The sequence below is a fragment of the Pseudalkalibacillus sp. Hm43 genome (assembly GCF_054170705.1).
Genome location: NZ_CM135129.1, coordinates 2,412,043 through 2,527,385 on the forward strand (window position 1 = coordinate 2,412,043; position 115,343 = coordinate 2,527,385).

The 115,343-nt window shown below is 43.0% G+C and carries 107 protein-coding genes, 5 tRNA genes, 5 rRNA genes, 1 other RNA gene and 2 other annotated features (2 of these 120 only partly in view); of the genes, 67 read left to right on the forward strand and 51 right to left on the reverse strand.

What is annotated here, in order from left to right; genetic code table 11:
* From ACXQIQ_RS12890 to ACXQIQ_RS12980, 19 genes are all read right to left on the reverse strand, one after another.
* A 23S ribosomal RNA gene (locus ACXQIQ_RS12890) occupies nucleotides 1-682 on the reverse strand (it extends 2,255 nt beyond the left edge of the window).
* A 185-nt stretch (nucleotides 683-867) separates the two neighbouring features.
* Nucleotides 868-2,419: ribosomal RNA gene (locus ACXQIQ_RS12895) — 16S ribosomal RNA — on the reverse strand.
* Together the 16S and 23S rRNA genes form the textbook arrangement of a ribosomal RNA operon.
* A gap of 358 nt (nucleotides 2,420-2,777) precedes the next feature.
* Entirely contained in the window at nucleotides 2,778-3,041 is a 264-nt protein-coding gene (locus ACXQIQ_RS12900; protein ID WP_226552755.1) for a pro-sigmaK processing inhibitor BofA family protein, read from the reverse strand.
* Between the two features lie 71 nt (nucleotides 3,042-3,112).
* Nucleotides 3,113-3,334: a YaaL family protein gene (locus ACXQIQ_RS12905; RefSeq protein ID WP_226552756.1), complete on the reverse strand. Its 222-nt coding sequence runs from the start codon at nucleotides 3,332-3,334 to the stop codon at nucleotides 3,113-3,115.
* Between the two features lie 22 nt (nucleotides 3,335-3,356).
* Entirely contained in the window at nucleotides 3,357-3,953 is a 597-nt protein-coding gene (recR, locus tag ACXQIQ_RS12910) for a recombination mediator RecR (protein WP_439302509.1), read from the reverse strand.
* Between the two features lie 112 nt (nucleotides 3,954-4,065).
* Nucleotides 4,066-4,380 carry a YbaB/EbfC family nucleoid-associated protein gene (locus tag ACXQIQ_RS12915; protein WP_226552758.1) on the reverse strand — a complete coding sequence of 105 codons (315 nt, stop codon included), beginning with the start codon at nucleotides 4,378-4,380 and terminating at the stop codon, nucleotides 4,066-4,068.
* A gap of 21 nt (nucleotides 4,381-4,401) precedes the next feature.
* Nucleotides 4,402-6,162 (reverse strand): DNA polymerase III subunit gamma/tau, encoded by a 1,761-nt coding sequence (dnaX, locus tag ACXQIQ_RS12920; protein WP_439302510.1) that lies wholly within the window; start codon nucleotides 6,160-6,162, stop codon nucleotides 4,402-4,404.
* A gap of 208 nt (nucleotides 6,163-6,370) precedes the next feature.
* Nucleotides 6,371-6,635: signal recognition particle sRNA large type (gene ffs / locus ACXQIQ_RS12925), an RNA gene on the reverse strand.
* A 209-nt stretch (nucleotides 6,636-6,844) separates the two neighbouring features.
* The gene (gene tadA / locus ACXQIQ_RS12930; RefSeq protein WP_439302511.1) at nucleotides 6,845-7,336 is read right to left on the reverse strand and encodes a tRNA adenosine(34) deaminase TadA; all 492 of its coding nucleotides are present in this window, start codon (nucleotides 7,334-7,336) and stop codon (nucleotides 6,845-6,847) included.
* A gap of 67 nt (nucleotides 7,337-7,403) precedes the next feature.
* Nucleotides 7,404-8,315 (reverse strand): homoserine kinase, encoded by a 912-nt coding sequence (gene thrB / locus ACXQIQ_RS12935; RefSeq protein WP_439302512.1) that lies wholly within the window; start codon nucleotides 8,313-8,315, stop codon nucleotides 7,404-7,406.
* A complete protein-coding gene (gene thrC / locus ACXQIQ_RS12940; protein ID WP_439302513.1) occupies nucleotides 8,312-9,376 on the reverse strand; it encodes a threonine synthase in 1,065 nt (354 codons plus the stop codon). The genes thrB and thrC overlap by 4 nt, the downstream gene beginning before the upstream one ends.
* Nucleotides 9,376-10,671 (reverse strand): homoserine dehydrogenase, encoded by a 1,296-nt coding sequence (locus ACXQIQ_RS12945; RefSeq protein WP_439302514.1) that lies wholly within the window; start codon nucleotides 10,669-10,671, stop codon nucleotides 9,376-9,378. The genes thrC and ACXQIQ_RS12945 overlap by 1 nt, the downstream gene beginning before the upstream one ends.
* Before the next feature lie 208 nt (nucleotides 10,672-10,879).
* Entirely contained in the window at nucleotides 10,880-11,926 is a 1,047-nt protein-coding gene (locus tag ACXQIQ_RS12950; RefSeq protein ID WP_439302515.1) for an ABC transporter permease, read from the reverse strand.
* Nucleotides 11,927-12,796, reverse strand: coding sequence for an ABC transporter permease subunit (locus ACXQIQ_RS12955; protein ID WP_439302516.1), 870 nt, complete (start codon nucleotides 12,794-12,796; stop codon nucleotides 11,927-11,929). It abuts the gene before it with no gap.
* A 26-nt stretch (nucleotides 12,797-12,822) separates the two neighbouring features.
* On the reverse strand, nucleotides 12,823-13,476 hold the full coding sequence (locus ACXQIQ_RS12960; RefSeq protein ID WP_439302517.1) for a hypothetical protein: 654 nt from the start codon (nucleotides 13,474-13,476) through the stop codon (nucleotides 12,823-12,825).
* Nucleotides 13,466-14,050 carry a sigma-70 family RNA polymerase sigma factor gene (locus ACXQIQ_RS12965; protein WP_439302518.1) on the reverse strand — a complete coding sequence of 195 codons (585 nt, stop codon included), beginning with the start codon at nucleotides 14,048-14,050 and terminating at the stop codon, nucleotides 13,466-13,468. The genes ACXQIQ_RS12960 and ACXQIQ_RS12965 overlap by 11 nt, the downstream gene beginning before the upstream one ends.
* A 190-nt stretch (nucleotides 14,051-14,240) precedes the next feature.
* On the reverse strand, nucleotides 14,241-14,816 hold the full coding sequence (locus tag ACXQIQ_RS12970) for a hypothetical protein (protein ID WP_439302519.1): 576 nt from the start codon (nucleotides 14,814-14,816) through the stop codon (nucleotides 14,241-14,243).
* 113 nt (nucleotides 14,817-14,929) lie between these two features.
* The gene (locus ACXQIQ_RS12975; RefSeq protein WP_439302520.1) at nucleotides 14,930-15,505 is read right to left on the reverse strand and encodes a hypothetical protein; all 576 of its coding nucleotides are present in this window, start codon (nucleotides 15,503-15,505) and stop codon (nucleotides 14,930-14,932) included.
* A 186-nt stretch (nucleotides 15,506-15,691) separates the two neighbouring features.
* Entirely contained in the window at nucleotides 15,692-16,246 is a 555-nt protein-coding gene (locus ACXQIQ_RS12980) for a hypothetical protein (protein ID WP_439302521.1), read from the reverse strand.
* 151 nt (nucleotides 16,247-16,397) lie between these two features.
* Here ACXQIQ_RS12980 and ACXQIQ_RS12985 point away from each other — a divergent pair, with 151 nt between their 5' ends.
* On the forward strand, nucleotides 16,398-16,853 hold the full coding sequence (locus ACXQIQ_RS12985; RefSeq protein ID WP_439302522.1) for a hypothetical protein: 456 nt from the start codon (nucleotides 16,398-16,400) through the stop codon (nucleotides 16,851-16,853).
* Nucleotides 16,854-16,920: 67 nt separating this feature from the next.
* On the opposite strand, the gene ACXQIQ_RS12990 is transcribed toward ACXQIQ_RS12985, so the two are convergent.
* On the reverse strand, nucleotides 16,921-17,490 hold the full coding sequence (locus ACXQIQ_RS12990; RefSeq protein ID WP_439302523.1) for a helix-turn-helix domain-containing protein: 570 nt from the start codon (nucleotides 17,488-17,490) through the stop codon (nucleotides 16,921-16,923).
* 790 nt (nucleotides 17,491-18,280) lie between these two features.
* Here ACXQIQ_RS12990 and ACXQIQ_RS12995 point away from each other — a divergent pair.
* On the forward strand, nucleotides 18,281-18,478 hold the full coding sequence (locus ACXQIQ_RS12995) for a small, acid-soluble spore protein, alpha/beta type (RefSeq protein ID WP_439302524.1): 198 nt from the start codon (nucleotides 18,281-18,283) through the stop codon (nucleotides 18,476-18,478).
* A gap of 189 nt (nucleotides 18,479-18,667) precedes the next feature.
* Here ACXQIQ_RS12995 and ACXQIQ_RS13000 read toward each other — a convergent pair.
* A tRNA-Arg gene (locus ACXQIQ_RS13000) sits at nucleotides 18,668-18,743 on the reverse strand.
* Nucleotides 18,744-19,129: 386 nt separating this feature from the next.
* On the opposite strand from ACXQIQ_RS13000, the gene ACXQIQ_RS13005 reads away from it, so the two are divergent.
* The 3 genes from ACXQIQ_RS13005 (at nucleotide 19,130) to ACXQIQ_RS13015 (ending at nucleotide 22,034) form a co-directional block, all read left to right on the forward strand.
* Nucleotides 19,130-20,527 (forward strand): PhoH family protein, encoded by a 1,398-nt coding sequence (locus ACXQIQ_RS13005; RefSeq protein ID WP_439302525.1) that lies wholly within the window; start codon nucleotides 19,130-19,132, stop codon nucleotides 20,525-20,527.
* Between the two features lie 197 nt (nucleotides 20,528-20,724).
* Nucleotides 20,725-21,366: a deoxynucleoside kinase gene (locus tag ACXQIQ_RS13010; protein WP_439302526.1), complete on the forward strand. Its 642-nt coding sequence runs from the start codon at nucleotides 20,725-20,727 to the stop codon at nucleotides 21,364-21,366.
* Nucleotides 21,363-22,034, forward strand: coding sequence for a deoxynucleoside kinase (locus tag ACXQIQ_RS13015; RefSeq protein ID WP_439302527.1), 672 nt, complete (start codon nucleotides 21,363-21,365; stop codon nucleotides 22,032-22,034). The genes ACXQIQ_RS13010 and ACXQIQ_RS13015 overlap by 4 nt, the downstream gene beginning before the upstream one ends.
* 57 nt (nucleotides 22,035-22,091) lie before the next feature.
* On the opposite strand, the gene ACXQIQ_RS13020 is transcribed toward ACXQIQ_RS13015, so the two are convergent.
* The 3 genes from ACXQIQ_RS13020 to hisC are packed head-to-tail and all read right to left on the reverse strand — an operon-like array spanning nucleotide 22,092 to nucleotide 25,176.
* A complete protein-coding gene (locus ACXQIQ_RS13020) occupies nucleotides 22,092-22,940 on the reverse strand; it encodes a transporter substrate-binding domain-containing protein (RefSeq protein WP_439302528.1) in 849 nt (282 codons plus the stop codon).
* A 30-nt stretch (nucleotides 22,941-22,970) separates the two neighbouring features.
* The gene (locus tag ACXQIQ_RS13025) at nucleotides 22,971-24,071 is read right to left on the reverse strand and encodes a prephenate dehydrogenase (RefSeq protein ID WP_439302536.1); all 1,101 of its coding nucleotides are present in this window, start codon (nucleotides 24,069-24,071) and stop codon (nucleotides 22,971-22,973) included.
* A 13-nt stretch (nucleotides 24,072-24,084) separates the two neighbouring features.
* Nucleotides 24,085-25,176, reverse strand: coding sequence for a histidinol-phosphate transaminase (hisC, locus tag ACXQIQ_RS13030; RefSeq protein WP_439302529.1), 1,092 nt, complete (start codon nucleotides 25,174-25,176; stop codon nucleotides 24,085-24,087).
* A gap of 110 nt (nucleotides 25,177-25,286) precedes the next feature.
* Nucleotides 25,287-25,493, reverse strand: a binding site (T-box leader).
* Nucleotides 25,494-25,718: 225 nt separating this feature from the next.
* Between hisC and ACXQIQ_RS13035 the strand changes: the two genes are divergently transcribed.
* Nucleotides 25,719-26,807 carry a bifunctional 3-deoxy-7-phosphoheptulonate synthase/chorismate mutase gene (locus ACXQIQ_RS13035; protein ID WP_439302530.1) on the forward strand — a complete coding sequence of 363 codons (1,089 nt, stop codon included), beginning with the start codon at nucleotides 25,719-25,721 and terminating at the stop codon, nucleotides 26,805-26,807.
* Nucleotides 26,808-27,489: 682 nt separating this feature from the next.
* On the opposite strand, the gene ACXQIQ_RS13040 is transcribed toward ACXQIQ_RS13035, so the two are convergent.
* The 6 genes from ACXQIQ_RS13040 to guaB all read right to left on the reverse strand — a co-directional run bounded on the left by ACXQIQ_RS13040 (nucleotide 27,490) and on the right by guaB (nucleotide 34,276).
* A tRNA-Ser gene (locus ACXQIQ_RS13040) sits at nucleotides 27,490-27,582 on the reverse strand.
* Nucleotides 27,583-27,828: 246 nt separating this feature from the next.
* On the reverse strand, nucleotides 27,829-29,106 hold the full coding sequence (serS, locus tag ACXQIQ_RS13045; RefSeq protein WP_439302531.1) for a serine--tRNA ligase: 1,278 nt from the start codon (nucleotides 29,104-29,106) through the stop codon (nucleotides 27,829-27,831).
* Nucleotides 29,107-29,342: 236 nt separating this feature from the next.
* Nucleotides 29,343-29,569, reverse strand: a binding site (T-box leader).
* Nucleotides 29,570-29,595: 26 nt separating this feature from the next.
* Nucleotides 29,596-30,201, reverse strand: a complete 606-nt coding sequence (gene pdxT, locus ACXQIQ_RS13050; RefSeq protein WP_439302532.1) for a pyridoxal 5'-phosphate synthase glutaminase subunit PdxT — start codon at nucleotides 30,199-30,201, stop codon at nucleotides 29,596-29,598.
* Between the two features lie 23 nt (nucleotides 30,202-30,224).
* Nucleotides 30,225-31,109, reverse strand: coding sequence for a pyridoxal 5'-phosphate synthase lyase subunit PdxS (gene pdxS, locus ACXQIQ_RS13055; protein ID WP_439302533.1), 885 nt, complete (start codon nucleotides 31,107-31,109; stop codon nucleotides 30,225-30,227).
* A 197-nt stretch (nucleotides 31,110-31,306) separates the two neighbouring features.
* Nucleotides 31,307-32,659, reverse strand: a complete 1,353-nt coding sequence (locus tag ACXQIQ_RS13060; RefSeq protein WP_439302537.1) for a D-alanyl-D-alanine carboxypeptidase family protein — start codon at nucleotides 32,657-32,659, stop codon at nucleotides 31,307-31,309.
* Between the two features lie 159 nt (nucleotides 32,660-32,818).
* Nucleotides 32,819-34,276, reverse strand: coding sequence for an IMP dehydrogenase (gene guaB / locus ACXQIQ_RS13065; RefSeq protein WP_439302534.1), 1,458 nt, complete (start codon nucleotides 34,274-34,276; stop codon nucleotides 32,819-32,821).
* A gap of 122 nt (nucleotides 34,277-34,398) precedes the next feature.
* Here guaB and ACXQIQ_RS13070 point away from each other — a divergent pair, with 122 nt between their 5' ends.
* Nucleotides 34,399-35,364 carry a YaaC family protein gene (locus ACXQIQ_RS13070; RefSeq protein ID WP_439302535.1) on the forward strand — a complete coding sequence of 322 codons (966 nt, stop codon included), beginning with the start codon at nucleotides 34,399-34,401 and terminating at the stop codon, nucleotides 35,362-35,364.
* A 96-nt stretch (nucleotides 35,365-35,460) separates the two neighbouring features.
* Here ACXQIQ_RS13070 and rrf read toward each other — a convergent pair.
* From rrf to dnaA, 11 genes are all read right to left on the reverse strand, one after another.
* Nucleotides 35,461-35,576 (reverse strand): 5S ribosomal RNA (gene rrf, locus ACXQIQ_RS13075).
* Between the two features lie 73 nt (nucleotides 35,577-35,649).
* Nucleotides 35,650-38,586: ribosomal RNA gene (locus ACXQIQ_RS13080) — 23S ribosomal RNA — on the reverse strand.
* 185 nt (nucleotides 38,587-38,771) lie between these two features.
* Nucleotides 38,772-40,323, reverse strand: a 16S ribosomal RNA gene (locus tag ACXQIQ_RS13085).
* Nucleotides 40,324-40,678: 355 nt separating this feature from the next.
* Nucleotides 40,679-41,752, reverse strand: coding sequence for an HD-GYP domain-containing protein (locus ACXQIQ_RS13090; protein WP_439301901.1), 1,074 nt, complete (start codon nucleotides 41,750-41,752; stop codon nucleotides 40,679-40,681).
* Nucleotides 41,753-41,881: 129 nt separating this feature from the next.
* Entirely contained in the window at nucleotides 41,882-44,449 is a 2,568-nt protein-coding gene (gene gyrA / locus ACXQIQ_RS13095) for a DNA gyrase subunit A (RefSeq protein WP_439301900.1), read from the reverse strand.
* A gap of 39 nt (nucleotides 44,450-44,488) precedes the next feature.
* Complete coding sequence (gene gyrB / locus ACXQIQ_RS13100; protein ID WP_439301899.1) at nucleotides 44,489-46,408, reverse strand: DNA topoisomerase (ATP-hydrolyzing) subunit B; 1,920 nt, start codon at nucleotides 46,406-46,408, stop codon at nucleotides 44,489-44,491.
* 58 nt (nucleotides 46,409-46,466) lie between these two features.
* Nucleotides 46,467-46,733 (reverse strand): extracellular matrix regulator RemB, encoded by a 267-nt coding sequence (gene remB / locus ACXQIQ_RS13105; protein WP_439301898.1) that lies wholly within the window; start codon nucleotides 46,731-46,733, stop codon nucleotides 46,467-46,469.
* A 12-nt stretch (nucleotides 46,734-46,745) separates the two neighbouring features.
* Nucleotides 46,746-47,867 carry a DNA replication/repair protein RecF gene (gene recF / locus ACXQIQ_RS13110; protein WP_439301897.1) on the reverse strand — a complete coding sequence of 374 codons (1,122 nt, stop codon included), beginning with the start codon at nucleotides 47,865-47,867 and terminating at the stop codon, nucleotides 46,746-46,748.
* A 14-nt stretch (nucleotides 47,868-47,881) separates the two neighbouring features.
* A complete protein-coding gene (gene yaaA / locus ACXQIQ_RS13115; protein ID WP_226552561.1) occupies nucleotides 47,882-48,091 on the reverse strand; it encodes a S4 domain-containing protein YaaA in 210 nt (69 codons plus the stop codon).
* 140 nt (nucleotides 48,092-48,231) lie between these two features.
* Nucleotides 48,232-49,374 (reverse strand): DNA polymerase III subunit beta, encoded by a 1,143-nt coding sequence (gene dnaN, locus ACXQIQ_RS13120; protein ID WP_439301896.1) that lies wholly within the window; start codon nucleotides 49,372-49,374, stop codon nucleotides 48,232-48,234.
* Between the two features lie 249 nt (nucleotides 49,375-49,623).
* Nucleotides 49,624-50,979, reverse strand: a complete 1,356-nt coding sequence (gene dnaA / locus ACXQIQ_RS13125) for a chromosomal replication initiator protein DnaA (protein ID WP_439301895.1) — start codon at nucleotides 50,977-50,979, stop codon at nucleotides 49,624-49,626.
* An 851-nt stretch (nucleotides 50,980-51,830) separates the two neighbouring features.
* Between dnaA and rpmH the strand changes: the two genes are divergently transcribed.
* The 12 genes from rpmH (at nucleotide 51,831) to ACXQIQ_RS13185 (ending at nucleotide 62,119) form a co-directional block, all read left to right on the forward strand.
* On the forward strand, nucleotides 51,831-51,965 hold the full coding sequence (gene rpmH / locus ACXQIQ_RS13130; RefSeq protein WP_221567513.1) for a 50S ribosomal protein L34: 135 nt from the start codon (nucleotides 51,831-51,833) through the stop codon (nucleotides 51,963-51,965).
* 95 nt (nucleotides 51,966-52,060) lie between these two features.
* Complete coding sequence (rnpA, locus tag ACXQIQ_RS13135) at nucleotides 52,061-52,411, forward strand: ribonuclease P protein component (protein WP_439301894.1); 351 nt, start codon at nucleotides 52,061-52,063, stop codon at nucleotides 52,409-52,411.
* A 4-nt stretch (nucleotides 52,412-52,415) separates the two neighbouring features.
* Entirely contained in the window at nucleotides 52,416-52,649 is a 234-nt protein-coding gene (yidD, locus tag ACXQIQ_RS13140; protein WP_439301893.1) for a membrane protein insertion efficiency factor YidD, read from the forward strand.
* Nucleotides 52,650-52,731: 82 nt separating this feature from the next.
* The gene (spoIIIJ, locus tag ACXQIQ_RS13145) at nucleotides 52,732-53,469 is read left to right on the forward strand and encodes a YidC family membrane integrase SpoIIIJ (protein WP_439302031.1); all 738 of its coding nucleotides are present in this window, start codon (nucleotides 52,732-52,734) and stop codon (nucleotides 53,467-53,469) included.
* Entirely contained in the window at nucleotides 53,466-54,086 is a 621-nt protein-coding gene (jag, locus tag ACXQIQ_RS13150) for an RNA-binding cell elongation regulator Jag/EloR (RefSeq protein WP_439301892.1), read from the forward strand. The genes spoIIIJ and jag overlap by 4 nt, the downstream gene beginning before the upstream one ends.
* A gap of 444 nt (nucleotides 54,087-54,530) precedes the next feature.
* A complete protein-coding gene (gene mnmE / locus ACXQIQ_RS13155; protein WP_439301891.1) occupies nucleotides 54,531-55,907 on the forward strand; it encodes a tRNA uridine-5-carboxymethylaminomethyl(34) synthesis GTPase MnmE in 1,377 nt (458 codons plus the stop codon).
* Nucleotides 55,908-55,933: 26 nt separating this feature from the next.
* Nucleotides 55,934-57,823: a tRNA uridine-5-carboxymethylaminomethyl(34) synthesis enzyme MnmG gene (mnmG, locus tag ACXQIQ_RS13160; protein ID WP_439301890.1), complete on the forward strand. Its 1,890-nt coding sequence runs from the start codon at nucleotides 55,934-55,936 to the stop codon at nucleotides 57,821-57,823.
* A gap of 12 nt (nucleotides 57,824-57,835) precedes the next feature.
* On the forward strand, nucleotides 57,836-58,549 hold the full coding sequence (gene rsmG / locus ACXQIQ_RS13165) for a 16S rRNA (guanine(527)-N(7))-methyltransferase RsmG (RefSeq protein WP_439301889.1): 714 nt from the start codon (nucleotides 57,836-57,838) through the stop codon (nucleotides 58,547-58,549).
* Between the two features lie 111 nt (nucleotides 58,550-58,660).
* Nucleotides 58,661-59,545, forward strand: coding sequence for a nucleoid occlusion protein (gene noc / locus ACXQIQ_RS13170; protein WP_439301888.1), 885 nt, complete (start codon nucleotides 58,661-58,663; stop codon nucleotides 59,543-59,545).
* A gap of 138 nt (nucleotides 59,546-59,683) precedes the next feature.
* Nucleotides 59,684-60,445, forward strand: coding sequence for a ParA family protein (locus ACXQIQ_RS13175; protein WP_439301887.1), 762 nt, complete (start codon nucleotides 59,684-59,686; stop codon nucleotides 60,443-60,445).
* On the forward strand, nucleotides 60,438-61,286 hold the full coding sequence (locus tag ACXQIQ_RS13180; protein ID WP_439301886.1) for a ParB/RepB/Spo0J family partition protein: 849 nt from the start codon (nucleotides 60,438-60,440) through the stop codon (nucleotides 61,284-61,286). Before ACXQIQ_RS13175 ends, ACXQIQ_RS13180 begins: the two co-directional genes overlap by 8 nt.
* Nucleotides 61,287-61,381: 95 nt before the next feature.
* Entirely contained in the window at nucleotides 61,382-62,119 is a 738-nt protein-coding gene (locus ACXQIQ_RS13185) for a DUF554 domain-containing protein (protein ID WP_439301885.1), read from the forward strand.
* A 34-nt stretch (nucleotides 62,120-62,153) separates the two neighbouring features.
* Here ACXQIQ_RS13185 and yyaC read toward each other — a convergent pair whose 3' ends face one another.
* A complete protein-coding gene (yyaC, locus tag ACXQIQ_RS13190; RefSeq protein WP_439301884.1) occupies nucleotides 62,154-62,771 on the reverse strand; it encodes a spore protease YyaC in 618 nt (205 codons plus the stop codon).
* A 122-nt stretch (nucleotides 62,772-62,893) separates the two neighbouring features.
* Between yyaC and ACXQIQ_RS13195 the strand changes: the two genes are divergently transcribed.
* The 24 genes from ACXQIQ_RS13195 to rlmH all read left to right on the forward strand — a co-directional run bounded on the left by ACXQIQ_RS13195 (nucleotide 62,894) and on the right by rlmH (nucleotide 85,032).
* The gene (locus ACXQIQ_RS13195) at nucleotides 62,894-63,898 is read left to right on the forward strand and encodes a YkvI family membrane protein (protein ID WP_439301883.1); all 1,005 of its coding nucleotides are present in this window, start codon (nucleotides 62,894-62,896) and stop codon (nucleotides 63,896-63,898) included.
* Between the two features lie 114 nt (nucleotides 63,899-64,012).
* Nucleotides 64,013-64,210 (forward strand): DUF951 domain-containing protein, encoded by a 198-nt coding sequence (locus ACXQIQ_RS13200; RefSeq protein WP_439301882.1) that lies wholly within the window; start codon nucleotides 64,013-64,015, stop codon nucleotides 64,208-64,210.
* Nucleotides 64,211-64,382: 172 nt separating this feature from the next.
* Nucleotides 64,383-65,480: a redox-regulated ATPase YchF gene (gene ychF, locus ACXQIQ_RS13205; RefSeq protein WP_439301881.1), complete on the forward strand. Its 1,098-nt coding sequence runs from the start codon at nucleotides 64,383-64,385 to the stop codon at nucleotides 65,478-65,480.
* Between the two features lie 211 nt (nucleotides 65,481-65,691).
* Nucleotides 65,692-65,982, forward strand: a complete 291-nt coding sequence (gene rpsF / locus ACXQIQ_RS13210) for a 30S ribosomal protein S6 (RefSeq protein ID WP_226552535.1) — start codon at nucleotides 65,692-65,694, stop codon at nucleotides 65,980-65,982.
* Nucleotides 65,983-65,999: 17 nt separating this feature from the next.
* Nucleotides 66,000-66,533 carry a single-stranded DNA-binding protein gene (ssb, locus tag ACXQIQ_RS13215; RefSeq protein ID WP_439301880.1) on the forward strand — a complete coding sequence of 178 codons (534 nt, stop codon included), beginning with the start codon at nucleotides 66,000-66,002 and terminating at the stop codon, nucleotides 66,531-66,533.
* A gap of 50 nt (nucleotides 66,534-66,583) precedes the next feature.
* Nucleotides 66,584-66,811, forward strand: coding sequence for a 30S ribosomal protein S18 (gene rpsR, locus ACXQIQ_RS13220; RefSeq protein WP_226552531.1), 228 nt, complete (start codon nucleotides 66,584-66,586; stop codon nucleotides 66,809-66,811).
* Nucleotides 66,812-67,349: 538 nt separating this feature from the next.
* Nucleotides 67,350-68,045 (forward strand): Type 1 glutamine amidotransferase-like domain-containing protein, encoded by a 696-nt coding sequence (locus ACXQIQ_RS13225; protein WP_439301879.1) that lies wholly within the window; start codon nucleotides 67,350-67,352, stop codon nucleotides 68,043-68,045.
* A 114-nt stretch (nucleotides 68,046-68,159) separates the two neighbouring features.
* Entirely contained in the window at nucleotides 68,160-69,089 is a 930-nt protein-coding gene (locus ACXQIQ_RS13230) for a YybS family protein (RefSeq protein WP_439301878.1), read from the forward strand.
* Between the two features lie 19 nt (nucleotides 69,090-69,108).
* On the forward strand, nucleotides 69,109-71,082 hold the full coding sequence (locus ACXQIQ_RS13235; RefSeq protein ID WP_439301877.1) for a DHH family phosphoesterase: 1,974 nt from the start codon (nucleotides 69,109-69,111) through the stop codon (nucleotides 71,080-71,082).
* Nucleotides 71,079-71,525, forward strand: coding sequence for a 50S ribosomal protein L9 (gene rplI / locus ACXQIQ_RS13240; RefSeq protein WP_439301876.1), 447 nt, complete (start codon nucleotides 71,079-71,081; stop codon nucleotides 71,523-71,525). Before ACXQIQ_RS13235 ends, rplI begins: the two co-directional genes overlap by 4 nt.
* A gap of 15 nt (nucleotides 71,526-71,540) precedes the next feature.
* Nucleotides 71,541-72,908 carry a replicative DNA helicase gene (gene dnaB / locus ACXQIQ_RS13245; RefSeq protein WP_439301875.1) on the forward strand — a complete coding sequence of 456 codons (1,368 nt, stop codon included), beginning with the start codon at nucleotides 71,541-71,543 and terminating at the stop codon, nucleotides 72,906-72,908.
* Nucleotides 72,909-73,307: 399 nt separating this feature from the next.
* Entirely contained in the window at nucleotides 73,308-74,594 is a 1,287-nt protein-coding gene (locus ACXQIQ_RS13250) for an adenylosuccinate synthase (RefSeq protein WP_439301874.1), read from the forward strand.
* 322 nt (nucleotides 74,595-74,916) lie between these two features.
* Nucleotides 74,917-74,992 (forward strand) — tRNA-Lys (locus ACXQIQ_RS13255).
* Between the two features lie 135 nt (nucleotides 74,993-75,127).
* Nucleotides 75,128-75,203 (forward strand) — tRNA-Asp (locus ACXQIQ_RS13260).
* Nucleotides 75,204-75,232: 29 nt separating this feature from the next.
* Nucleotides 75,233-75,308 (forward strand) — tRNA-Phe (locus tag ACXQIQ_RS13265).
* Nucleotides 75,309-75,613: 305 nt separating this feature from the next.
* Nucleotides 75,614-77,041 carry a peptidoglycan DD-metalloendopeptidase family protein gene (locus ACXQIQ_RS13270; protein ID WP_439301873.1) on the forward strand — a complete coding sequence of 476 codons (1,428 nt, stop codon included), beginning with the start codon at nucleotides 75,614-75,616 and terminating at the stop codon, nucleotides 77,039-77,041.
* 179 nt (nucleotides 77,042-77,220) lie between these two features.
* Nucleotides 77,221-77,928: a response regulator YycF gene (yycF, locus tag ACXQIQ_RS13275; RefSeq protein WP_439301872.1), complete on the forward strand. Its 708-nt coding sequence runs from the start codon at nucleotides 77,221-77,223 to the stop codon at nucleotides 77,926-77,928.
* Between the two features lie 5 nt (nucleotides 77,929-77,933).
* Complete coding sequence (walK, locus tag ACXQIQ_RS13280; RefSeq protein ID WP_439301871.1) at nucleotides 77,934-79,763, forward strand: cell wall metabolism sensor histidine kinase WalK; 1,830 nt, start codon at nucleotides 77,934-77,936, stop codon at nucleotides 79,761-79,763.
* Complete coding sequence (gene yycH / locus ACXQIQ_RS13285; protein ID WP_439301870.1) at nucleotides 79,760-81,202, forward strand: two-component system activity regulator YycH; 1,443 nt, start codon at nucleotides 79,760-79,762, stop codon at nucleotides 81,200-81,202. The genes walK and yycH overlap by 4 nt, the downstream gene beginning before the upstream one ends.
* Before the next feature lie 3 nt (nucleotides 81,203-81,205).
* On the forward strand, nucleotides 81,206-82,069 hold the full coding sequence (gene yycI, locus ACXQIQ_RS13290) for a two-component system regulatory protein YycI (RefSeq protein ID WP_439301869.1): 864 nt from the start codon (nucleotides 81,206-81,208) through the stop codon (nucleotides 82,067-82,069).
* Nucleotides 82,044-82,859, forward strand: coding sequence for an MBL fold metallo-hydrolase (locus ACXQIQ_RS13295; RefSeq protein ID WP_439301868.1), 816 nt, complete (start codon nucleotides 82,044-82,046; stop codon nucleotides 82,857-82,859). Before yycI ends, ACXQIQ_RS13295 begins: the two co-directional genes overlap by 26 nt.
* Before the next feature lie 151 nt (nucleotides 82,860-83,010).
* Nucleotides 83,011-84,213: a S1C family serine protease gene (locus ACXQIQ_RS13300; protein ID WP_439301867.1), complete on the forward strand. Its 1,203-nt coding sequence runs from the start codon at nucleotides 83,011-83,013 to the stop codon at nucleotides 84,211-84,213.
* 92 nt (nucleotides 84,214-84,305) lie between these two features.
* Entirely contained in the window at nucleotides 84,306-84,470 is a 165-nt protein-coding gene (locus tag ACXQIQ_RS13305) for a CxxH/CxxC protein (protein WP_439302030.1), read from the forward strand.
* Nucleotides 84,471-84,552: 82 nt separating this feature from the next.
* Nucleotides 84,553-85,032: a 23S rRNA (pseudouridine(1915)-N(3))-methyltransferase RlmH gene (rlmH, locus tag ACXQIQ_RS13310; protein ID WP_439301866.1), complete on the forward strand. Its 480-nt coding sequence runs from the start codon at nucleotides 84,553-84,555 to the stop codon at nucleotides 85,030-85,032.
* 127 nt (nucleotides 85,033-85,159) lie between these two features.
* Here the strand turns inward: rlmH and ACXQIQ_RS13315 are convergent, their stop codons facing one another.
* Nucleotides 85,160-86,161: a tRNA dihydrouridine synthase gene (locus tag ACXQIQ_RS13315; protein WP_439301865.1), complete on the reverse strand. Its 1,002-nt coding sequence runs from the start codon at nucleotides 86,159-86,161 to the stop codon at nucleotides 85,160-85,162.
* Between the two features lie 272 nt (nucleotides 86,162-86,433).
* Here ACXQIQ_RS13315 and ACXQIQ_RS13320 point away from each other — a divergent pair, with 272 nt between their 5' ends.
* The 5 genes from ACXQIQ_RS13320 (at nucleotide 86,434) to ACXQIQ_RS13340 (ending at nucleotide 91,241) form a co-directional block, all read left to right on the forward strand.
* Entirely contained in the window at nucleotides 86,434-87,222 is a 789-nt protein-coding gene (locus tag ACXQIQ_RS13320) for a GNAT family N-acetyltransferase (protein WP_439301864.1), read from the forward strand.
* Nucleotides 87,223-87,874: 652 nt separating this feature from the next.
* Nucleotides 87,875-89,377, forward strand: a complete 1,503-nt coding sequence (locus ACXQIQ_RS13325) for a malate:quinone oxidoreductase (protein WP_458025558.1) — start codon at nucleotides 87,875-87,877, stop codon at nucleotides 89,375-89,377.
* A gap of 317 nt (nucleotides 89,378-89,694) precedes the next feature.
* Nucleotides 89,695-90,138, forward strand: coding sequence for a hypothetical protein (locus ACXQIQ_RS13330; protein WP_439301863.1), 444 nt, complete (start codon nucleotides 89,695-89,697; stop codon nucleotides 90,136-90,138).
* A 53-nt stretch (nucleotides 90,139-90,191) separates the two neighbouring features.
* Nucleotides 90,192-90,827 carry an NUDIX hydrolase gene (locus ACXQIQ_RS13335; protein WP_439301862.1) on the forward strand — a complete coding sequence of 212 codons (636 nt, stop codon included), beginning with the start codon at nucleotides 90,192-90,194 and terminating at the stop codon, nucleotides 90,825-90,827.
* Between the two features lie 6 nt (nucleotides 90,828-90,833).
* Nucleotides 90,834-91,241, forward strand: coding sequence for a YbaN family protein (locus tag ACXQIQ_RS13340; protein WP_439301861.1), 408 nt, complete (start codon nucleotides 90,834-90,836; stop codon nucleotides 91,239-91,241).
* Between the two features lie 95 nt (nucleotides 91,242-91,336).
* Here ACXQIQ_RS13340 and ACXQIQ_RS13345 read toward each other — a convergent pair whose 3' ends face one another.
* The 3 genes from ACXQIQ_RS13345 to ACXQIQ_RS13355 all read right to left on the reverse strand — a co-directional run bounded on the left by ACXQIQ_RS13345 (nucleotide 91,337) and on the right by ACXQIQ_RS13355 (nucleotide 94,450).
* Nucleotides 91,337-93,241, reverse strand: a complete 1,905-nt coding sequence (locus ACXQIQ_RS13345; protein ID WP_439301860.1) for a diguanylate cyclase — start codon at nucleotides 93,239-93,241, stop codon at nucleotides 91,337-91,339.
* A gap of 16 nt (nucleotides 93,242-93,257) precedes the next feature.
* Nucleotides 93,258-93,659 carry a hypothetical protein gene (locus ACXQIQ_RS13350; protein ID WP_439301859.1) on the reverse strand — a complete coding sequence of 134 codons (402 nt, stop codon included), beginning with the start codon at nucleotides 93,657-93,659 and terminating at the stop codon, nucleotides 93,258-93,260.
* 77 nt (nucleotides 93,660-93,736) lie between these two features.
* Nucleotides 93,737-94,450 (reverse strand): DUF421 domain-containing protein, encoded by a 714-nt coding sequence (locus tag ACXQIQ_RS13355; protein WP_439301858.1) that lies wholly within the window; start codon nucleotides 94,448-94,450, stop codon nucleotides 93,737-93,739.
* Nucleotides 94,451-94,641: 191 nt separating this feature from the next.
* Here ACXQIQ_RS13355 and ACXQIQ_RS13360 point away from each other — a divergent pair, with 191 nt between their 5' ends.
* The 12 genes from ACXQIQ_RS13360 to ACXQIQ_RS13415 all read left to right on the forward strand — a co-directional run bounded on the left by ACXQIQ_RS13360 (nucleotide 94,642) and on the right by ACXQIQ_RS13415 (nucleotide 106,677).
* The gene (locus ACXQIQ_RS13360) at nucleotides 94,642-95,586 is read left to right on the forward strand and encodes a BMP family lipoprotein (RefSeq protein ID WP_439301857.1); all 945 of its coding nucleotides are present in this window, start codon (nucleotides 94,642-94,644) and stop codon (nucleotides 95,584-95,586) included.
* Between the two features lie 3 nt (nucleotides 95,587-95,589).
* On the forward strand, nucleotides 95,590-97,242 hold the full coding sequence (locus ACXQIQ_RS13365; protein WP_439301856.1) for a methyl-accepting chemotaxis protein: 1,653 nt from the start codon (nucleotides 95,590-95,592) through the stop codon (nucleotides 97,240-97,242).
* Between the two features lie 325 nt (nucleotides 97,243-97,567).
* Nucleotides 97,568-98,098 (forward strand): GNAT family N-acetyltransferase, encoded by a 531-nt coding sequence (locus ACXQIQ_RS13370; RefSeq protein WP_439301855.1) that lies wholly within the window; start codon nucleotides 97,568-97,570, stop codon nucleotides 98,096-98,098.
* Nucleotides 98,099-98,111: 13 nt separating this feature from the next.
* Nucleotides 98,112-98,930, forward strand: a complete 819-nt coding sequence (locus tag ACXQIQ_RS13375; protein ID WP_439301854.1) for an AraC family transcriptional regulator — start codon at nucleotides 98,112-98,114, stop codon at nucleotides 98,928-98,930.
* Nucleotides 98,931-98,977: 47 nt separating this feature from the next.
* A complete protein-coding gene (locus tag ACXQIQ_RS13380) occupies nucleotides 98,978-99,340 on the forward strand; it encodes a VOC family protein (RefSeq protein ID WP_439301853.1) in 363 nt (120 codons plus the stop codon).
* A gap of 238 nt (nucleotides 99,341-99,578) precedes the next feature.
* A complete protein-coding gene (gene yhfH, locus ACXQIQ_RS13385; protein WP_439302028.1) occupies nucleotides 99,579-99,713 on the forward strand; it encodes a protein YhfH in 135 nt (44 codons plus the stop codon).
* A 112-nt stretch (nucleotides 99,714-99,825) separates the two neighbouring features.
* Nucleotides 99,826-101,415 (forward strand): malate synthase A, encoded by a 1,590-nt coding sequence (aceB, locus tag ACXQIQ_RS13390; RefSeq protein WP_439301852.1) that lies wholly within the window; start codon nucleotides 99,826-99,828, stop codon nucleotides 101,413-101,415.
* A 46-nt stretch (nucleotides 101,416-101,461) separates the two neighbouring features.
* The gene (gene aceA / locus ACXQIQ_RS13395) at nucleotides 101,462-102,721 is read left to right on the forward strand and encodes an isocitrate lyase (protein ID WP_458026118.1); all 1,260 of its coding nucleotides are present in this window, start codon (nucleotides 101,462-101,464) and stop codon (nucleotides 102,719-102,721) included.
* A gap of 603 nt (nucleotides 102,722-103,324) precedes the next feature.
* Nucleotides 103,325-104,515 carry an Alp7A family actin-like protein gene (locus ACXQIQ_RS13400; RefSeq protein ID WP_439301850.1) on the forward strand — a complete coding sequence of 397 codons (1,191 nt, stop codon included), beginning with the start codon at nucleotides 103,325-103,327 and terminating at the stop codon, nucleotides 104,513-104,515.
* A gap of 9 nt (nucleotides 104,516-104,524) precedes the next feature.
* The gene (locus ACXQIQ_RS13405; protein WP_439301849.1) at nucleotides 104,525-105,085 is read left to right on the forward strand and encodes a hypothetical protein; all 561 of its coding nucleotides are present in this window, start codon (nucleotides 104,525-104,527) and stop codon (nucleotides 105,083-105,085) included.
* A gap of 87 nt (nucleotides 105,086-105,172) precedes the next feature.
* The gene (locus ACXQIQ_RS13410; RefSeq protein ID WP_439301848.1) at nucleotides 105,173-106,351 is read left to right on the forward strand and encodes a chromate transporter; all 1,179 of its coding nucleotides are present in this window, start codon (nucleotides 105,173-105,175) and stop codon (nucleotides 106,349-106,351) included.
* Nucleotides 106,352-106,371: 20 nt separating this feature from the next.
* Nucleotides 106,372-106,677 carry an antibiotic biosynthesis monooxygenase family protein gene (locus ACXQIQ_RS13415; protein WP_439301847.1) on the forward strand — a complete coding sequence of 102 codons (306 nt, stop codon included), beginning with the start codon at nucleotides 106,372-106,374 and terminating at the stop codon, nucleotides 106,675-106,677.
* Between the two features lie 17 nt (nucleotides 106,678-106,694).
* Here ACXQIQ_RS13415 and ACXQIQ_RS13420 read toward each other — a convergent pair whose 3' ends face one another.
* Nucleotides 106,695-107,780: an acyltransferase family protein gene (locus ACXQIQ_RS13420; protein WP_439301846.1), complete on the reverse strand. Its 1,086-nt coding sequence runs from the start codon at nucleotides 107,778-107,780 to the stop codon at nucleotides 106,695-106,697.
* Nucleotides 107,781-107,850: 70 nt separating this feature from the next.
* Here ACXQIQ_RS13420 and ACXQIQ_RS13425 point away from each other — a divergent pair, with 70 nt between their 5' ends.
* From ACXQIQ_RS13425 to ACXQIQ_RS13435, 3 genes are all read left to right on the forward strand, one after another.
* Nucleotides 107,851-108,243, forward strand: coding sequence for an ArsR/SmtB family transcription factor (locus ACXQIQ_RS13425; protein WP_458025562.1), 393 nt, complete (start codon nucleotides 107,851-107,853; stop codon nucleotides 108,241-108,243).
* The gene (locus ACXQIQ_RS13430) at nucleotides 108,240-108,692 is read left to right on the forward strand and encodes an SRPBCC family protein (protein ID WP_439301845.1); all 453 of its coding nucleotides are present in this window, start codon (nucleotides 108,240-108,242) and stop codon (nucleotides 108,690-108,692) included. Before ACXQIQ_RS13425 ends, ACXQIQ_RS13430 begins: the two co-directional genes overlap by 4 nt.
* Before the next feature lie 71 nt (nucleotides 108,693-108,763).
* Nucleotides 108,764-109,246 carry a DinB family protein gene (locus tag ACXQIQ_RS13435; RefSeq protein ID WP_439301844.1) on the forward strand — a complete coding sequence of 161 codons (483 nt, stop codon included), beginning with the start codon at nucleotides 108,764-108,766 and terminating at the stop codon, nucleotides 109,244-109,246.
* A 55-nt stretch (nucleotides 109,247-109,301) separates the two neighbouring features.
* Here the strand turns inward: ACXQIQ_RS13435 and ACXQIQ_RS13440 are convergent, their stop codons facing one another.
* From ACXQIQ_RS13440 to ACXQIQ_RS13450, 3 genes are read right to left on the reverse strand one after another with little or no spacing between them, the layout of a single operon-like run.
* Nucleotides 109,302-109,697 carry an SRPBCC domain-containing protein gene (locus ACXQIQ_RS13440; RefSeq protein ID WP_439301843.1) on the reverse strand — a complete coding sequence of 132 codons (396 nt, stop codon included), beginning with the start codon at nucleotides 109,695-109,697 and terminating at the stop codon, nucleotides 109,302-109,304.
* 18 nt (nucleotides 109,698-109,715) lie between these two features.
* Nucleotides 109,716-110,162, reverse strand: coding sequence for an SRPBCC family protein (locus ACXQIQ_RS13445; RefSeq protein WP_439301842.1), 447 nt, complete (start codon nucleotides 110,160-110,162; stop codon nucleotides 109,716-109,718).
* Nucleotides 110,146-110,469, reverse strand: a complete 324-nt coding sequence (locus tag ACXQIQ_RS13450; RefSeq protein WP_439301841.1) for an ArsR/SmtB family transcription factor — start codon at nucleotides 110,467-110,469, stop codon at nucleotides 110,146-110,148. Before ACXQIQ_RS13450 ends, ACXQIQ_RS13445 begins: the two co-directional genes overlap by 17 nt.
* Nucleotides 110,470-110,584: 115 nt before the next feature.
* Between ACXQIQ_RS13450 and ACXQIQ_RS13455 the strand changes: the two genes are divergently transcribed.
* The 3 genes from ACXQIQ_RS13455 (at nucleotide 110,585) to ACXQIQ_RS13465 (ending at nucleotide 113,189) form a co-directional block, all read left to right on the forward strand.
* Nucleotides 110,585-111,526, forward strand: coding sequence for an AraC family transcriptional regulator (locus tag ACXQIQ_RS13455; RefSeq protein ID WP_439301840.1), 942 nt, complete (start codon nucleotides 110,585-110,587; stop codon nucleotides 111,524-111,526).
* 20 nt (nucleotides 111,527-111,546) lie between these two features.
* Entirely contained in the window at nucleotides 111,547-111,933 is a 387-nt protein-coding gene (locus ACXQIQ_RS13460) for a DUF1761 domain-containing protein (RefSeq protein WP_439301839.1), read from the forward strand.
* 89 nt (nucleotides 111,934-112,022) lie between these two features.
* Nucleotides 112,023-113,189 (forward strand): iron-containing alcohol dehydrogenase, encoded by a 1,167-nt coding sequence (locus ACXQIQ_RS13465; RefSeq protein ID WP_439302026.1) that lies wholly within the window; start codon nucleotides 112,023-112,025, stop codon nucleotides 113,187-113,189.
* Between the two features lie 44 nt (nucleotides 113,190-113,233).
* On the opposite strand, the gene ACXQIQ_RS13470 is transcribed toward ACXQIQ_RS13465, so the two are convergent.
* The gene (locus ACXQIQ_RS13470; protein ID WP_439301838.1) at nucleotides 113,234-113,593 is read right to left on the reverse strand and encodes a Lin0512 family protein; all 360 of its coding nucleotides are present in this window, start codon (nucleotides 113,591-113,593) and stop codon (nucleotides 113,234-113,236) included.
* A 186-nt stretch (nucleotides 113,594-113,779) separates the two neighbouring features.
* On the opposite strand from ACXQIQ_RS13470, the gene ACXQIQ_RS13475 reads away from it, so the two are divergent.
* Nucleotides 113,780-115,343, forward strand: partial view of an ABC transporter ATP-binding protein gene (locus ACXQIQ_RS13475; protein WP_439301837.1) — the 5' portion only. Its footprint extends 152 nt past the window's final position; 1,564 of the gene's 1,716 nt are visible here — the first part of the coding sequence; its start codon is at nucleotides 113,780-113,782; its stop codon lies off the right edge, out of view.

Here is a 115,343-nt window from a genome sequence, read left to right on the forward strand (position 1 = left end):
CGCTTTCGCTGCGGCTCCGTCTTCTCAACTTAACCTTGCACGTTATCGTAACTCGCCGGTTCATTCTACAAAAGGCACGCCGTCACCCGTTAATGGGCTCCGACTACTTGTAGGCACACGGTTTCAGGATCTCTTTCACTCCCCTTCCGGGGTGCTTTTCACCTTTCCCTCACGGTACTGGTTCACTATCGGTCACTAGGGAGTATTTAGCCTTGGGAGATGGTCCTCCCAGATTCCGACGGGGTTTCACGTGTCCCGCCGTACTCAGGATCCACTCTGGAGGGAACGACGTTTTGGCTACAGGGCTGTTACCTCTTCTAGCGGGCCTTTCCAGACCGCTTCGCCTACGCCGTTCCTTTCTTACTCCGTATAGAGTGTCCTACAACCCCAAGAGGCAAGCCTCTTGGTTTGGGCTGATTCCGTTTCGCTCGCCGCTACTCAGGAAATCGCGATTGCTTTCTCTTCCTCTGGGTACTAAGATGTTTCAGTTCCCCAGGTCTGCCTTCTCATACCCTATGTATTCAGGTATGGATACTGTCCCATTACGGACAGTGGGTTCCCCCATTCGGAAATCTCCGGATCAAAGCTTACTTACAGCTCCCCGAAGCATATCGGTGTTCGTCCCGTCCTTCGTCGGCTCCTAGTGCCAAGGCATCCACCGTGCGCCCTTCATAACTTAACCACGTTATGAATGAACTTACACTTTACTTACTTTGTCATTAAATGACGTTTCGATGTCTTGTTTTCAAGAATTTTCGTTATCTAGTTTTCAAGGAACGTTTTTGAAAGAACATAAGCTCTTTCAAAACTAAACAAAAGCCAAAGCGTGTTGCCCCGAAGGGCTTATGTCCTAAAAGGACTCCTTAGAAAGGAGGTGATCCAGCCGCACCTTCCGATACGGCTACCTTGTTACGACTTCACCCCAATCATCTGTCCCACCTTCGGCGGCTGGTTCCAAAAGGTTACCTCACCGACTTCGGGTGTTACAAACTCTCGTGGTGTGACGGGCGGTGTGTACAAGGCCCGGGAACGTATTCACCGCGGCATGCTGATCCGCGATTACTAGCAATTCCGGCTTCATGCAGGCGAGTTGCAGCCTGCAATCCGAACTGAGAATGGCTTTATGGGATTCGCTCAACCTCGCGGTTTTGCTGCCCTTTGTACCATCCATTGTAGCACGTGTGTAGCCCAGGTCATAAGGGGCATGATGATTTGACGTCATCCCCACCTTCCTCCGGTTTGTCACCGGCAGTCACCTTAGAGTGCCCAACTGAATGCTGGCAACTAAGATCAAGGGTTGCGCTCGTTGCGGGACTTAACCCAACATCTCACGACACGAGCTGACGACAACCATGCACCACCTGTCACTTCGTCCCCCGAAGGGGAACCTTCTATCTCTAGAAGTAGCGAAGGATGTCAAGACCTGGTAAGGTTCTTCGCGTTGCTTCGAATTAAACCACATGCTCCACTGCTTGTGCGGGCCCCCGTCAATTCCTTTGAGTTTCAGCCTTGCGGCCGTACTCCCCAGGCGGAGTGCTTAATGTGTTAACGTCAGCACTGAGGGTGGAACCCCCCAACACCTAGCACTCATCGTTTACGGCGTGGACTACCAGGGTATCTAATCCTGTTTGCTCCCCACGCTTTCGCGCCTCAGCGTCAGTTACTGGCCAGAGAGCCGCCTTCGCCACTGGTGTTCCTCCATATATCTACGCATTTCACCGCTACACATGGAATTCCACTCTCCTCTCCAGTACTCAAGTCCCCCAGTTTCCAATGGCCCTCCACGGTTGAGCCGTGGGCTTTCACATCAGACTTAAGAGACCGCCTGCGCGCGCTTTACGCCCAATAATTCCGGACAACGCTTGCCACCTACGTATTACCGCGGCTGCTGGCACGTAGTTAGCCGTGGCTTTCTGGTTAGGTACCGTCAAGGTACCGCCCTATTCGAACGGTACTTGTTCTTCCCTAACAACAGAGCTTTACGACCCGAAGGCCTTCATCGCTCACGCGGCGTTGCTCGGTCAGGCTTTCGCCCATTGCCGAAGATTCCCTACTGCTGCCTCCCGTAGGAGTCTGGGCCGTGTCTCAGTCCCAGTGTGGCCGATCACCCTCTCAGGTCGGCTACGCATCGTCGCCTTGGTGAGCCCTTACCTCACCAACTAGCTAATGCGCCGCGGGCCCATCTGTAAGTGATAGCTAGAAGCCATCTTTCAACTTTCCACCATGTGGTGGTCAGTATTATCCGGTATTAGCCCCGGTTTCCCGGAGTTATCCCAGTCTTACAGGCAGGTTGCCCACGTGTTACTCACCCGTCCGCCGCTGATCTCAGGGGAGCAAGCTCCCCATTGATCCGCTCGACTTGCATGTATTAGGCACGCCGCCAGCGTTCGTCCTGAGCCAGGATCAAACTCTCCAATAAAGTGTTTGATTGCTCATTAAATGTAAATCGAAATTGATTCAGGGTTCTTATAAAAAGACCCGTTTCACGCTTGGCTTTTGTTCAGTTTTCAAAGAGCTGTTTTGCTTCGTCTGAAAGTCGTTTGTTGCTGACTTTTTTCGAAGAATGTTTTGTTGTGATGTCTTGTTGCGACTTTTAATATAATATCATCGTTTGCCTAATCTGTCAAAGACTTTTTTCAGCAATTTGTGATGAAGTATTCGGCTTTCGTTGCTCGCCTCAAAAGCGCAACAGAGAATACTATACCATGTGGATTTTAATGACGCAAGACTTTTTTACAAAGAAAAAAAGAGCTTTTGATTGAGCTCTTTCAGTCTTATTATAGGATGAACTTTTGGATGGCGACCAGGGCGAGTAATCCGGGTATGCCGAGGAAGCCGGATACGGATGCTGTGGCAAGGTTGATCGGTATATGGAGATTGATTGCGGTACCAAATGCGTTGAGGAAAAACAATAGTAGAGCTCCTATTACAAGTTTAACCGCTGCTTGTCCGACCCAGCGAAGTGGTTTTAGTGGCGCGCCGATCACTAAGAGGAGTACGATCAATCCGCAGACGATCGCAAATACCCAGAATGGATCCATAGCAATATCCCCCTAACAGTTTGTCTCACCACTATACGTATGTACAAAGACATAAAAAAAGAACGAGAAGTCTAGAAACTTCTCATTCTGATCTTACGAACCTTCGCCTCTTTCAACAGGAAGAAGTATTTGGCTTTGGCAAGCTTAACTTCATAAAGGACCTGTTCAGAGGGCTCTACACTGTTTTCAATGAGTTCCTTTTTAGTGAGCCATTCGGATCGGACCGATTCTATGGCTTTCAGCAATCGTTCATTTGCTTCCTTACGAAGCCGACCTGTACGACGAAAAAACACGACTTCACTCGCCTCCGTGGAGCTATATTTCTCGACGCCCTTCTAGAGCACGAGATAATGTGACCTCGTCCGCATATTCCAGATCCCCTCCAACTGGTAGACCGTGTGCAATACGAGTAATCTTGATGCCAGTCGGCTTCACGAGACGACTGATATACATCGCGGTCGCTTCACCTTCAATGTTAGGATCTGTCGCCATGATCAGCTCTTGAACCGTATCATCTTGAAGACGTTTGATAAGCTCCGCCACCTTGATATCTTCGGGACCTATCCCTTCCACCGGCGATATTGCTCCGTGGAGTACATGATAGAGTCCTCTGTATTCTTTCATTTTTTCCATAGCGATGACGTCTTTCGAATCATGGACCACACAGATCATCGATCGGTCTCGGCTGGAATCATCGCAGATCATGCAAGGATCGCGATCGGTGATGTGGTGACAATTCGAACAGTAAGTGAGATCCCTTTTTGCATTGACCAAAGCTTTACCGAATTCAAATACGTCATCTTCTTTCATTTCTAACACGAAGAATGCCAGGCGGACTGCGGTTTTCGGACCGATTCCTGGCAGCTTCATGAAGCTGTCGATCAATTTCGAGATCGGTTCAGGATAATGCAACGTAATTCCTCCTATAGAAGAAACAGATCTGGCGTCACTCGTACGCGATCTGTTTCTTCATGCAAGATAAGCTTTCGTTCAGGCTTATCCTTATTCCAATATGGGGTTGCGCTTAAAACATACCTGGCAAGTTCATGCCTTTAGTGAATTGTCCCATGTCCTTGTTTACAAGCTCATCTACATTCTTCAATGCGTCGTTTGTAGCTGCAAGTACAAGGTCTTGTAGCATTTCGATATCATCTGGGTCGACTGCTTCTTCTTTAATGACGATATCGATGATTTCTTTATGGCCATTTGCTGTTACGGTTACCATTCCGCCACCAGCTGTTCCTTCAACTGATTTTTCTTTCAACTCTTCCTGCGCTTTCATCATTTGCTTCTGCATTTTTTGCATTTGTTTCATCATGTTATTCATATTGCCTTTCATTTTACTTCCTCCTTGTTATCGTTAATCTTCTATCTCTACATATTCAGATCCGACCAGCTTGACGGCTTCGTCTACTAGTGGATCTTCACTTCCCGATTCAGTTGATGCGTTTGCATTTGATCCTGTTTCATTGGATTCGCTTGCATCTGATTCCGATGGTTCATCCTCGTCTTCAGTCTGATCGGATTGTTTTTGTTCTTTTATAAACGATTTCTTAACCTCTTCCCAATCATCCTCAAGAATCGTCATCATCGTCATCTGACGACCAAGCGTTTCAAACACGACGGACTCGACACATTCTTTGATGTTATCCTTTACAGCCATCTGACTATGAAGTTCGTGTTGGAAGGCTAACAAGAATGCATCTTCAGAACTTGCAACTGGAGTCGCATTAATCATCCATGCATGCGCATTGACCATCCTGGACTTGATTTGCTCCATGATGTCGCCCCACTTGCTTCGTAATAACTGGAGATCTTTCTTGGATGCTGTTTTGAGCATTTCCTTGATACGGCCAGTAGAAGCTCTCGACTTCGGCGTTTTCGATTGGAATGTCCGTTTCGGTTTTTCTGGCTCAGGACTACTTGTTGTGTTGGCTGAGACTCCCCGTTCTTTCAATAACTTGATTTCCTGCTCAAGTTGTTGAATTCGGTTCATGAGCGGTTGAACGTCTGCACTTCCTGTTTGAACGGGAGCAGATTCCTCCTGGCATAGCTTTACGATCGCTAGCTCTAAGTGGATTCTAGGGTGGTTGGTCCACTTCATCTCTTGTTGAGCTTTATTCAGGACGTCGATGACTTGATAGATCCAATCGCCCGGTATCTTTTTCGCAAGGTTTTCGAATTCTTGGTCCACTTGAGCACGATCGAGCACTTCTTCCAGGTTAGGAGCAGCTTGGTACAACAACATGTCTCGGTAATAGAAAATCAAATCATTGATGAACCGGATCGGATCTTTCCCTTTGTCCATCAACTCATCAATTTGCTTCAATGCTTCAATCACATTGTTTTCTTGAAAAGCGATCGTCATATCCGACAGGAATGTTTGGGATACAGAGCCGGTGACTGCAAGGACATCGTCGACCGTTACCGTATCTTCACTATAGGAAACAGCTTGATCGAGGATGCTCAACGCGTCCCGCATTCCACCTTCCGCTGCTCTTGCTACAAGATGAAGAGCTTCTTCCTCCACTTGCACATTCTGGGATTCAATGACGGTTTGCATCCGTTTTACAATGGAATGACTTGTAATCCGTCGGAAATCGAATCGCTGACATCTTGATATGATCGTCAAAGGAATTTTATGCGGTTCCGTCGTCGCCAAAATGAATATGACATGTGCTGGTGGTTCCTCCAATGTCTTCAGTAGCGCATTGAATGCACCGATGGACAGCATATGTACTTCATCAATGATATACACTTTGTACTGGACAGCACTTGGTGCATACTTTACTTTGTCCCGGATATCACGGATCTCATCGACGCCATTGTTTGAAGCGGCGTCGATTTCAATGACATCAGAGATGGAACCTTTTGTAATGCCGACACAAGCTTCACATTCATTACAAGGTTCTGCAACTGGCGCTTTTGCACAGTTGACTGCCTTCGCAATGATCTTTGCTGCACTTGTTTTGCCGGTTCCTCTTGGACCGCTGAACAGGTAGGCATGGGATAGCTTTTGTTGTAATAATGCATTTTGTAATGTCTTCGTTATATGTTCTTGCCCGACCATGTCCTGAAACTGTTGTGGCCGGTATAACCGATATAATGCTTGATATGCCATCCGCACACCCTCCTTTAATAGAACATTTTCATCCTTTTTATTATACCGATTCCCTGGCTCATTTTCAAAGAGGAATCCGTTTCGCATTTGGTTTAAAAATTATGGATTTCACTAATCGAAGGTATTCCTAATCAGATCTCCTACATGATGAAGACATAAAAAAAGCCGACCATTATCTGGTCGACCTTTTGTATAGTATGTATTAACGCCGTGCACCTTTCGTCGATAAAGCCTTCATAAGCGTTACGCCCGCAGTTAGCTCGGCCCAGGCAACCCCGCGGCACACGGAGTAACCCACTTACTGCTGCTTCCTTCCGGACCTGACAGGGTTCATGGGGCTCCGTTGCGCAGGACCCGGACGTCAACACCACTTACGAACGGCAGACCTTACGTCAGCTAACCTCGGAAAGGGATTCAGTCTCGCTACAGCGGATTGCGAGTACAGGACACCGCTACCTTCCCACCTAGCACGGCAAAGTTTATAACATTGTTAGGCGCATGAGAAATGCGCAATCTCTAGTATACGCTCACTTGTCCATAAAATCAACTGTAAAATATTTGAATGACTGATGTTCGAATCAGTTCCCATCAACCACTTAGAAACGCCTCCACCGACTACAGTCCATGGAAAGCTCTCTTTATTTAACAGCAAATCACACTATAACACGGTGAAACGGATTGTTCAAGAATCGTTTTCCGCTTTCTCCAGCTTTTTTCGTTTACGGAGATCCTGGAAAAATTGTTTGAGCATCAGACTGCATTCTTCCTCTAATACACTTGAGGTGACAACGGCCTGATGGTTGAAACGAGGTTCATCGAGCAAATTCATCAAGGTACCCGCACATCCACCTTTCGGATCGCTCGCTCCATAAACCACCCGGTCGATTCTTGAAAGCACGATGGCACCTGAACACATCGGACAAGGTTCAAGAGTGACATATAGCGTGCAACCTGAAAGCCGCCAAGTCCCAAGAGCTTTGCATGCTTCGTCAATCGCTAGCAGTTCCGCATGTGCTACCGATCGTTGTTCCGTTTCACGTAGGTTATAGGCGAATGCAATGATCTCACCATCTTTAACGATGACCGCACCTATTGGAACTTCTCCGATAGCGGCTGCTTGCTCGGCCACTTGAATCGCTTTCTTCATAAATGTTTCATCGGTACTTTGATACATAAGATTTCTCCTAGGAACTAAGATATATCCTCAACTTTACCTTATTGAACAGGAAAAATACAGATGGTCACAAAGCGGATGGCTCAAAACATGTGGTAGACACAACGCCTTCACCATCCACATTCAAAGTTTGGATGAACATTTCAGGGAAAGCCTGTTTCAACTTCCTGAACAGCAATTCCGTTTTAAACGTTACTGTAAAACAGGAGATGGTCGGACCAGCACCGCTCAACGCGATCCCGAATGCGCCATATCTCTCTGCAACATGTTCAACTCTTTTGTAATGTGGGATTAATGGCAACCGGTAAGGTTGGTGATATAGATCCTTTTTCATCATTCTCCCGACCAAGTCCCAATCCTGCTTCAATAACCCGGCAACTAGAACATTAGAGACAGCACCCGCTCTGACAGCCTCCTTGTAAGAAATTTGATCAGGAAGGACAAGTCGAGCTTCCTCGGTGCTAAGCTCCTCTTGAGGTGAAACGGCAACGATCGAAATCGGCATCTCCTGAATCTGAAGAACCTCTAATTGTTCGTCCGTCTCACAGGTAATGACCAGCCCTCCATATATAGATGCACCAACATTGTCGGCATGCCCTTCATATTTCACCGCAGTTTTAAGCTTGGTTTTCTTCGAAAGCTTCAGGTTCCCTAAAGTATCGGCCAACTCAATCCCCGCAACAATCGCCGCTGCACTTGATCCAAGTCCTCGCGTCAATGGTATATCACTTCGCACACGAACGTGACAGGGCGGCAACCTTTTGCCGTGAGCAACGGCTGTCTCCAATGCTATTTGAATAATCCAGTTCGATTCATCTCTCGGAAATGCCTCTAGTGATGGGGATAGTGCTTCAACTTCCCATTTCGAATGTTCTGTGACATCCAATATCAAGTATCGGTTGAGTGCCAATCCGAGTGAGTCAAAGCCCGCTCCGAGGTTTGCTGTACTTGCAGGTACTTTGATTTGCCAGCTCTTCATATGCTGATTTTCCCTTTTATAAAATCGGTGACGATGTTTTTGTTATTCGGCAATTTTACCGGCTGGACAGGGCTTTCACTTAGAGCGATTGCAGGATCTTTCAATCCATTCCCAGTTAAAACGGCTACCACCTTTTGACCGCTCACCAATTCTCTTCGGGCATGAAGCTTCCGAAACCCTGCCAATGAGGCGCAGGATGCAGGTTCTGCAAAAATACCTTCATACTTTGCAAGCTGCTGATAAGCTTCCAAAATTTCACCATCACTGACCTCATCGATCAAACCTTGTGATTCTTCAGCCGCATCCACTGCCAATTGCCAGCTGGCGGGATTCCCGATCCGGATGGCGGTCGCAATCGTTTCAGGCTGAGGAAAAACTCGATCATGAACAATGGCTGCCGCTCCTTCTGCCTCAAAACCATACATTTTCGGTAATCCCGATACCTTGTCTTCGTGATATTCTTTGAAGCCTTTCCAGTACGCTGAGATGTTTCCAGCATTCCCTACAGGTATCGCCAAGACATCAGGAGCCTCACCAAGTTGTTCACAAACTTCGAACGCAGCTGTCTTCTGGCCTTCTAACCTGTACGGATTCACAGAATTCACTAACGTCATACCGTCCTGCTCACTCAGCTCCCGGACCATGGCCAAGGCTTCATCAAAATTTCCTTCAATCGAGATGATCTTCGCCCCATACATGACTGCTTGTGCCAATTTCCCTTGTGCAATCTTTCCATCTGGAATGACGACAACACATTTCAATCCAGCTCTTGCAGCGTATGCAGCCGCGGAGGCGGAGGTATTCCCGGTTGAAGCACAAATGACAGTATCGCTTCCTGCTTCCTTTGCTTTTGCTACAGCAAGTACCATACCGCGATCTTTAAATGAGCCAGTTGGATTCGCCCCCTCTACTTTCGCATACAGCTCAATGCCAAGATCTCTGGATAAGTGTTCCAATCGGATGAGGGGTGTGTTTCCTTCTTTCAAAGACAGCCTCGGTGTTCGGTCTGTGACGGGTAAAAATGCATGGAACCTTTGCAGTAGACCATCCCATCGTTCCATTAAGACGCTCCCCCTTCAACTCGATACGTGCTTTTTACAAACTGAACACCATCTATGTCCCTTAACTCCATTTGGATCTTTTCAAAACTTGCAAGGCTTGTATGATGTGTGACAAGTACGATTTCTGCTTTCTTTTCTTCTGGTAGAGGGTGTTGCAATACTTTCTCAAAACTCGCACCGTTTCTTGAAAATACAGAAGTGATACTGGATAACACTCCGACCTCATCTTCTACATGCAGTCTCAGGAAATACTTCGAAAAGATCTCATCGTTCTTTTTCAATTGTTTATTGAATTGAGGGCTGACTGCGCTTCTTCCGTTAACACCAAGGCGCATGTTTTTCATCACACCGACAAGGTCGGATACGACAGCGGTAGCCGTCGGTAGACTGCCCGCCCCTGGACCATAAAACATCGTTTCACCGACTGCTTCACCGTATACGTATACCGCATTGTACTCATCATTGACGGAGGCGAGTGGATGAGATTCCTCGAGCAAAGTCGGCTCTACGCTCACCTCCACACAATTTCCTTCACGGTGTGCATATCCGATCAATTTCATGACATATCCCAATTGCTCGGCATATCGGATGTCATTCTCTGTAACCTCTGTGATGCCTTTCAATTTGACATCATCCAGATCAATATTCATTGAATATCCCAAAGTCGAAAGGATCGCCATTTTACGTGCTGCGTCCAATCCACCGACATCCGCAGATGGATCTGCTTCTGCAAAGCCATGGGCTTGGGCTTCGGCAAGAACATCATCAAAGGAACGACCTTCTTTCGTCATTTTTGTCAAAATGAAGTTCGTCGTCCCGTTCACGATCCCCATCATTTTGGTGATCCGATCAGACGCTAAGCCGTCTGCCAACCCCCGTAGGATGGGAATTCCCCCGGCCACACTCGCTTCATAAAACAAGTCACATTCGTTTTCTGATGCAAGATGCAACAGTTCTGGTCCATGTACAGCCATGAGATCTTTATTGGCTGTTACGACATGCTTCTTATTTCGGATAGCTTTTACGAGGTGTTCTTTCGTTTCTTCTATGCTTCCCATCACTTCTACGACGACATCAATCTCTGGATCGAGCAATACATCATCCGCTTCCAACGTGAGAATGGTGGTATCAATATCAACATCTCTCAATTTATGAAGATCTTTCACAAGTGCTTTTTTGATCTGAACGGGGCAGCCTATCTGGTGCATCAATTTATCCTGATGATTTTCAATCACTTTGACAACCCCAGTTCCTACTGTGCCTAAACCTAATAATCCGACTGATATTGATTCCATCCAACCAACCTTTCCTCTTAAAATTTGTTTTTCTCACGTGTACTTTTGTTTATATATAAAGGACATTATAAGGAAGGCAATAGGCCATTACAATAGGTTTTTTGTGAGGATTTCCATGTAAGTGCTTACATGTTTGTGAGAGTAAGGGAAAATTTTTTCACAAAAAAATGCTGCCTCCGATTTTCCTCGGGAAACAGCATTTCAATTTCTATTCTTTATGCTCCAGTCGAAGCTCTCTTCTCTGGATTGCTGAGCGTTGTCTTAAAGGTGTGAACTCTTTTTCTTTCGAGTTATGATCGGTGGCTTCAGAAGTCTTTTCAGCTGGTTTGTATTTCACCCGCCAGTTTTCGGTAACCGACTTGATGCCTTCAAGCATGAAATTCATGGACAAAATCGTAAGAGCAAAGAACAAGATGGGAACGAGGATGATCCATGGATTGATCGTCAAATACCGAACACCGTTTCCTATGAGACCGGACCATTCGTAAGAGAGCGATTGAGGTGGATCTGGCCAGTTCGGGTCGAAACTTAAATTCGTCCCCCCGAAGAAAATCTTGAAAAATCCAAGATGCGCTAACACGAGCATAGTCTGGACAAGCTGCTGCATGAAAATGATCCAAAGCTGGGGCTGGATGTGGGGACGTACGTGCTTCCACAAAATATGGAGCCTGCTCCCACCAACGACTCTTGCCCCTTCTATGAATTCTAGCTTGAAAATCCTTCCCATCTCGTTACCAATGAGAATGGATGTAGTCGGAACTGCCAGGAACGCTAATATGATCACTTCAATCCCGACGCGCTCCCAAAAGGTATACGCAAACCCACTCGGATTTTCCATGAGAAACGGCGTTAAGATGAAAATGGCTAATAAGGTGACTGGTACGTAATTGAAGACATCCACAAGCCATGTAATATAGCGTCTGAACTTATAAAAATAGGCACCATAAAGAATTCCGAAGATCATGGAGACAGACAATCGGATGAAGGCGATCAAAATCGCGAATGCGATTGTATACTTGGCTCCGATTGAAATCATATGAGTGAAGTGAAAACCTAAAGGATCCGTCCCTAAAGGTACATTCCAACTAGGTGATATCGGAGCTGCCTCTACCGCACGTCCATCCTCATAAAGGATCTTCGTCTGTGCGACCTGATTATCCCATAAGACCGTATGCAAGATACTGATCGACAACAAGGAAAAAATGAAAATGAACCCGATCAGGAAGTATTTGTTCTTAAATAGTCTTTTCACCATTTACATCACGACCTTTTCATTTGTGACACGTTCCAACAACCATTGGCCGATGGCAAATAACAAAAAGATGGGGATGAAAATGGAAATCAAGCTTAGCGCAAATACTTGAGGATTCAAGTATTCCAGCAAGAAACTCATGATGCCGTTGATGTTGAATATGTATTCTAAGATCAACAAATTGGACAGCATGAACCAAATGACCGTTTTAGAATAGTTCAAGATACTCGCAAGTGAATTCCGAAGGACATGGATCATTAAAATCCTTCCCTGGTATACCCCTTTACTTTTCGCAAGTTCAACATATTGGCGATCCAATTCATATTCTGTAATCGACACCATCACTTTGTAATATTGGATCATCGGTAAAATGGATAAGCAGAGCATAGGGAGTAAATAGATCGGTTCTCCAGGCATCGAGGCGACCTCAAAAAATAATAAACCAGTACTCTTATAGATCCAAACGATGACAAGCTGACAGATGATGATGATCAAGATATCCGGAATGGACTCTAGTACAAAACTGAACACTTTCGATACTTTTCGCCACTTCATAGGCATAAGCATCGTACCGAACGTCAACAATCCTGCTACGAGCAGTGCGATCAGAATGGATCCAATCAAAACAATCAGGGAGTAAGAAACGATGCCGGATAGTTGCGGCAATAGCTCTCTCGTAGCCCCTTCTGTGCTGTAAGTGATTTCTTGAAAATGAATCAATCCTTGTAATACGTCTATTAAACTAGAAGAATAGCCTTGCCAGTTCAACGTGAGTGAACCATCGTTCGGCAATAATCGGGGTAACCCAGCCATCAGGATGATTCCGATAATGATACAGACGAACCTCAATAATTGATTGGTGATGAATCTCATACAATCCCCCTCTTAACAAACAGCGCCTAGTGTGCTTTTTTCTCTTTATCCATCCAGGTAATCTGTTTATGATCCGTCGCCTTCACACCTCTGATAAATGCGCTATTTTGCTCTTCCTTCCATATACCTTTTTGGTCATACCCTTTCACTATGGTTATATCGACTGTGTAATCGTTCCAAGGAGCCCCGATTTCATGGACGCCTTCTTTCCCTGTATAGAGTTCCGTCCCTTTATAAAACATCTGTTCGATTGTGGATCGGACGTCGCTCTTACTGGAATGCGGCACTACTTCTATGCTCAAAGAAACGTAACGATCCCGTTTTGAAACGGTGACGTATTCAATGAATTCATTCTCTTGCATCGCCAGGTTCGAAATTCTGTTCAGCAAAGGTAAACTGGTAACTTCCCGTCCTGTATTCAATACTAATCCATCTGTGAACTCATCAGACTTTTGAGGTGGCTCCAAAATATACGTAACCGAAAAGACGAGCAAAAAGATACAAACTGAAATGCTCAATACCGGCTTCAACATCCATAAGTATTTTTCAAAAAAGGAGATCGATTGATCTTGTTCACGAATCCGTTCCATGACTTCACGCTTCTTCTCATCTGAGAAGCGTTTCTTCTGATATACCGCTTTGTCCATGACACGATCCAGATTCTTAAGCTTATCCTCCACTCGACTCTTCCCCTTTCTCCAAATGTGAGCGTAAGAGCTTCCTAGCTTGAAACAACCTGGATTTCAAGGTCGATTGTTTCATATTGAACAGTTCACTGATCTCAGTCAAACTCATCTCTTCTTGATAATAAAGGATGATGAGCTCTCGATACTTGACCGGAAGGGAAAGTATGGATTGTGCCAATTCATTGTACTCGTCCTCTACAATCAAACGAAGTTCAGGTGTTTGATCATTGCTTTCTTCCTTGAACAGAGTCATCGGATTGGCAAACCATACATTCCTGTGCGACCAACTCTTCAGATGATCTTTGCATCGATTGACCGTTATTTTATATAGCCAGTTTTTCAATGAACCTTCTCCGCGGAATGTCTCCAGCTTGGAATAGCAAGTAATGAAGACGTCCTGAACGATATCCTCCGCTTTGCCCCAATCTTTGACGTATGTATAAGCTAATCGAGTCAATCGCTCACCGAAATAATCAACGACTTCCTCCATGATTTCTTCTTTATAAAGACGTAAACTTTCCAGACTGAATGTCTTTTTCTCTTGTAGAACTTCCCTGAAGTTCTCCATGTGTTCCAACCCCCTAAATGACCTTTCAATACTATAGACGACTGATATGCTGATTGGTTGTTTATTTTTCGAACATTTCCATATTTCAAATAAAGAAAGCGCAAGAAAATTATCAACCTGAATCATTGAAAAGTCAAATAGTGTAAAAAGTAAAAAAAGCCACCGCTCACTGCAGTAGCTTCTTCACAGGTTATTGTGTTTCATTGAGAAAACTAGGGGTTTCCAAACCGAGTTTTTCGTAGATGGAAGCCAGTCCGGATTCAAAGTTTTGATAGAATTCTTCTGTTGCACTTTCCGCTTTCTTCAACGCTTGTTGGACGTCTTCAGTGTTCAAATCTTCACTGCGCTGCTCAAATTTGTCTGCAAGCCCGTTCAGGGATTGATTTAACTCTTCACTGTATGCTTCAAGTTCCTTTGGAATCTCAAGGTTACGCAGATCTGTCGCTAATTGCTCACTCGATTGAGCAGCTTCATTTTTTAACGTTTTCAATTCTTCTTCACTTAGATTTTCCGTTTCGGATTGTACAGATTGGGCAAATTGTTTGAAGTCATCGTCGTATTGATTGATTGTAGATGTAACTTTGTCCTGGAACTCCAACAGGGAGGCTTGGACCTTCCCTTCATTCAATTGAGCCGATTCATCTGTTTGGGTATCTTGGTCTTGATCTCCGTTTGCATCATTGCTTGTATCCTCTGAACAACCTGATAAGATAAGTGCACTACACATAACGATACTCATGAGAATGGACCAGAATTTTCGGTTCATGTTCATTCACCTCCTGTCTATTATCTGTAAATTCCTTATTACAGCAATTCTTAAACAGGAAGTATGCCGATTAAAAAAAGCCATCTATCCTTATTGGATAGACGGCTTACTTATTAGGAAAGTTCAGCAGAGAAACTTGGAGGTGTCAGTCCTAGATCTTCAAAGACTTTACCCATCTTCTCTTCAAAGCTTGCGAACATTTCATCCGCTTCTTTTTGACCATCTTCAACGTTTTCGATTGTCAGATTTTCAGCACGCTTTTCATAAGACATTGCTGCATCTTCCAATGCTGTTTTGATATCTTCTTCGTAGTCTGAAAGTTCACTTGGAACTGAAATTCCACGAAGTGCTTCAGCCGCTTTAGGACCAGCTTCCGCAGCTTTCGATTTCAACTCTTCAAGTTCTTCTTTTGTCGGTTTTTCTTCTGCTTCTTCATCATTGAACTTGTCTTTTGCTGCTTGGAACTCAGCAAATGACGCGTTGTTGTCTTGAAGAACCGTTACAACTTCATCTTGGAAATCCAATAGAGCTGCCTTCACGTCTTCTTCACTTGATTCTTCACTGTCAGATGCATTTTCTTCTGTGTTATTTTCTTCGTTGTTGTTTTCTTCTGTACCTTCTGAATCTTGGCTGCAAGCTGCTGCAAAAACGAGTAAGAACAGCATTGCAAACATCATGATTTTCTTCATGGTTAAAGCTCCCCTTTTAAATGAAAAATTTGGGCAGACCAACCGATTTCACTATGTATGTTTACCAACCGATTTTATCGCCCATATATTAAGACGAGCATCAGAAGATTTGGTTTGATTTTTTTCAAATTTTTTTTTTAAAATTTAAAAGGCTCCCATAGCATGAGAGCCTCAGACTTATAAAGGTTATTCAATTTCTTTCTTGATGTTTGGCGCTAGCAGATCAGCATCTTCAAAGACTTTTCCAACCGTCTCTTCAAAGCTTGCAAAAAGCTCATCGGCTTTATTTTCTGCATCTTCGTTGTTATCAATTGTAAGTTCTTCAGAACGTTGTTCATAAGATTTCGCTAGATCTTCCAAAGCTGATTGGAAGTCTTCTTCATATTGTGACAGCTCACTTGGAACTTCCATCGCACGGATTGCTTCCGCCGCTTCAGGACCTGCTGACTTCGCTTCCTCAAGCTTAGCTTCTAATTCTTCCTGTGCAGGCTTGTCCTCTTCTGCTGTTTCAGCATCATACTTCTTTGCTTTCATCGCTTCGAATTCTGCGAATGGTTTATGGTGTTCTTTTAGTACATCCACAATCTCCTCTTGAAAAACGAGCAATTGTGATTTAACTTCTGTTTTGTCCATTGCTGGTTCTTTCTCTTTGTCAGATCCAGAAGTTGAATCGTCACTACCGCATGCCGCCATCGTAAAGACGAATACAAACATCAGGATGAATGCTAGGATTTTTTTCATACGTGTCTCCCCCTCTTAGTTGAAAGTCCTATGCAAATGTTAGTGTAACCAAGCTATTGGAACATGTAAATTTTTTTATTTATTCAAAATTATGAAACGAAAAGGAATCTCTCTACGTCTTTAGACTCGAAAGAAGAAGGAGGGTCAATCTATGTACCGAATCTTCGGAATTCTATCCATCATCTTGATTATTTTGACAGGGTGTGGCTCCACTTCCAGTGGGTCAGGTAGTGAAGAGTCTGACCAAAATGAACCACCTGAGGCTTCCATAACCATTCAAGATAAAGCTGTTTCCTTTCAACAAGGTTCTTATTGCTGGAGCGGCTCTGGTCAAGGCGTGTGTATAGACAAAAGTGGTGCAGTAGATCTTACGGAAGATGTAGAACCAGTAATCGTCCAAGGAAACGAGAGCATCAAAATTTCATATGAACAGGAACCTAGCGAATTATATGTGCGCGTACTGAAAGATGGCAGTGAACATGCAAATATGAAAGATAAATTTGAATTCCAGACGCCTTCAGAGCCTGGAACCTATGTATACGATGTTTTTGCGAAGTGGCGTGAAAAAGGAGATCTCGCCCTTGCATTTAAAATCAAAGTCCAATAATACTTATAAAATGTTTCATGTGGAACAAAAGAAACGTCAACTTCCCTCACTGGGATTTTGACGTTTTTTACTTCATTTTTTGTTTGGGCGGCTTTTTTGCCTTACTTCTCTTTGTTACATCCAAAGATATCGTAATGACACCGATGACCTTACCATTTTTATCCCGGATCGGTTCTCCGTAAACATCATACGTATTTTCCCCTTCTGATAATGGGAAATGGATTTTCTTTCTCATTTTCATGCCGGTATCAATGATTTCCTGTTTGAAAGCCATTATTTCTTTTGTCCCTTTATTATTGGCAATTTCATCATCACGTTTTCCGAGTATATTCATGGACTCAAAATCTTCATGAGGATTGAAGATCCATACGTATTCCAGGTCTAAATTACAATAGGCAATCACCATCTGGGAATTACGAAGCATCAGTAAAAAAGATGGTTCCTCATATTGATCGTTGAAAAAAGTAGAAGGATTGACTCCAAGCGCAGTCGATATTTTCTTAGCGACTTCCATACTTGGATTACGGGTTCCTTTTTCAATTTGTGCATAGTACGATCGATCGATGAAACACTGTGTTGCCACTTGTTCTTGTGTATAGCCTTTTTGTTTTCTGGCTTGTATGAGCCATTCTCTCATCCAAATCCCCCCGATTTGTTGCAAACAGCCACTTTTAAATTTTTCTGAAGTATAAGACTATCAATGTATAGTAAGAAAGCTACAAATCCAAATAAATGTGAAGGGATGTGTGAATAATGGTGCCAATCCAACCTTTTATGAAGAAACCAATGTTCTTGCCTTTTGCCTGGTTACAATTGGTCTTAGAAGGAAACTCCATGAGCACATACCTGCTTACGAAGCATTCCCTGACTTTGTGGCAGAAATGCCACCCATGTATTTATAATTACTTGCAAAATGTTGTCGACCCTAACAATATGTTGGAAATGTATAGAACGGAAATTATCTTACAGGAGCACAATCATATTGAAATCATGATGACAAACGGTGAACTGATCTTACATTTTAAGTTACAGTTTTGTCAGAATGATTGGTATATCGACCTTCATGGTCTCAAGCAATACTTGAATGATGAATGTATCTCCTGCCTGGAGCATTAATTATCATTTCCGAGCCTTTGTAAACTATGTTTCTTTTTGATAATCATTGAATTACTACGCCCATAAAGATGTAGTATAAAACAATTGTAGCAAGAAAGCGCAAAAGTACATGTGGCTTATAGCCACATGTACTTTTTTATCAACATATTATTATAAAGCCATTCTAGCTTTGTCTAAAGCCCTTATACCTCTATTTAACCAATTTCCTTAATTTACCTATTTCGATTCTAGTATAAAAATATTCGGGCTATTCATACTAACCTCAAGTGGTAAATACCTCCACTGATTTTAAAGGAATAGAGGTGAGTGACATGGCTCAAAACAACAATCAATTAGTAGTAGCAGGTGCTCAAGCAGCAATCAACGCTATGAAGACTGAAATCGCTTCTGAGTTCGGAGTACAACTTGGACCAGACACTAGTTCTCGCCAAAACGGATCTGTTGGTGGAGAAATCACTAAGCGTCTTGTACAACAAGCTCAAGCACAACTTGGTGGTGGCCGTTACTAATCGTAAGGGTACTTACTAAGCCTCTTCTTGGCAAAAAGGTTTCCTCTAAATAGGAGGAAGCCTTTTTATTTGTTGGAGATGTCCATTTCACCAACAGTGTAATTTATAATGAGTTCATTTAAGGATAGGAAATAATAATGAGATAGGAAAATTTACAAGTAAAATGAGGGGCGATAAGTAAAAAGGATATGGCGGCCCCGGCAGGAATCGAACCTGCGACGCACGGTTTAGGAAACCGACGCTCTATCCTCTGAGCTACGGGGCCACATTGAAGACATTTTCTATTATAATGATTCGAGGTGTTCTCGTAAATATATCACAGAAAATCCCCATAGCCACTAATGAAAAGGACAAAATGCACATATATATGTCATATACCATGCGATACCTTTAATTCGGTTCTTATAATTGGAATAATTTACTCAATAAATGTTCAAATGAATCAATACCGAAATACCAATTGTCTCATATGATATATGGAAAGCTGGTATCCGCAGAGGGAATGATGATGTTTTCATGATTCCTTTGGTACAAATTCACCATATTCTATACATTTCCATGAGTAATTAGCCGATATTAAAGGTAAAGATAGGTATAAAATCGAATATGTAATCATGCGTATACTAGTCATTCTCGAGAGGGGTTGGATCCTTGAACAAGATCTATATCTTGGACACAAATGTTATTTTACATGACCCTGCTTCCATTTTTAAATATGCAGGGAATGATGTTGTCATCCCAGCTGTCGTCGTAGAAGAAATTGACTCAAAGAAAAGGTTGCAGGATGAGGTTGGTCGAAATGCTCGGGAATTTGGCCGACAGTACAAGACGTTACGCGAAAAGTACAAAGACCGCTTACAAGAACCTTTCCAACTTGATCACGGAGGTACTTTGGTCATCGAGCTGAATCATCGTTCTTTCGAAAACATCAAGAGCATCTTCAACCAGGATTCAAATGATAATCGGATTTTGGCTGTTGCGGTTAATATTGCCCTCGAACAAACCCAAAGGGATATCATACTCGTTTCCAATGATATCTTATTGATTGCGAAAGCGGATGCGCTCAAGAAATCGTTGAGTACACCGAATTTCACTGCACAATTATATGAAAACGATCGTCTCGTTGAGAGCTCCCTCACGATTCATAAGGGTTACCACGAGCTTCATGTTTCCCCTGAATTCATTGATGCATTTCATGCGGACCATGAACTTCCTCTTTCCAAACTTACCGACTATCTTCAAACGGATGTACATCCACAAGATTTCCTATTGATGAAAAGCAATGCAGGTACGAACCAATCCGCTTTAGGACGGGTTGTCAAAAAAAGAAATGAACTGGTTTGCAAGCCATTATTCCAGACCGATGATGATTCATTCGTATGGGGATTACGTCCGAAGAATGTTGAACAACGGATGTTTCTGGAGTTGCTCCTAGACCCAAAAGTGGAAATGGTATGTGCCATCGGGAAAGCCGGTACTGGTAAAACGTTGCTGGCCCTTGCGGCGGCATTGCACGAGACCCAGGACATGAAGCACTATACGAAGATTACCGTCGCTCGACCGATTGTTCCGATGGGGAAAGATATCGGATATCTGCCTGGAGAGAAAGATGAGAAACTCCGTCCATGGATGCAGCCGATTTTTGATAACCTGGAACAATTATTCAATATCGACCCGGAATCCAATAAGAAGAATGATAAAAACGGCTCCGTGCCAAGAATTGAAAAAGAAATTGAACTTTTGAATATGGAAATTGAAGCACTCACCTATATTAGAGGACGAAGCATCCCGAATCAGTTCATCATCATCGATGAAGCGCAGAACCTTACGAAACATGAAGTAAAGACAATCGTAAGCCGCGCCGGGAAAGGGACGAAGATCGTACTTGTCGGTGACCCTGATCAAATCGACCATCCTTATCTCGATTCGGTCAACAATGGTCTTACCTATACGATCGAGCGCTTGAAGTCTGAAGAAGAAATTGGCATCATCCGTTTGTCCCGTACAGAACGATCGAACCTTGCGGAAAAAGCGGCTCGTCACCTCTAGTTCACGAGAGCGCTCTAAGTGCCTGATATCCTTCAATGGAAGGGTTCATCCCCTTGTCATATAAGCCACATGAAGATGTGATTTACACGAAGATATCGGGCACTTTTTTGCGTCCGTTTTTTCCAAATGAACCTGTCGATTTATGTCACCGTGTGGTACAATGGTATTTGTCTATTTCGTACATAGGAGGCACTTTTATGGATAATACTCCCTTCATCGCGGTGGAAGGTCCTATCGGTGTCGGAAAAACATCTTTAGCCAAAGCGATCAGCGATCGATACAATTATCATCTACTGAAAGAAATCGTTGAAGAGAACCCATTTCTCGGTAAGTTCTACGATGATATCGAAGAGTGGAGCTTCCAGACAGAAATGTTTTTCCTCTGCAATCGATTCAAGCAGCTTGAGGATATCGATCGATTATACTTACAACATACATTACCTGTCGTTTCTGACTACCATATTTTCAAGAACCGTATATTTGCTATGCGTACATTGAAGGATGTGCACTTTCAAAAGTATATGCAAATTTTCGAGATCCTGACGAAGGACATGCCTTCACCCAACATGGTGATTTATTTGAAGGCCAGTCTTGAAACGTTGCTGAAACGCATTTCACTTCGTGGAAGAGACATTGAAAAAAATATCGATCCGGATTACTTGAAGCAGTTGTCTTCGGATTATGATATCTTCATGTATCAGTTCCAGAAGCTCCACCCGGAAATCCCTGTTTTGACAATTGATGGTGACCAGGTCGATTTCGTACAAAACCCAGAACAGCTCGAAGACATACTCAGAACTGTCCAAGATACTTTTCGGAAAAAGGAAGTGAAACAATGAGCATCCATGACAAATACAAAATTCCCAAAAACGCGGTCATCACAGTTGCCGGAACGGTCGGTGTCGGTAAATCGACCATGACGAAAGCGATCGCGGAAAAACTGGGCTTCGATACATCTATGGAAAAGGTCGATACTAACCCGTATCTGGACAAGTTCTATCATGATTTCGAACGCTGGAGTTTCCATCTACAAATTTATTTCCTTGCAGAACGCTTCAAGGAACAGAAGAGAATGTTCGAACAAGGTGGCGGCTTCGTCCAAGATCGTTCCATTTATGAAGACACTGGCATTTTCGCAAAAATGCATCATGACAAAGGAACCATGACGAACATTGATTACGAAACGTACACAAGCTTGTTTGAGGCGATGGTGATGACTCCGTTCTTCCCACACCCTGATGTGTTGATCTACATTGAAGGAAGCCTTGAAGATATCATCGATCGCATCAAATCACGCGGCCGACCAATGGAACAACAAACGCCGATTGCCTATTGGGAAGAGATGCACAGCCGTTATGAAAATTGGATCAACAACTTTACAACATGCCCAGTGCTGAAAGTGAACATCAATGATTATGATCTGATCCAGAATCCGGAATCCGTAGACCCTATCTTGAAGAAGATCGGTGAAACGATCAACGGCAACAATAAGTTACAGCATGTATAGAAAAGCTTAAACACTAAAGGACTGACGTCAATGTCAGTCCTTTTTCTATGTGCTGCGTCAAACCGCATTTTGTGTCTGGTTTTCCGTCAGTCCCCATTTTATCTTCAACCGTTCCATTTCTCCTTGTATTTGAAGTTCTTCAAGCCACAAGGAAATCCAGTTCTGATAATCGAGATCTCCGCGATGGATCATGTAGACTTTTTCGCTTTTTGCAAATGAACCATTTGCTGCTGCAGGGTATAGCCGTTGATCGAGCTTGGAGTAATAGACCGCTTCTATATGATCGGTGATCATGACGTCCACTTCCCCCCGGGCAACCATATGTGGGATAGATAAGTTGTTATCAATGACAACGACCTCGGCTTGTCTGATGTTCTGGCGTACAAAGCGTTCGTTAGTCCCGCCTGGGTTCAATCCTATACGAACATCAGGATGATCGATATCTTGAAGATCGAGATATCGATGCTTGTCTTCATTACGAATTAATGGAGCTTTTGAATCTCTGAAATAAGGCTGGGTCAAGTGCGCCATCTTCTGTCGTTCGAGATTCCTACTTACCCCACCCATCGCAATATCGAATCGATCCGCATGCAGATCGCTCATCATTGTTCCCCATGAAGTCTGAACAAAACATACTTCTACATCGAGTTGCTCAGCTAAATGGTAGGCGACATCAATATCATATCCTTCATATTGCTTCGTTTCTGGATTGTAATAGGTGAAAGGCTTATAGTCTCCTGAAGTCCCAACTCTGACGATCCCCGCCTCTATGATGCGATCCAGACGAGAAAGATGCTGGAGACGATGTGACGTCATCAGTAAGGGGCTTCTGAAAAAGGCTCCGCTCCCTTCAGGATGATCTTTTTTCATTTCATAGGCTTCGGTTTGTAAATGAGCTCTTTTCATATTCTTCCCCTCCTAATGACTTATTTTGTGTTACACGCTATACGTTTCGTACTGATGTCTTTCAAGACACTCCTTGGCTCTGTATCGATCATCATCTGTACGGAAACTGAGTCTTAAAACACCGTACACATCTTCTCGTGCTTCTATGATCCGTATATTCGTAATACTGATGGCTTCATCTGCGAGAATCGTCGTCACTGTCGAGATGACACCGGCTTGGTCGACAACATCGACATACAGGTCATAAAACGATCGGATGGCACCTTTTCTTCCTGCTGGCATGTCGTCTCGAAATGCCTTCGCTTCAGCGAAATATTCATACAGTTCACTCCGCTCATTCCGCTCAACCAATGAGCGAACCTCCTTCATTTCCTCCATCCACCCGTCTAGAAGAGCAAGAATATTATACCGGTTATGCTGTACGATATCCCTCCACATGGAAGGGCTACTAGAAGCGATTCTCGTGATATCCCGGAAACCTCCTGCCGCTAAGCTGCTGATCCGCTCATTCTTTCCTGCCTGGTCTTTCACCTGGCGGACGAGGCTCGCAGCGATGACATGCGGGAAATGGCTGACCACTCCGGTGACATGGTCGTGTTCCTCTGCATCCATCACTTGTACGTTCCCTTTTGTACCGGACAACCAGTTTTTCAGTTCATCTACCTTATCTTCAGGGGTCCCCGGCAGTAAGGTCAGTACATAGAACGCATTTTCAAATAAATGTGCCTTCGCACTTCCTACTCCGGACTTATGGGATCCTGCCATCGGATGGCCTCCAATGAATACCACCCCTTCTTGCAGCATGGATTGTGCTTTTTTCATGATATTCACTTTTGTACTTCCGACATCAGTAATGATCGCACCTGTTTTAAAATCGTAATCCTGGAACTCCTCTAACAAGCGAAGTGTTTCCTCGACCGGCGTTCCGAGAATGATCAGATCGGCTTGCTTCGCTTCTCCTTTCAAGTCAGTACTGTATTCATCAATGACATTCATTGATTTCGCTAACTTGCATTGTTCTTCGTTCAAATCATAACCGATGATTTGAGCTTCTTTATGCGCTTTTTTTATCGCTAATGTCAGGGATCCACCGATTAATCCGACCCCGATCAATAAGACACGTTTATCCACTCGCTCGTTCCCCTTATGATGTTCGTTTGATTGCTGCTCCATCTACGAGTATCTCTTTCATCAGTGCGATGATTTCAGCATTTTCTTCTTTTTTCCCGATGGTAATCCGAATTCCGTTTTTGATGGGTCTCACGATGTACCCTTTTTGCAATAAGAAATGGAATACGAGATCGTTGTCCATTTCAGGTTCAATATAGACGAAGTTCCCTTGAGAAGGGTAGTACGGTATACGATACTTGTTGAAGAATAGATAAAATTGCTGTAACGCTTCCTTGTTTTTTACTACGCATTCTTCTACAAAAGAAGGATCATCGATTGCAGCTTGTGCAGCAATTTGAGCAAACTTCGATGTGTTGAAAGGTAGTCTGCCGATATCTAGCTTCTCTAATAATTTTTCCTGACCGATTGCATAACCAATTCTGAATGCTGCAAGACCATACCCTTTTGAAAAAGTTCGTAATACAAGCAGATTTTCATACTCTCGCATGAGCTTCATCGCATCTGGAAAATCCTCAGCGGTTACATATTCATAATACGCTTCATCAAGTACGACAAGTGTTTCGTTTGGTACTTTTTCTAGAAAACTACGAAGTTCCCTTTCGCTGCTATACGTGCCAGTCGGGTTATTTGGATTACAGATCCATACAAGACTTGTGTTTTCATCGACGACTTGTTGCATGTGTTCTAAATCATGTCGCCCTTCCTTTAACGGAACAGCTTTGATTTCCGTGTTTTCGATGACTGCATGGTGTCTGAACTGCGGAAATGTGAAATCAGCCATTACGACATTCGTTTCAGCCGTCAAAAGACACCTACTGATCATTTGGATCATCTCATCCAAACCACTGCTGAAGAGGAGCTGGCTTTCCTTCACGTTCAACCGACCAGCTAATGTTCTTCTTAAATCCTCCGCTCGGCTGTCTGGATAATGAGCATAGTGGGCGATGGACTGTATAGCCTCTGATACTTTACTCGAGCAACCATAAGGGTTCTCATTGGATGCTAGATTCACGATTTTTGTAAGTCCAAGCTCTTTTTTCACATTATCGATGGACTTACCAGGGTCATAAGCTTTAAGAGACAAGAGTTGCTTTTTCACGTTCATTTCATCTCCTCCATTACGCTCTTATTTAGGCGATCGTTTTCTAACCATGTCCAGACGGCTTTACTATGTCCCTCCTCTTTTTCCATATAAAAACGCCCCTGCTCTTGATCAGCAGGGACGATTTAATCGCGGTACCACCCTCATTACGGACTTTCTCCGTCACTTCATTTGGTTAACGGTATTACCGTCTTTTTCAGCCGTGTGAAAAAGAAGCTCAAGGGTGAACTTCATGCAGAACTTTGTACTGATTCGCACCAACCATCAGTTCTCTGGTATTCAGGGAGTTCAACACTACTTTGTCCTATCATTGCCTGTGCGTATTTTATTAATATCAATTTTTAACACGGAAGATTTGATTTGTAAAGTCTAAATTTTTTTAAAAACTTTTTTGGTTACGCTTACATGGTTGAGGCTGTTGCTTTTGCGGTTTAAAGCGCAAAATTTTCTGATCATTCTGGTATTGACATTTTTATATACCGTGCTTTAAAGTCTTAAACAATCTTTTATTAATTTTAAATGGTGAAGGAGTGGAGTGATCGATCATGTCGAAGGAATTGGAAGTCTTGCGTGAACAGATTGAACAATTGAACATGCAAATATTAGACTTGTTGAACCAACGCGGTACGGTTGTTCAACAAATCGGGAAAATCAAAGAAATGCAAGGCGTGAAGCGTTTTGATCCTGTTCGTGAGCGCCGTCTTTTGGATCAAGTTGCAGAACACAACAATGGTCCTTTTGAGACCTCCACGCTTCAGCACATATTCAAGACGATATTCAAAGCGAGTCTTGAACTTCAGAAAGAGGACAATCGAAAAGCACTTCTCGTTTCTCGAAAACGGAAACCTGAGAATACGGTCATTAATGTAAATGGTGAATTGATTGGAGACGGGAATGCCCGTTTCATCATGGGGCCCTGTGCTGTAGAAAGCTACGATCAAGTCTTTCAGGTAGCTAAGGAAATGAAAGCGCAAGGATTGAAGCTGCTTCGAGGCGGGGCTTTCAAACCGAGAACATCCCCGTATGACTTCCAGGGGCTGGGCTTTGAAGGATTGGAAATTTTACGAAAGGTAGCAGATGAACTCGATCTCGCCGTCGTGACTGAAATCCTCAATCCGAATGATTTGGAGAAAGCACTGGATTATGTCGATGTCATCCAAATCGGCGCTCGAAACATGCAAAACTTCGATTTACTGAAAGCAGCAGGTTCAGTGAACAAACCTGTTCTGTTGAAGCGAGGTATGTCAGCGACAATTGAAGAATTCATGTACGCTGCCGAATACATCATCTCAAGTGGAAATGAACAAGTGATTCTATGTGAACGAGGAATTCGTACGTATGAACGAGCAACCCGGAACACGCTCGATATCTCTGCCGTACCAATTCTGAAGAAGGAGACACATCTGCCTGTGATCGTCGATGTGACCCATTCAACCGGCAGGAAAGATCTGCTCGTTCCAGCTGCAAAAGCCGCACTTGCCATCGGCACTGACGGTATCATGGCTGAAGTCCATCCCGACCCTGCTGTTGCGTTATCGGACTCAGCTCAGCAGATGAATCTCGAAGAATTCAAATCGTTCATGAATGAAGTAAGGCCGGAACCCATCATTGCGAAAAAGAAGACCAGCGCTTAAGCTAACGGGTTCGGTTATCTATCACAAACAATAAATATGTTGACTAAAATGTGCCCCGAATTGCATAGCAATTTGAGGCACTATTTTTGTTGATAAATAAGGATTATTGCTCAAATAGAACGTTAAATTGTTTGAACATTTGCATACGAATTTGTAACCTTTCAGAATCCCCTGTATGTTTGCAAATTGACCTGCATTTTACTATTAATTGTTCTTGTTAGAATGCGGAAGGTAATCAAGATTTTAAACCTATTGTTATTCAACAAAAGGACAGGATTGTTGAAGGTGGGAGATAGGGTTTAACGGACATCAGATCCGTTATTTGTGACAAAAACGCCAATTTCGGTGTGCAAACGGACATCAGATGCGCTATTTTTTAAAAAGTATATTGTTTTGGATGATTTTGAACCAAATAAGGTATCATATGTCCGTTAAGTATAGTGAAAATGAATAAGTTATAGAAATAAGGTCCTCAATGTCCGTTAGATTTATGAATTAGTCATTCTTCATTAATTATCGTGCGCTTTAGTTTAAAAAACTGGAATAAAATAATATTTAAGCGCTGGTTCTTTTTCATTTTAAATTGAAAGTTCTTAAAGCATAAAAAAAATTCGTTACTAAATGTAACGAATTTTATTCACATACAATCTCCGTTGTAATATGCGCTGTGATTTAATAAAAATGGAGGAGGTAGAGGGATTCGAACCCCCGCGGGCTGTTACACCCCTGGCGGTTTTCAAGACCGCTCCCTTCAGCCAGACTTGGGTATACCTCCGTACCGACAAAAATCATTATAGCATCGTCGAAAAGCAAAAGTCAACACTAAATCGACATTTTTTTTGAAAGGAAAAGTGTAAGTGCCCCGTTCAGTCACGAAGGTCACTGGAAAACAGACGAGGAGGCTGTGGCCGCCGCAGGAAGTTTGAAGTGATCCAAGTGACTGGGCACTGAGCTAGACATCTCTTCCTTGCATCAAACATATTTTAAAGGGCGGTTGAATCCCGCCCTTTCCATCTATTTTTTACTTCGTAATCACGCTTTTGTTCCCCATGTATGGACGTAGCACTTCAGGAATTTCGACAGAACCATCTTCCTGTTGATAATTCTCTAAGATTGCTGCAACCGTTCGACCAATTGCAAGTCCAGAACCGTTCAATGTGTGTACATGTTCCGGCTTCGCTTTTGGCTCACGACGGAAACGGATATTAGCACGACGCGCCTGGAAGTCCTCAAAGTTACTGCAAGAAGAGATCTCACGGTATGTTTCATAGCTTGGGATCCAAACCTCGATGTCATATTTCTTCGCCGCGGTAAAACCAAGATCACCCGTACACATGCTCATCACTCGATATGGAAGCTTCAAGAGCTGCAACACTTTTTCCGCATGTCCAGTCAATGTTTCCAACTGGTCATAAGACTCTTCAGGTTTTACAAAGTGTACAAGTTCTACTTTGTTGAATTGGTGGTGACGAATCAAGCCGCGTGTATCACGACCTGCAGATCCAGCTTCAGAACGGAAACATGCACTGAATGCGACATAAGCTTTCGGAAGTTCTTCAGGCTTCAAGATTTCATCACGGTGTAGGTTCGTTACAGGGACTTCAGCCGTTGGAATCAAGAAATAATCTTCTTCACGAATTTTGAAAGCATCCTCTTCGAACTTCGGAAGCTGACCAGTACCTGTCATACTTTCACGGTTGACGAGATATGGAGGCAGAACTTCCGTATAACCGTGCTGGTCTTCATGCAGATCCATCATGAAGTTAATCAATGCACGCTCAAGACGAGCACCTAATCCTTTGTAAAAAGCGAAACGGCTTCCTGTTACTTTGGCTGCACGTTCGAAGTCAACGATGTCTAAATCTGTTGCAACATCCCAGTGAGGTTTTGGTTCGAAATCGAACTGACGAATGTCGCCCCATTCTCTTGCGACCACATTATCTTCTTCATCCCCACCGATTGGTGCAGATTCATGAGGGATGTTCGGCAAGGTCAGCATGATTTTTTGCAGCTTCTCCTCAACTAGGCGAAGTTCTTCATCATAAGACTTGATCTTCTCACCGACTTCTCGCATTTCTGTAATCAGGTGATCCGCATCCTTCTTTTCTCGTTTGAACTCTGCTACTTGCTTAGACACTGTATTACGACGGCTTTTCAGCTCTTCTACCTGATTGATCAATTCTCGACGCTTTTCATCTAAATCTTGGATTTGATCTAATCCAGAGATATCTTCACCTCTCGTAGAAAGCTTCTCCTTTACCTCGTCAAAATTGTCACGTACGAATTTCAAATCTAACATCTTCTTCTCCTCCTTCACTTAATCAAGCTTTTTTATTGATGAAACAGTCATCTTAAACACACATCACAGTATCGCTTAGTTGAGCAATTTCATGTTTGAATCACACATCACAGTATCGCTTAGTTGAGCAATTTCATGTTTGAATCACACATCTAGACGAATTAGAAACGAGTAACACCGATATCATTCGTCTTGGGAATTAAAAAAACTCCCGTCCCATATGTGTTTGTATCACATAAAGGGACGAGAGTTCACCCGCGTTGCCACCCTGGTTGTACCATCACAAATAGACGGTACCACTCTGGTAATGTAACGGTTACTAACCGAAAATACTTACTGGAGCTCAGGCTCGTTCTGCATTTTACTCAAGGATGGATTCACAAGGCTCTATCACCGATTTCCACCAACCATCGGCTCTCTATAGGAAAGAGGACTTGCTACTAGTTCCTGTCAACATTCGCTTCGATATTGTGTTAGTAGTAATTTACACTATTTCGATACGTTATGCAACTCGTTTTTATATTCCTCTGCCATCTTGACGAAATAACCATGCATTCTGTGGTCATCTGTCAATTCTGGATGGAATGCGCAGCATAGAAAACGCCCTTGTTGTGCTGCAACGACTTTGTCCTGGAATGTTGCTAATACTTTTACATCTGAACCGACTGATTCGATATATGGTGCACGGATGAATACACCGATATAATCTTCATCGCCTTCCATACCATCCACATTAAGAGGAATTTCAAAACTCTCTCTTTGGCGTCCGAAACCGTTACGATGGACTTTGATATCCATGACTTCAAGATGACCATGTTCTTGTCCGATGATCTCTTTCGCCATCAAAATCAAACCTGCGCACGTTCCAAACATCGGCTTTCCGGACTTGGCGAACTCCTGCAAAGGTCCGAACATTTCATATTTATCAATCAGACGACGCATCGTCGTGCTTTCCCCACCGGGTACGACGAGTGCATCAATGTCCTTTAATTCTTCAACACGTTTAATCAATTTCACTTCTGCACCTGATGCTTCTAGTGAACGAGCATGTTCACGAACTGCACCTTGCAGGGCAAGAATCCCAACTGTGACCATCTGGATGTCTCCTTTGTCGTCTCTTACCATCCACGATCTTGCATACGCTCTGAAGGTTGAAGAGAAGAAATCTCGACACCTTTCATCGCTGTTCCAAGACCCTTAGACAATTTAGCGATCAAATCATAATCTTGATAGTGTGTTGTCGCTTCTACAATTGCACGAGCGAACTTCTCAGGGTTATCGGATTTGAAGATACCAGATCCGACGAATACGCCATCTGCCCCAAGTTCCATCATCAATGCAGCATCTGCTGGAGATGCTACTCCACCTGCCGCAAAGTTGACCACCGGTAGACGTCCTTCACGCTTGATTTGAAGAAGGAGCTCATATGGTGCACCAAGGTTTTTCGCTTCTGTCATGATCTCGTCTTCGCTCATACCGACGACTTTCTTCACTTGAGCTTGAATGAGACGCATGTGACGGACTGCTTCTACGATATTACCTGTTCCAGGCTCACCTTTCGTACGAAGCATAGAAGCACCTTCTCCGATACGACGAGTCGCTTCACCAAGGTCACGCGCACCACATACGAATGGCACCGTGAAGTCACGCTTGTTCAAGTGATACACTTCATCTGCAGGTGTCAAAACTTCACTTTCGTCGATGTAGTCTGCACCAAGCGCTTCTAGAACACGAGCCTCAACGATATGACCGATACGTGCTTTTGCCATGACTGGAATTGAAACGGCATTGATGACCTCTTCAACAATTGTTGGGTCTGCCATACGAGCAACTCCACCAGCTGCACGAATATCTGCAGGGACACGCTCAAGTGCCATTACGGCAACTGCGCCAGCCTCTTCAGCAATCTTCGCTTGTTCTGCGTTCACAACGTCCATGATGACGCCGCCTTTTTGCATTTCTGCCATTCCGCGTTTTACGCGATCAGTACCTGTTTGTACCATGTATAATTCCCCCTATCAGTAGGTGTTTTTTAAGTATGATTCGGTTAATTCTTAAATCCTATCCTATTGTATCACTTTTCTGTTTTCATGCCTATCCAGACAGGTGATTCCACATGAAATACCACTGGAAATTTCTTCATTGTTTCAAAAAAGGAACTGAGCATGAAATGCTTCAGTTCCTTGTATATGGATTTGTATTAGAATAAGCCTTTGATCGAATCGACGACGTTCGACCAAATATCTCCGAAGAATCCACCGATTCCACGCATCATGAGCACGAACCAGTTCGCTTTTTCAACGTCTGCTTGAGCGACAATCGGAGAGCTCGCTTTCTTGCTAGCTTTTTCCGTAATGTAGCCTAAGTCTTCTCCTGCGTACTCAAGACTTAATGTGCCGACTTGATCTCCTTTTTTGACAGGAGCCGTCAATTGGCCTTTATCATTGAGCACTTTGTTGTTCCAAGTCACTTTTGGCTTATATTGATCTTCTTCACCATTTGGAATCACCATAGAAAGTGCATCTGTAGACTGGACATCTACGCTTTTCTCTTTTCCTTTGATGACTGGGATAGAAGACTTACCATCAATAACATATCCTGCCTTGACGATTTCTTGCTTTCCGAAGTTATTGAAACCATAATCCAAAAGCTTTCTTGTTTCTTCAAAACGTGCTCTACGGTCGTTTGCTTTCATGACTACAGAAATTAGTCGTAGACCATTACGTTCAGCTGTTCCAGTGAAGGAATATCCTGCAAGATCAGTAGATCCCGTTTTCAATCCATCGATACCTTCATACGCGAGACCAAAACCTTGAGGGTTCCCCGGAAGCATCCAGTTCCAGTTGATCATACGGTTTTCATCATCCGTTCCTTTTCGGAACAATTTCTCTGGAATCTTTGCCGTTTCGAGGATTTGCGGATAATCATTCAGTAAATGATACGCAAGCTTCGCTGTATCACGAGATGAAATCATGTTCATGTCTTCTTCACCACCAGCTGGGTGGTTACCTTTTAAGTCACGGTTATTTAAGCCTGTACTATTAACGAAATTATATTTTTTCAATCCTAGTTCTTTTGCTTTATCATTCATCATTTTGACGAAGTTTGCTTCAGAACCTGCAATCGTTTCTGCAATCGCCATTGTGGCACCATTTGCGGAATAAATCGCGGCTGCTTCGTATAGTTCTTTGATCGTATAATCCGGATCGGCATCTTTTCTTAGCCATACATTGGACAAGCTTCTATCTTGCGCTACTTTATGTACACGATCGCTTATTTTAACTGGGGTTTCCCATTGAACTTCACCATTGTCAACTGCTTCTAAAATCAAATATAAACTCATCATCTTGGTCATACTTGCCGGTGGCAATAGTAAATCAGCATTTTTCTCAAATAGAATCTTACCTGATTCTGCATCTACTAGAATAGCAGCTTCTGCTTGCAACTGTAATTCAGGAGCAGCATAACCTTTCTTTGCAGTAGATGTGATAATTCCAGTAATGACGAGTGCCATCGTTAAAACTAAGATGACTGTTTGTTTCATTCGGTTAATCAACCTTTGCACCTCCAACCCATATACAACACCGGTTATTGTACCATAATAAATATGAAAAAAATAGACAGTGGAAACCCCACTGTCTGAAAAAATTTAAAAATGGTACAAACATCGCATCTTTTTTTACGATTGTGTGACAACCGGCATAAAAACGTCCTATACCGAGTAGTTTGGTGCTTCTTTCGTGATCTGTACATCATGTGGATGGCTTTCTCGTAATCCAGCGTTCGTGATGCGGGTAAACCTTGCATTTTCCCTCAAGTCATCAACACTTGGCGTGCCGCAATAACCCATTCCAGATCGCAAGCCTCCAACCAATTGATGTACAGTGTCCGCTAGTGGCCCTTTATAAGGTACACGACCTTCAATTCCTTCTGGGACGAGTTTCTGGTTATTTTCTTGGAAATAACGGTCACGGCTTCCGCGTTCCATCGCTCCAATTGATCCCATACCACGATACACTTTGAATTGACGCCCTTGATAGATTTCTCGCTCACCTGGGCTTTCGTCTACCCCTGCAAGAAGGCTTCCAAGCATGACTGCATGTCCGCCCGCCGCAAGCGCCTTGACGACATCACCTGAGTACTTGATCCCGCCATCTGCTATGATCGGAATGTTGTATTTCCGTGCTTCTGTCGCACATTCATAAACCGCAGTGACTTGAGGTACACCGACTCCAGCGACGACTCGAGTCGTACAGATCGATCCTGGTCCGATACCGACCTTCACCACATCGACACCTGCTTCAATCAAATCACGTGTCCCTTCTGCAGTTGCTACATTTCCTGCAATGATCGTGACGTCAGGGTATGCTGATTTGATTTCTTTCACTTTTGCGAGTACGCCTTCAGAATGTCCGTGTGCTGTATCAATGACAAGTGCATCTACTCCAGCTTCCACAAGCTTTTTCACTCTCATCATTGCATCTGCGGTAACGCCGACTGCAGCACCTGCTAGCAGTCTACCATGTGCATCTTTTGCCGAGTTCGGAAATTCAATGACTTTCTCAATGTCTTTAATCGTGATTAGTCCTTTTAAGATCCCTTCTTCATCGACGAGTGGAAGCTTTTCAATTCGATGCTGTTGAAGGATTTCTTCAGCTTCTTTCAATGTTGTACCTACAGATGCCGTGACTAAGTTCTCATGTGTCATGACTTCTTTGATTTTGATGGAAAAATCTTGAATGAAACGCATGTCTCGGTTCGTGATGATGCCGACAAGTGTACGGTTCTCATCCACAATCGGAACACCGGAGATGCGGTATTTCCCCATTAAATGCTCAGCATCAAAGACTTGATGCTCGGGAGTGAGATAAAAAGGATTCGTAATAACACCGGACTCAGAGCGTTTGACACGATCGACATGTTCCGCTTGTTCCTCAATCGACATATTTTTATGAATGATCCCTAGACCACCTTGACGTGCCATTGCAATCGCCATTTTCGATTCCGTTACCGTATCCATTCCAGCACTGATAATCGGGATATTAAGCTTTACATGATCCGATAATCTTGTTTTGACAGATACGTCCCTTGGTAATACGGATGATTTTGCAGGCACAAGCAAAACATCATCGAACGTAAGTCCTTCTCTTGCAAATTTGTCTTCCCACATTCGTCCCACTCTCCTTTTAATCGTTAAAATATTATTTGTAGATTAACAATGGGGTAAACTACTGTCAAGAAAGCAGGAATAAGTCCGATTATTCGTAAAATTTGCGCTATGGATGTGACTACATGGAACCCCTATTCAACGAATGGAAAAGCTTCGATCAATACTTAAGTGCACAATCCACTCAGCGATACTTAAAAAGATGCTATGAACAGTTGAAAACAGACATGTCGATTGAGGAATTAAGCTATCGGAACAGTTACAGCTTCATCTATTATCTGACTCATGGGAAACGTCATTTCGACCTATGTCGTCAATCCCCGCTGGAACTGCAGCCGATGCTCCTTTACTATGGGATGGTCCAGCTTTTGAAATGCTGTCTTTTAACCGTTGACCCTCTATACCCTGAGTCGACTGCTCTACTAGCTCATGGGGTGACGACCAGGAAACGGAAAAAGCAAAACTATCTCTTTTTACAAGATGAAATCAAGGTACAACGAAACGGGCTATTTCCTTATTTCTCTGAACAACTCTTCGGAATGGAGCAACTCGAAGGAGATAAGTTCCAGATGAAAGATTTATTTAGCTATGTCCCTGAAATGGACGACCTTTTTCGTCAGGTCAGCGGAAAATCTCCACTCGTACCTGTTGAAGGATCGCTTACGGATGGTCAGGTTCTGATTGATGATCGAATACTGGATTCACTACATATGACGGGTTCTCGATTTGTCCAGTTTCTGCAGCAACAAGCTTTACCGAATCATGTAGAAGTGTCTTATGACAACTCACAATTCACCGTCGAATTTCTCAAAACTCTGAATGCACACACGACATTTTTCAGGAAAACAATCGACAATCAATGGTTTGTACCGAATACTCGGGAAGGGTTCAAACCGATGCATGAAGTAATGGTCCATTATTTGTTGCTGTATAACCTGAGCATGATCTGTCGTTACGAAACGGAATGGTGGGGTGATTTGTTCTACACGTTCTCAAGCAATGATTATCCTTATATTTCTCGATTCCTTGCAATTTCTCGTGTAAAAGTACCGTATATGCTGTTGGAGTATTTGGATGGGAAGAAGCAGTGAAGTTGATTTCTTCGAATTCACTCCCTTTAGGTCCTTATGGACCTAATTTTTAATGAAAAATAAAAAAGAACAGCCTCATAAGGCTGCTCTGTTGTTGCCCGGCGACGTTCTACTCTCACAGGGGGAAGCCCCCAATTACCATTGACGCTGAAGAGCTTAACTTCCGTGTTCGGCATGGGAACGGGTGTGACCTCTTCGCCATCGTCACCAGACTATGAAGTTGAAGGAACCATTCCTTCAAAACTAGATAACGGTTCTTGAAAACATCTTTGATGTTTAAGTATTGTGGTTAAGTCCTCGATCGATTAGTATCTGTCAGCTTCACGTGTCACCACGCTTCCACACCAGACCTATCAACCTCATCATCTCTGAGGGATCTTACTCGCTTGACGCGATGGGAAATCTCATCTTGAGGGGGGCTTCATGCTTAGATGCTTTCAGCACTTATCCCGTCCACACGTAGCTACCCAGCGATGCTCCTGGCGGAACAACTGGTACACCAGCGGTGTGTCCATCCCGGTCCTCTCGTACTAAGGACAGCTCCTCTCAAATTTCCTGCGCCCGCGACGGATAGGGACCGAACTGTCTCACGACGTTCTGAACCCAGCTCGCGTACCGCTTTAATGGGCGAACAGCCCAACCCTTGGGACCTACTTCAGCCCCAGGATGCGATGAGCCGACATCGAGGTGCCAAACCTCCCCGTCGATGTGGACTCTTGGGGGAGATAAGCCTGTTATCCCCAGGGTAGCTTTTATCCGTTGAGCGATGGCCCTTCCATGCGGAACCACCGGATCACTAAGCCCGACTTTCGTCCCTGCTCGACTTGTAGGTCTCGCAGTCAAGCTCCCTTGTGCCTTTACACTCTGCGAATGATTTCCAACCATTCTGAGGGAACCTTTGGGCGCCTCCGTTACACTTTAGGAGGCGACCGCCCCAGTCAAACTGCCCACCTGACACTGTCTCCGAACCGGATCACGGTCCTGGGTTAGAATTTCAATACCGTCAGGGTAGTATCCCACCGACGCCTCCACCGAACCTAGCGGTCCGGCTTCTAAGGCTCCTACCTATCCTGTACAAACGATACCAAAATCCAATATCAGGCTACAGTAAAGCTCCATGGGGTCTTTCCGTCCTGTCGCGGGTAACCTGCATCTTCACAGGTACTATAATTTCACCGGGTCTCTCGTTGAGACAGTATCCAAGTCGTTGCACCTTTCGTGCGGGTCGGAACTTACCCGACAAGGAATTTCGCTACCTTAGGACCGTTATAGTTACGGCCGCCGTTTACTGGGGCTTCGATTCAGAGCTTCTCCCGTAAGGGATAACCCCTCCTCTTAACCTTCCAGCACCGGGCAGGTGTCAGCCCCTATACTTCGCCTTACGGCTTCGCAGAGACCTGTGTTTTTGCTAAACAGTCGCTTGGATCTTTTCACTGCGGCTCTCTCGGGCATACACCCTATCAGAGCACCCCTTCTCCCGAAGTTACGGGGTCATTTTGCCGAGTTCCTTAACGAGAGTTCTCCCGAGCATCTTAGGATTCTCTCCTCGCCTACCTGTGTCGGTTTACGGTACGGGCACCTCTTTCCTCGCTAGAGGCTTTTCTTGGCAGTGTAGGATCAGGGACTTCGGTACTTTAGTTCCCTCGCCATCACAGCTCTGCCGTATGGTGGACGGATTTGCCTATCCACCGGCCTTGACTGCTTGGACGCGCATATCCATCAGCGCGCTCTCCCTACCTTCCTGCGTCCCCCCGTTGCTCAAACGGAAAGGAGGTGGTACAGGAATATCAACCTGTTGTCCATCGCCTACGCCTTTCGGCCTCGGCTTAGGTCCCGACTAACCCTGAGCGGACGAGCCTTCCTCAGGAAACCTTGGGCTTTCGATGGAGAAGATTCTCACTTCTCTTTTCGCTACTCATACCGGCATTCTCACTTCAAAGCGCTCCACGAGTCCTTCCGGTCTCGCTTCTCAGCCCTTCGAACGCTCCCCTACCACTGTACCAAAGGTACAATCCATAGCTTCGGTGATACGTTTAGCCCCGGTACATTTTCGGCGCAGAGTCACTCGACCAGTGAGCTATTACGCACTCTTTAAATGGTGGCTGCTTCTAAGCCAACATCCTGGTTGTCTGGGCAACTCCACATCCTTTTCCACTTAACGTATACTTGGGGACCTTAGCTGATGGTCTGGGCTGTTTCCCTCTCGACTACGGATCTTATCACTCGCAGTCTGACTCCCGTGGACAAGTTCCTGGCATTCGGAGTTTGACTGAATTCGGTAATCCTGTGGGGACCCCTAGTCCAATCAGTGCTCTACCTCCAGAACTCTCACCACGAGGCTAGCCCTAAAGCTATTTCGGGGAGAACCAGCTATCTCCGAGTTCGATTGGCATTTCACCCCTACCCACACCTCATCCCCGCACTTTTCAACGTGCGTGGGTTCGGGCCTCCATTCAGTGTTACCTGAACTTCACCCTGGACATGGGTAGATCACTCGGTTTCGGGTCTACGACAACGTACTCCTTCGCCCTATTCAGACTCGCTTTCGCTGCGGCTCCGTCTTCTCAACTTAACCTTGCACGTTATCGTAACTCGCCGGTTCATTCTACAAAAGGCACGCCGTCACCCGTTAATGGGCTCCGACTACTTGTAGGCACACGGTTTCAGGATCTCTTTCACTCCCCTTCCGGGGTGCTTTTCACCTTTCCCTCACGGTACTGGTTCACTATCGGTCACTAGGGAGTATTTAGCCTTGGGAGATGGTCCTCCCAGATTCCGACGGGGTTTCACGTGTCCCGCCGTACTCAGGATCCACTCTGGAGGGAACGACGTTTTGGCTACAGGGCTGTTACCTCTTCTAGCGGGCCTTTCCAGACCGCTTCGCCTACGCCGTTCCTTTCTTACTCCGTATAGAGTGTCCTACAACCCCAAGAGGCAAGCCTCTTGGTTTGGGCTGATTCCGTTTCGCTCGCCGCTACTCAGGAAATCGCGATTGCTTTCTCTTCCTCTGGGTACTAAGATGTTTCAGTTCCCCAGGTCTGCCTTCTCATACCCTATGTATTCAGGTATGGATACTGTCCCATTACGGACAGTGGGTTCCCCCATTCGGAAATCTCCGGATCAAAGCTTACTTACAGCTCCCCGAAGCATATCGGTGTTCGTCCCGTCCTTCGTCGGCTCCTAGTGCCAAGGCATCCACCGTGCGCCCTTCATAACTTAACCACGTTATGAATGAACTTACACTTTACTTACTTTGTCATTAAATGACGTTTCGATGTCTTGTTTTCAAGAATTTTCGTTATCTAGTTTTCAAGGAACGTTTTTGAAAGAACATAAGCTCTTTCAAAACTAAACAAAAGCCAAAGCGTGTTGCCCCGAAGGGCTTATGTCCTAAAAGGACTCCTTAGAAAGGAGGTGATCCAGCCGCACCTTCCGATACGGCTACCTTGTTACGACTTCACCCCAATCATCTGTCCCACCTTCGGCGGCTGGTTCCAAAAGGTTACCTCACCGACTTCGGGTGTTACAAACTCTCGTGGTGTGACGGGCGGTGTGTACAAGGCCCGGGAACGTATTCACCGCGGCATGCTGATCCGCGATTACTAGCAATTCCGGCTTCATGCAGGCGAGTTGCAGCCTGCAATCCGAACTGAGAATGGCTTTATGGGATTCGCTCAACCTCGCGGTTTTGCTGCCCTTTGTACCATCCATTGTAGCACGTGTGTAGCCCAGGTCATAAGGGGCATGATGATTTGACGTCATCCCCACCTTCCTCCGGTTTGTCACCGGCAGTCACCTTAGAGTGCCCAACTGAATGCTGGCAACTAAGATCAAGGGTTGCGCTCGTTGCGGGACTTAACCCAACATCTCACGACACGAGCTGACGACAACCATGCACCACCTGTCACTTCGTCCCCCGAAGGGGAACCTTCTATCTCTAGAAGTAGCGAAGGATGTCAAGACCTGGTAAGGTTCTTCGCGTTGCTTCGAATTAAACCACATGCTCCACTGCTTGTGCGGGCCCCCGTCAATTCCTTTGAGTTTCAGCCTTGCGGCCGTACTCCCCAGGCGGAGTGCTTAATGTGTTAACGTCAGCACTGAGGGTGGAACCCCCCAACACCTAGCACTCATCGTTTACGGCGTGGACTACCAGGGTATCTAATCCTGTTTGCTCCCCACGCTTTCGCGCCTCAGCGTCAGTTACTGGCCAGAGAGCCGCCTTCGCCACTGGTGTTCCTCCATATATCTACGCATTTCACCGCTACACATGGAATTCCACTCTCCTCTCCAGTACTCAAGTCCCCCAGTTTCCAATGGCCCTCCACGGTTGAGCCGTGGGCTTTCACATCAGACTTAAGAGACCGCCTGCGCGCGCTTTACGCCCAATAATTCCGGACAACGCTTGCCACCTACGTATTACCGCGGCTGCTGGCACGTAGTTAGCCGTGGCTTTCTGGTTAGGTACCGTCAAGGTACCGCCCTATTCGAACGGTACTTGTTCTTCCCTAACAACAGAGCTTTACGACCCGAAGGCCTTCATCGCTCACGCGGCGTTGCTCGGTCAGGCTTTCGCCCATTGCCGAAGATTCCCTACTGCTGCCTCCCGTAGGAGTCTGGGCCGTGTCTCAGTCCCAGTGTGGCCGATCACCCTCTCAGGTCGGCTACGCATCGTCGCCTTGGTGAGCCCTTACCTCACCAACTAGCTAATGCGCCGCGGGCCCATCTGTAAGTGATAGCTAGAAGCCATCTTTCAACTTTCCACCATGTGGTGGTCAGTATTATCCGGTATTAGCCCCGGTTTCCCGGAGTTATCCCAGTCTTACAGGCAGGTTGCCCACGTGTTACTCACCCGTCCGCCGCTGATCTCAGGGGAGCAAGCTCCCCATTGATCCGCTCGACTTGCATGTATTAGGCACGCCGCCAGCGTTCGTCCTGAGCCAGGATCAAACTCTCCAATAAAGTGTTTGATTGCTCATTAAATGTAAATCGAAATTGATTCAGGGTTCTTATAAAAAGACCCGTTTCACGCTTGGCTTTTGTTCAGTTTTCAAAGAGCTGACTTGCCCATGGATGGGCTGACTTCGATGTTGTCACAGGACGTGACGCTTTTAATCGAAGTACCGCTGTTTGAAGCGACTTAAACAATATAACATTTCGCTAAGTGCTCGTCAACAACTTTTTGTAATTTGTTTTTCTTTGTTGAGTGCCTCTTTCGAAAATGCCTCTCAAAAGCGACAAATAATAATATAGCACGATTAATGAGACGTATCAACCCCTAAAAGCAAAAAAAAGAAAGGGAATTTCCCTTTCAGTATTAAGACAGGATATTTTCTATGTATAAATCGTTACGTTGCTTCAAGGCGATGATGTCTCCGCTCTCAATCTTCACCATTGGTCGTGTATGGGATTGCGGATCCATGAAGACGATCTCACCTATTTGTGTATTTGAAAGTTCTACTTTCGTACCTACAGAGAAGTTAGAGAGTTCACTCACCAAAACATTCAATATTTTCGGATCGAATTTCCCGAATTGATCCATCAACATCTGTTCTAATACTTTAAAAGGGGATTGCTTCATCCGATAAAATCTTTCAGAGGTCATGGCATGAAATACATCTGCAATTGCTACGACTCTGCTGAACGGTCTTAAGTTGTTTCCTTTCGTGCCAAGTGGATATCCACTTCCATCTTCACGTTCATGGTGCTGAAGAATGGACAGAAGAACATCTTCTTTAATGCCTGGTGTCCCTTTGAGCATCTTGTAACCTAAGATCGGATGTTGTTTGATTTCTTCAAATTCTTCTTTTTTCAATGTTTCTTTTTTTGTCAGTATGCGTGGTTGTACTTTCGACATGCCACAATCAATCAATGCTCCGGCTAGACCGATTTGGATGATGTCTCCTTTTGAATAAGATAGTTTCTTTGCCAGGAATGAGGAAATGAGTGCGACTGAGATTGCATGATGATAAACGTAATCCTTCTCACTTGAGAAATGATGCAAGGATAGAATCGTTTTCGGTTTAGTGATCGCGAGTTCAATGAGAGGTACAATCTCTTGGCGGACCTGAAAGAGGTCGACTGGGCTTCCAGCTTGCCAATTGGAGAATATTTTTTTGTACTGGGATACTGCTTTCATATATTTTGGATAGAAGTCGTCGTATAGTGTGGGGGTATCTACCGTTGTAGTTGTGTCTGTCTGCTCTTGTTTCGGGTCTGTTGTCACCTGAGATGGTTTTACATCTACTTCTCTAATATTGAAAGCTTTAAGCACTTCTATGTGTTCTCGCGTCAATTCTGTACCTTGTCCGACAATCGGTCGACTCGATAGTGAAAAAACGTCCTGATTGAGCATGTCACCTGTTTTTAAATTTTGGACATGAACTTTCAACCTAACCGCCCCTTTTATGCGTTGGTATTTAAATTATGTAAGAAAATGAATCGGCTGATGTTATGTAAGGAATTAAAATAAGTTATAAGAAACGGAGGAAAAAATCATTTCCTCCGTTCCAACTATTTCTTATTCGTCTGTTTGGTCTTCATCCGGTGATTCTTCTTCATTGTTAGTATCGGACGCTTCCGTTTCTTCTTGAACGTCTTCTGAAGAATTTTCGTTGTTTTCTTCGTCTGTTTCTCCGTCTAGAAGTTCTTCTTCATCTACCGGATCAACGACTGCAATTGTCGCAACGTCGACACCTTCGTTCAATCGGATCAAACGGACACCTTGCGTGTTACGTCCGTATTGTGAAATATCCGATACCGCCATACGAATGACGATTCCTGTTGTCGTGATGATCATGATTTCTTGATCTTCCAACACAGTCTTCAACGCGATGACCTTACCGTTTTTATCTGTAATGTTACATGTTCTTAGACCGATACCGCCTCGGCTTTGAACACGATACTCTTCCATTGGCGTTCGTTTACCGAATCCTTTTTCCGTAACGATGAGGATATCCCGTTCTTCCTCGGAAGAAAGAAGTTCCATTCCTATAACGAAATCACCTTCGCGTAAGGAAATTCCTTTCACGCCTGTTGCAGTTCTTCCCATCGATCGGACATCTGTTTCAGGGAACCGGACAGCCATACCGCTGTTCGTACCGATGATGATGTCCTTATTACCGTCAGTCAGTCTGACACCAATCAGTTCATCCTCATCACGTAGGTTCACTGCAATTAGTCCGCTCTGGCGAATGTTCGCGAATGCAGATAGAGGGGATCGTTTACAAATTCCGTCTTTTGTAGTGAAGAACAAGAACCAATCGTCAACGAATTCCTCGACTGGGATAATCGCTGAAATGGATTCGCCTTTTTCAATCTGCAATAGGTTGATGATCGGTATTCCTTTTGCCGTTCGTCCAAGCTCAGGAATCTGATACCCTTTCAAACGATAAACCTTTCCAAGGTTCGTAAAGAACAGAATCGTGTTATGCGTATTCGTCGAAAGTAGATGTTCGACGAAATCGTCATCGTTTGTCCCCATACCTTGGACACCTCGACCACCACGTTTTTGTGCACGATAGGTCGACATTGGAAGTCGTTTAACATATCCGTTATGGGTGACGGTGATGGCGATTTGCTGACGAGGAATCAAGTCTTCGTCTTCAATGGCATTTTCACCGATTGTGATCTCTGTTCGACGGACATCGTTGAATTTCTCTTTGATTTCCATCAATTCAGTACGGATGATCTCGAGGACCTTCTCTTCATCCGCTAAGATGGCTTTCAGTTCTGCAATCAATTTTACAAGCTCGTTATATTCTTCTTCGATCTTGTCACGCTCTAAACCAGTCAAACGTTGTAGACGCATGTCGAGAATCGCTTGGGCTTGTTCATAGGATAGGGAGAACTTCTCCATCAAGCCGTCCCGTGCGATATCGGTTGTACGTGAACCACGGATCAATGCGATGATTTCGTCAATGTGGTCAAGTGCGATTCGTAAACCTTCAAGTATATGAGCACGTGCTTCTGCTTTCTTCAGTTCGAAGATTGTACGACGACGGATCACTTCTTGTTGGTGCTTCAGGTAGTAATGAAGACATTCCTTCAGGTTCAACACTTTTGGTTGACCATCTACGAGGGCAAGAAGATTGATTCCGAAGCTCGTTTGAAGAGCTGTTTGTTTGTATAAATTATTTAATAGGACGTTTGCATTTGCATCTTTTCGAACTTCGATGACAATTCGCATACCGTTACGGTCGGATTCATCACGAAGGTCTGAAATGCCCTCGATCCGCTTATCACGGACCAACTCAGCGATTTTTTCAATCAGCTTCGCTTTGTTGACCTGGTAAGGGATTTCCGTCACGATGATGGCTTTTCGTCCATTATCCTTCTCATCGATATGGGCTTTTGCACGAGTCATGATCGAACCGCGACCTGTTGTATAAGCACGACGGATTCCTTCACGTCCCAGGATTTCTCCTCCTGTAGGGAAATCCGGACCAGGAATGTATTCCATCAAATCGGCAATATCTAAGTCAGGGTCTTTACTTAACGCTAGAATCCCATCAATGACTTCACCAAGCTGATGCGGAGGAATGTTCGTTGCCATCCCGACTGCAATCCCAGCTGCACCGTTCACAAGCAAGTTCGGGAACCGTGCAGGCAGTACGACCGGTTCATGTTCACTGCCGTCATAGTTCTCTTTGTAATCAATCGTATCTTTCTGGATGTCACGTACCATTTCCATAGCGATTTTAGACATACGTGCTTCTGTATAACGCATCGCAGCCGCTGCATCTCCATCGACAGAACCGAAGTTTCCGTGTCCATCGATCAACATGTTGCGATAGTTGAAGTCTTGCGCCATACGGACCATTGCATCGTATACAGCTGAATCACCGTGAGGATGGTACTTACCGATGACTTCTCCGACGATACGCGCAGACTTTTTGTAGGCTTTGTCTGCTGTCATGCCGAGGTCATTCATCGCATATAGGATCCGTCGATGAACGGGTTTCAGTCCGTCCCTGACATCTGGCAGGGCACGGCTGACGATAACGCTCATTGCGTAATCCATAAACGAGGTTCTGATTTCCTCGCTAATGTTTATTTCTTTCTTTCGAGATTGTTCGATATCGGCCATTCCCGATTACCTCCAATTACACTTCATTGTCTTACAAATCTATACATCAAGGTTTTTCACATATTGGGCGTTTTCTTGAATGAAATCACGTCGTGGTTCTACTTTATCACCCATGAGAATTTCAAAGATCTCATCCGCTTCAATTGCATCTTGAAGCTCGACTTGCAAGGTTGTCCGTTCTTCCGGGTTCATAGTTGTTTCCCACAGCTGGTTCGGGTTCATCTCACCAAGACCCTTATAACGCTGCAAGGATGGCTTAGGTGATTTGGAAATTTCATTCATGATTCGATCTTTCTCTTTATCGTTGTAGGCATACATCACTTTTTTACCTTGTTGGATTTTATACAACGGTGGTTGTGCGATATAGATATATCCTTGTTCAATCAACGGTCTCATATAACGATAGAGGAACGTCAACAACAACGTACGAATATGTGCACCGTCCGTATCAGCATCCGTCATGATGATGATCTTGTGATAACGGGCTTTTGAAAGATCGAACTCTTCACCGATACCAGTGCCAAGTGCCGTGATGATTGCACGGATTTCATTGTTGGATAAAATCTTATCCAAACGAGCTTTTTCAACGTTGATGATCTTACCACGCAACGGAAGGATCGCTTGGAAATGACGATCACGGCCTTGCTTGGCAGAACCACCTGCAGAGTCACCCTCTACGATGTACAGTTCAGAAATCGAAGCGTCTTTGGAAGAGCAATCAGCAAGCTTACCAGGTAGAGAAGAGACTTCTAACGCACTCTTACGTCTCGTCAACTCACGGGCTTTCTTCGCTGCCAGACGTGCGCGAAGTGCCATGCTTCCTTTTTCAACGATTTGTTTTGCGACAGTCGGGTTTTCATATAAGAACTGGGAAAACTTTTCTCCGAAGACGGATTCTGTTGCCGTACGTGCTTCTGCATTTCCTAATTTTGTTTTCGTTTGTCCTTCGAATTGAGGATCCGGATGCTTGATGGAGATGATGGCTGTTAAACCTTCACGGACATCATCACCAGAAAGGTTCCCTTCTTCTTTCAACAAGTTGTTTTTCTTCGCATAATCATTAATGACACGCGTCAATGATGTTTTGAATCCGTACTCGTGTGTACCACCTTCGTGGGTATTGATGTTGTTCGCAAAGGAATAAAGGTTACTCGCGAAGCTGTCATTATATTGAACAGCGATTTCAACAGAAATCTCATCGCGTACACCTTCTACGAAAATCGGTTCATGAAGCGACTCTTTTGTACGGTTGATATGTTCAACGTATGACTTGATTCCGCCCTCATAATGATAAACATGTTCTGCATGTTCGCCACGCTTGTCCTCAGCAATGATCTTCAGACCACGGTTCAAGAACGCAAGCTCACGCAAACGGTGTGCAAGGATTTCAAAATCATACTCTTGTGTTTCAGTGAAAATTTCAGTATCTGGAACGAAGTGCGTCACTGTTCCAGTAATGTCCGTCTCACCGATGACTTTAAGGTCTGCAGCAGGAATACCGCGGTTGAATTTCTGGTAATGGATCTTTCCATCACGGTGGACTTTCACTTCAAGTTCAGAAGAAAGGGCGTTAACGACAGATGCACCAACACCGTGCAGTCCTCCAGAAACCTTATATCCTCCACCGCCGAACTTACCGCCGGCATGCAAGACAGTCATGATAACCTCTACGGCAGGTCTACCCATTTTTTCATGTGTTCCGACTGGGATCCCACGTCCATTATCCGTGACTGTGATACTGTTGTCTTTTTCCACTGTGACACGAATTTCATCACAGTATCCCGCTAATGCTTCATCAATACTGTTATCGACGATTTCCCATACAAGATGGTGTAAGCCTCGCTTACTCGTTGAGCCGATATACATTCCCGGTCGTTTTCGTACAGCTTCTAATCCTTCGAGTACCTGTATCTGACTCTCATCGTATGATTGCTTTTGTGTTTCTTGATCAATACTCATATTATTCACCTGCTTCTTTTTTCGAACATCCTTAGATCCCATATATCAAATTCCGATCCTAGCTGTTTAACAGCTTTTCGAAATTGTTATTGATTTTCGCTCTTCGCTTTAAAGTAATAGAGGATAGAGGCGACAAGTATATTCCTTCTGTAGTGAGAACGATCGATTTGATCAATTCATCACTGATCGTTTCGAGATTCTGGTTCTCTTTATGGTGCTTCAAGAACGCCATCGTCTCCTCAGATTCTTTCGCAATCTCATAGTCGAATATGGCAACGACATCCCGTGTTTGCACGACAACATTTTCACCTAGATGGATAAACAAGGATTGCTCACCTCACTTTATTAACGCTGCTGTTCCGTTCTCCACATTGAACAGGCTCGCGTTTTTCAGCGTTTCGTGTTCAATACCATCCACACTCGTCGTAGTGACGAAGGTTTGAACCTTCCCTTGAATTGTATTCAACAAGTGGGACTGGCGGCTGTCATCAAGCTCCGATAATACATCATCCAATAACAATAGTGGATATTCACCAACTTCCGATTTGATCAGTTCGATTTCAGCTAGTTTCAAAGAAAGAGCTGTCGTCCTTTGCTGACCTTGCGAACCGTAGGTCTGAACATCCTTACCGTTCACGTAAAGTGCGAGATCGTCACGATGCGGACCTGCTAGGGTCGTGCCTCGTTCCATCTCTTTTTCTTTTATTTTATCAAATTTCAATTGATATTCTTCTATTATTTTCGTCATATCAAGCGAATCTGATACCTGTATAGAAGATTTGTATTGAATCTCGAGCGTTTCATGATTCCGAGTGATACCAGAATGGATCGGTTCTGCCCATTCTTGCAGCAATTGGAGGAATTCATGTCGCTTGTGAAAGATTTTCACGGCGTGCTCAATCAATTGTTCCGTAAGAATATCGAGCATGATTTCTTGCTCTTGCTTCCTCCTTCTCTGGAGATCGCGGAGCAAATGGTTCCGTTGCTGTAAAACCTTCTGATATTGACTGAGATGATGTAAATAGACAGGACTGATCTGGCCGATTTCCATATCGATAAAACGACGTCGCACCTGAGGGCTTCCTTTGACAAGATTCAGATCCTCAGGTGCAAACATGACGATATTCAACGCTCCGATATAATCGGTCAACCGTCTTTGTTCGATATGATTATATTTGGCCTTTTTGCCTTTTTGGCTGATAACGATTTGTAATGATAACGGTCCGTTCCGTTTTTGGACCCTACCTTCTATTTTACCATATTCACAGTCCCAACGTATCAATTCTTTATCACGCGGTGTCCGATGGGATTTTGCAAACCCTAAAACATAGATGGCTTCCATAACATTCGTTTTCCCCTGGGCGTTCTCGCCTATGAAAACATTCACATTATCCTGGAAGCTGAGTTCTTCGGTTTCATAGTTTCGATAGTTTTTCAGTAGTAATTCCTTCAAATGCAAAGGGAATCCCCCATTCAACGTGTTACGACAAAGGAGCCTGTCCCCGGTATAGTCACCGTATCACCTTCATACAGCTTTCTTCCTCGACGCTGTTCTGGTTCGTCGTTCACCAACACTTCATGTTCTGCTAAATACCATTTTACCATTCCACCGGATTGAATCACATCCGCTTGTTTAAGTAGTTGTTGCAATGTAATGTATTCGGTCGTGATATGGATTTCCATTTAGATTTCCTCCTGACATTTATGATTGAAATTTGGGGATTGTTGTTACTTGGAATCACCAATCCTATACAAAAAATCTCAACCTGTAAAAAAGCTACTAGGACGTCCATCAATGTCACTAGTAGCTTTTCACATATGAATTAATAAGTTCTTACTGGAAGGATCAATTGTTTGATCGATTGTTCTTCGATCGGAGTCAAGACGAACGGTCTCATTGCTCCGGTAAACTGGATTTGCACCTCTGAACAATCCATTGCTTTCAGAGCATCCATCATATATTTTGCACTGAATGAAATCTTTAATTCATCACCTTCAAGAGATTCCGTGACAACTTGTTCAAAAACTTTCCCGATTTCCGGAGAATTAGATGAAATTTCGACTTCATTGTTCTCTAGTGTAGAAAGTTTGACGACATTGTTTCTGCCCTCTTTCGCCAACAAGGAAGCGCGGTCGATTGCCTGCAAGAATTCCTTCGTGGAAACGATCATTTCCGTCTTACTTTCGTTCGGGATGAGTTTAGATGTATCCGGATAATTCCCGTCCAGGAGTCTTGAGAAGAACAAAATGTTTTTCGCTTTGAACAACACCTGACTTTCGGTTAGAACGATATCGATCAAGTCGCTATTATCATCCAGAATTTTCGAGAGCTCTGTCAAACTCTTACCCGGGATCACTACATTGGAGAAGTCGATTTCTTCCGAAGTCGTTTCCACTGCAGCTGATCTCGATGCAAGTCTGTGACTGTCCGTTGCAACACACTTCAATTCACCATCTTCAATATGCCAGTTTACACCTGTCAAGATGGGGCGTGTTTCTGAGGTGGACACTGCGAATACGGTTTGACGAATCAACGTTTTCAAAAGATCTGCCTGAATGCTGAATCGGTTATTTTCCTGAACTTCTGGCAATCTAGGATATTCCTGAGGATCGAGTCCATTCAAATTGAATTCAGACGAACCAGAGCGAATTCGTGTCGCAAATCGTTCAGATACTTCAATTTCAATCTTTGAATCAGGTAACTTTTTTACGATTTCTGAGAAAAAGCGAGCTTGAAGAACGATGCTTCCAGGCTTCTCAACCGTTACATGCTCATAACCATCTTCTTCAGCTGGTACAAAACGTTCGATTGAAATATCGGAATCGCTTCCTGTCAACGTTACACCATCTTCATGTGCTTCAATCTTAATTCCCGTGAGAATCGGAATCGTTGTTCGTGTTGAGACAGCTTTCATTACATCTTGCACACTGTCGACAAGCTGATCTCGGTTCATTACGAATTTCATTTATTTATTTCCTCCTCAGAAAGGTAATCCCTGAATCACTAAGGGCAACCTTTTTTGTCTATCAATCGAATCTAATTTCGGAGACATATTATTCTTTATTAATAAATAAAAATTAGCAGTAATAATAGTAGGGGCTGTGATTTTGTGGATAAGTCCAACAGAACGTTTTGTTAGCGGTTATCCACATGTGGACAGGTTGTGCATAAAACATAGGATTTTCAGATGAATTATTCACAGTTGTTCACAGCATTAACTTTTCAGTGCATCCCGAATTTCTTTGATTTTGTTTTGTAATTGTTGATCAGACCCTATTAATTTAGAAATCTTTTCGTGGGCATGAATGACCGTCGTATGATCACGTCCGCCGAACTCTTCTCCAATTTTCGGTAAGGAGAAGTCAGTCATTTCTCTGGATAGGTACATCGCAATTTGTCTAGGAAATGCGACAGTTTTCGTTCTTTTCTTCGCTTTGAAGTCTTCAAGACGTACATTGAACTTTTCTCCAACCATCTCTTGTATATCATGGATCGTCAATGTCCGTGGTTTAGATGACGGGATGATGTCCTTCAATGCTTCCGCTGCCAGATCCGCATTCATATCTTGATTGATGAGTGAAGAATAAGCTACGACACGAATCAACGCACCTTCTAATTCACGGATGTTCGTATCAATCTGATTGGCGATGTATAGCATCACTTCATTCGGAATATCGAGACCTTCGGCTTTCGCTTTCTTGCGTAAAATGGCGATACGTGTCTCAAGGTCCGGTGGAGTGATATCCGTAATGAGACCCCATTCAAATCGAGACCGTAACCGGTCCTCAAGTGTCGGAATTTCCTTTGGCGGCCTGTCACTTGAGATGACAATCTGCTTGCTTTCTTCATGCAAGGCATTAAATGTATGGAAAAATTCTTCTTGAGTTTGTTCTTTTCCAGCTAAAAATTGAATATCATCAATTAGCAAAACATCGACATTTCTGAATTTGTTACGAAAATCGACTGTTTTATTATCACGGATCGAGTTAATGAACTCATTCGTGAACTTTTCTGATGATAGATAGACAACTTTCGCACTCGGTTTATGATCGATGACGTAATGACCAATGGCATGCATCAAGTGAGTCTTACCGAGTCCAACGCCCCCGTAAATGAATAATGGGTTATAGGCTTTAGCCGGTGCTTCAGCTACCGCTAGGGATGCAGCATGCGCAAACCGGTTACCAGAACCGATTACGAACGTATCGAATGTATATTTAGGATTCAACATGCTTTGCGTCAAATTTTCATCCGATTGTTCCGCTTCGACTTTTGCTCTCTTCTTAGAGGCTTGATCCAGGTCAATCTCATCCTGTGTCTGATTTTGCGGAATGATGAATTTTACAGCTAACTTCGTCCCAGTGATGCTATCCAATGTTTCTGATATCAAATTGGAATAGCGGGATTCAAGCCAATCACGTGCGAATTCGTTAGGAGCTGTAATCACTAATGTATCGTTTTGAAGCGAATGAGCGGACGTTGATTTCAACCAGGTTTCAAAGCTTGGTTTACTCAATTTCTTTTCGATTTCACCCAAAGCTTTGTTCCATAAATCAGTGATATTTTCCATCATCACCCTCCTTTACGTTTTTTGTCGTAATTTAAATAAAGGTTATGTACACGGCTGACGTACAAACCATCAACTTCATCTCTATACATTCACAGAAAATGTGAATAACTATTAATATAGTAGAAACTGGAGTTATTTTCTGTATACACAAATTTGTGGACAAGCTTATACACAGACGTGCATGAGTGTCCACATTTTTATCCACAGCGTGTGGATAAGAGATCTATTCGAGGAAGTTTTGAACGGGTTAAAACACACTAATCATATCAAAAGGATACTGTAGTTGCAACGAGTTTTTTGTGGTTATCCACATTCGCAACACGTTGTGGAGAGAGGTTGTCCACAGCACTAGATTTTGTGTGTAATTTGTCGATAAAGGATGTGGATATGAAAAATGCTGTCGAAATTTTATCCACAAGACAATAAACAGACATGTATCTGCAATTCTTGAAAGTGAATTGTTGATAACTTTTAATCAGGTCATTCAAATGTAATTTTTGGCTGGGAGATGGAAGAATCGGAATAGGGAGAATGTGAACTGATTTGAAGAAAGTAGTTTTAAGAAATAAATGAAGAGGAAGAAAACGAAAGTGTTAGAAGTAGATCTTTGGAGAGGAACAACTTTTGCAAATTGATTGGAGAGCAAGGTGCGAGACTCCAGCAGGATTGCCGCACGCCCCGCGGAAAGTGAGCAGCTGGAGCGGAAATCAATATCCTATGAGTATTTAACTCAATCAATTTCATAATGAAACTTGACAGAAAGTGCAGATGTTCTTATAATTACAAAGACTGTCTAAAAGCATTATGCAATTATTTAGTTGTACTTGAAATCCTCGAGGAGGTGTAAATAAATGAAACCTACATTCCAACCAAATAATCGTAAGCGTAAGAAAGTACACGGTTTCCGTGCGCGTATGAGTACAAAGAACGGACGTAAAGTTCTAGCTCGTCGCCGTCAAAAAGGAAGAAAAGTATTATCTGCGTAGGCCACTGAATAAACAGTGGTCTTTTTTCACTTGCACATTATTTTTTTGCAGTGAAAAGAAAGATCCAAGTAAAGTGTTGTACGGAGTGAATCCGGATGGAGAAGAAGTATCGAATAAAGAAAAACGAGGAATTCCAAGCGGTTTTCCGAAATGGTGAATCCTTCGCAAACCGACAATTCGTCGTTTATTTTTTGAAGAAACCGAACCAGGATTACTTCCGGTTGGGTTTGTCGGTGAGTAAAAAAATCGGTAATGCTGTTACCCGAAACCGGGTGAAAAGGTATGTCCGAGAAGCTTTTCATCAAATTGATGAAGAAATTCGAAATTCCTATGATTATGTCATAATCGCAAGAAAACCAACCTCTAATATGGATTTCCATGAAGTGAAGAGCAGTTTGATCCATGTCATGAAACGCTCTAAACTATTGAAAACATCGAGAGGATAATGGTATGAAATATATATTGATGTTCATCATCCAAATCTATCGAAAAGGCATATCTCCATTTACTCCGCCATCGTGCCGATTCTATCCGACCTGTTCATCATACGGATTAGAGGCGATACAAAAGCATGGCGCGTTTGCTGGAGGATGGCTGACATTGAAGCGGATTTTGAAATGTCATCCTTTTCATCCAGGTGGAGTAGATCCTGTACCTGAAAAGGACAAGATGGATCGGGAATAACCTTTTTTTGTAGAAAGGTACCGTTGTAAGGAGGATTTAGCAAGTGAGAAAGAGAATAGGCTTAATAATCTCAGCCATTTTCATGGTTATAGTTTTAGCAGGGTGTTCACTTGACAAACCAATTACAGATGAGAGTACTGGATTTTGGGACGAGTACTTCGTCTATCCATTATCCTGGTTGATTACTGAGGTAGCTGAGTTCTTTAATGAAAACTATGGCCTCGGAATCGTCATCGTAACCCTGTTGATCCGTTTAGTATTATTACCATTAATGATTAAACAGACAAAAAGTTCTATGGCAATGCAGCAGATTCAACCTGAAATCAAAGCATTGCGAGAAAAATACAGCTCAAAAGACCAGAAGACTCAACAGAAATTACAGCAAGAGACGATGCAGTTGTTCCAAAAACATGGCGTCAATCCTTTAGCTGGTTGTATGCCATTGATTATCCAAATGCCGATTTTATTAGGATTCTATCATGCAATTATGCGAACAGAAGCGATTGCGGAACATAACTTCCTATGGTTTGACCTTGGAAGTCCCGATCCATATTATCTCTTACCATTAATTGCAGGTGTGACGACTTATTTACAACAGAAGATTATGATGGGCGGGTCAGATGCGATGTCTGCCAATCCGCAAATGAAGATGATGCTTTACATCATGCCGATCATGATTATCGTCTTCGCAATATCATTCCCAGCTGCACTTTCCCTTTATTGGGTAGTCGGAAACCTGTTCATGATTGCACAAACCTACTTTATTACTCTTCCTATGAAAAATAAGGAAAGTAATGCTACGGGGGGCGCGAAAAAGTGAAGCAATTAACGATAACGAGCAAGTCAGTTGAAGAAGCAGTCCAAGAAGCATTAGCTCAATTACAAACATCAGAAGAAAAAGTTGAAATTTCGATCTTAGAAGATGCTAAGAAAGGGTTTCTGGGACTTGGTTCCAAGCCTGCGGTCGTTCAAGTCACTTTGAAGGTTGATCCTATCGAAGATTCCATCGAATTTTTGAAAAAGGTCGCTGCGAAAATGGGTGTTGAACTGTCCGTTGAAGTGAAGGAAGACGAAGATGGTACCGTATTGGACCTATCAAGTGAGAAGATTGCGATCTTGATTGGAAAAAGAGGCCAAACGTTGAATGCACTTCAGTATTTGACGAACCTTGTAGCCAATAAATCTTCTGATGAATATCAACGAGTGATCTTAGATGCTGAAAACTATCGTGAGCGAAGGAAAGAAACGCTCGAAAGACTTGCCCATCGTTTAGCTTCCAAAGCGTTGAAAATCAACAAGAAAGTATCGTTGGAACCGATGCCGTCGATGGAACGGAAAATCATCCATATGACATTGAAATCCAACAATAAAGTGCAAACCTCATCGGAAGGCAGTGAACCACATCGTCGCGTGGTCATCAAACCTTCATCGATCTAAATGAAACTGTAACTTATACGAGTGCTGATTCTTAGCTACCCTTAAATGGTAGGAGGATCAGCACTTTTTTAGCGAGATTTACCGTGAAAATTGTGCTGTCTTAGAAATAGACGCGCTTGTTTTGTAAAAATAGGTGGTCGTTTTAGAAATTGAGAGGCTGGTTTTAGAAAAACAGCAGCTCGTTTTAGAAAAACAGTGTTCGGTTTTAGAAAATCACCCAGAAGTTTTAGATTGATTCTTGTGCTGGAAAGAACTAAACTAGTATGTTGTGGATAAGTGCAAAAATAGGTCGAAAAAGACCGTTAAAAGTTATCCACAGTGGATAAAATGCAGGTAATGCAATCAAATTCTACCAATAGATGATTTATAGAGATTCGAAAGTGTGCTATTCTATTGTGTTAGGAAGCATGATTCGGGAAAACATAGAGAAAAGAGGTGAAATCGATGGAAGGAGATACGATTACAGCGATATCGACTCCTATGGGAGAAGCCGCGATCGCGATCGTTCGTTTGAGTGGGGATGATGCGCTGGATATTGCGGATCGAATGTTCCGGGGAAAGCAATCGTTGAAAGAGGTAGAAAGCCATACGATCCATTATGGCTATATCATTGACCCAGATACAGGGGAAAAAGCGGAAGAAGTCATGGTAACTGTCATGAAGGCTCCGAAGACCTTCACTCGAGAAGATGTGGTGGAAATCAACTGTCACGGTGGGCTTGTATCTGTGAACCGGGTCCTTGAACTTGCCTTGAGCGGTGGAGCGCGACTCGCTGAACCTGGGGAATTCACGAAACGAGCTTTCTTGAATGGTCGAATCGATCTTTCTCAAGCAGAAGCGGTCATGGATCTGATCCGCGCCAAAACCGATCGAGCGATGAACGTCGCTTTGAATCAAATGGAAGGTCGACTGTCTAAATTGATTCACACGCTTCGTCAAACATTGCTTGAAACGGTAGCCCATGTAGAGGTGAACATCGATTACCCTGAATACGATGCAGAGGAAATGACGCATCAGCTCTTAAACGAGAAGTTAGGATATGTGCAAAGCGAAATCGACTCGCTCCTTCAAACTGCAGAACAGGGGAAAATTCTCCGTGAAGGACTATCTACGGTTATCATCGGTCGTCCGAATGTCGGGAAATCATCCTTATTGAACAGTCTCGTTCATGAAAATAAAGCGATTGTTACGGATATACCGGGTACGACACGTGATGTGATAGAGGAATATGTAAATGTTCGCGGTGTTCCGCTCCGTCTTGTCGATACGGCAGGTATACGAGAGACAGAAGATATTGTCGAACGGATCGGAGTTGAGCGCTCTCGACAAGTATTGAAAGAAGCAGACTTGATCTTATTGCTGTTGAACAATGGAGAACCATTGTCAGATGAAGATCGGAAATTGTTCGAAGCAGCTCGTGGGATGGATGTTATCGTCATTGTGAATAAAACTGATCTGGATTCGAGAATCGACATGGATGAAGTTCGACAGTTAGCCGAAGACCATCCAGTCGTAAGTACGTCGATTAAGGAAGAAAAGGGAATTGATGAGCTCGAGGAAAGCATCAAAGAACTCTTCTTCTCAGGTAGTGTCGAATTAGGAGATATGACCTATGTGTCGAACTCCAGACATATTTCGTTACTGAAACAGGCTAAGCGTTCTTTGCAAGAAGCCTTTAATGGTATTGAAGCTGGCCTTCCTGTCGATATGGTGCAGATCGATATCACAAGAACTTGGGAAATTTTAGGAGAAATTGTCGGAGATACTGTATCAGAAAGCTTGATTGATCAGCTATTCTCACAATTTTGTCTCGGGAAATAAATTAGGAACGATTAGGAGGTTCCGATATGAAACGATATGATGCGGGAAACTTTGATGTCATTGTCGTTGGAGCAGGCCATGCAGGAGTAGAAGCAGCGCTGGCCTCAGCAAGAATGGGGGCGAAAACCCTCGTACTGACATTGAATTTGGATACGATCGCTTATATGCCATGTAACCCATCCGTCGGTGGTCCGGCAAAAGGGATTGTCGTCCGTGAAATAGATGCCCTCGGTGGGGAAATGGCAAGGAACATTGATAAGACCCACATTCAGATGAAAATGTTGAACACAGGAAAAGGACCTGCTGTTCGTGCACTACGCGCGCAAGCAGATAAATTCCTGTACCAAAATGAAATGAAGAAGACGATGGAACAAGAAGAAAACCTTACACTCCGCCAAGGTATGGTTGAAGAATTGATCATTGAAGACGGAGTATGTAAAGGTGTCGTGACCAAAACCGGTTCTGCCTACTATGCGAACAGCGTTGTCGTGACAACTGGTACGTACTTGAGAGGGAAGATCATCATCGGTGAATTGACTTATGAAAGCGGACCGAACAACATGCAGCCGTCAATCAACCTTTCTCATGACTTGAAGAAGCTTGGTTTCAATATGGTTCGTTTCAAAACAGGCACACCACCTCGTGTCAATTCTCACACGATTGATTACAGTAAGACGGAAATCCAGCCAGGAGATGATAAACCGCGAGCGTTCTCTTATGAGACGACGGAATACATCACCGATCAAATCCCTTGCTGGTTGACGTACACAGGTGAAGTGACGCATCAACTGATTAACTCGAACCTGGAACGTTCACCAATGTATTCTGGTATGATTCAAGGAACAGGACCTCGTTATTGTCCTTCTATTGAAGATAAAATCGTGCGTTTCAATGATAAGCCACGCCATCAGATTTTCTTGGAGCCGGAAGGACGTAATACGGAAGAAGTCTATGTACAAGGCTTGTCGACGAGTCTACCGGAGGATATTCAACGAAAAATCCTCGCAACGATTCCGGGTCTTGAAAAAGCGGAAATGATGCGCGCTGGATATGCGATTGAATATGATGCGATTGTACCGACACAGCTGTGGCCATCACTTGAGACCAAGTTGGTGAACAACCTGTTCACGGCAGGGCAGTTGAACGGCACAAGCGGATATGAAGAAGCCGCAGGTCAAGGAATCATGGCTGGAATCAATGCTGCACGAAAATCACAAGGTGAAGATCCAGTCATCCTGGATCGTTCCGAAGCATATATCGGAGTTCTGATTGACGATCTCGTGACGAAAGGGACGAATGAACCTTACCGTCTGCTTACATCGAGAGCAGAATACCGTCTCTTGCTCCGTCATGATAATGCTGATCTTCGTTTAACCGAGCTTGGTTACAAGATCGGACTTGTACCAGAAGACCGTTACCAACGCTTTGTTTATAAAAAAGAACAAATTGCTGAGGAAATCAACCGCCTGGAGCATACGTCCGTCAAACCGGATGAACAGACGCAAGCCATTCTTGAAAAAGCAGGAAGTAGTGCACTGAAAGAACCGATGAGTGCAGCTTCATTATTGAGAAGACCTGAAATCACTTATGACGTAATTGCGGAAATTGCTCCGGCAGATCAAGAGGTTCCGGAAGTTGTAGGGGAGCAGGTTGAAATCCAGACGAAATATGCTGGATATATAGATAAGCAACTGGCACAGGTTGAAAAAGTGAAGAAAATGGATGAAAAGAAGATCCCTGAAGATATCGACTATGATGCGATCAATGGTCTAGCAACGGAAGCAAAGCAGAAGCTAGCTGAAGTCCGCCCGCTTTCAGTCGGCCAAGCGTCCAGAGTTTCAGGTGTGAACCCATCTGACATTTCCATTTTGCTCGTCTACCTTGAACAAGGAAAGATTGCGAAACTTGCCAAGTAATGAGGTGCACCAATGAACATTGAACAATTCCAACAAAAGCTGGAGGAGAAAGGGATCACCCTTTCTCCTGAACAGCTTCATCAATTTGATACATATTACGAAACATTAGTGGAATGGAACGAGAAAATGAATTTGACAGCGATTACAGACCGGGAAGGGGTGTACTTGAAACACTTCTACGACTCGATCAGCGCGGCATTCCATTTCGATTTCAACCAGATTGAAAAGATGTGTGACGTTGGTGCCGGAGCCGGCTTCCCGAGCATACCGATTAAAATCTGCTTTCCACATCTAGACATTACGATCGTTGATTCGTTGAAAAAGCGGATGACGTTTTTAGAGCATTTATCTGAAAGATTGAACCTAACGAATACGCATTTTTTCCACGATCGCGCCGAAACGTTCGGAAAAAACAAATTCCACAGAGAACAGTATGATCTCGTTACTGCGCGTGCCGTCGCACGCCTTTCTGTGCTAGCGGAATTATGTTTACCGCTTGTGAAAGAAAACGGTACATTTTTAGCAATGAAAGCGGCCAATGCATCAGAAGAACTGGAAGATGCTAAAAATGCAATTACGCAATTAGGCGGCCGATTTGAAAACTTAGAGCAGTTCCAGCTACCGATTGAAGAGAGCGAACGGAATTTAATTTTCATTCATAAGCAAAAATCGACACCTAAAAAATACCCAAGAAAGCCTGGTACGCCAAACAAATCCCCACTATAGTTTCACGTGAAACATCCTATTTTGTCGGAAGAAAGATGCCTCTTCATGAAAGGATATAGGAAACATCCTGTAGAAAGTTATGTATGGAGTTTGAAAAAGGTGGTGTAAGAGATGAAACATCCGTTTTCACGATTGTTTGGTCTGGGAGAAAAGACTTCTGAGGCTGAAGAGGGTACTGTCGAGAATGAAACGATCGAAGAAGAGTTCAGTGGAAACGAAGAAGTGCTTCAAATACCAATCAAAGAAATCGTCCCGAACCGATACCAACCACGTACGGTCTTTATTGATGAACGAATAGAAGAATTGTCTCAAACGATTAAAACACATGGAATCATACAGCCTATTGTTGTCCGCCGTAGAGAGGATGTATATGAGATCATTGCAGGGGAGCGCCGCTTCCGTGCAGTCCAAAAGCTCGGGTGGTTGACGATTCCTGCAATCGTCAAAGAATTCAACGAGTCTCAGACGGCATCCATTGCGCTTATTGAGAACTTGCAACGTGAAGAACTCTCTGCCATTGAAGAAGCGACAGCGTATGCAAAATTGATTGAGATTCATGGCTTAACGCAAGAAAGTCTTGCCCAGCGGTTGGGCAAAGGGCAATCGACCATTGCGAATAAGCTTCGTTTGTTAAAGCTGCCTGATGCGGTCCAAAATGCTCTTTTGAATAAAGAAATAACAGAACGTCATGCAAGGGCGCTTATTTCATTGAAAGTACCTGAAAAACAAGAAAAGGTACTGAAGGAAATTAAGGAACGCAATCTGAACGTTAAACAAACGGAAGAACGGATCAAGCAGCTATTAGAAGCTGAAGATCCAGACAAAAAGGCGAAACCGAAGCCAAAGCGTAAATCGGTAAGTAAGGATATGCGCCTTGCGATGAATACGATTCGCCAATCGATCGATATGGTCCATCAAACAGGTCTTTCTATCGATACAACAGAAGAGGACCTGGATGATTGCTATCAGATCACCATTCGTATTCCGAAAAAGTAATCACAATCGACGATAGATTCATAGAGAGGGCTGGCTACACACCGTAGCTGGTCTTCTTTGTATTAAAATTATCATTCCTTTTTCCGTATTCATGATAGAATAAGAAAAAGTAGTTGTAGGGTAAGGGTAGGTGACATCGTGGCGAAAGTCATTGCAATTGCCAATCAAAAGGGCGGAGTTGGCAAAACGACCACATCAGTGAATTTAGGAGCATGCCTAGCATATCTAGGTAAGAAAGTGTTAATGATTGATATCGATCCTCAAGGAAACGCCACAAGTGGTGTTGGTATAGATAAAGGGGACATTGATCAATGCATCTATGATGTATTGGTGGATGATGTAGACGCTCAAAAAGTCATCCAACAAACGAATGTAGAAGGCTTGTCGATCATTCCTTCTTCCATTCAGCTTGCGGGAGCTGAAATCGAACTCGTACCGACGATTTCCCGAGAAGTACGATTGAAACGTGCGCTTGAGCAAGTAAATCATCAATTTGATTATATTATCATTGATTGCCCCCCTTCATTAGGGCTTTTGACGATCAATTCTTTGACAGCATCAGATGCAGTCCTCATTCCGGTCCAGTGTGAATACTATGCCCTGGAAGGCTTAAGTCAGCTTTTGAACACAGTCCGTCTCGTACAAAAGCATTTGAATACGGATTTACGTATAGAAGGTGTATTGCTCACCATGTTTGATGCCAGAACCAATCTTGGCATCCAGGTGATCGAAGAAGTAAAGAAATATTTCCAAGAAAAAGTGTATGGTACTGTCATTCCAAGGAATGTCCGGTTGAGTGAAGCACCCAGCCATGGGAAACCAATCATTATCTATGACCCGAAATCTCGGGGAGCGGAAGTGTATCTAGACCTCGCAAAGGAAGTGATGTCGAATGGCTAGAGGATTAGGAAAAGGAATCAATGCTTTCTTCCCGACGAATGAATCTGAAACCGAACAAGAGATCCAAGAAATCAAGCTCAGTGACATTCGTCCCAACCCATATCAACCAAGAAAAACGTTTGACCAGAATGCCATCAATGAGCTGAAAGAATCCATAGAAATGCATGGTATTCTGCAGCCCATCGTCGTTCGGAAAAGCATCAAAGGGTATGAAATTGTGGTCGGCGAGCGCAGATATCGTGCAGCCAAGGAATGCGGCCTGAAAAAAATCCCGGTTCTCGTAAAAGATTTGAACGAACAGAAAATGATGGAACTCGCATTGATTGAAAACTTACAAAGGGAAGACTTGAACCCAATTGAGGAAGGACAAGCTTATGCCAGCCTCATGCAAGAGTTGGAATTAACGCAAGAACAGTTGGCAAGCCGTTTAGGAAAAAGCCGACCGCATATCGCGAACCACTTGAGACTTCTGCAGCTGCCTGCGCTGGTACAACAATTGTTAGCAGAGAAAAAGCTGTCGATGGGTCATGGACGAGCACTTTTATCCCTTAAAAATAAAACGCACGTTTCTTCTGTCGTCCAGAAAATCATGAAGGACAACTTGAGTGTGCGCCAAGTGGAACTTCTTGTACAACAATTGAACCAGAATGTTTCACGTGAAACAAAGAAAAAGAAACCTGAAAAGAACGTATTCGTTAAAGAAAAAGAATCCAGTTTAAGAGAACGTTTTGGAACACCTGTTACGATCAAGCAGACGAAACAAAAAGGAAAGATCGAAATCGACTTCTTTTCAAAGGACGACTTGAATCGTATATTAGAGTTATTAGAAGGTAGAGAGTAGACCAAAACCATCGACTTCGATGGTTTTTCTTTTCGAATATTATGAAAGATAAATGCGATTACTTTTTAGTCATATAAATGGAAAGTAGGGGAATCATGGTACTGCTTGGGACACTTGTCAATGGTTTAGCCATTGCGTTAGGAACGTTGTTCGGCTTGATCTTCACGAAAATCCCTGAAAGCACAAAAACGACCGTACTACAGGCAATGGGATTAGCTGTTGTTTTATTAGGGATCAAAATGGGACTGCAAAGCAATCATATTCTCATCGTGATCATCAGTCTCGCACTTGGAGGGGTGATCGGGGAAAGCTTGAAGCTGGATGACCATCTTAATAACCTCGGTGCTTGGATTGAAAAGAGAGCTGGTGCTAAGCGGGAGGGAAGTGTCGCAAAAGCATTTGTTACAGCGACACTTGTATTCGTAATCGGCGCGCTATCGGTTGTCGGGGCTTTGGACAGCGGTCTGCGACTTGACCATGAAGTGCTTTATACGAAGGCTTTGATCGACGCCTTCATTTCAATGATCTTTACGACCACGATGGGTTTTGGAGTCATCTTTTCTGCTGTACCAGTCGTATTGTATCAGGGGACGATTGCCCTGATGGCAACACAAATCCAGAGCTTGTTCAGCCCGGATCAGCTTCAAGTGTTAATTACAGAGCTGACAGCGACGGGTGGAATCCTCATCTGTGCCATCGGCCTCAACCTGTTGAAGATCATCCATGTGAAGGTATTGAATCTACTACCGAGCTTAGTGGTAGCAGGTGTGTTGATTTATCTTTTACCTTATAAAAACACCATCTTAGACTTTTTCTCATTCATTCCTCTATAAAAATAAAAAGGCGGACCATGACGGTCTGCCTTTTTTAATGCAATTCTGCAATATCTTTCGTGATTGTACTTTCCGGTGGTCGTTTCTGGAAGCTTTTCCTCAAACTCGACAAGTAGATGCCTTCTGCAATCAGATCAGCCATCTTCATGACGAGATTCAATCGGGTATTTTGTAAGACGAAGTACTCCATGAACCCACTTACGTTGACGATTCCGGTCATGTGGATTTCACCGACTGGAGGTAGCTGTTTTTTGACCGCAGCACCTGGTTTTACAGGACCTTCTCCTAACGATACCATCCCGACACTGCTTAATTTACCGAGGCATGCGTCAATTCCGATAATGAACGGATTGATGTGTTCTTTTTTGATTTGGTCGAGTTTTTCCTCGAGATTCACAGCATGAACAGGGTCTTCAAGGGTCCCATAAACTTCATAATAAGCAGAATGTTTCGCTTTCAACTTCGTTCCGACTAGTGGTCCTAAAGAGTCACCTGTCGAACGATCAGTTCCAATGCAAACAATGACAATCGGTCTTGAATTTGGAAGGAGTTTGACTAGGTTACGGGTAATTTCTTGAATCGCATCCGCATCTTCATGATGAACTTTATATTGAAACGGTTTTTTTGGAAGTATTCTCCGTTTTAGATTCATAGGACCCTCTCCTTTGTAATAGTAGTATCAGTATACGGATAAAATTTGGACGTTATACATAAATCCGATAAATACTAAACGTTAGGGAGGATAACGAGTTGGTGAGAGCAGGATTTCAATGGATGTTTCTGATATTGGGTACTGTCATTGGAGCAGGTTATGCCTCAGGCCGGGAGCTGTGGCAATTTTTTGGTCAAGAAAGTGTACTTGCTATCATTCTATTTTCCCTATTGTTCAGTTTTTGCTGTTATATCATCATGTCGATGAGTTTCAAAGAAAAAACCATTCACTATCGACCGATTTTGGAAAAGCTCATCGGTTCACGACTTACCACAGTGTTCGATCTATTGATCATATTGTATTTATTCTCTACAACGGTCGTCATGTTAGCTGGGGGTGGGGCGACATTACACACGTTCCGCATCCCATATTGGTTCGGTGTCTTATTCATTATGGCGTTGCTCGTTCTACTCTTTTTCTGGGATGTTGAAGGTATGATCTCCATGAATGCATTCGTCATTCCGATCCTCGTCATCTTACTTGTGTTCGTATTATTTGTATTCACGAAACATCATATGGACGAACTTCCCTTTGATTTCCGTCATCATGCCAATTGGCCATCCGCATTCACTTTTACGGCACTGAATATTCTACCGCTTGTTGCTGTATTATCAGCTGTTGGGAACCAGATTCAGAGAAAAGGGGAAATTCTCATTGCAAGTATCGGAAGTGGCGTCATACTTGGAGGTATCTCGTTATTGTACAATCAATCGTTGTTGTCTATCGCAAATGAGATCGTCTTATATGAAATACCGCTGTTCGCAATCTTGAAGCATTATCCTTACTTCTGGGTGCTAATCATGTCGGTCCTATTATGGATCGCCATCTATACGACAGCGGCATCAGGTGTTTTCGGCATAATATCGAGATTCCGAAAGACGATTAACCTACCACTCTGGTTAATGAGCGCTATTTTATTATTGATCATGATGCCGATGACAAGCTTTGGATTTTCTACGCTTATAGCGATTTTATACCCGATTTACGGCATCCTTAACCTTTACATTCTTGCTGCCATCCTTTTGTACCCTTTCATGAACAAAAAGGGGTACAGAGAACACTTGTAAGGTAAAAATTAGATGAATTTCGAGTGAACTATAACGAAAGATGTATTGCGGAGAATGGTAAACCTTTTGTAAGATAAAGTTATCAATTCGAGATGAATGGAGGGAAAGGACGCTATGAGCCAGACAAAAGAATTCGAGCTGAACGACGTAGTCGAAATGAAGAAACCTCATCCGTGCGGTGAAAATCGTTGGAAAGTCATCCGTTTGGGTGCGGATATCCGGATTAAATGCATGGGATGCGAACATAGTGTCTTGCTTCCAAGAAAAGAGTTCGTGAGAAAGATGAAGAGAGTTTTGACTGAAAAAGAGTAAGTCGTCGATCGACTTACTTTTTTTAATGCGACTGGAATGTGTTCCACGTGAAACAAATGTAACAGGGGAAGGGTGATGGAATAGCGTTTCGTTGCTTGTTTTTTTCAACACTTCTCTCTATAATTGGAAAAGATGTAGAACTCGTGTTCAAACCTAAAAGGAGTGTATATAGATGGCGTTAACAACTGGAATCGTGGGGTTGCCGAACGTAGGTAAATCCACACTATTCAATGCAATTACACAAGCAGGAGCAGAAAGTGCAAACTATCCGTTCTGTACAATCGACCCCAACGTTGGGATTGTAGATGTGCCAGATTCTCGACTACAGAAGCTGACAGAGCTGGTCAATCCTAAGAAAACTGTCCCGACTCACTTTGAATTCACTGACATCGCTGGTATTGTAAAAGGCGCAAGTAAAGGAGAAGGTCTCGGAAACCAGTTCCTTTCACATATCCGCCAGGTCGATGCGATTTCTCATGTGGTCCGTTGTTTTGATGATGAGAACATCACACACGTTTCAGGGAAAGTCGATCCAATTGATGATATCGAGACAATCAATCTAGAATTGATCTTCGCTGATATGGATACGATTGAAAAACGAATTGCACGTGTTGAAAAATTGGCACGTCAAAAAGATAAAGAAGCATCCTATGAATTCGAAATCCTTTCAAAGCTGAAGGCAGCTTTTGAAGCAGAGCAGCCAGCACGTAGCGTGGAACTGTCAAAAGAGGAAAAGAAAGTCGTTCATGGACTTCACTTGTTAACGATGAAGCCTGTTCTTTATGTAGCGAACGTAGCAGAAGAAGATCTGCTCGAAGGCGGAAACGAACTTGTTGAGCGTGTTCGTGACTATGCTGCGAACGAAAATGCAGAAGTCATCGTCATCAGTGCAAAAGTAGAATCGGAAATTGCTGAACTTGAGGGTGAAGAGAAGCAGGCGTTCCTTGAAGAGCTTGGAATCGAAGAAAGCGGACTCGATCAATTGATTCGTGCAGCATACAATCTCTTAGGTCTGGCAACGTACTTTACAGCTGGGGAGCAAGAAGTGCGTGCTTGGACATTCCGCCAGGGGACGAAAGCACCTCAAGCAGCGGGAATCATCCACACAGATTTCGAACGTGGATTCATCCGTGCAGAAGTTGTTTCTTATGATGATCTTGTTGATGCAGGCTCAATGGGCATCGCTCGTGAAAATGGAAAAGTAAGACTGGAAGGAAAGGAATACGTCGTCGTAGACGGAGACGTCATCCACTTCCGTTTCAACGTATAAAACAACAATAATTAACGACCATCGATTTCGGTGGTCGTTTCTTGTTTGTTACAATTAACAAATCGTTTATCTTTGTTTGTGCTGAGACCCTTGTCTATGCATGGGCTTTTTGCTATAATGGTTCGGTGTGAGTTATTATTGTCTAAATAATTGACTCTCCTTGCTTTTACGAAACAGTAAAAGCCGCTAAGACCAAAAGGAGGTGACCGGAATGCGTAGATATGAAATCATGTACATTCTGCGCCCGAATCTAGAAGAGGAAGCTCAAAAAGCTACTGCTGAAAAAGCTGAAAGCATCCTTAAAGAGAACGGTGCAGAAATTGAAAAAGTTGATGACATGGGTAAGCGTCGTCTTGCTTACGAAATCAATGATTTCCGTGATGGCTACTACAAAGTTATGTATGTAAATGCAGAAACTGAAGCTATCAACGAATTTGACCGTCTAATGAAGATCGACGACAGTGTTCTTCGTTTTATGACTATCGTTAACGAACAGCAGTAATTTAAGGAGTGGTTCTGGTGATCAACCGCATTATTCTTGTCGGCCGACTAACGAAAGATCCAGAGCTACGATATACTCCGAACGGAGTTGCCGTAGCGAATTTCACACTAGCTGTGAACCGTCCATTCACGAACCAACAAGGTGACCGTGAAGCGGACTTCATCAACGTCGTAGTGTGGCGCAGACAAGCTGAAAACGCAGCGAATTTCTTGAAAAAAGGAAGTCTTGCAGGTGTAGACGGCCGTTTGCAGACTCGATCTTATGATAACAACGAAGGTCGCCGAGTATACGTAACCGAAGTGATGGCAGAAAGTGTCCAATTCCTTGAGCCTAAAGGGTCCAGCCAGGGTGGCGGTGGATATGGAAACAATGACAACAACAATCCATTCGCTGGTTCAGGTTCAGGACAAGGTGGTCAAGGCGGCTACGGAAATTCTGGTAATAAGAATTTCGGCGGTGGCAATCAGAACCGTAATAACGACTTTAATGATGATCCTTTCGCAAACGACGGTAAGCCAATCGACATCTCTGATGACGACCTGCCGTTCTAAGGACATCGACTGACGATATATTCTACAAAAAATGAGAAGGAGGGGTAATAATGGCTCGACCTAGAGGCAGAAAGCGTAAAAAGGTTTGTTTCTTCACAGTAAACCAAATTACCTACATCGACTATAAAGACATTGATCTTCTAAAGCGTTTCGTTTCTGAGCGTGGAAAGATTCTTCCACGTCGTGTAACCGGAACTTCTGCGAAGTATCAACGACAATTGACAAGAGCAATCAAGCGTGCCCGTCAAATGGCATTGCTTCCATACTCAGCTGAGTAGTATGAATGACAGCAGGGATTTGTTCCCTGCTGTTTTTGATTACATAAAAAAAGGTTTGAATCAGGGTGTGGTGTCTAGCTTCAGCGGCTAACTCCTTGGACTACTTCAGTCCCCTTGCGGCGGCCACAGCCTCCTCAGTGGACTTCCAGTAGCCATCGGAGTTACTCGAGCCGCTTCAGCTTTTCTTTTAAAAAATGTGCAGGAGACGTCAACACTTGTCCAAACAGACTTGTCCACCAAGCATAGTATGTATTGTAGCTAGCTAATCGACACTTGAAGTGCGATGCCACCCCATTCTCCTTTATTGTTAAAACCCTCATCTCGATTTCCAGTGTAGAGATGTCCTCCATCGCTTGACACACGATGTAAAATAAATCGGCACGCATGACAACGTATCCATTAGCTGGCTCATAAATATAAATGAACATTGAACGAATGATAGGAGCTTCAATAAGCTCTTTTTTATTTTTTGAAGGAAATTCATCAGATCCATGGAAAGTATCCTCTTATAACGTTTTTTGACCAGGAGGACATGCTGATGAAATCACACATCATCGCGATGGGCGGTGGCGGTTTTTCGATGGAACCCGATAACCTCCTATTGGATCAATACATACTTGAACAAGCTAATCAGAAAAAACCGAAGATATGTTTCATCCCAACAGCGAGCGGGGATGCAGAGGGATATATTGAGCGCTTCATGACAGCCTTCAACACACTGGAGTGCGAACCAAGCTATCTATCCCTCTACAAACCTCCCCAATCCATAGAAGCGTTTGTGATGAGCCAAGACATTGTGTACGTTGGTGGAGGCAATACGAAGAATCTCCTCGCATTATGGAAAGAATGGGGACTCGATACGATTCTGTACCGTGCCTGGAAAAGCGGACGGATTTTGGCTGGCTTAAGTGCAGGTTCGATCTGTTGGTTTGAGCAAGGTCTGACCGATTCTTATCCTGGAAAAATCTCTCCGATCACTTGCCTCGGGTTTTTGAAAGGAAGCAACTGTCCCCACTTTGACGGAGAAGAGACCCGGAGACCTTCGTATCATCGCCTTTTATCGGAAGGAAAGGTGAAGGAAGGTATTGCAGCGGATGATGGTGTCGCTCTCCATTATGTAGATGGTGAACTAATGGGGATTGTCTCATCCCGACAAGAAGCGTATGCTTATCATATGCGTGTAAAAGAAGGTACCGTTACCGAAGAAAGGTTAAATCCTCGTTATCTCGGCTAACATGAAGAAGAAACACTTTTTATGACTGAGGGGTAAGGTAAACATTGAATGAGACTACAAGAACCCATACAATGAAAAAGGTGTTTCGAAACGGAAGACAGATGAGGTGACACTGTGAATCGAACGCGAGCGCTGACAGAAGGTGCTATACTGGCATCTGTTTATGCAGTATTATTTTTAATAACTCTATATATACCGGTTTTATCAATAGTTACGTTGTTTCTATTATCCTTGCCTTTCATCCTATATACAGTAAGACACGGTTTCAAGAAGAGCTTATTGTTCTTTGCAACGACCCTTGTCTTGTCCGTGATTGTTGGTAGTCTGGCAGCCATCAACGTACCGATTTTATTTGGCTCAGTTGGAATCGTTCTAGGCCATTTATATCGTAAGAAGAGTGGAATGTTTGCGGTACTGTTAGGTGCGACGCTCACTTATCTCGTGAACTTCGTATTGATTTATGTGATGAGCATCATTCTATTGGATATCAATCTAGCAACTCAACTCAAGGAATCTCTTGAAGAGTCCATCCGATTGACAGAAGAGGTCGGTGGCATGTTGGGTGGAGATGTTGAACAGACGGTAGGGCAGCTACGTGAGCTCTTATCCATCGTTCCATACATTTTACCGGCTTTGATTGTGATTTTATCCGTATTCTTCGCATTCCTTACAGTGGTTGTTTCCAACTTGTTTCTGAAAAGGTTCAAAATCGAAATACCAGACTGGAAGCCATTCCGTTATTGGTCTTTCCCGAAGAGCATCATCTGGTATTATCTAGCCGTCATTCTCCTGTTTCTCACCAATCCAGAGGAGGGATCGGCACTCTATATCATTACGATGAATCTTTATCTTGTCCTTGAAATCGTCCTGGTGATTCAAGGTTTAGCATTCATTTATTTTTACTTTTGGAAAAAGAACAAAGGAAAAACGATTCCTGTACTCATAACAATCTCACTATTTATCATTCCAGTAGGATTTTATGTCATTCGAATCTTAGGTATAATTGACTTAGGATTTGATTTAAGGAATCGGATTAAAGCCTGAAGCATGGGAGCTGACCTTCATGCCAAAGTTTTTTGAGAAAAGGTGGCAGGAGCTGCATATCGTATTGCTGCTTGTCATTTTGGCTATATTTATTGGTGTCATAACCTACTATAATTGGATATTCGGAATCGTTGCCTTTTTCCTGTTAGGAGCGACGATTTATTTTGCGTTAATGAAAGAATTGGAATTCAGGACAAAGATCGAGGATTACATATCGACGCTTTCCCATCGTGTTAAGAAAGTCGGGGAAGAAGCGTTGATGGAAATGCCGATCGGAATCATCCTCTATGATGAACAATACAAGATCGAGTGGACGAACCCGTATTTGACGACGATCATCGAACAAGAATCGTTCATCGGCAACTCCTTGAACCTGATTTCTGAAGAACTGATCCCTTTCATCAAAGGAGAAGAGAAAGAAGATATCATCAAAGTCAATAAAAGGAAGTACCGAGTCTATTTAAAAAGGGAAGAACGTCTGTTATATTTTTCAGATGTAACCGAACAAGTCGAAGTAGAACGCCTGTATGATGAAGAACAAACGGTCATGGGGCTTATCTTCTTAGATAACTATGATGAAGTGACACAAGGGATGAACGATCAAGTCCGAAGCAACATCAACAGCAAGGTCACTTCCATCCTGAACCAATGGGCGAACGATTATGGCATTTTCCTGAAGAGGACATCTTCTGAACGTTTTGTAGCGGTCCTGAATCAGCGAATTTTGTCGGAATTGGAGAAGACGAAATTCGCGGTGTTGGATGAAGTGCGTGAATTGACGTCGAAGCAGAACATTCCATTAACATTGAGTATCGGTTTAGGAAGCGGCTCTGCAAACTTACCGGATCTTGGTCAGCTTGCTCAATCCAGCTTGGATCTTGCCCTCGGCCGAGGCGGAGACCAAGTCGCGATCAAACAGACGAATGGCAAAGTCCGTTTTTATGGCGGTAAGACGAATCCGATGGAAAAACGAACACGGGTCCGTGCACGGGTTATTTCTCATGCATTGACGGAACTGGTGTCGGATAGCGATCAAGTCATTGTCATGGGGCATAAGAACCCAGATATGGACGCGATTGGCGCAAGCATCGGAATTCTGAAGGTCGCAAGTATCAACGAAAAGCCCGGAAGTATTGTGCTGGATCCGAACGATATCGATATCGGTATCCAGAGACTGTTGGAAGAAGTCCGGGAGAAAGAAGAGTTGTGGGAGCATTTCATTACGCCTGAAGAAGCGTTGGAACGTGCGACACCGAATACATTGCTCGTTGTCGTAGATACCCACAAACCATCTCTTGTGATTGAAGAGAAGCTGCTGAATAAGCTGGAAAAAGTGATCGTCATCGATCATCACCGCCGTGGTGAAGATTTCATTGATGATCCAGTCCTTGTCTATATGGAACCTTATGCGTCATCGACAGCCGAGCTCGTGACTGAGCTATTGGAGTATCAACCAAAGCTTCGTAAGATGGATATCCTGGAAGCTACCGCTTTACTTGCCGGTATCATTGTAGATACGAAGAGCTTTACGCTACGAACCGGTTCAAGAACATTTGACGCCGCTTCTTACTTGAGGTCACATGGAGCGGATACGATACTAGTCCAGAAATTCCTGAAAGAGGACCTTGATCGATACGTGAAGCGTTCCAGATTGATTGAAAATGCTGCAATCTATAAAGGCGGAATTGCTATCGCCCTAGGGGAAGAGGACGAGGAATATGGCCAAGTGTTGATCGCGCAAGCAGCGGACACACTTCTCTCTATGTCCGGCGTTCTTGCATCGTTTGTCATTTCCAAGCGAATTGATGATAAAATAAGTATTAGTGCCCGTTCATTAGGGGACGTGAACGTTCAAATGATCATGGAGAAATTGAACGGTGGAGGGCATTTGACAAATGCAGCCGCTCAATTGGAAGACGTTACGATAGAAGAAGCGGAACTACGCTTAAAAGAGATATTAGATGAATATTTTGAAGGGGGAGACGAGGAATGAAAGTCATTTTCTTAAAGGATGTAAAAGGAAAAGGAAAACAAGGTGAAGTGAAGAACGTTTCCGAAGGATACGCTCGAAACTACTTGTTCCCGAACAACCTGGCGGCAGAAGCGAATAAAGGCAATCTGAAGTCATTAGAGAAAAAGAAAGAAAGTGAAGAAAAGAAAGCCGAAGATGAACGTCTTGAAGCTGTTGCGTTGAAAGACGAGCTTGAGAAGCTCACGGTTGAACTTTCTACCAAAGCCGGAGAAGGCGGTCGTTTATTCGGTTCCGTTACAAGCAAGCAGATTGCGGATGAATTGAAGAAGAAAAAATACAAAGTCGATAAACGGAAAATTGAACTTTCAGAGCCAATCCGTTCGCTTGGTTACACGAATGTTCCCGTCAAACTTCACCCTGAAGTGACGGCTACGCTAAAAGTACATGTCTCAGAACAGAAGTAATAAGGAGGAAAAGCAATGAGTGATCTATTTTCGGATCGTATCCCTCCTCACAATATAGAAGCAGAGCAGGCAGTCCTCGGGGCTGTCTTTCTCGAGCCCGAAGCATTGACGACAGCGACTGAGCTGTTGATGCCAGAAGATTTCTACCGCGCTGCCCATCAGCGGATCTTTTCGGTCATGGTCGACCTTTCGGAAAAAGGCGAGCCGATTGACCTGGTTACCGTTACGTCAGAGCTGCAGGATCGGAAGCTTCTAGAGGAAATTGGCGGCGTATCGTACCTGAGTGACCTGGCGAACTCGGTCCCGACTGCCGCAAATATTGAATATTACGGCCATATCGTCGAGGAAAAATCGTTATTAAGACGTTTGATCCGTACGGCAACCGATATTGCCGCCAACGGTTATTCCCGCGAGGACGAAGTCGAAGAGATTTTGAACGAAGCGGAGAAAAACATACTGGAAGTGGCACAGCGGAAGAACACAGGTGCTTTCGTATCGATTAAAGATGTCCTAGTGGACGCATACGATAACATTGAACAGCTTCAGAATAAAAAAGGGGACATCACAGGGATTCCGACTGGTTTCGTAGAGCTTGATCGTATGACCGCAGGGTTCCAACGGAACGACCTGATCATCGTCGCTGCGCGTCCTTCGGTAGGTAAGACCGCATTCGCGTTGAACATCGCACAAAACGTGGCAACGAAGACCGATGAAAACGTCGCGATCTTCAGTTTGGAGATGGGGGCGGAACAGCTCGTCATGCGTATGCTGTGTGCAGAAGGAAACATCGATGCTCAACGTCTACGTACTGGTGACCTGCAAAGTGAAGACTGGCAGAAGCTGACGATGGCGATGGGAAGTCTATCCAATGCTGGTATCTATATTGATGACACGCCAGGTGTCCGAGTCAGTGATATCCGTGCGAAGTGCCGTCGTCTGAAACAGGAAAAAGGCCTCGGCATGATTTTGATCGACTATATGCAGTTGATTCGTGGGAATGGTGGAAAATCCGGAGAGAACCGTCAGCAGGAAGTCTCTGAAATTTCCCGTTCATTGAAAGGGTTGGCACGTGAACTTGAAGTTCCAGTCATCTCCCTGTCTCAGCTCTCCCGTGGGGTTGAGTCCCGTCAGGATAAGCGTCCGATGATGTCCGATATCCGTGAATCCGGAAGTATCGAGCAGGATGCCGATATCGTCGCCTTCTTATATCGTGACGACTACTACGATAAGGAAAGTGAAAGCAAGAACATCATTGAAATCATTATCGCGAAGCAACGTAACGGTCCAGTCGGAACTGTAGAGCTCGCCTTTGTAAAAGAATACAATAAATTCGTTAACCTCGAACGGCGTCATGATGAAAGTGGAATGCCGCCAGGGGCATAGATGAAGCCAGGATGGAGTGATCCATTCTGGCTTTTTTGTATGTTGATGAGAAGCGGTGTTGAAATCCCATGGATTTCTCCTTTTGGTTTATAAATTAATAATGCGGATTATAATTTCCTGATTTGGATTATAAATCCGGAATCTGGATTATAATTTCTGAAATTGGATTGTAAATTCTAAATTTGGATTATAAATTCCCAAAATGGATTTATCCCTTCCTATCTGTTCCACGATCTGATTTTTTACAAATGAAACCGATAATCATTCAGATAACGAACGTATAAAATAAATAATCATTTAATGTTCGGATTTGATTGACATCAGACGTGTGAGTTGGTACACTTAGCATGGTTTTTAAAGCAATAAACGAACTGTTCTAATACCTTGGAGGTGCACATTATGAGTTCTGTAGTCGTTGTTGGTACCCAGTGGGGAGACGAAGGAAAAGGAAAAATCACAGATTATCTTTCACAAGAAGCGGAAGTGATTGCTCGTTATCAAGGTGGAAATAACGCTGGACATACAATTGTGTTTAATGACAAGAAATATAAATTACATTTGATCCCATCCGGTATTTTCTTTGATGACAAGATTTGTGTCATCGGAAACGGTATGGTCATCGATCCGAAAGCGCTCGTTGAAGAGCTTGCTTATCTTCATGATAAAGGTGTAAGTACGGAAAATCTGCGCATCAGCAACCGCGCGCATGTCATCCTACCTTATCATTTGAAGCTGGATATTTTAGAAGAAGAAAGTAAAGGCGCAAACAAAATCGGTACGACGAAAAAAGGAATCGGTCCAGCATACATGGATAAAGCAGCGCGTACTGGCATCCGTATCGCTGACCTTCTCGATAAAGAAGAATTCGCGGAAAAACTAGAGCGAAACTTGAATGAAAAGAACCGTCTATTTGAGAAAGTCTACGAAGTCGAAGGCATGAAGCTGGAAGACATCTTAGAAGAGTATTATGAGTACGGTCAGCAAATCGCAAAATATGTAACGGATACTTCTGTTACATTGAACGATGCGCTTGATAATGGACGTCGTGTGCTCTTTGAAGGTGCACAAGGTGTTATGCTCGATATTGACCAGGGAACGTATCCATTCGTAACTTCTTCCAACCCGATAGCGGGTGGCGTAACAATCGGATCCGGTGTCGGCCCATCCAAAATCCATCATGTCGTAGGTGTATCCAAGGCATATACGACACGTGTAGGTGACGGTCCATTCCCGACTGAGCTTCATGATGAAGTCGGCAATCAAATCCGTGAAGTTGGAAATGAATATGGTACCACTACAGGCCGTCCACGCCGTGTCGGTTGGTTTGATAGTGTCGTAGTTCGCCATGCACAGCGTGTCAGCGGGATTACAGACTTATCTTTGAACTCGATTGATGTATTGACAGGTATTGAAACGTTGAAAATTTGTACGGCATACAAATATAAAGGTGAAATCATTGAAGAGTTCCCAGCGAGCTTAAAAGTTCTTGCTCAATGTGAGCCTGTTTACGAAGAAATGCCAGGCTGGAAAGAAGATATCACGGGTGTACGCTCATTGGACGAGTTGCCTGAAAATGCCCGCCACTATGTGGAGCGTATTTCACAGCTTACAGGTATTCCACTCTCCATCTTCTCTGTAGGACCGGATCGTAAACAAACAAACCGCGTGAGAGGCGTATTCTCTTAATTGTAAAAGAAAGTAGTGACCTTGCGAAAAACAGCAAGGTCACTTTTTATACAGTTCTTTAGACCCCGCATAGATGGATGACTCTTTCCTCTGGATCGGTGTAGGTCTAAAATCACCTTTGAACTAAATTGAAAGACAATTAAAACTTGTCGATTTCTCGTTGTATTTTCATAGATTCCATGGTACTATTTATTTTGTCGGTCAAAACGAGAGCCATTAGCTATGAACGACACATCTATGTTTTGGCTGTGAATTGTCCTGACGCAGCACTCTACGGTAGGAATACTGGCAGAGGAAAGGTCACAGTTTGAGTAAACTTCGAGAGCCATTAGCTCAGTCGGTAGAGCATCTGACTTTTAATCAGAGGGTCGAAGGTTCGAGTCCTTCATGGCTCACCATTTTTTCAACGCAAGGGACTCTCACCTACGGTTCCCCTGCAGAAGTTTCATAACGCGTGCTTATACAGCAGGACTAGCTGACGCGTCGGAGTCCTTCATGGCTCACCATTTTTTCTTTTAAAACAGTTTTTTCATGGACCCGTGGTGTAGGGGTTAACATGCCTGCCTGTCACGCAGGAGATCGCCGGTTCGAATCCGGTCGGGTCCGCCATTAATAACTTAAAAATTTTAACTTCATATGGCTCGATAGCTCAGTCGGTAGAGCAGAGGACTGAAAATCCTCGTGTCGGCGGTTCGATTCCGTCTCGAGCCACCATTTTAAACATTCAGCATGAGAAATCATGCTTTTTTTATTGTCTTTTTCCACTAAATTCCTGAAAAGAGAGTTAACTGGAAATCATTTTACAGCAATACTACAGTTACATTACAAAAAGATGTAATATATTGTCGAAGAAATACATCCTATGATAATGTTGAAAACGGAATCTAAACTAGATAAAAAGTCATGAGATAAAGAGACTAGCTATATAGAGACTACATAGTAGGAGGAGAAGTAAGGTTTTGGGTATGGGGATCTGTAATTCAAAAAAGTATAAAATCACATTTCTAAGTTTACTTGTTATGGCATTGGGAATGTTCGGTTTCAGTTCCAACACATATGCGTCAGATGATCGCTTCGAACTGATCAAGACTGTATTCCACGTGTATGTTGATGGAGAAGAAATTGGCATAGTGAACGAAAAAAGTGTCGTAGAGGACACAAAGAAAAAAATCATCAGTAAGAATGAAGATCGTTTCAAGGATATACAATTGACTGTAAACGAAGACATCCAGTACGTCCCTGAAAGAATCTTCAATCCAGATATAGATCACGAAGCTGTAAAGAAGAAATTGAATGAACGTTTAACTGTTGGCATCATGGGTGCAAAAGTAACCTTTGGTGGGAAAACACTAGGTTATTTCAAAACGCCTGAAGAAGCGGAAAAGTTTTTACGTGAGTTGAAATTGAAGCATGCTGATGCTGATACGCTTGACCGATTGGAAAAAGAAGCAACTGCTAAGAAGAACGGTACAGAAGGCATTGAAACAGTTTCTTTAGACAACACAAGCAAGGATACTGAAGAAGAAAAACAAGACAAAATCACGAGCGTCGATTTTGATACATCTGTTCAAATCACGCCTTCCAGTGTTTCAATTGATGAAGTGACAGACCAAGAAAAAGCTCTTTCTCTATTTGAAAAAGGGACACACGAAAAGAAAGTACACGAAGTAGAGAAGAATGACACAATTGAATCGATTGTGAAGGAATACGACCTGAGCTATGAAAAAATCTATGATTTGAATCCTGGTCTTAAAAAGGAAGACAAGCTCAAGATCGGACAAAAAATTAATGTAATGGCATATGAGCCTTACGCACGAGTCATTGTTAAAGAACACGTTACAAAAGAAGAAACAATTGCTCATGAGTCTGAAGTTAAAGAAGATGACTCCATGCCTAAAGGTGAAAGCAAGATTACACAAGATGGTAAGGACGGAAAGAAAAAAGTCCAATATGCCGTCACCAAAATCAACGGAAAAGTATCTAAAGAAGAAGTGCTTTCTGAAGAGATTCTCTCAGAACCTGTAACCGAAATTGAGCTTAAGGGAACGAAAATTATTCCTTCCCGCGGAACTGGTTCTTTCCATTGGCCGACAGTAGGAGGTTATATCTCCAGTAAAAAAGGTCAACGTTGGGGCAGAGCACATAAAGGAATCGACATTGCAAGACCAAGCAATCGCTCCATTCTATCAGTTGATAATGGTACAGTCGTTTCTGCTAGTTTCAACAGTGGTGGTTACGGAAATCGAATCATCATCAATCACAATAACGGATTCAAGTCTGTATATGCCCACCTCGCATCAATGGATGTGAAAGTCGGACAAACTGTCAAGAAAGGGCAAAAGATTGGAGTAATGGGATCCACAGGACACTCCACAGGAGTTCATCTACACTTTGAACTTTATAAAAACGGAGCGCTACTGAATCCGTTGCAATATATTAGCCAATAACGCTATTGCCTCTGGTAGGTCATACCTACCGGAGGTTTTTCTATAAATTTTACAAGAAACGAGCAAATTTCCTCATATCGGGTTAGTGTGGTAAAATAAGTGAAAACTATGAAAAATAATTATAATGTTATATATGTACTTGAATTGGTTTTAACTTTTCTGAAAAGGAGACCATCAACATGGATAAAAAAATCTTAGTAGTAGACGATGAAAAACCGATTGCAGATATTCTGCAGTTCAACCTAGAAAAAGAAGGATTCAATGTCGTTTGTGCGTATGATGGTGCAACAGCTTTAGAAAAAGTAGAAGAAGAAATGCCGGATATGATCTTATTGGATATCATGCTTCCTCAAAAGGACGGTATGGAAGTTTGCCGTGAGATCCGCAAGAAATTTGACATGCCGATCATCATGTTGACGGCTAAAGATTCCGAGATCGACAAAGTCCTAGGATTGGAGCTTGGTGCAGATGATTATGTGACCAAGCCTTTCAGTACACGTGAACTGATTGCGCGTGTGAAAGCCAATATGAGACGTCACCAGCAAGAAGGGGACAAGGAAGGTATCGATTCAACAAGCGAAATCAAAATCGGTGCACTTACCATTCACCCGGAAGCGTACTTAGTGACAAAACGCGGTGACACGATTGAACTGACCCACCGTGAATTTGAGCTGCTTCACTATATGGCGAAGCATACAGGACAAGTCATGACTCGTGAGCACCTATTACAGACTGTTTGGGGTTACGATTACTTTGGAGACGTACGTACAGTTGACGTAACGGTTCGTCGTTTAAGAGAAAAAGTGGAGGATAACCCGAGTCATCCAATGTGGATCATTACACGTCGCGGAGTAGGGTATTACCTTAGAAATCCAGACCAGGAGTAGTTTACATGAAAAAGGTTGGCTTCTTTAAATCTATACATTTTAAGTTTGTTGTGGTATATATTCTTCTCATCCTGATCGCCATGCAAGTCATTGGCGTTCTTTTTATGGATCGACAAGAACAGAAATTACGAGAAAACTTCACAAAGAACATCGACGAAAATGCAGACATGATTGAAGTTAACGTAGAGGAAGAACTCGAAAATATCCTGACACAATCAGATAAAGAAGCTCCTCAAGAAAGATTATCTTCTTTGTTACAGGATTTTTCATTCACATTTTCTGATATTGATAAGATGATGGTGGTCAATCTAGACCAACAGATTATAGCCGCGGATGATGAAGATTTAGTCGGAAAAAAATCAACTCAAAATTTAATCTCCCAAGCACTTTTAGGTCACAGTACAAATGATATCTTTCAAATAGAAGATGGAGATCAGCTTGTACGCACATATGTTGTATCTAAACCTGTTCGCTCTGCTCAAAATGGGCAATTATTAGGAGCTCTATATCTCGAAGCCTCTATTGAAGATATTTATGGTTTGTCGCGAACACTCAACGAAATTCTCGCAAATGCGACAATTATTGCCCTGGCAATTACCGCATTATTAGGAATTGTCCTCGCGAGTACGATTACACGACCTCTAGCGGATATGCAAAAACAAGCTCAAGTAATGGCAAGAGGAGATTTTACACGTAAAGTTAAAGTGTATGACAAAGACGAAATCGGACAACTTGCGGCTTCATTCAACGATTTGACTAAAAAACTTCAAGAAGCGAATGAAATCACAGAGAGCGAAAGGACAAAATTACGTTCTGTCCTTTCTTACATGACAGATGGTGTTATTGCAACTGACCGTGATGGATTTATTATTCTCATGAATGATCGCTCTGAAGAAATGTTGTCCATGTCCAGACATGAAGCGATGGGTAGATATTTACCTGAAGTGTTGGGGATAGAGAAAGACTTTTCAATTGATAAATTAGAGGAATCTTCAAATTCCTTAATATTGGATTATAGTTCTCATGAAGTGCCATTCATCCTACGGGCAAGTTTCTCTGTCATTCAAAAGGATGATGGACCCGTCAATGGAATCATTACCGTATTACATGATGTAACAGAGCAAGAGCAGATTGAGAGAGAACGTCGAGAGTTCGTTTCGAACGTTTCCCATGAACTCCGTACGCCATTGACGACGATGAGAAGTTATTTAGAAGCATTAGAAGAAGGTGCGATGCAGGATGAGAACTTGGCACCTAAGTTTTTGAGTGTAACCCAGCAGGAAACAGAGCGTATGATTCGATTGGTAACGGATCTGCTTCAACTTTCCAAGATGGACAACAAAGATTTCCGACCTAATTTCCAAAAGGTCAACCTACGTGAGTTAATGCTGCAGGTAATTGATCGTTTTGAGATGTCGAAAAGTGATCAGATTACTTTTGAAAAACATATATCAGATAAACCTTTACCTGTAAGAATCGATCGTGACAAGATTACTCAGGTGCTCGATAATATCATCTCTAATGCTTTGAAATATTCACCTGATGGAGGTAAAGTGACTTTCCATCTGAACAAAGATGGGAAAAGTGTCCACATCAGTATAAAGGATGAGGGAGTAGGTATCCCGAAGCAGAATCTATCTAAAATTTTTGATCGATTCTATAGAGTGGATAAAGCAAGGTCTAGGGAAATTGGCGGTACTGGACTTGGTCTAGCTATTGCAAAAGAAGTCGTCATTGCGCATAATGGTCAGATTTGGGCTGAAAGTGAGTATGGTAAAGGTACAACTATACATGTGAAGCTCCCCACTCATCAAACTAGGGAGGCAAGTGCATGATGTCAGTAAAAAATTTACTAGAGAGTATGCATAAGTTCTACTCATCTTTATGGGATAATATTGAAAGAATTAAATCCGTCCTTCTTACTCTGTTGATCCTTCTCAGCATTTTTTTGACATGGAATCTTTGGACGTATACACCCCAAAACAATGTGCTTGAAGAACAAGAACCATTCAAGTCGGCTATTGAGGAAGGGGAAAAGAAGAAGTTAAGTGACATCATCCAACCTAAGCAAATCATCCTTCATGAGAATGGTAAACATTATTGGTTTTATGGATATGGTCAAGAAAAGTTATACAATTCAATCCAATCAAATCTTTTAACCTCTGGAGATATCAAAAACAAGAAAATTGAAAATCCTGAATATGGAATTACTATCTCTTATCCAACTCCAATCCCAGTGGAAGTACTGAAAGAGACATTTAACTTTAGTGGTGAGAGCGCAAGAGCTAAATTGAATGGGGACAAAGCTGTAGAAAAAATAATTTGTTTCAAGGAAAACAATGGTTGGAAGCTACAATTTATTATTGGAGACAGAAAATCAAATTCTGAAACAGACCAAATAGTAAACTCAAATCAAGTTATTGAGTATCAATTAAGCAATCCTGATGATATTGATAATACAGTTGTAGAATTAGAAGAAGATGAAGATATTGAGAAAACAGAAGTGGTACAGCGTAGTTTTCAGCGGAAAGATTATTACTGGCCGAAGGAGAACATGACACTTGATAATTACAAGGTTCCTGCGAACACAATAGATATAGAGTTATTCGTAAAAGCACTACTTCCGCCAGATGTGGTTTCTAAAACCTCTAATGAAACAGAGACGACTCTCTTTTTAAGACAACGGAGTCAAATCAAGTACTTTAAAAATCGTGAGGAATTCACGTACATCAATAATCAATATAGTCAAGAAGAGGTTATTAGGCAGAATGCAATTATTCAGAGCCTTGATTTTATTAATAGTCATGCAGGGTGGACTTATGACTTCTATTTAGAACATTATTATGATGCAGAAGAAGACCCAACAACCAACAATAAACAAAAAGATTTGACATATCGATTGTTAATGCATGGTTTCCCGGTTATGGAAGGATTACCAGGGAGCAGATCTATCGGTAGTATGGATCTAGAGTATACGTATAATCAGGTGACCAAATATAATCGCTATCTAGATTTTCCTGAAGAAGACTATAAACATGTACCAGTCGGGGAAACGAAGATTCAGGATGATGAGGCAGTTCTTAATGCTTTAAAAAGGCTAGAGGAAACTTATAGTAATCTAAAAGTTACTGATGTAACGATTGGTTACAAAGCCAATAAGGAACAAGATGTTGATAGGTATGACATTGTTCCAACATGGTTCTATAAAAGCGGATCTTCCTGGGTGGAACTTGATATTGACACAAATGAAACACCTACGAATAAAGGAGGATAACTTATGGATTGGAAAAACATTAAAACCATTTTCATCTTTACGTTCCTCCTGTTAAATTTATATTTAGGTACAGAATTTTATAATAAAGTGAACCCAGACCTAGACATCTTAAATGAAGAGACGCAAAAAAAAGTTAATGAAATTATTGATTATAGTAAATCTCTCCCTAAAATTGAGAAGAAGTTATTTATCACTACAGGGACAGTAAAAGAATTTACGGATGAAGATATAAAAGAGTTCACTAATCATAATTCGAATCAGGAAATTAATTTAGGCCCTACAAATGAGGGTGAAGATAAGCGAATCATTAGTGCAATATTGAATAGTCCATATCCATTTACTCCAGATAGTGAAGTTAAAGGACAACTAGAGCAATTTGTAGAAAATTATATTCCAAATGGAGAACAGTATAAATATTGGAAGTACGATGAGGAGCGAAACATCTACATTTTCACACAGCATCTGGATGGCATTCAATTTTACTTCGAGAATTATATTGCTGATAACAATCTTACTGGAATGATTGAAATCTACGTAGATTCCCAAAGTAAAGATCAGAATGAATCTAAAACTTCAAAACATCAAATTACTAGTTATCGGTTGACCCAGATGGAGTTAAATAAAGAACAAGAAGTGAAAAAGTTTTTGACTGCAGAAGAAGCATTGTTAGTTCCTGATATTAAGCCTCGAACAACTCTGGAGGATATTAAACTGCTTTATTTTACATCCATCAATAATGAAAGTATCAAAGTATTTGTACCGAACTGGTATATTGTTACGGAGTCGGATGAATGGATGGTTGATGTTACGGATTCCAATGACATCAAGCTGGATCAGGAGAATGAAGAAGAAAGCGAAGTGGAGTAACTTGAGATTTAGTGTATTGGCAAGTGGAAGCACAGGGAACGCCTGTTATATTGAGACCGACCAAAGTCGCTTGCTGGTCGATGTCGGTTTAAGTGGGAAGAAAATCGAAGGATTGTTCAAAAAGATCCAACGTGACCCTAAACACTTGGACGGTATTCTAGTGACCCACGAGCATAGCGATCACATCAAAGGGCTCGGTATCTTGTCTCGTCGTTTCAAGTTACCGATCTATGCGAATGAAAAGACATGGCTAGCCATGGAAAGTCAGATCGGTGCGATACCGACCGATTTAAAATTCCAGTTTGATTGTGAACGTGTGAAAACCTTCGGTGATCTGGATGTCGAATCGTTCGGTGTATCACATGATGCTGCGAGCCCTCAGTTCTATGTCTTTCATCATGAAGGAAAGAAGCTGACCCTGGCGACCGATATGGGATACGTGAGCGACCGGATTAAATGGACTGTGAAGGATTCGGACATGCTTATTTTTGAATCGAACCATGATATCGACATGTTGATGATGGGACGTTATCCATGGAACATTAAACGACGTATCCTTGGAGATCAAGGGCACGTATCGAACGAGGATGCGGGTGAAGCGCTCGCTGAGATCATCGGAGATCGCACGCGTCGCGTCTATCTTGCGCATTTGAGTAAAGATAACAATATGAAAGATTTAGCGAGAATGTCTGTTCAACAGACCCTTGAAAAGCATGGGTATCAGATTGGTGAAGAGCTCGGTCTATACGATACGGATGCCGAACATCCTACTGAGCTCATCACTGTATGATTTAAGCAATTGAATACCGTTTAAGGACCGTCAGTAACGGAAATATAGTAAGTGATAGACAAATGTCAAAAATCACCCAAATTCCGGTACTAGGCGGTTTTTTTTTTCTTATAATGGGTATACCAAAAGTAGTGAAAGGGCTGATGTTAGAATGGGTTACTATGATGATGGATATCGTAATCCTCAGAAACCGACGAGGAATCGATCAAGAAGCTTTTTAATGGGACTAACCGGGGTACTGCTGGGTGCTCTTTTAGTTATATTTGCGACCGATTTCGGGTTGTTTTCTGGTGATGTGAAACCGGATCGCAATACGGAAGCAAACGGTGACACGACTGAGACCACACCTGGTGAAACGATTAACGTGGATGTGAACACAGCCATCACTGAGGCCGTTGAAAAAGCCCAGGGAGCCGTCGTTGAGGTCGAAAACATCCAAGGATCAAGCCTATTTGAGCAAGAAAACAAAGCCGGAGTTGGATCGGGTGTCATATATAAAAAAGAAGGCGGAAATGCCTACGTCGTGACCAATCATCACGTAGTCGCAAATGCCGGTCAAATCGAGATCGCATTAGTAGATGGCACTAAACTGGATGCTGAATTACTAGGTTCTGATGAAATCATGGACCTTGCTGTGTTAAGAGTAGATGGAAGTAAAGTTGAAGATGTAGCTGAATTTGGCAGCTCCAGCACTTTAAAACCAGGAGAACCTGCGATTGCTATCGGGAACCCGTTGGGGAATTTTCCAGGTACAGTCACACAAGGAATTGTCAGTGCGGCGGACCGTACAATCCCAGTCGATCCGAATGGAGACGGACAACCCGATTGGCAAGCTGAGGTCATCCAGACCGATGCAGCAATCAACCCTGGTAACAGTGGAGGAGCTTTAATCAATATCAAAGGTCAAGTGATTGGAATCAACTCGATGAAAATTGCACAACAAGCGGTAGAAGGGATCGGGTTTGCGATACCATCTGATATCGCTCGACCGATCATTGCAGATCTTGAGGAACATGGACAAGTGAAACGTGCATATATGGGAGTGGCAATCGTTCCTCTCACTCAAGTATCGAATTATCACCGCCAACAAACATTGAAAATTCCGAGTGATGTAAATCAAGGTGTCGTCGTGACACAAGTGGAGGCGACTTCACCAGCAGGTAAAGCCGGATTGAAAGAATTTGATGTCATCATCTCACTCGATGGTGAAAAAGTGGAATCACCTGCAGAGCTGCGAAAGCATCTTTATTCTAAGAAAGATATCGGCGACGAGATGGAAGTAGAGTTCTACCGAGAAGGTGAAAAGCAGACAACAACCATCACGTTAGGAGAAACACAAGGCCAAGGAGAGTAATCCACACTCTCCTTTTTCTTTCGCATATTTTAAATGTTTACTGAAGCTCTGTGCTACACTATTAACATGTGTATAACTAACAAAGGAGTGTGATGGACGTGATTGCTTGTTGTAAAGAGCACGTCGAACTGGCCATTGATATCATCGTTGACGAGCATGAAGTCGCTCCGGAAATGCGGATATTGACGGAGGAAGAGCAATTATCCACAACCTGTGAATATTGCGAAAAACATGCCATATATATGGTATCAAACTAATGTTCCTATACTGAATGTGGATAGAAATTGTGTATATGTGGATAAAAATTGTGGATAACGTGTTTATAGAGGTGGACAACCTGTGAATATACAAATTATTAGTGTTGGAAAGTTAAAAGAAAAATATTTAAAACAAGGAATAGCAGAGTATGTGAAGCGGCTAGGACCTTACGCAAAAGTGGAGATCATTGAAGTTCCTGATGAAAAAGCGCCGGAACAATTAAGCGAAACGGAAATGCTACAGGTAAAGGATTCGGAAGGCCATCGGATCCTTTCTAAAATTGGACAAGACGTACATGTGGTAGCCCTTGCTATTGAAGGGAAGCAGCAAACCTCTGAACAACTGGCGAAAAACCTCGACCAACTCGCAACGTATGGAAAGTCAAATGTCGCGTTTGTAATCGGAGGCTCATTAGGCCTGAGTGATGAGGTTTTGAAGCGCTCCAATGAACAGCTCTCTTTTTCTAAGATGACCTTTCCTCACCAACTGATGAGACTAGTGCTGGTGGAGCAGATCTATCGTGCTTTTAAGATTAACCGAGGGGAACCGTACCATAAATAGAGAAAGTGAGTTATGAAGCCAATCAGCTACATAACTCACTTTCATTTTGTTTATAAAAAAAAGAGAGAAAAGCCCGAAGGCTCCTCTCTCCTGAAATAGCTCATAAATAATTCAATTCATACGTGACTTAAGAAACAGAAAAACCTTTCTCTTCCTGAATGCCGTCTTCTTTCGCTGCAAACTCATCCAGTAGAGCACGTACTTCGTCCGTCGATTCTGTTTCCATCAGTTGATTCCTTAACTGACTTGCGCCTCGGAACCCTTTGACGTAGATCTTAAAGAAGCGGCGGAGCGGCTTGAAGAGTCGTGGCTCTAGTTCTTCTGAATATTTATCATGAAGATCGAGCTGCAGACGTAGAAGATCGAGCAGTTCTTCGCTCGTATGCTCCTTCTTCTCTTTCTCGAAGCAGAACGGGTTATGAAATACGCCTCGTCCAATCATAATGCCGTCTACGCCATATTTTTCCGCAAGTTCAAGTCCCTTTTGGCGATCAGGGATATCCCCGTTGATGGTCAGAAGCGTATGTGGAGCGACTTCGTCACGAAGTTTCTTGATCTCCGGAATGAGTTCCCAGTGCGCATCGACAGCACTCATCTCCTTCTTCGTACGGAGATGGATGGAAAGATTGACGATATCCTGTTCCAGGAGATGCTTCAGCCAGTGGCGCCATTCATCCACTTTCGTATAACCGAGGCGTGTCTTCACACTCACAGGGAGTCCTCCTGCTTTAGCTGCCTGGATCAGTTCCGCTGCAACTTCAGGACGGCGAATCAGCCCGCATCCTTTTCCATTCCCTGCAACATTCTGCACAGGACATCCCATATTGATATCAATGCCACGGTAGCCCATTTCAGCCATGCCAATACTCATTTGGCGGAAGTATTCAGGCTTGTCTCCCCAAATGTGAGCGACGATCGGTTGTTCATCTTCCGTGAACGTAAGACGCCCTTTTACGCTGTCTTTTCCTTTCGGATGGCAGTAGCTTTCCGTATTCGTAAACTCTGTAAAAAATACGTCAGGTCTCGCTGCTTCACTTACGACATGACGAAAAACGACATCCGTCACAGCTTCCATTGGTGCCAGAACAAAAAACGGTCGCGGCAACTCATGCCAAAAATTATCTTTCATAGTATATCTGAACCCTTTCCTTAATGGAAAATATATTTCCAAAATTAAAAAGCGAATATATTTCAATCATATCTATTAACATTTAGGTTAGATTTCAACCATTATATACTTTAATAGTATTGCACGAAAAGTGCAAGGGAACGAGCCATGTTGCTATAAACCAGATTATTCCATTTCGGTCTTGCTACTCTAATTTGGCTTACATAGTAAATAGGAACAGTATTGTTGGAAATGATAGAATGGATGAAAAATAAAAGAATAGGCGGTAAACAATGGATTTATTAAAACAGATTGAAGAGTTGAATTTTGCACTATTACAGTCCTTTTCAAATAAACAAGATCGAACGTGGGGTGTTTTGTTTTGGAACAAGCACCAGCCAGACTATTATGATGCCAACCATGCTCATGTAAGTGAACCACCTGACCACCCTGAAAAAGTAATCGATGAGGTCATCTCATTTTATGAGGCTTTGAATATCATTCCAAGATTTTATTTATATAACGTTGATTCTTTGACGAATTTCATTGCTCTTTTAAAAGAGAAGGGCTTTCAATTTGAAGACTTTTCCCAGCCCATTCAGCTCTGGAATAAAGAAGTCATACAGTTACCAATCAATAGCGAAGTCATGATAGAAAAAGTAACCACTAAGAATTATCACGACGCATTAACGGTGGAGTGCCAGATAAAAGAATTTGGAGGGAAAGCCGTTCGAGAAAAGGCTTTTGAAACTGAATTCAACGATCAACGTTATACGCATTTTTTATTAAAATATAACGGAACACCTTGTTCCACTGCGTGCTTATTTGTTCATGGCGACCAAGGAAGAATAGAAAGCGTCGCCACAATTGAAGAATTTAGAGGAAAAGGATTAATCGGCTCTATACTCCAGCACATACAAAAAGAAGCTCAAACCCTCCAACTAGAACAACTATGGGTTCATCCGATCAATGAACGAGTTGAAAAGGTGTATAGTCGTTATGGATTTAATACGATAACGACCTTACAGACCGGCCATGCTTTTTTAGGTGGAAAAAGTGTTAAGGAGATACAAGGACAATAAAATACAATATTAGAATAAGGTCCATTCATAAGAATGGGCCTTTTGAACGTCATAAAATTTACAAAACATCATACAAATGGATATAAGCAATGTGCTTTTTTGCCGTTTTTTTAAATGAAGAAAGCTTGTTCGATGTGGGTACTTTCCAAATTTGGAGGTGGACGGATGCCTGAATTCATTGAAAAGAGGCACAGGGTGTCAACAAAGCCGAAAGGTCAAGAGTTGAATTTCGAAAGAATGTTTGAGGAAGACGGAAACTTTCTTGATCACATCCCACTTGATGAGCTGCAAAAGCATATGAGAAAGACAAAAACCTATTACAAAATTAAGAAAAGAAAAAGATGAGAATAAAAAATTGGAGGCAACCCTTGTATGTATGCATATAAAGGGTTGTCTTGTTTTTATACTAAACCAAGGTCATGATTTTAGGACCTCGGTTTTTGTTGTTTTCTAGGACAATATCCATAGACTTACCTTTTTTACCAGCCCAAAATAGTGTATAATTATCAGATAATAGTACTTTTTTGAATAATAATGAATTTTAATAGATTGAAGATCGAAAAGGTGTGTTCCTAAGTTTCGACCTACATTTCAACATCTAATCAGGAGCGCCTATTCTTTTTATGCAAAAAAGAAGATAAGGATGATGAGCATGAGCAACTTGCAGAAAAAAACAGACGTTATCTTAATTGGTGCTGGAGTCATGAGCGCGACTTTAGGATCGATATTAAAAGAGTTAGCACCTGACTGGGATATTAAAGTGTTTGAAAAACTTTCTAGTTCAGGCGAAGAAAGCTCGAACGAATGGAATAACGCGGGTACAGGACATGCAGCCCTGTGCGAGCTTAACTATACGAACGAAAAGCCGGATGGCTCGATTGATATTAGCAAGGCGATTAAGGTCAATGAACAATTCCAGGTATCAAGGCAATTTTGGTCTTATCTTGTAAACAGAGGACTGATTGAGAATCCACAGGATTTCATCATGCCACTGCCTCATATGAGTCTTGTGCACGGTGAGCAAAACGTCGATTTTTTGAAAAGACGATATAAAGCGCTTTCAGCTAATCCGCTTTTTAAAGGGATGGAATTTTCCGATGACCCTGAAAAATTGATGGAATGGTTGCCACTGATTATGGAAGGTCGTAAAATGGATGACTCGATGGCTGCCACCAAAATCGACTCTGGAACGGATGTCAACTTTGGGGCGTTGACGCGATTGTTGTTCGACCATTTACAAAAGGAAAACGTAGACGTCCACTATCGACATAGTGTAGAAGACCTCAAACAGACGAAGGATGGCACTTGGGAAGTGAAAGTGAAAGATATCGATGGTGGTAAAATCGAGTATCACACAGCGAAATTCGTCTTTATCGGTGGTGGAGGTGGAAGTCTCCCTCTACTTCAAAAGACAGGCATACCTGAATCGAAGCAAATCGGAGGGTTCCCGGTAAGCGGGCTGTTCATGGTCTGCAATAATCCGGAAGTTGTTGCGCAGCACGATGCGAAAGTGTACGGCAAAGCGAAAGTCGGCGCACCTCCAATGTCAGTACCGCATCTTGATACAAGGTACATCGACAACAAGAAATCATTACTGTTCGGACCGTTCGCCGGTTTCTCACCGAAATTTTTGAAAACTGGATCCAACTTCGATCTTTTCGGTTCTGTCAAACCGAGCAATCTCTTAACGATGATTTCTGCTGGGGTCAAAGAGCTCGGGCTGACGAAATATTTAATAGAGCAAGTGACATTATCAAAAGAGCAACGTATGGAAGAGTTGCGCGAGTTCATCCCGAATGCGAAGAGCGAAGATTGGGATATCGTCGTTGCAGGTCAACGTGTGCAAATCATCAAGGATACAGAAAGCGGTAAAGGGACGCTACAATTCGGAACAGAAGTCGTCAGTGCAGCTGATGGTTCAATCGCAGCATTACTTGGTGCTTCACCAGGAGCATCCACTGCCGTTCAAGTCATGCTTGAAGTATTAGAAAGATGCTTCCCAGAACAAGTAGACGAGTGGGAACCGAAAATAAAAGAAATGATCCCTTCTTATGGTGTCTCATTAGTGGACAACCCTGAGTTGATTAAGGAGATTCATTCTACAACAGCGCAGACACTTGGCCTGATTGAAAAAGAAGAAGCGGTTTACAGCTAAAAGTACATGGGAACAAAGAAAGAACCTTCGATTAGTGGAAGGTTCTTTTTCATAGACAAAGTCGAAAGGAGCTGTTCAACATCCACTTTGATCGAGTAGACATTTACACGTACCAGCTTCAAGAGTTAAAAGAATTTTACGTAGAAAAACTAGGGTTTACGCTAAAATATCAGAGCTTAGATGAAATCGTCCTTCAGATCGGTAGCAGTCAACTTTCATTCAGAGACGGTTTCCATAACTCAAAACCGATTTATCATTTTGCGTTCACCATTGCGGGTGATCATTTTAACGAAGCGAAAAAATGGTTTCGTTCCAAGGTGGAGCTGAACAAAGAGGGAAGTGACGATGAGGTCTATTTCAAGTTTCTCGATGCTCACTCATTTTATTTTCATGACCCGGCAGGTAATGTTGTGGAAATCATTGCACGGAACGCCTACAGCACCGAAAATGAATCTTTTACCATCGACGACCTCATTACCATCAGTGAGATGAATTTGACAGTAGACGATGTTTTTTCAGAGGGTGAGAAGCTATTGTCTCATGGATTCGACTTTCTAGGAGAAGGTCCTTTGGATGCAGACACATTGAACTTCATCGGTGAGCAAGAAGCTTATTTCTTACTGGGGCCACAAGGGAGAACGTGGTTCTTTTCCCATCATGTATCGGACATCTTTCCAGTAAAGGTTGAATTGAGTGGTGGAAAGACCGTCCGTGTAGACGAAGAAGGCGTTCTGTACGTTTCTGAAAACCCGCAAACATAAATGTGAGATGAGGATTTGTTATACTAATAGAAAATCACACAAGAGGTACGTGTATGAATACAAAAGATTTGATTGAAAAAGCGAAAAACCATACACCATCCATACTGGGGAACAGCAAACAATTACAATATTCTATCCTAATTCCGATTATTGAAAAAGAAGATGGCTTGCATGTTCTGTTTGAAGTGAGATCGCAAAAACTCAGGAGGCAGCCAGGAGAAATTTGTTTCCCTGGAGGAAGAGTGGATCCTGAAGACGAGAATGTTCAATTCACAGCTGTGAGAGAAGCGATGGAAGAGTTGAGAATCGCAAGAAAATCCATTACGCATGTGTATCCTTTTGATTACATGGTTTCACCTTTCGGCATGGTACTGAACACGTTCATAGGCGTGCTGGCGTGCGAAGACACTGAAATCGATCCTAATCCAGCAGAGGTGGCTGAAGTCTTCACCGTACCCCTTTCCTTCTTTCTAGAGCATAAGCCTGAGGTTCACCAAGTCCATTTCGAGGTAAAGCCGAGAGAGGATTTCCCTTTTGACCTGATTCCTGGTGGTGAGGACTATGATTGGTCAACGAGAGCGTTTGAAGAATACTTCTACTTATACGATGGAAAGGTCATTTGGGGGTTAACTGCGAGAGTACTCTATCATTTTGTACAAATGCTGAAAGGATCAGAAAGTCCGAGGTGATCATGAATGCACCAAATCATTAAGGTTGTACTTCTCATAATCGGGACCATCTCCTTATTTCTAGGGATCGTAGGCATTGTATTGCCACTTGTCCCTACCACCCCGTTTCTTTTGTTAACAGCAGCCTGTTATGTAAGAAGTTCTGAGCGGATGTACAAATGGCTGATGACAAATAAGTGGTTCGGCTCTTATATACAAAATTATAAAGCGGGGAATGGTATTACGGTAAAAGCGAAAATGATGATGCTCATCATGATTTGGTTTTCTATGCTGTATTCCGCAGTCTTCATTGCTTCTAACCTGTTCTTGAGGATTGGATTCATATTCGGTGCATGCTTCTTCACCGTCCTTATCCTCCTGGCAAAAACGTTGAAAACAGGGCAACACAATGAATATGAGCAGAAGCAATTTTGATTGAAGCAGAGGGACGGTTCTTGTTCTTCATAAATCCATTACTGAAATTGCCCACTAAAAGAGCCCCTGATACCCTCAGGAGCTCTTTTTGGTACTTATTTTAATTTTTTCAAGTCCCAATTCGCCACCGGACAACTTCTGCTGAAACGGTCTGCTATGTCTTCTGTAGATTGCAGTCTGATTTCTTCTATGACCTTAATAAACTGGTCGACAACCTCCGCATCGAACTGTGTTCTTTTTCCTCTCCTCAATTCCTCAATGGCGTGAGAGACGGATAACGGTGCCTTTCGGTATGGACGTTCAGACGTCATCGAATGGAAGGCATCTGCTACAGATAGAATGCGAGCTCCTAACGGAATGTCATCCTGCTTCAACCCTTCTGGATAGCCTTTGCCATCAGGTCGTTCGTGGTGATAGAGCACATAAGGCAATGTTTCTTCCAATTCATCCACGCAAGCAAGAATGTTATAGCCTAGTACCGGGTGAGACTTCATCATTTCATATTCTTCATCTGTCAAACGATCTTCTTTATTCAAAATATGGTCTGGAACGCCGATTTTTCCTACATCATGCAGGAGACCAGCGATGGAAATTTTCTTCACTTCCTCATCTGTCAGCCCCATGCTGCTTGCTAAAGTACCCGCGTATTTAGACACCATTTCTGAATGACTATGGGTGTATGAATCCTTCAACTCAACTGTTTTCGTCAATGAAATGATGGTATCCAAAATCCATTTCTGATCGTCTGTCTTCCGTTCATAGTCTTGATTTTTGTAAGCCGCAAGATCACGAGCGGATACGACTCGGTTTTTCCCAAGGCTTTTTGCCGTATACATCGCCTTGTCTGCCATATGTACGAGATTTTCCTCATCCGTATCATCTGGATAAATAGCGATTCCAATACTGATTGTAATCGGCGTCAGTATGCTTTCATGGCCATTTAATGCGACCATATGGCGGACTCTTTCGGCAACGGATTTCGCCGTAGCTTCATCCGTGTCTGGCATGATGATGACAAACTCTTCGCCACCGTAACGGCAAACCGTATCCTGAGGTCGGATATGATTCAAGATGACCTCCGAGATATGCTTCAGTACCTTATCGCCATAAATATGCCCTTCATGGTCATTCAACCGTTTAAAATTATCAATATCACAGAAGAGAAGTGCCATCGGTTGTTCCAGGCGTTTCGACGCTTCTACGACCTCTGAAAACTTTTGCTTGAAGTAGGCACTATTATAAATGCCAGTCAGCGAATCCGTTACACTCTTCTGATAACGATCCTCCAGGTTGTACACCATCTCATTAAAGGCAACTGCGACTTCATTTATTTCTTGACTCGCGTTCAACAAAACGTCTTCATACTCTTTCCCATGCTGAATGGAAACGGCTGCTTCACGTAAGGTCATGAGTGGTAATACGAGAAGTCTGCGGATGATTATCCATAATAGGATGATTAAGATGAGACTAACGATGAGGACGACGATGGTCATCCAAATGATACGATCCTGGATGAATGCTATTTCATTTGAATTGTCTAGATACAATTCTATAGCACCAACTGATGTACCATCTTCGAGTAAAGGGGCTACCATCCGAACGATATGTAGATCCTGATCTTTAATATGAGAGATCAATGTCTTGCCCGATTGAAAGGTGGGTGCTAATGCATCGGTGGACGCACTTCCGATTAAACTGCGATCGGTCGAGGCCATGATGGCATGCTCATTTTCATTAAGCGCATGTAAATTCAATTTGATGACGTTTTCTTCCCTATGTTTTATGTAATCAAAAATCGTTTGTACATTATCGATTGAACGGGATTCTTCATATCCCCCATTAATGGTGGTCGTAATCCCTTTCAATTGGCTTACATACGTCTTTTTCATCGCATCGTTAAAAGTGTATGAATTGAATGCAATGGCAACAGACATGGTGGCTATGATAACGGTTGAAAACAGTAGAATGATCTTTGTTTGCAGGCTCAATTTTTTGGACACCAATACTTCCTACCCTTTATTTATTCATTTCAATTTCCATTGTCTCGGAAACGCCATATGGAGTATGGTCATTGTTATGTAAGGATACTTTGATCTGATTCGTTCCTTTTTCTAGGTTTTTCAATTCGTGGGGGAAGGTTGTAACCCCTTGTTTTTCACCGTTATTGACATAGACATGGATATGTCCCTGGCCGTTGATTTTCTTTGCGCCATAATTTTCTTTTGAAACGACAAGGTCGGTTTCAACATACAAAAAAACTTTTCCGTCTTGTTTTTTCAACTCAGTTTGTAGACTTGGTTTCTTTTCTTGACTGGATGAAGTGCCTTCTTCCACGACTTCAAAATCATTATGAGAATGTGTATTGCAAGCGGTTAATAACCCGACACTGACAAGTAAGCTTAGACCGATTTTTTGCACAGTTGAATTCCTTTCTCTTTCGTTTTTTCGATAATCAAATTCTATCATACTATTTATCGTCAGATTGCCTGGATTTGTTAAAGGTTTGATAGGTTTGAGACATGCTGATGCTCGTAGGGATAAGTGACGACATATAATCCGTCCCCTTCAAGCCATTCCGCAAAAAGGACCTCTTCGATCTGATAGATTTCGTTCATTTGAAGTTGCTGTCTTAACCAATGCTCGTCTTGATTGATTTCTCTTAAGTTTTCTTTGATTACCTTCCCATCCCGTATGAGTGTAAATGGCAAATAAACGGCTTGTGGAGACATGTTGAAGTCTTCCTGAGTCGTTTTTTGATACGGTGTCTTTTTCAATATGCTGATAGAGCCGTTCGCTTCTATGAAAGCATAAGCGACTTCACGGATCGAGAAGGTTTCACTTTGTCGGAGGAGACTTTGCAATTGATTGATGTTCATGCGGTTCTTTTTTAATTGCTCATAATCGATCTGACCGTTCCGGATGACCATGGATGGTTTCCCTTCAAATCGTTGTTTTAAATATGAAAATTTCAACGCAACATAGTCCACAAGAAAAATGAGACCACCCCAAACGAGAATGGTGTAGAAAATATGGGGTAATGGGATTTTCTCATCATAGACCGCATTCCCTAACAATTCACTCAAAACAATCGCAGAAATAAAATGGAACGGTGTGATTTCATTCATCAACTTTTTGCCGATGACCCGCACTAAAAAGAAAAGCAGTAAAAACCCCAATATCAATTTGATCGACATATCCATCCATTCCATCTGCCACACCCCCAGTGCACGCTACTAATCTCATTACTTCTAGCATTTACAAGATTGATAGGATTGATACATGTAAAGGATGAACCCGCCAATATTCTTATACTGTAAAAATTCTTTCTAAAACTCGAGGGTTTTCCGGTCGATAAATAAGACATCGGACATCTTACAACATAGAGCAAAGGAGAAACACAATGAAAAAGCAGTATTGGTTGATGGTTGGATGCTTATTACTTCTATTAAGCGCATGTAACAATGAATCAGACAAAGCGATTGAAGAGAAAAGCATTGGACTTGTCGTAACGGAAAATGGTCTCGGTGACGAATCTTTCAGTGATTCGGCATTGGTAGGGTTAGAGAAGGCACGTGATGAAGAAGGTGTACTCTTTGATTATCGTGAGCCGTTAGAAGGCGATCATGAGAAGCAAATGGAAGAGCTTATCAAAAACGGTCATGATCTCATCATCGGCTTGAGCTTCCGTGTTCAAGGAGCGATGGAGACGTTGGCACAGAAATATCCAGAGCAGCAATTTGTTCTGATTGATGCAGTTTCAGACTATGAAAATATCACTTCCATCACGTTTAAAGAAGATGAAGGAAGCTACCTGATCGGATTGATTGCCGGAATGCGTACACAATCGGACACGGTCGGCTTCATTGGTGGGGAGAAGATCCCTGTCGTTGAAAAATTTGAACAAGGCTTTACAAGAGGGGTAAAAGAAGTGAACCCGGATGCACAAGTCCTAGTTGACTATACAGGAACATTTGGAGATGACAAAAAAGGAGCTCAAGTCGCGAAGAAACAGATCGACGACGGCGCTGACTTTGTATTTCCTGCAGCTGGTTTTACAGGGATTGGAGCCTTAAAAGAAGCACAAACACAAGGCATCTATGCATTTGGAGTAGACAGCGATCAATATTACTTAGCGGAAGATGCGATTGTCACTTCCATGCTGAAACGGGTAGACATTGCCTTATTTGAAATGGCGAAACAATTGAAAGAAGAGAAGGCGTTCACGGGTGAGCACAAGGAACTCGGCCTTGACCAAGGTGGAGTGGGGCTTGCTCCGATCCGTGTCATTCAATTGAATGAAAAGGAACAGTCCATACTGAACCAAGCAGAAGGGAAGGGTGAATAGGTTATGTCCATCGGAAAAAGAATTCTCATCTATTCGTCCATTCCACTCGTATTAAGTCTTGCCTTGATTGGGTTCATCATTTTTCAAATGGTAGGGATCCAAAAGTCATCAAGTAATGAAGTGCAGCTGCTCCTGACATCAGAACGTCTGAATGGTGATTTCATTTCAGCAGAACAAGCATTAAGCCATTACTCGACGAATGCATCGGAAGCGAACAAGGAGATTGCTCTAGCATCGCTCCAAACGATTCAAAAAGACATTGATGAACTGAAACCACATCTGAAAACGGATGACCAGAAACAATGGTTCGACCGAATGAGTATGAAATTTGATACATTATCTTCAACAACTGAGGACTCGTTAACAACAAACGAGGTCAATGAAGTGAAGCGTCAGGCTGCTCGTACAGGCGGTATATTGAACGATGTCTTCATGTTGAACCGTTCAGCTACTGAGTGGTATGAAGCAGAAATGGCACAAAGGAAATCCAACATCCAGCAATTGATTATTTTCACGATCATTGCAAGCATTGTGCTAGTCATTTTATCTGTCGTTGCTTCATACATGCTAACGAAACGGACGGCAAGTCCTCTTCGTAAACTTGCCCAAAATGCCAACCGCGTTGCTGAAGGTGATTTGACGGTGCAACTCGATGCCAAAGCTGACAGAAAAGACGAAATCGGCCAACTGGAAAATGCTTTTCAATACATGGTGACGAGCTTGAAAGAGACGATCCAATCCATTGAAAAAATGAATGTCGAGGTCAACCAGTTCAGTAAGGATCTTGCTGAGGAAGTCGGCATTTTAACGGAAGGCTCTAAACAGGTTGCTTCTACGACAGAAGAGCTTGCCCAGGGCAGTCAATCGATTTCACATGACATCCAGGAATCTACCACTCTAATTGAAAAAATGGCGAGTGATTTCCGGGCGAATGTCGAATCGACCAAACAGTCTCAAGTCCAAAGTGACGCTGCCTTACAGTCTGTACATAAAGGACAGTCTTCACTGACAAGCCAACGTAAGCATGTCGATGATAGTGTACAAGCAACTCGGAAAGTGGAAGAATCCGTTCAGTCCTTCGTACAGTATGCAGACCAAATCGAAAACACGGTCCAATTTGTAAAAGAGATCGCGGAACAGACGAACCTTCTCGCTTTGAATGCGGCGATTGAAGCGGCTCGTGCAGGGGAGCATGGGAAAGGCTTTGCAGTCGTAGCAGAAGAGGTACGTAAACTGGCTGATGAATCAGGGCGTGCGACCGTCCAGATTTCGAAAATGGTCCAGCAAATACAGACCGGTGTTCATGATATTCAAAAAGTGACGGTCCAATCCATGGATCTGACGAAAGAACAACAAGTATCCATGGAGCAAACGGAAGGTGCTTTCTCGAACATCAACGAACAAGTATTGGTCATTCATAACCAGTTGAAGAACCTTGTCGAAGGTGTGGAGCAATCCAATCAAATGGCGGAACAGATGGCTGCCTCGCAACAGAACATCAGCGCGGTCATTGAGGAAACAGCTGCGAGTACAGAAGAAATCTATGCTTCTACCGATCAGCAACAGCTCTCTTTCCAGGCCGTGCAAGACAAAGCGGTACGATTGGAAGGATTGGTTCGAAATCTTGAACAGCAACTGAACCGATTTAAAGTATGATAGAAAAAGCGACGGCTCCGGCTGTCGCTTTTTTCGTCTATATTTTTCATTTTTTATGGCAAATCTCTCATTCTGATCTATAATTTTTTATTTTTATGGAAAAACCGAAAATCTGATCTATCATTTTCTGTTTTTATTGGAAATACCATGATTTTTATGGGAAATAATTGTGAACAGCTCTAATGATGAGTTTTCAACCTTAAAACCGGCAAAAGTTACCGGAAAAAGAACTGCTGCACTCCTTTTTTACTGGTTTGTGAGCTGATGTATACTGTGAATGAGGAGAAATTTTCTCAAAAGCCATCTTATGAAGAGGAGAAAATTCATGATTCATTATAAAAGTTTGAAAGAGGAAGACCTATCACACGATTTTCTGAAAGACTTCAATCGTTATCAAGAAACGAACCAGATCGTATACAAGAACAATGCGGATTACATAATAAAGCAGGACCATTTTGTCGATCATTGGGACGAAGCACATAAAGCACGGGTAATTGGTGAATTGAAAAGCTGTATTATAACAGGCGGAGCGGTCATTGGGGCTTTCGATAAGGAGGCTCTCGTCGGTTTTGCCAATATTGAAGGAAAGAAGTTCGGTTCCAGAAATCAGTATTTTGAGCTCCCGTACATTCACGTATCACAGGAAAAGCGGGGACATGGCATCGGTAAGAAGCTCTTTGAACATTGCTGTGAAAGTGCGATAGAAAAAGGGGCAGAAAAGCTTTATATTGGTGCTCACCCTGCTGTTGAGACCCAGCAATTTTACCGTTCATTAGGGTGTACGTATGCAGAAGAGATTAATGAAGAGATTTTTAACAGAGAGCCATTGGATATCCAGCTTGAGTATAGATTGTGAGGAGAAGTAGATCATGCATTATGAGGAAAGGAAGCCTCCAAAAGAGCTCCAGCCCTATGTAAAATGTTTTTGGACGCTCAACCGGACGTACGATGAAAATGACAGTGCAGAAGTGTTGTGGCCTGATGGTTGTTACGAAATGATTTTTCACTTCGGAAGTGCTTATCAGGTAAAAGGTCAAGAACTCCCCGTCGCCTTTCTTATTGGCTCGTTGACGAAGTATCATGTGTTAGAAGCCGAAGGACAGATCAAACTGTTCGGCATTCGTCTGAAGCCATGGGGTTTAAAACGATTCGTCAATGAACATCTGAAAGGCTTGAAAGATCGTTTCGTACCTTTAGAAGACCTATTGAATAGCGGAGAAATCGCCCGTCTTACCCATCAGCTGGAGGAGATCCCTTTTGACGATGCCTTCAATGCACTCTCACAATTCATGATCGACGAAATAGAACATTACCCGATGGATAATCAACTCCTTGCTCAAGTATCAAGAATATACGATAACCCCATTGAAACGGACCTTTCGGAAGTCATAGAGAAAAGTCATTATTCCAAGCGCCAATTTGAAAGAAAGTGCAGCGATCTGACTGGGCTTACTCCGAAAAAGCTCAGTAAAGTCGCTCGGTTCAATCAAGTGAGGTTAAGGATCTTTTTCAACCCAACCGTTCATCTTCATGACTGTATGCATGAATTCGGTTACTTCGACTATGCCCATTTTTCCAAAGAGTTCAAAGAAAGTCTGGGGATCACCCCGAAAGAATACCAACAATGGATATTCAATCAATTCAACCAACCGAGGGATGACGTCGCTTTTTTACAAGAGGAAGAATAAGACCTCTGATACAATGAGAATAAATCAATGAAAAGGGAGTTTGATTCATGATTACGAACTTAGGAACAGTAGCGGTATACGTTGATGATCAACAGAAGGCGAAGAACTTCTGGACAGAGAAAGTCGGATTCGAAGTTGTGGTAGAACAACCGATGGGGCCGGACACTTATTGGCTTGAGGTTGCACCAGCAAATGCACAAACTCGTCTCGTCCTTTATCCTAAAGCGATGATGAAAGGACATGAAAATATGAAAGCATCCATTGTTTTTGAATGTGACTCGATTACCGAAACGTACGAGAAGATGAAGGCGAATGGCGTTCCTTTCAAGGAAGAACCGCAAGAGATGCAATGGGGTACATTCGTTCAATTTACAGACGAAGATGGAAATGAATTCATTTTAAAAGGATAACTACCTGAAACAACCATTCCTGACATCTTGGGGATGGTTTTTTAAATATTTTCCAACAAAATGAAGGTCTTTTGGTCTAAAAAAGACCTATCATTCATCGTCTTTATAGGTCTTTCTATTAAATTTTCAAAAAAATGAAAAAATGGGTACACATTTCTTTTTTATTTATGTATACTGTACTATAACAGATAGACAAAACAGATTATTGTTATATAAAAAAGGAGGGAGAATGATGAGTATGTTAGAAAATCCGGTAACATTCTTTAGAAATCTACCAAAGAAAAAATGTCCAGAATGTGGGGAGCAAATCCAAGAGCAAGCAGAATCTTACTTCATGGAGTGTGAGCGCTGCCTGGCTAAAAAAGAAGAGTAGAAGGATGAGGGAGACGCCTCGTCCTTTTATTTGCGACGAGTGGAAAGAAACCATACTTAACCATTTATAAAATTCAATACCATTGAGCTGGGAAGGAAGTGTCTGTACGTACATGAAAACAGAGGAAAAAGGCATTCAAATCAATGCTACTGTTCAACCGCAGCATGAAACAATCCTAACACCTGAAGCATTGCAATTTGTTGAAAAACTGGAACGCAAATTCGGTACTCGCAGAAAAGAGCTATTGAAACGACGTGAGATTGTCCAACAAGACATTGATGCCGGGAAGAATCCTGACTTTCTGAAAGAGACCGAAGAGATTCGACAGTCAGATTGGACCATTGCGGCGATTCCTGAAGATCTCCAAGATCGAAGGGTCGAAATAACCGGTCCGGTCGATCGGAAAATGGTCATCAATGCACTCAATTCTGGTGCAAAGGTGTTCATGGCGGACTTTGAGGATGCCAATTCACCTACGTGGACCAATTGTCTGGATGGGCAAATCAACTTAAGAGATGCCATCCGAGGTACAATCTCATTTGAAAATGAGAGTGGGAAGAAGTACGTATTGAATGAAACACATGCTGTACTAAAAGTACGCCCTAGAGGCTGGCATCTAGAAGAAAAGCATGTTCATGTAGATCACCAACCTGTTTCAGCGAGTCTTTTCGACTTCGGGCTTTACTTTTTCCATAATGCAAAAGCACTGATTGAAAAAGGAAGCGGTCCATACTTTTACCTTCCGAAGCTTGAAAGTCATCTGGAAGCAAGATTATGGAATGATGTGTTTATTTTCGCACAGGAAGAACTTGGCCTACCTCAAGGCACCATTAAAGCAACTGTACTTATTGAAACGATCCTTGCCGCTTTCGAGATGGACGAAATTCTGTATGAATTGAAAGATCATTCCGCAGGTCTGAATTGTGGAAGATGGGATTACATCTTCAGCTTCATCAAAAAGTTCAAGAACCGTCCTGAAGTAATCCTGCCGGATCGCTCACTTGTCACGATGACGGTCCCGAACATGAGAGCGTATTCCCTGCTAGCCATCCAGACGTGTCACAAGCGTAATGCACACGCGATTGGTGGTATGGCAGCGCAAATTCCTGTAAAAAACGACCCGGATGCAAACCAAGCCGCATTCGAAAAAGTGCGTGCGGATAAGGAGCGGGAAGTGAAAGATGGTCATGACGGGACATGGATCGCCCATCCTGGAATGATTCAGATTGCAATGGATGTGTTCGATGAACACCTCAAGTCGGCGAACCAAATAGACCTGAAGAGGGATGATCTGACCATCCAGGCAAATGACCTCCTTCATGTACCAGAAGGAAAAATAACGGAACAAGGTGTAAGAACGAACTTGAATGTAGGAATCCGGTATATCGCAGCATGGTTATCCGGAAGGGGAGCTGTACCTATCAACAACCTTATGGAAGATGCAGCTACTGCTGAAATCTCTCGAGCTCAAGTATGGCAATGGATTCGACATCCACAGGGGGTATTAGAGGACGGACGGAACGTAACGGTCGAACTATTCAAAGAGTTGTTAGAGGAAGAAATGACGAAGATCAGTGTCGACGTCGGCAAGGAAACATTTGAGAAGGGTCGCTTTGAAGAAGCGAGGGTCTTATTTGAGGACTTGATCTTACAAGAACAGTTTGAAGAATTCTTAACACTACCAGCTTATCAAAGATTATAAAACCGGTTAGGGAGGAAATAAAGTGAATCAAGATAAAGCGTTGAAAATGCAAATGGACTGGGATACGAACAAAAGATGGGACGGCGTTACGAGACCTTATACGCCAGAAGATGTGATCCGACTAAAAGGATCCATCGATATTGAACATACATTAGCAAGGCATGGGGCAGAAAAGCTGTGGAATCTACTTCACAATGAGGATTATGTGAACGCACTTGGCGCATTGACAGGAAATCAAGCGATGCAGCAAGTAAAAGCGGGGCTGAAGGCGATTTACTTGAGTGGCTGGCAAGTCGCTGCAGACGCAAATCTCTCAGGACAGATGTACCCGGATCAAAGCCTTTATCCTGCCAACAGCGTGCCGCAAGTCGTGAAGCGAATCAATCAAACACTACAGCGCGCAGATCAGATCCAATGCATGGAAGGTAAAGGGGAAATCGATTGGTTTGCACCGATTGTAGCAGACGCGGAAGCAGGATTCGGTGGGCAATTGAATGTGTTCGAATTGATGAAAAACATGATTGAAGCGGGTGCAGCAGGTGTGCATTTTGAAGATCAGTTGTCATCTGAGAAGAAATGCGGACATCTTGGTGGGAAGGTCTTATTGCCGACTCAGACAGCGGTAAGAAACTTGATCTCGGCAAGGTTTGCAGCGGATGTGATGGGAGTACCGACCATCATCGTAGCACGTACGGATGCCAATGCAGCCGATCTGATCACTAGTGACATTGATCCAGAGGATGCGTCCTTTATTACAGGAGAACGGACAGCAGAAGGATTCTTCCGCACAAAAGCAGGAATCGACCAGGCAATTGCCAGAGGACTCGCATATGCGCCATATGCAGACCTTGTTTGGTGCGAAACATCTGAACCGAACCTAGAAGAAGCGAAACAATTTGCAGAAGCAATTCATGCAAAATATCCAGGGAAGCTCTTAGCATATAATTGCTCACCTTCATTCAACTGGAAAGCAAAGCTGGACGATGCAACGATTGCAAAATTCCAAAAAGAACTCGGGAAGATGGGTTACAAATTCCAATTCGTCACACTGGCAGGCTTCCATGCGTTGAATCACAGCATGTTTGAACTTGCTCGACAGTATAAAGATAAAGGGATGGCAGCATACTCTGAGTTGCAACAAGCGGAGTTTGCGAGTGAACAATATGGCTATACAGCAACACGTCATCAACGTGAAGTCGGAACAGGGTACTTTGATGAAGTTGCAAAAGTGATTTCAGGTGGTACATCATCCACCACAGCTCTTGGCGGTTCGACAGAAACTGAACAATTCCAATCAGCAAAATAAATCAATATAGGTGGCCTTTAAGATCCTCTACCCCTTTCGACAGTTTGACAGCATTCATGTCGATTACTGGATCTTATTGGTCACCTATCTTTGTATGGACACCCCCATTTACAAAAAAATACATATGATCGTTATCTTCTTCCTCTTTTATAAGACTCCTGTCCTATTTCTTCCTCTCTATATCTCTTCTTTAATCATTCTCTTATATCTGATCTTACACACAAACAATTCGAACAGACATAGTTCTCATTTCCATATATTCTACTCATCTTTTCATCTTTAAAACCAAACAGTCAAAACCACCCCTCTCAATCTAAATGATAGCTCTATTATTCAGCTTCTAATGAAGAGTAGGGGAGGGGACTTTTTACTATATAAGAGCATGTATACAATAATGTGTACATGTGTACAAAAAGAAAACATGATGTTTACAAAAACGTTTACATGTATACGAATAAGCACACATGCTGTTATACCAGCCGTGTACAAGAATGTGTACATGTACACGCAAAAGAACACATCGAAAGGCTGATTGACTATTTGTCGTTTCTCTAATACCTTTAATCTAGTAACATACTTTTCTCTGAGAGGGGTAATGGAAGAATGACAAAATCAAGAATTGCTGCGGTTGATGTTGGTAATGATGCGGTGAAGGCGAATTTCGGGAAACTTGAGAATGAGTTATACATCCCGAATGTCATCGCAAGGGATATGGAAGATCGACCAGTAATCGGAATAGAAGAATTAGATGAAAAAGACCCACTAGACAATCTACATATTCGAGTACACTCCCCTGCTTTAAAAGAAAACAATGCGATTTACAGAGTAGGTAACTTAGCAACGAAAACAAGCAACTCTACAGAATTGGATCCTGGAAGTAATAAATCAGAAGAAGATCAGACACTTGTCATGTTGTTTGCGGCGATCGCATTAGATGCAGTCGGTTATGAAAATGGAGCAAGTTCGTTCAAGACAGCGAACAATGTCATTGAGGCGAATTATACGCTTGGGACAGGTCTTCCACTGAGAGAGGTTAAGGAAGGTAAGGATGTTGGATATCGTTCACAATTGCTCGGCTCAGTCCATCAGGTTGAATTCCTGATTACACCTCAATTTCAGGGCAAGAAAGTGAATATTAAGTTTGATGAAGTGAAAGTGTATCCAGAAGGATTTGCAGCTTACGTGAACCTTGTCATGGATAACGATTTGAACATCATTAACAAAGAGTTGATCGACAAGCAGATTCTCATCCAGGATATTGGAGGTCTTTCAACAGATATCGCGGTAATCCGCAACCGGAATGTAGATGACGATAAAGCTCAAGGTTTCAACCTAGGTGTAGCTGAGTCTCTTGAACAAATCCGTGATGAAATCCTCACAAAGCACGGTGTTGAACTGGACAGCCGTCGTGATGTAGTCGATATCATTACTAGAAAGAATAATCGTCACCATATCATGGTGAAAGGAAGCCGTACGAACGTCCATGATATTACCGATCGTATTCTGCTTGAACTAGCAAAGAAACAATATCGTTACCTCCGTAATGTATGGCAACGCAACTCCCAATCCGAGATCTGTTACTTTGTTGGGGGTGGCTCTGCAGTCCTGAAGGATTATCTGAAGACGCTGAATAATAATTTGGACGGATTCAACATCGAATTCTTTGAAGATGAGAACGAAAGCATCTGGATGATGGCCAATGCTTACTATAAGTTGATTTCGGATTATATCCGTAAATCAGAGAAAGAAAAGAAAGTAGAGAAGAAAGAGAAAGAGACTTCAGCTGCTAAGTAGGGTGATGGTATGAGAGATTCGAAAAAAGGTGTAGAACGAGGTCAAACAATTACGTTTCGTGTCCCTTCAGATACACCTGATTATCTTTTAAAACAACTTCAAAAGTTGAAAGAGACAGAGAGAAGGAATTTTTCCAGTAGAATCGCTCAGTATGTGATGCAAGGTGTGAATGAATCCCTTGCAAAAGAACGCGAAACCATCACGATCCCTCTCCCGAAGCAACTGACGAAAGAACAGCGAAATTGGATTAAACATGAACATTCTGAAGCGTTGATCGGTACAATCGTTTATCAATTGATGAACGATCCGATGCGTGCAACGACTCTTTTAGCAGCGTTGAACAGTAATTCAGTCGATATCGACCAGGCGTTGTATCTTCAGGAAGAAGCTGCAACGATTCCCTTCCCTGTTCAAAAGGAAAATCAGGAAACACAATCATGGTCGAGCGAAGATGACTTAAATGACATCAACTTGGATACGTTAAAAGATGAAATTCATACAGAAGTCGAGGAAGAGGAAGAAGAGGATGATGATCCTTTAGCGGACTTTTTCTCAAGTATGAATAAATAAGTGATTCAAACCCCTTGTGAACAAGGGGTTTTTTCATTACAGTAAGGATGTTAAAAAAGTTAAAAATAGAGTGAGAGGTCATAAACGATGCGGAAAAAATCACATGCATGGTTAGAAATATTAAGTGCTTCAACAAAGTTAGGCTTTACCTCCTTTGGAGGTCCAGTCGCTCACCTTGGATATTTTAAGAACGAATATATCGACAAGCGAAAATGGCTAGATGACAAAACATATGCGGATATCATTGCATTGTGTCAGTTCCTACCGGGTCCAGCGAGCAGTCAGGTCGGGATTGCAATCGGTATGTTACGTGGCGGTTTAATTGGCGGGCTTATTTCCTGGCTTGGATTCACCCTGCCGTCCATCATCGCACTTGTCCTGTTCGCCTTCTTTTACCAAAACAGTACCATCGATGATGCTGGTTGGATCCATGGGTTGAAAATTGTTGCCGTAGCTGTCGTTGCACAAGCTGTCATTGGAATGGGGAAAAAATTGACCCCGGATAAACCGAGAATCACGATTGCCCTACTGGCTGCAGTACTAACCCTTGCCTGGCCATCTGCAGTTGGTCAACTCGTAATCATTTTGGCCGCTAGCCTTATCGGTCTAATCCTTTATAAAAAGCAAGATGTTCCAGAAATCCAAGAAATGAATGTACCATTCAGTAAGAAGGCTGGCATTATTGCCTGGGCATTATTCTTCGGTCTATTGATCGGTCTTCCGATTCTAAGACCAATCATTCAAAATGGCGCGTTCGATGTTTTTGATACCTTTTACCGGGTAGGTTCTCTCGTGTTCGGCGGTGGGCACGTTGTTTTACCATTACTGGAGCGTGAAGTGGTACCGATCGGCTGGGTGAGCGCAGAGCAGTTTTTAGCCGGATATGGATTTGCTCAGGCTGTACCTGGACCACTGTTTACATTTGCAAGTTATCTAGGAGCTATGATCAATGGTGTGAGTGGCGCTATCATTGCAACAATCGGAATCTTTTTGCCATCTTTCCTGCTCATCATCGGTTCGTTGCCTTTCCTGAATGAAGTGCGTAAGCGACCTAGGTTCCAGGCTGCACTGACCGGAATCAATGCAGCAGTCGTAGGGCTTCTGCTTGCCGCACTCTATGACCCGGTTTGGACAAGTTCAATTCAGACGACATCCGATTTCATGTTGGCGTTAATTCTGTTCGGGTTATTATTTTTCTGGAAATTTGCACCTTGGCTTGTCGTATTGATTGGTGCAGTTGGTGGAATGATTTTGACATATTTATAAAAGGAAATGAGGGATACGGAATGGTTTTAGAAGTCGCTTTTTTTCACATTAAGGAAGGGATGGAAAATGACTTTGAGAAAGCTTTCGAACGAGCAAGTAAGCTTTTCAACAAGGTCGATGGCTACCTCGGCCATACCATCCATGCCTGTGTTGAAACGAAAGGGAAATACATGGTGCAAGTACAGTGGGAGACGCTGGACAGCCATATGAAAGGTTTTGTGGAGTCGCCGATTTTTAATGAGTGGAACGACCAGGTTGGCCACTATTTCAAACCCGACATCTATATGGAACACTTTACAATGGTACATGAAAGAGGAGATGACTAGATGGTCATCTCTTTTCTTTATGCTTTACTGCCAAATAAAATGCGGATGAATGGTATAGGTCGGATTATATAGCGAATAGACAGATAAATCCCTAGATAGCTAAAAACGAGAATTAGAAAATATGAAAGTGTGACCGATAAATTCAATTTCTGAATATAGAAACCTGCTAGAACGATATACGTCTGATGAAGAATATAGATGGTAAAAACATTCTTGTTCAGTTGATGGATCGTTTCATACTGTGTGTTGATATAGCGCTGGACATAACCGATGATGGCGGCTACACATAGGAACGTGTTGACAGCGTATAAGGTTTGGAACAGAACATAGGAAACAGGATCCTCAAAACCGACAGAAAATCCCCAGTACTCTAATAAAAGAACCGTACTCATCGTTATAACCCCGAAACATAAGGAAAATCCACGAGTCTCCTCAAACGCCTTTTCAAATGCTTTTTCTCGTACAAGAAGAAACCCGTACATAAATAATATGAAATAGAACAGTGGATTCATCTCCATACCTAATAAGACAATTCTCGCCAGGATCAATGGAATGGCAAAAAAATAAATACGGTATGACAATGGTCGGTTTGAGAACGCATCCTGTTGTTTTTTCAGCCAGGAATATACGGGCTTAGCAATAAGTGAAAATATGACGAGGTACAATATGAACCACATATGTGCAGGCGTAAATGTACCAGTAAATCCATGGATTGTCTCTAATTTAAAAGTGAAAAACGCTGGGAAATAATCCAAGTAGTGTTTGAAGTCACCTATTCCTTTACTAATGACAGCTATATAACCTTGTGGAGGAACAATGACCAGCACGGCAAAAAGAAAAGGTACAAGTAATCGAGTGAGGCGGTCCTTTACGAAATGATTGTTATTTTTAGAGCTAAGTAGAAAATAAGTTCCAACACCTGAAACTAAAAATAAGATGGGCATACGCCACTGATGCATAGAATGGGCAAATAAATGCATCAGCATATTAGGTTCATCTTTTATGTAAAACGGAACGAAATCATAAATCCTCGCTGTATGATAAGGGACAAGCAAAAGTACGGTTATGACTCGCAACAGATCGATATAGTGTTTTCTCTCCAAAATATCCTCACGCCTCTATTTTCATCTATTTATAGCGTAATACAAAAATGGATGCAATAAAATATCAAGCTTGACGACATTTGAAAAATATCATATAGTTAACCATATGGTTAACTATTATAAAGATAACCTTGATCAAATATTTTCCGTGTTGTCAGATCCTACTAGGCGGAAGATTGTAGAGGAATTGTCGAAAGGCGAAAAAACCGTCAAAAAGTTAGCAGAACCTTTCGATATGTCGTTGCCGGCTTTTACAAAACACCTTAAAATTCTGGAAAACGCCGGTGTAGTAACGTTTAAAAAGGAGGGACGTTATAAGTACTACAGCCTGAAACCAGATGCATTGGAAAGCGCCATTCAATGGATGAACCACTGGAGAACATATTGGGAAAGTCAATTATCAAGGTTGGAAACATATTTCGATAACTTAGAAAATGAAGAAGATGAAGGAGGAAAATCATGATCACAATGCAAACCGAACAGAATTATAAACTTGAACTCAGTCAGACGTATAACGTGAAAAAAGAAAGAATGTATCAAGCATGGACAAATGCAGAGGAACTCGCAAAATGGTGGGGGCCTGAAGGTTATACGACCACTGTTGACCAAATGGACGTTAAAGTCGGCGGTGAATACAAGTTTGCCATGCATCCACCTGAAGGAGAAGCAAAAGTGCTTGTTGGCCGATATGAAGAAGTTGTACAGAATGAAAAGCTTGTTTTTACATGGCAATGGGAAGATGCTGACAATGCATTTCCTGAAACGAAAGTGACTGTACAGTTTGTCGATCAGGATGGATCAACAGAAGTGAAGGTGACTCATGAGCAGCTTCCAAGCGAAGAAGCAGCAGAAGGCCACAACCAGGGCTGGAGCAGCTCTCTAGAGGGAAGCCTGAAGAACTACTTTGCATAACCTGAGAACCACTCGCCGGAAGCGAGTGAACTTTGAAGAATCAAAAAAAAATTGTAAAGGATGGATGAACAATGGATCAAAACTTGATATTCAACCAATTCGAAATGGGTCGTAAATTCTTGATGATGGGTGCAGAACACATTACAGAAGAGAATGCCGATATCATCCCTGAAGGATTTCCGAACAATCTTCGTTGGCAGCTAGGCCATATTCTTGTATCTGTAGAATACTTGGTGTTCATGAAAGCTGGAGAAGAAATGAACTTGCCAGAAGGATATGTGGAAATGTTCAGCAGAGGAACAAGCCCTAAGGATTGGACGACAGAACCACCAAAAGTGGATGTACTGAAAGCTCAATTAACCGACCAAATGGGACGTGTTAGGGAAAAATTCGACGGTAGGCTGGATGAAAAGTTGCCGGAAGTGTTCCAAGCTGGACCGGTTGAATTCCATACAATCGGAGAAATGCTGTTATTCGTATTGTTTCATGAAAGTGAGCATATCGGATGCATCAAAGGCTTGAAAGCCGGTATCAAATCTCACGTAAATGCGTAAAACCTAATCAAACAAAACCCAGGAAGGCTCGTTGCCCCCTGGGTTTCGTTTTCATTTACTTTTGAAGATATTTTTCTATATTCGACCAGTAATTTTCTTGCCACCCTGCTTTCAAATGGTCAGCTTGTCCTTCTGGAAAGCCGATATGATCAAAAACCAGCAACGTTTGATCACCTTGAGGTTTCAGCGTGAATGTGACGATAGAGTAAACACCAGGGTCCCAGTTACCTGCTCTCCATGCTTGAACAATCCGTTCCCCTGGAGTAAGTTCAATGTTTCTTCCGTGGATCATTCCTCCAAAACAAGAGAACGATCCTCCGTCCTCCGCATGAATTTCCGTCGGTGCACCACCTGTCATTGCACTGAATTCTTCAGAATTCAAGAGTAATTCATACAAACGCTTGGGTGTTGTGTGAAAAATAATTTCTTCATGAATCTTCGTGTTCACCATGATTCCCCTCTCCATATCTTATTTAGTAATCGACCATGGATCCTGACCGATTTCATTACCTTCTCCTAGTTGTTTCATTCGTTCTAAATAATGTGTCCAACCCTTGTGATTTGAAGTGACTTTTTCACTTGGGATGTCATAATGGTTCAATACAAGCCGTGTACCTGAATCTTCTGGGATTAGGAGGAATTCCACCGTACTTGAGCCAGGTGGCATGATTTCTGATCCTTCCCATCCCCAAGTCATGACGACCTTTTCATTTGGAATGATGTCGATATATTCACCTATAGCGATATTCTCACCGTTAATATCAATCCGATATTTCCCTCCGATTTTCGGCTCAAGCAAAACCTGCCTGCCCATCCAACGAATCAGTTTTTCAGGGTCGACAAAGAAAGGAAATAAAGTTTCGGGCTTACACTCTATGAAGATTTCCTTTTGCAAAGTCTCAGTCGGTTTCGTCATGCTTCCTCCTTTCTTCCTCTTCTGCTGCTTCTTTTAAGCGTAACAACTGATCGTCCCAGAATTGGTCGATGAATTGCTTCAAGTCTTTGAAGCCTTCCCTTCTTATACGGTAGAAACGTTTCGTACCAGCCCTGCGTACAGAAACAAGACCTGATTGCTCTAAGATTTTCAAATGCTGTGAAATTGCTGGTGCTGAGATATTGAAGTTCGAGGCGATTTCGCTCGAGGTCAGCTCACCACCACGTAATAGATATAAAATGTCGCGACGTGTCGGTACAGACAATGAGTGGATGGTTTGTTCAATCATGACATTAATTTAGCACACACTTAATTAAGTGTCAACTTAATTAGTAGGTCCTCTTTTATAATCCAATGGAATTCGTCGATAATACAAGTATGAGACTTAAGGGAGATATGCTTTTATGACCGATTTACATGAACAGAAGAAATACATATTCAATGTATTAGACTACATAAAACAAAACCTTCATGCGGATTTGTCTTTGGAGAAGCTAGCAGAAGTTTCTACATACTCGCCACATCATTTTCATCGATTATTCAATCGTATTATGGGGGAGACACCCTCTGATTATGTAAAAAGAATACGGATGGAAGAAGCTGCTCACTTATTGATCTATGAACCAAAACGGTCTGTGACGGATATTGCAATGACTTGTGGCTTTTCTTCTCTATCCTACTTCACGTATGCATTCAAAGAATTTTATAAGCACTCTCCAAAGGAATGGCGTGAAGGAGCTTATCTGGAAAAATTCCCGAGACCGTATCTAGATAGCAAGAAATCTAAACAACGTCGCACGAATCTGAAAGAAACGACGGAAAACAAAGGATATAATGAATTCCAGTGGTTGGATTTATCCAGGGTGAAAGTGGAACGGCTGCCAGAACTCCAATTAGGGTACCTTCAACATATTGGGACATATTCTGACGAAGTACATGAAACCTGGGAGAAGATATACCGGTTTTCAGAAACGAGAGATTTGATTATGGAAGATACAATGTGGATAGGCATCCCACATAACAATCCTTACCTGACCCCTGAAGACCGATGTCGGTATGATTGCTGCATTTCTTTACAAGAAAATATGGATCCTGGTACAGGATTGAAAACGACACAATTACCCGAGGGCAAATTCGTCTTTTATGAGTTAGAGACACCTGTTGAATTCAATCGGAGAGATTTTTTAATAGAGTGTTATTCTGAGCTTTATAGCTATTGGCTTCCGAAAAGCGGATATAAATGCTTGAGTACACCGGTAGAGATCATCCAACTCACTCAGCAGCAGGATTCTTTTGATATACAACCTCTCATTAAGAAGATCGGCTTACCCATACAACCGAAATAATACAGAAAGAAGGGATTTCAATGGATTTGAACATTCTCGCAATACTTGTAGGTGGACTTTTATATATGGCATTTGGAGCATTTTATTATTCGCCTGTACTCTTTGGAAATCGATGGGGGCAGTTGAACAACATTGGTGAAGAAGGGATGAAACCAATCAACTTCGTGTGGTCAGGGGTGGTGGCGTTCCTTAGTTCGTTCTTTATGGCCGTCGTTGTAGAGCTGACAGGAGCACAGGACTTAGGATCCGGACTGCTTGTTGGAGCAGTGGTCGGCGTTCTGCTTGGGTTAGGTCTTTTTAAGAATATGGTGTTTGGAATGACGTCCAAGAAAGTATTCGCGATTGCTGTCGGAGATCACTTCATCATTCTCTGTCTGCTCGGCATTTTGCATGCGCTTTGGAGCTAAAGATCGTTTAAAGGACTTATTTATTTCAGTCTTAGGAGGGGCATGTTAAACTTCAGAAGAATCATTTTTGAAGTGAAGAGGTGCTCATGATGAATACATTTTTACAATATAATCCGACTCGTTTATTGTTTGGAGAAAATCAGATTGAACAACTCCCAGAAGAATTAGGGCGTAAAGGCTTGAACGTCCTTGTCGTTTATGGCGGAGGAAGCATCAAGCGCAATGGTGTCTATGAAGACGTTATGCGTGAATTGAAAAAAGCCGAAGCAAACGTATTCGAGCTTTCGGGAGTCGAACCGAACCCTCGTTTATCAACGGTACAGCGGGGTGTGGAGCTTTGTAAAAAGGAACAGATCGATTATCTGTTGGCAGTCGGTGGTGGTAGTGTCATCGATTGTACGAAAGCGATTGCCGTTGGTGCGAAGTATGAAGGGGATCCGTGGGATCTGATCACCCAAAAAGCACCGATTGAAGACGCGCTTCCAATCGGTACCGTTTTGACACTTGCAGCGACAGGTTCTGAGATGAATGCTGTCTCAGTGATTACGAACTGGGAAACGAAAGATAAGCTGGGTTGGGGTTCTCCGCTCGTCTATCCGGCGTTTTCCATATTGGACCCTACGTATACCTACTCAGTCCCTGAGAACCAGACGGTATATGGGATTGTGGACAGCATGTCGCATGCGCTGGAGCACTATTTCCACCGAACAGAGAATACCCCGATGATTGATGGGTTCATCGAGTCATTGCTGAGAACCGCGATTGCAACCGGACCTAAGTTGATGGAAAACTTGCAATCCTATCAGCACCGGGAAACGATGATGTATATCAGTACAACCGCCTTCAACGGTACCCTGATGAATGGGACGGATGGTGGAGACTGGGCAACGCATAGAATCGAGCACGCCATTTCTGCCATTTATGACATCCCGCATGGTGGAGGTCTGGCTATCTTGTTTCCGAACTGGCTAGAGCACGTGTTGGAAGAAGATCCAAGTCGAGTGAAACAGCTTGCGGTCAACGTTTTCAGTATTGAGGATGCTGGAAAAACAGATTTAGAAGTTGCGAAAGAAGGGGCAAAAGCTCTCAGAGACTTCTGGAACTCAATAGGTGCACCGAGTCGTTTAGCCAACTATGATATCAACGATCAGGAATTTGATGCAATCATCGAGAAAACGTTCATCAAACCAGGCGTCGGAACCTACAAAGAAATGAATCCAGAGAGTGTAAGAGATATTTTGAACCGTTCGTTATAATTCATTCAAACGAAAAGCCGGGAAATCCCGGCTTTTTTCATTCTTTAATATCCAACTTCAACAGATGCGTTGACGATATACATCAGATCGTTTTTGTCGCCTTTATCCTCTAATTTAATGCCGCTCGTCGTCGCCATACCACCTTCGATGACCTCTACAGAAACCTTGCCATAAGGAATCGCTTGTTTAATCTCTTCTTGATCGAGTTGGTCCTGGTCACGCGGGACGGCGAGTTTAACGTTCACTTTCATATTTTCCGTTGATTGGTCCGGTAATGTGTTTCTTATTCCTGGCATTGAATTCGTGTAAATCGCATTATCGACCGCACGAACGGCTGCTTTCGTCACGTTTTGACCGTGTACATCAATACCCATTCCAGTTTGGATGAACAGTACTTGTTCCATTTTGAAATACACTCCTTTTTAGTGGGGAATGATATTTTCATTTTGTAATTGCGATTCCCGCTCAACATGAACTTAAACATAGAGTACAGTCTGGATGAATAAACTAAGAAGAGCGACCTTATCGGTTCGCTCTTTTTTCGATATCCTGTATAATTGTACCAACTCTAACTTAGGTGTGAAGATCATATGCGCAAAGTGTTTTCCTATTTACCTACATATAAATTTTCTGTTGCTGTAGCACTATCTCTAATGGTTCTTGAGCTAATTGTCGAGCTCATGCAACCTTTACTAATGGCGAAGATCATTGACGAGGGTATTGTAGCGGAGGATATGTCGGTGGTGACCATTTGGGGTGGCGTTCTGTTGGGATTATCGCTAGTAGCTTTTGCGGCTGGAATCATCAATTCTTATTTTGCAGCCAACGCGAGTCAAGGTGTCGGCCATGACATTCGTCGGGATTTGTTTCAAAAAGTGCAGGCGTTCTCCAGCAGGCACTTCCAAACCTTCACGACACCCGGACTTGTAACCCGGATGACCAATGATGTTACACAAATACAAGGTGTGCTATTCATGCTCATGAGAATTGCGCTCAGAGCGCCACTTTTCATCATCGGTGGGATTGTCATGTCCTTTGTTGTCCATCCAGGTCTTGCGACGATTCTTGTACTGTCCGTTCCTATTCTCCTTCTATTTCTGTTCTGGATTTTGACGAAAGGAATCGTTTTATTTCGGAAGGTGCAGGGAAAATTGGATCGGATGAATACGGTGTTACGTGAAAACCTTTCTGGAATTCGCCTCATAAAAGGATTCAACAGAAGCAAGTACGAAGAAGAACGTTTTCAAGACGTGAACAAAAACCTCATGAATGACAATAAAAAAGCTTTATGGATCATGGAAGTCGCGATGCCGGTCGTCATGCTCGGCATGAACATCGTCATCCTGATCATCCTTTGGATTGGTGCCATCCAACTGGAAACGGACATGGTCAAAGCGGGAGAGTTGGTCGCCATCATCAATTATGCGACGAAGATCATGTTCACTTTCTCGGTGTTTACGTTCCTCATTATGAACTATTCAAGAGGGAGTGCTTCTGCAGCAAGAATTACAGCGGTTTTAGAAGAGGATACAAAGGCTATACATGCAACCGATCAAGCGTTAAAGCCTGACGTGAAAGGCGGGGTTTCGTTTGTAGATGTTTCTTATCAGTATGATGCTGACCAAAGGGTTCTACAGAACATTTCTTTTGCTGCAAAACCAGGAGAAATGATTGGGATATTAGGGGAAACCGGATCGGGTAAGACGACCCTTCTGAACTTGATACCGCGCTTGTTGGAAGAAACAGAGGGAGACATTTATCTTGATGGGTACCGAATGAAGGATTTGGACGTCGAACATGTCCGTAACCAGATCAGTGTCGTGCCTCAGGAAGCCCACCTTTTTTCAGGTAGTTTAATTGAGAACATCCGGTGGGGAAAAGAAGATGCTACAAAGAAAGAAGTCATATCAGCAGCAAAAGACGCTCAGATCCATGAGTTCATCAAAGGACTGCCAGACGGATATGAAACGATACTTGGCCAAAAAGGGATTACGTTTTCAGGTGGTCAGAAACAGCGTTTGTCGATTGCAAGAGCACTCGTGCGTAAGCCGAAAATCCTCATTTTGGACGATAGTACGAGTGCATTGGATGCCCATACAGAAGAAAGGCTGCTCAGTACGCTGAGACGCCAGAACTGTACCGTGTTCCTTGTCG

Bases quoted from the DNA above. Each gene is read 5' to 3' on its own strand.
- ACXQIQ_RS13315 (WP_439301865.1), bottom strand. From the start codon at position 86,161: ATGAAAGATAATTTTTGGCATGAGTTGCCGCGACCGTTTTTTGTTCTG.
- ACXQIQ_RS12995 (WP_439302524.1), top strand. From the start codon at position 18,281: ATGGCTCAAAACAACAATCAATTAGTAGTAGCAGGTGCTCAAGCAGCA.
- ACXQIQ_RS13305 (WP_439302030.1), top strand. From the start codon at position 84,306: ATGGACGTGATTGCTTGTTGTAAAGAGCACGTCGAACTGGCCATTGAT.
- ACXQIQ_RS12990 (WP_439302523.1), bottom strand. From the start codon at position 17,490: ATGAGAGAATGGCTCATACAAGCCAGAAAACAAAAAGGCTATACACAA.
- rpmH (WP_221567513.1), top strand. From the start codon at position 51,831: ATGAAACCTACATTCCAACCAAATAATCGTAAGCGTAAGAAAGTACAC.
- rpsR (WP_226552531.1), top strand. From the start codon at position 66,584: ATGGCTCGACCTAGAGGCAGAAAGCGTAAAAAGGTTTGTTTCTTCACA.
- gyrA (WP_439301900.1), bottom strand. From the start codon at position 44,449: ATGGCCGATATCGAACAATCTCGAAAGAAAGAAATAAACATTAGCGAG.
- gyrB (WP_439301899.1), bottom strand. From the start codon at position 46,408: ATGAGTATTGATCAAGAAACACAAAAGCAATCATACGATGAGAGTCAG.
- rsmG (WP_439301889.1), top strand. From the start codon at position 57,836: ATGAACATTGAACAATTCCAACAAAAGCTGGAGGAGAAAGGGATCACC.
- walK (WP_439301871.1), top strand. From the start codon at position 77,934: ATGAAAAAGGTTGGCTTCTTTAAATCTATACATTTTAAGTTTGTTGTG.
- yidD (WP_439301893.1), top strand. From the start codon at position 52,416: ATGAAATATATATTGATGTTCATCATCCAAATCTATCGAAAAGGCATA.
- ACXQIQ_RS12915 (WP_226552758.1), bottom strand. From the start codon at position 4,380: ATGAAAGGCAATATGAATAACATGATGAAACAAATGCAAAAAATGCAG.
- ACXQIQ_RS13370 (WP_439301855.1), top strand. From the start codon at position 97,568: ATGATTCATTATAAAAGTTTGAAAGAGGAAGACCTATCACACGATTTT.
- yhfH (WP_439302028.1), top strand. From the start codon at position 99,579: ATGTTAGAAAATCCGGTAACATTCTTTAGAAATCTACCAAAGAAAAAA.
- ACXQIQ_RS12965 (WP_439302518.1), bottom strand. From the start codon at position 14,050: ATGGAGAACTTCAGGGAAGTTCTACAAGAGAAAAAGACATTCAGTCTG.
- aceB (WP_439301852.1), top strand. From the start codon at position 99,826: ATGAAAACAGAGGAAAAAGGCATTCAAATCAATGCTACTGTTCAACCG.
- ACXQIQ_RS13465 (WP_439302026.1), top strand. From the start codon at position 112,023: ATGAATACATTTTTACAATATAATCCGACTCGTTTATTGTTTGGAGAA.
- ACXQIQ_RS13235 (WP_439301877.1), top strand. From the start codon at position 69,109: ATGCCAAAGTTTTTTGAGAAAAGGTGGCAGGAGCTGCATATCGTATTG.
- ACXQIQ_RS13445 (WP_439301842.1), bottom strand. From the start codon at position 110,162: ATGACGAAACCGACTGAGACTTTGCAAAAGGAAATCTTCATAGAGTGT.
- mnmE (WP_439301891.1), top strand. From the start codon at position 54,531: ATGGAAGGAGATACGATTACAGCGATATCGACTCCTATGGGAGAAGCC.
- ACXQIQ_RS12950 (WP_439302515.1), bottom strand. From the start codon at position 11,926: ATGGTGAAAAGACTATTTAAGAACAAATACTTCCTGATCGGGTTCATT.
- ACXQIQ_RS13250 (WP_439301874.1), top strand. From the start codon at position 73,308: ATGAGTTCTGTAGTCGTTGTTGGTACCCAGTGGGGAGACGAAGGAAAA.
- ACXQIQ_RS13200 (WP_439301882.1), top strand. From the start codon at position 64,013: ATGAGCCAGACAAAAGAATTCGAGCTGAACGACGTAGTCGAAATGAAG.
- yycH (WP_439301870.1), top strand. From the start codon at position 79,760: ATGATGTCAGTAAAAAATTTACTAGAGAGTATGCATAAGTTCTACTCA.
- ACXQIQ_RS13035 (WP_439302530.1), top strand. From the start codon at position 25,719: ATGTCGAAGGAATTGGAAGTCTTGCGTGAACAGATTGAACAATTGAAC.
- ychF (WP_439301881.1), top strand. From the start codon at position 64,383: ATGGCGTTAACAACTGGAATCGTGGGGTTGCCGAACGTAGGTAAATCC.
- ACXQIQ_RS13325 (WP_458025558.1), top strand. From the start codon at position 87,875: ATGAGCAACTTGCAGAAAAAAACAGACGTTATCTTAATTGGTGCTGGA.
- yycF (WP_439301872.1), top strand. From the start codon at position 77,221: ATGGATAAAAAAATCTTAGTAGTAGACGATGAAAAACCGATTGCAGAT.
- yycI (WP_439301869.1), top strand. From the start codon at position 81,206: ATGGATTGGAAAAACATTAAAACCATTTTCATCTTTACGTTCCTCCTG.
- thrC (WP_439302513.1), bottom strand. From the start codon at position 9,376: ATGGAACGATGGGATGGTCTACTGCAAAGGTTCCATGCATTTTTACCC.
- ACXQIQ_RS12945 (WP_439302514.1), bottom strand. From the start codon at position 10,671: ATGGAATCAATATCAGTCGGATTATTAGGTTTAGGCACAGTAGGAACT.
- ACXQIQ_RS13180 (WP_439301886.1), top strand. From the start codon at position 60,438: ATGGCTAGAGGATTAGGAAAAGGAATCAATGCTTTCTTCCCGACGAAT.
- dnaN (WP_439301896.1), bottom strand. From the start codon at position 49,374: ATGAAATTCGTAATGAACCGAGATCAGCTTGTCGACAGTGTGCAAGAT.
- ACXQIQ_RS13365 (WP_439301856.1), top strand. From the start codon at position 95,590: ATGTCCATCGGAAAAAGAATTCTCATCTATTCGTCCATTCCACTCGTA.
- dnaX (WP_439302510.1), bottom strand. From the start codon at position 6,162: ATGGCATATCAAGCATTATATCGGTTATACCGGCCACAACAGTTTCAG.
- ACXQIQ_RS13400 (WP_439301850.1), top strand. From the start codon at position 103,325: ATGACAAAATCAAGAATTGCTGCGGTTGATGTTGGTAATGATGCGGTG.
- pdxS (WP_439302533.1), bottom strand. From the start codon at position 31,109: ATGGTACAAACAGGTACTGATCGCGTAAAACGCGGAATGGCAGAAATG.
- ACXQIQ_RS12955 (WP_439302516.1), bottom strand. From the start codon at position 12,796: ATGAGATTCATCACCAATCAATTATTGAGGTTCGTCTGTATCATTATC.
- ACXQIQ_RS13225 (WP_439301879.1), top strand. From the start codon at position 67,350: ATGAAATCACACATCATCGCGATGGGCGGTGGCGGTTTTTCGATGGAA.
- yaaA (WP_226552561.1), bottom strand. From the start codon at position 48,091: ATGGAAATCCATATCACGACCGAATACATTACATTGCAACAACTACTT.
- ACXQIQ_RS12900 (WP_226552755.1), bottom strand. From the start codon at position 3,041: ATGGATCCATTCTGGGTATTTGCGATCGTCTGCGGATTGATCGTACTC.
- ACXQIQ_RS13320 (WP_439301864.1), top strand. From the start codon at position 86,434: ATGGATTTATTAAAACAGATTGAAGAGTTGAATTTTGCACTATTACAG.
- pdxT (WP_439302532.1), bottom strand. From the start codon at position 30,201: ATGGTCACAGTTGGGATTCTTGCCCTGCAAGGTGCAGTTCGTGAACAT.
- ACXQIQ_RS13360 (WP_439301857.1), top strand. From the start codon at position 94,642: ATGAAAAAGCAGTATTGGTTGATGGTTGGATGCTTATTACTTCTATTA.
- guaB (WP_439302534.1), bottom strand. From the start codon at position 34,276: ATGTGGGAAGACAAATTTGCAAGAGAAGGACTTACGTTCGATGATGTT.
- ACXQIQ_RS13470 (WP_439301838.1), bottom strand. From the start codon at position 113,593: ATGGAACAAGTACTGTTCATCCAAACTGGAATGGGTATTGATGTACAC.
- rplI (WP_439301876.1), top strand. From the start codon at position 71,079: ATGAAAGTCATTTTCTTAAAGGATGTAAAAGGAAAAGGAAAACAAGGT.
- ACXQIQ_RS13430 (WP_439301845.1), top strand. From the start codon at position 108,240: ATGATCACAATGCAAACCGAACAGAATTATAAACTTGAACTCAGTCAG.
- ACXQIQ_RS13435 (WP_439301844.1), top strand. From the start codon at position 108,764: ATGGATCAAAACTTGATATTCAACCAATTCGAAATGGGTCGTAAATTC.
- ACXQIQ_RS13450 (WP_439301841.1), bottom strand. From the start codon at position 110,469: ATGATTGAACAAACCATCCACTCATTGTCTGTACCGACACGTCGCGAC.
- rpsF (WP_226552535.1), top strand. From the start codon at position 65,692: ATGCGTAGATATGAAATCATGTACATTCTGCGCCCGAATCTAGAAGAG.
- ACXQIQ_RS13270 (WP_439301873.1), top strand. From the start codon at position 75,614: ATGGCATTGGGAATGTTCGGTTTCAGTTCCAACACATATGCGTCAGAT.
- ACXQIQ_RS12985 (WP_439302522.1), top strand. From the start codon at position 16,398: ATGTACCGAATCTTCGGAATTCTATCCATCATCTTGATTATTTTGACA.
- noc (WP_439301888.1), top strand. From the start codon at position 58,661: ATGAAACATCCGTTTTCACGATTGTTTGGTCTGGGAGAAAAGACTTCT.
- ACXQIQ_RS13300 (WP_439301867.1), top strand. From the start codon at position 83,011: ATGGGTTACTATGATGATGGATATCGTAATCCTCAGAAACCGACGAGG.
- ACXQIQ_RS13295 (WP_439301868.1), top strand. From the start codon at position 82,044: ATGAAGAAGAAAGCGAAGTGGAGTAACTTGAGATTTAGTGTATTGGCA.
- ACXQIQ_RS12970 (WP_439302519.1), bottom strand. From the start codon at position 14,816: ATGAACCGAAAATTCTGGTCCATTCTCATGAGTATCGTTATGTGTAGT.
- yyaC (WP_439301884.1), bottom strand. From the start codon at position 62,771: ATGAATCTAAAACGGAGAATACTTCCAAAAAAACCGTTTCAATATAAA.
- ACXQIQ_RS13355 (WP_439301858.1), bottom strand. From the start codon at position 94,450: ATGGAATGGATGGATATGTCGATCAAATTGATATTGGGGTTTTTACTG.
- ACXQIQ_RS13070 (WP_439302535.1), top strand. From the start codon at position 34,399: ATGGAACCCCTATTCAACGAATGGAAAAGCTTCGATCAATACTTAAGT.
- serS (WP_439302531.1), bottom strand. From the start codon at position 29,106: ATGTTAGATTTGAAATTCGTACGTGACAATTTTGACGAGGTAAAGGAG.
- ACXQIQ_RS13335 (WP_439301862.1), top strand. From the start codon at position 90,192: ATGAATACAAAAGATTTGATTGAAAAAGCGAAAAACCATACACCATCC.
- ACXQIQ_RS13460 (WP_439301839.1), top strand. From the start codon at position 111,547: ATGGATTTGAACATTCTCGCAATACTTGTAGGTGGACTTTTATATATG.
- dnaB (WP_439301875.1), top strand. From the start codon at position 71,541: ATGAGTGATCTATTTTCGGATCGTATCCCTCCTCACAATATAGAAGCA.
- ACXQIQ_RS13415 (WP_439301847.1), top strand. From the start codon at position 106,372: ATGGTTTTAGAAGTCGCTTTTTTTCACATTAAGGAAGGGATGGAAAAT.
- aceA (WP_458026118.1), top strand. From the start codon at position 101,462: ATGCAAATGGACTGGGATACGAACAAAAGATGGGACGGCGTTACGAGA.
- mnmG (WP_439301890.1), top strand. From the start codon at position 55,934: ATGAAACGATATGATGCGGGAAACTTTGATGTCATTGTCGTTGGAGCA.
- ACXQIQ_RS13455 (WP_439301840.1), top strand. From the start codon at position 110,585: ATGACCGATTTACATGAACAGAAGAAATACATATTCAATGTATTAGAC.
- ACXQIQ_RS13410 (WP_439301848.1), top strand. From the start codon at position 105,173: ATGCGGAAAAAATCACATGCATGGTTAGAAATATTAAGTGCTTCAACA.
- tadA (WP_439302511.1), bottom strand. From the start codon at position 7,336: ATGTATCAAAGTACCGATGAAACATTTATGAAGAAAGCGATTCAAGTG.
- dnaA (WP_439301895.1), bottom strand. From the start codon at position 50,979: ATGGAAAATATCACTGATTTATGGAACAAAGCTTTGGGTGAAATCGAA.
- rnpA (WP_439301894.1), top strand. From the start codon at position 52,061: ATGGAGAAGAAGTATCGAATAAAGAAAAACGAGGAATTCCAAGCGGTT.
- ACXQIQ_RS13405 (WP_439301849.1), top strand. From the start codon at position 104,525: ATGAGAGATTCGAAAAAAGGTGTAGAACGAGGTCAAACAATTACGTTT.
- ACXQIQ_RS13375 (WP_439301854.1), top strand. From the start codon at position 98,112: ATGCATTATGAGGAAAGGAAGCCTCCAAAAGAGCTCCAGCCCTATGTA.
- ACXQIQ_RS12980 (WP_439302521.1), bottom strand. From the start codon at position 16,246: ATGAAAAAAATCCTAGCATTCATCCTGATGTTTGTATTCGTCTTTACG.
- ACXQIQ_RS13380 (WP_439301853.1), top strand. From the start codon at position 98,978: ATGATTACGAACTTAGGAACAGTAGCGGTATACGTTGATGATCAACAG.
- thrB (WP_439302512.1), bottom strand. From the start codon at position 8,315: ATGAAGAGCTGGCAAATCAAAGTACCTGCAAGTACAGCAAACCTCGGA.
- ACXQIQ_RS12975 (WP_439302520.1), bottom strand. From the start codon at position 15,505: ATGAAGAAAATCATGATGTTTGCAATGCTGTTCTTACTCGTTTTTGCA.
- ACXQIQ_RS13440 (WP_439301843.1), bottom strand. From the start codon at position 109,697: ATGGTGAACACGAAGATTCATGAAGAAATTATTTTTCACACAACACCC.
- ACXQIQ_RS13340 (WP_439301861.1), top strand. From the start codon at position 90,834: ATGCACCAAATCATTAAGGTTGTACTTCTCATAATCGGGACCATCTCC.
- ACXQIQ_RS13020 (WP_439302528.1), bottom strand. From the start codon at position 22,940: ATGAAAAGAGCTCATTTACAAACCGAAGCCTATGAAATGAAAAAAGAT.
- ACXQIQ_RS13185 (WP_439301885.1), top strand. From the start codon at position 61,382: ATGGTACTGCTTGGGACACTTGTCAATGGTTTAGCCATTGCGTTAGGA.
- hisC (WP_439302529.1), bottom strand. From the start codon at position 25,176: ATGAACGTGAAAAAGCAACTCTTGTCTCTTAAAGCTTATGACCCTGGT.
- spoIIIJ (WP_439302031.1), top strand. From the start codon at position 52,732: ATGGTTATAGTTTTAGCAGGGTGTTCACTTGACAAACCAATTACAGAT.
- ACXQIQ_RS13015 (WP_439302527.1), top strand. From the start codon at position 21,363: ATGAGCATCCATGACAAATACAAAATTCCCAAAAACGCGGTCATCACA.
- ACXQIQ_RS13195 (WP_439301883.1), top strand. From the start codon at position 62,894: ATGTTTCTGATATTGGGTACTGTCATTGGAGCAGGTTATGCCTCAGGC.
- ACXQIQ_RS13010 (WP_439302526.1), top strand. From the start codon at position 20,725: ATGGATAATACTCCCTTCATCGCGGTGGAAGGTCCTATCGGTGTCGGA.